A 115,343-nucleotide genomic window follows, 5' to 3' on the forward strand; every position below is an offset into this window, starting at 1 on the left:
CAACTCTGTCGAATTCGGTCATCTGCCACCGAGCCAGATCGTCCCTCGATTGGCCGACAAGGGCCGCTACATCGCCTCGGAATCGACGTTCTACCGGGTGCTGCGTGAAGAGAAACAGCTTGCTCATCGGCGCAGTGAACGACCGGCCCGCGCCCACAGCAAGCCTCGCGCAGTTTGCGCCGACGAGCCCAATCAATTGTTCAGCTGGGATATTACTTACCTGCCGACGACAGTTCGCGGGCAGTATTTCTATCTTTATCTGTTCATGGACGTGTTCAGTAGGATGGTCGTCGGCTGGCAGGTCTACGCCGAAGAGAGCAGCGCCCAGGCCAGCGAGCTTCTGAAGGATCTATGTGCGCGTGAAGCGATCAAACCGGGCCAGGTGATCCTGCATTCGGATAACGGTGGCCCAATGAAGGGTGCCACGATGCTCGCCACCCTGCAGGCTCTGGGTGTCATGCCGTCATTGAGTCGACCGGGCGTGAGCAACGACAACCCGTTCTCGGAATCGTTGTTCAAAACACTGAAATATCGGCCGGCCTATCCTCTGCAGGCGTTCGACACTCTATTTGCCGCGCGCGCCTGGGTCACCGGGTTGGTGCGCTGGTATAACCACGAACATCGTCATAGCGCGATCCGTTTCGTCACGCCTGCCCAACGGCACGCCAACCTCGACCAGCAGATCCTCGATCGCCGCGCGACGCTCTACGAGGCGGCAAAGCAGCGTAACCCGCTACGATGGAAAGGCCCCACGCGAAACTGGAAGCGCGTACACACGGTCCATCTGAATCCCGATCAGACAGACAACTTCGAATCCATCAAACGCGACCACCGACAGGAGCAAAAAGCCGCCTAAATTTAATCGTTGAGGCGACATCTAGCTTGAAATTTACCGCTCTTCGTAGCAACGCATTGCCGCTTGCAGGGGCGTGGCGTCCATCCAGTGTTGCCCGTCGTCGGATTTGATACCGCCGCGAGTTACCTTGCTCTGCATCGGCAATTTCGCCGACGACGATTCCCAGTTGTTTCAGGTCATCCAAGGTCATTGTCATTTCTTCTCTGTGGGCTGTGCGGAGATCCGCTCGCCATCTGGTCCCATCGGACGGGCTGCGTCCAAGGGCACCGGGCCGAGTGGATACTGTTATCTGTACGGTATACAGCAGCGTCAGGCCGCAGCGACCGGCAAGGTGCCGCCCTCCGGCGCGTCGGCAAGCCGGGGTGGGCGCCGGCGTCGCTCCTTCTTCCCTCGGGCGAAAAAAGCTGACCGCGAAGGTTCGCTCTAACCGTTCCCTACCTACGTTGAGGGACCGCGGTGAAGGACTTTAGGGCTGAGTGACAAGCAGCGGCCAACGTAATAACATTGTGTTGACGCGATCCGCTCGGCGGCATAACATTGTACTTACGGTGAGCTTATGAAAACGACGATTCGCAGGATGGGTAATTCGCAGGGCGTGCTGATTCCAAAGCCCGTCCTTGCGCAGTTGGGATTGGACAACGAAGTGGAAATGGAAGTCGAAAACGACGCGATCGTGCTGCGTCGCCCCCGCCATAAGGCTCGCGAAGGCTGGGCTGAGGCGAGCAAGGCGCTTGCTGAGAGCGGTGACGACGCGCTGCTGATGGGTGAGTTTGGCAACGCCGACGATGCGGAGCTTGCATGGTAGTGCGCGGCGAAGTCTGGCTCGTTGCGCTCGATCCGACGCTAGGTAGCGAGATTCAAAAAACGCGGCTTTGCGTAGTGGTATCGCCGCCTGAGATGCACGACCATCTGCGAACGGTCATCGTTGCACCGATGACTTCGAAAGGGCGCCCTGCGCCGTTTCGCATACCTGTGACGTTCGAACGGAAACAGGGGTTGATTTTGCTGGATCAGATTCGCGCGGTAGACAAGGTACGACTGGTAAAGAAGGAAGGCGCGATTGCCGATAACACGATGTTTGACACCCTGCGTACCTTGCAGGAAGTGTTCGCGGAATAGGAAAAGTTGCCACTACAAATCGGGGACAGAAAAAAACGGGGTGGGGAATATTTTGGCGCATGTTTCTCGGCGAACTTTTGGCGTCTCTGGCGTTGATGGCGTTGTGCTTGGTAACGCCGCTAAAGCCGCTGTTGTAGTGTGGCCAATGGATACTCTGGCATCCAACTATCGCGCTGTGCTTGGCCAGTACGTTAGTTGACATAATATAAATTATCAACAAATCGCATGTGCCAGCTAATTTGAAATGTCGCGTTTCCCACCCAATGCCACACCAGCCGCTTCACCGCCTCACCATCAAGGCCCAGTAACAAACCGCCAAAGCGCCGCACACTCGGCACGCGACAACTGAAAATGAGGCATCGACTTACGCAGCAGCACGCTTGCCGGATCGATGCCGTCCTCGACGGCTCGACAGAACGCCACCGGGTCGTACTGACTCGGCGGCCCGCCTCGGCGGCTCTTTGCGTCAAGCAAGTAGCCGCGTGTCAGCGGCGGCGCAAAGCTGGGCGCCGGCTCCGTCCGCGTGTGGCAATTGATGCATCGCGTCGTCCATTCCGGCAGCGCTTGATTGTCGTCGCGCAGATGCGCCGCTGCCGGACGTTGCCCGGTGAAAATCGCGCACCCAAGATCGTCCGGTTTGCAGCGCTCTTCAGCATGCGCAAAAAGCGCAGCGCCAAGTAGCGCCAGGCAAACCGTCCAGCGAGCAGCGAGGCGCGAGGTTGTCGACGTCGTCATCAGTGGAGGCGCAACGTGCGTGACACGCTCGGCACGCCGTTCGTGCTCATCGCGAACAGCATGTAGTAGCCGGGAATCACAACACCAGGATCGGCGGGAATCTTCAGGATGAATTCGCCGGCCGTACCGATCGTGAAACTCAACGGCACGCGTCGCTGCTCGTTGTTCACTGCATGTGTGTTGGACGACAAACGCATCAGCGCGAACGCCTTCACGCCAGTAGTGGCTTTCACCGCGATGGACGTGCCGAGTTGCGCGTCGGCCGGTACGTTGCTGAGCGTCGGCCGCGTGGCCGCCGAACCATCCGCATTGAGCAGATACGGCGGCGTGAGTATTTCGATGTCCGTATGGTTGGTCGCACAACCACCGCACAAACCGCCGCCGCCGCTGAGCACCCGGCCGTCCGGCAATAGGAGCGCAACGCTGTGATAAGTCCGCGGCACGGCCTGCGGCGCGAGTTGCGAAAAGACCTTCGTCGTCGGGTCCCACAACTCGGGAGTCAGCACCGCGGTGTCGTCCGAGAAAGGCTGTGCGAACGCCTGGCCGCCCACCACGACGACCTGTCCGTTCGGCAACACGACGCTGCTGCTGAATGCCCGCGTATAGCTCATCGGAGGCAGCGCGGTCGCAGTCGCCGTGCCGGTACTGATGTCGATGAGCGTCGCATTCGAAGTCGCATTCGACTGCTCATAACTCGGCGCCCCGCCGACAGCGAGAATCTTGCCGATGTCGTACATGACCGCGTTGCCGTTCATCGCATCCGTATCGTTCGCGCGCTTGCCCGCATCGGTCACATTGCCGTTACCCGCGGTGTCGAACCAGTGCATGGCCTGGCTCGGCCCCGCGTGGAAAACGCGTCCGTTGGCCACCGCGAACAACCACGCGTGGTTATCGGCGCGGAATATGCCCGCCGCGTCCTGGGTCAATATGTAGTCGGCGAGTATCGCGCCGTTGATTTGCCAACCCGAACCCGATGTCCACGTCTCGCCGTTCTTGCCGCCCTCCCCGCCATTCCACGAGCCGCCCAGCGTGAACACGCTGCCGTTGCTCAACGTGACGGTGCCCTGATAGCCGCGCGGGATTTTCATCAGGTTGCTTGACGTCCATTGACCCGTCGACGGCGTGTAGATACTCGTCTTCGAACTGCTCGATCCGCCGTTGACCAGCAAGCGGCCGTCAGGCAGATTCGCGATGCCTGGACAGAACATGTCGTGCCCGGTATTGCTGACCAGCACCTGTTTGTTGGTGCCTGTCGTTGGGTTGAACACCGCGGTATACGTCTTTCCCGGCGTGATTTCACCGGAAGTGAAATCGAGCAGCATATCCGACGACCACACCAGCACGTTGCCATCGGGAAGATTGGCTGCCGCTGCGGGAACCATCGGCACGCCGAAAGGCCCCGACCATTTCGACGGCAACGTCTTCACATTCAAACCGCTCAACTGCCAGGTCTGCAGCGCGCTGCCATTGCATGTCTGCTGGCGGATTTGCTGACCCCATCCAGTGAGACTCTGCGCGGCCAGACACAAGCCGCTATGCGCAGCCACTATCGCGTAGCCGTTGCCTTGCGGCTTCGCAGTGAAGGTCTGGTTCGTCTGACCGTTGCACGACCACTGGATGATCGCGGCGCCCGCAGCCTTGCTCTCCGCGTTCACATCCATGCACAGGCCGCTGTTCTGATTGACGAAATGGAACTGCGACCCGATCGGTACAGGCCGCCACTGCTGATTGGCGCCGCCCGAGCAGCCCCAGGAGATCACCGAAGCGCCGGGAGTGGTCGATGCAGAGTCGACGTCCGCGCACACATTGCCGCCGAGCGCTATCGGCCCTACCGTTTGCGCTTCTACGCGTCCGGCAAACGTGGCAAGCGTCAACGCCAGTGCAGCGACGAAAAATGCACTCATGCATTTGCCTGCATAGCGCGGGAAGAATCTGACAAACGGAATTGGCGCCACGGTTTCTGCTCCAGTGAAGGTTGTACTACGCGCGCCCCAATGCGCTCAGCGCATTGCAAATTTCATCTGCACGCGGAAGATCCGCGCTGCGCCAGCGCAATCGCGCGTTTGCATCGAAGCAGTAGATCTGGGTTGCGTGATCCGCAATGTTGCCGAGCGGCAGGCGGCTGCCTGCAAGGGCCATACGCATGCCGTCGATGTCGCGCAATGTCGGTGTTGCCGCAGTCCACGCAGGGCCTGCCTGAAAGCGCTTGAGCCACGCATGCAACGCGGATGGCGAGTCGGAGAGCGGATCGATTCCTATCGACAGCAATCGAACCGGATAACGCCCACGTATTTGTGGCAACCGCTCCTGGACCGCGCTGAACAGCGCTCCTTGCAAAGGACATACGGAACTGCATCCGGTATAGATGGTTTGAAGCGCAGTCACGCCGCCTAGCAACAAGCTGTTGAGCAACCGCTCGGTGCCGGCCTGATCGACCAGCCGCGTATCGTCGAGACGAACAGGCGGCGTGACGAGACCCGAAGTTCCATGCTGTGCATATGACGGCAAAGGCGCCGCCGCGATAGCAAGCGATGCGATATCGCGCAGGAAGACGCGACGCGACGATCTTTCAAGCGGGATGGACTCGCCGGCTTTAGCGCGCATGAGAGCTTCCGGATCAAACAAGGTGTCGTCCTCCGCAAAAGCTCTTTGGGGAAGTCGGCGATCGCTACGTTGCTTCCGTTTCGGGGGGCGGAAAACCGGTCACGTATTGGAGGTAGCGATTAACGCCGACGGCAAACGATCGTATGCGAAGATCGCGGCTTCGGTTTGTTTAGTACCCCACACTTCACAGTGTTTGATGACGCAAGCGAAAGCACTGCGGCGATCTCTATTAATTCGCGTGCCGCGATGCTGTTTTTTTAACCCGCGCTGGCATTGCTCGCGAGCAGCATTCCCGGGCCGCGAGCCTGCGAATAGCCCGTGCCGCAGCTCATCGCACTGTTTCCTGTGACCGACATGTCGGTGCAGCCAGACAGATTCATGCCGGTCTCGCAACGGCGCACGAGATTCGCCGACACAACGCCGCCGATGCGATTTGCCGCTGCAATTCCGCTTCCGCCCGGCCCGTTGAAACCTTCAACGACATTGCCGACTACCACGGCGCCCGTCGCGCTCGCCTCAAGATAGATGCCGTGCTTCGCGCTTTGCTGACCGAGTACGGTATTGCCGTTGATCACGGGATCGGACACGTCCATACAATGGATTCCATGCGCGCCCATGTAGCGCAGGTTATTGCCGAGAATCGACGGCGAATCCTGATACTGCGCGAAAATGCCCATTGCGCCATCCGCGGCATTACACAGCACACTGTTATTGGTGACAGCGGTGCCCTGCCCGCGCTCATGCCATTTGAAAGTCAGTAGCGGCGAGCCGGCGCCTATCGGATTGCTTGCGAGCAGCGCAGTCCCCGCAACACTCACAACGAACGTCGCTGACGGCACGCCTGGCCCGGTGATGAGTTGCCCGAGTTGCACGGCCGGATTTGCAGATGCAAGCGTGACGCGAGCCGTGCCGTTTGTCGCCGCCCGCTGCTCGACTGCGACCGCGTCATCCACGTCGGAGCCCAGCAAGCAGATTGCGGCTCTCGCGTGACCGCGCGTGAGATCGATGGTATTGCCCGATATCACGCATTGCACCGCTCCGCCATACACGGCAATGCCGGCGTGAATCGGGTCCCATGCGGAGCCGGTGCCGTCGGTTGCGGCGCGGTCGAATATCACCGTATTGCCCGTGACCGAGCACGCCAGCGATCGGACGATAGCGATGCCCCACCACTTTGCGCCTTCGCAGGTGTTGCCTGTGATGGTCGAGTTGTTGACGTTTTCCGTGACGATGCTTCGTCGAAACGGACCTCGCACGACGTTGCCGACCACCGTACACATGTTGTCCTGCAGTGGGAAAGAGTCGGCATGGTAGTCTGCCAGCCCTTCCATGTGGATGCCGATGCGGCAGTCCTGACCGGCCTTCGCCGTCACGAGATTGCCGGTGATCGTCGCCGCGCAACCCCACACCGTGATACCGTCGCCGCGATCCTCGCCATACGTGGATTTTTGCGTGGGCCCGCCACCGGCGCCGATACAGTCGATAACCCGGTTATTCGCGATGATGAAGTCGTGGTACTCACCGGTCGATTCAACCTGGATGCCATTCTGAAAATAGCGAATGGTCGAGCGCGTCACGGAACCCAGACTTGCGCGAAACATGATGCCGACGTTTCGCGCCCCGCTATTCGACTGAAGCATGTTCGGGTTCGTCAGATAGACTCCGTCGAATTCGCAGCCAGGAGCAGTCACCGTGATCGCCGCCGCATTCGCGATGCCTGCGGTAAAGCGCAACTCGCCGCCGCCCATCACCCGAATCGTCTTCTCTATCTTGAGCGGCTTCGTCAGCTTGAACACGTAACCGCCGGGCACGTCCACTACTGCGGCGCCGCTGCTGAAAGCCGCTTGTATCGCGGCGCTATGATCGAGCGACGGCGCGCCGGAGCGTGCGTCAGCGCGTGCCTCGGCTGACATGAAGTCCAGCACGCTTGCTTCGCCATTCGGCCCACGTGCATTGACTGCATTCGACGCAGTTGCCGGATTGGCCGAAAAGTACCCCGCCACTGCCGCGCCCGCGGTCGTAGTTATCTTCGTCAGGAAGTTGCGCCTTTGTTCACTCACAATTTTTCCAGCAAGTTGGAATACAACTGTTGGCCGCTGCGACTTACCGCTTAATTAACCGGCATTCGTCTGCGGCTTGCCAAGGCGAGCAAAGTTCAGCGTTCTGATCAGTATCGACTTGACCGTGCCCAAAGGTAGAAGCCGCCAGGCGAGCGGCACGCCCGTCATTTGCGCGGCAAACCACGGTAATGAGGAATCGTCTTCGATATCGAATGCGCTCAGGCGAAACGGATCGCTTCTTTCGTCGTTCCAGCCCACTGCCGTAGTGCGCCCGGTTTTGTATCCGGTCGCCTTGAGCATCGCCACCTCGCGCGATCCATATCGGCCATACGGGTAAGCGAAGTGTTCGCAAGGTGAGCCGGTCAACTGCTCAACCTCACGCTTCGATTGCGCGAGTTCGTCGATACATTCCTGATCGTCGAGGCGTGTGAGCGTCGGATGAAAGCGCGTGTGCGATTGAAAGTCCACGTACGGCAGCATGGCTTCTATCTGCTCTCTGCTTAGTCCGCTGACCGGTGCTTCGTCGCTGCGCACGTCCTGTTGAAATCCGCGCCGCGCTAACTCCTCGAGCCTTTGCGAATTGGGGAGCTTGATCAGACGCTTGACTCCCGCATGCTGCGCGCCGGGTGTCAGCCACCAGTGAGTGCGCTCGTGCGCCACGATACTGCTGCAAATATAAATAGTCGGACGAACGCCATGCTTGATGAAAATCGGCAACAGTGCCGCGTTTCCGACGTGGCCATCGTCGAATGTCAGTGCTGCGCGCCGGCGACCCATACCCGGTTTATTTACTTCGGACATCGGAACAAAATCGCAATACCGCTTCAAATACGCAAGATGTAAATCCAGTGTGGCAGGATCGGGATCGTGATAAAGAAGTACTGCAACCCGGTCTCGCCATAGCAGTAGGCGTGTGAGCGCGGGCAAGCCGCTTACAAGAATGGCGTGCGTAAAGATCGTGCGCATTAGTTGCTTCGGCTTCATGTCACCTCTTGAGATCACGAAGTACAGCACGTGTTGTGCGCTTCCTTATACCGTTGCCGATAAGGTGCGAACGTACGGTTAACCACAAACGCGCCGTGTGCGCCGACTTTCGCGTAACGGCTTTGCTTTTTGCGAATACGATCGCTAGAAAACGCAGCGCAAGTGATCCAATAGAACTTGTGCGCTCGCGAACATACGCGTCGAAAATGGCATCGCAGACTCTGGCAGTGCTGACCGGTGCGCGTCACGCAGTGCGCCGCCTTCACACCGTTCTACATGCGACCCGGCTTCATTCAGGCATGAAGCGAGTGCGACGAGTCGCAGCATTCCGACAACGTATGAGCCTTGTTTGCCGCCATGTTTTATCGAGGCAAGAAAGAGGCGTCTGATCGGCATTTCCACGGGTTCGAACGACGCTCCTTGACCCGAGCGGAAAGCAATGAGCCGCGGCGCTTACGCGCGGTAAGCAGACCAATAGCATCCGGCAACGGAACTTCGCTGGCATCGGCGGCTGCGCATCAATGTGTGTGCGGGCAGTCGGTTAAACCTCTTCGATGATGGGTTCCCTATGAACGAGTTTTCTCCAAAATCGCAGGCTGCCGGCTCCGGCCAGAATGACGTGAATCTGGTGCGTTACGTCGACGTCGTCCTCGCGAACCGGTGGCTTGTACTCGCCATTACGAGCATGGTGCTGGCAATCGGTGTCGCGTACAGCTTTCTCGCGCCGCCCGTTTATCAGTCGGATATTCTCCTGCAGGTTGAACAGGAGAGCCCCACCAACACCAAAAGTCTGCTAGGCGACGTGTCTAGTCTGTTCGACGTTAAAACAGAAACCACCGCCCAGATTGAAGTACTGCGCTCGCGCATGGTCGTGGGAAATGCAGTCGACAATCTCAGACTCTACATAAGCGCCGAGCCGAAACGCTTTCCGCTAGTCGGCAATTGGATCGCGCGCTGGAACAAAAGCCTGTCTCAGCCCGGCCTGCTCGGAGTCGGCGGCTTTGCGTGGGGCAATGAATCGATCGATGTCGGGACGTTCGATGTCCCCGAGGATCTCGAAGGCGATGACTTCAAGCTGACCTCGCTTGGCGGAGACCGCTATGTGGTCGACCAGAAGCAGCTCGATGCGCCGATCTACGGACGCGTCGGCGAGACGATCGTTTCTAATGAGAGCACCGGCAAGATAACGCTGCGCGTGCAAGCACTCAATGCGAATCCCGGCACCGAATTCGTGCTCGTGCGCAACGCGCGACTGAAGACGCTGGAAAACCTGCAAGACAAGCTGTTCATTGTTGAAAAAGGCAAGCAGAGCGGCATCATCGGCGCGTCATTGACAGGCACGGACCGGCAACTGACCGCGAAGATCCTGAACAATATCGGCGATGAGTACGTCGCGGCAAATATCGCGCGCAAGGCTGCAGAGGCTGAAAAGTCGCTCGCGTTTCTCAGCGATCTACTCCCGCAACTGAAGAGCGAGCTTGAAGAATCCGAGCGCAACTACAACGCATTGCGAATCAAGCGCGGCACATTCGACATCAGCGAGGAAGGCAAGACGTATCTGCGCGAAAGCGTCGAATTGCAGGCGAGCGCGCTTGCACTCAAGCAGAAGCGTTCGGAACTCACTGCGCTTTTCACGAGCGAGCATCCGTCGGTTCGTGCCGTCGACCAACAGCTTGCCTCGCTGAGCGCTAAAGAAGCCGCGGTCTCGCAGCGAATGACTTCACTGCCCGAACTCGAACAGGAATCGTTGCGCCTGATGCGCGATGTGCGCGTCAATAACGATCTCTACGTCGGCATGCTCAACAACATGCAGCAGTTGAAGCTCGTGCGCGCCGGCAAAGTCGGCACCGTGCGCCTGCTTGACCGTTCGCTCGTACCGAAGGAGCCCATCAAGCCGAATAAGCCGCTGCTGATCGCAGCGTCCGCGGTACTCGGCCTCTTTCTGGGGATAGCCGCAACTTTCATGCGCCACATACTGCGCGGCGGCGTGACGAACCCTCAGGACATCGAGCAGGAGACCGGTCTGACCGTGTATGCGACTGTGCCGGTGTCGCGCACACAAGCAACGCTCGAGCATGATTCGCCAGAACGCAGCGAGGGCTTGTTGTTGCTGGCGTCGCATTCTCCCGGAGACCCGTCGGTCGAGAGTCTGCGCAGTTTGCGTATCGTGCTGCAGCTTTCAATGCTGGAAGCGGGCAACAATCGCGTGCTGCTCACCGGTCCGAGCGAACAGATCGGCAAATCGTTTCTATGCGCGAATCTTGCGGCCGTGATGACCGGCTCCGGCAAGCGTGTGCTGCTGATCGACGCCGATTTGCGCAGAGGTCATTTGAACGACTATTTCGGCAAGGAATCTCAACCAGGGCTCGCGGACGTTTTGACGTCGAATGCCACGCTGGACGAGGCTCTGCAGCGTAACGTCGCGCCCGGACTCGACTTCCTTCCCAACGGTACTACGCCGTCCGACCCCGCAGAACTTCTAATGGGCGACGCAATGGCGCGTCTTCTCGAATCGGTCGGCGACAGTTACGACATGGTGTTGATCGATACGCCGCCCGTTCTCGCGGTATCCGATGCGGCGGTAGTCGCGCACCGTTGCGGCACCGTGTTCCTCGCCACGCGCTTCGGCACGACTTCGGTCGATGAAGTGCGCGAGTCCGTCAAGCAACTCAGGCATGCGAACGTGGAAGTCAAAGGCGTGATCTTCAACGCCTTTCATCCCGCGGCCTATCGCTACAGCCTCGGTTCGCATGCGGGGCGAAACCGGTATCTGTCGTATCAGTACGCGACTGCCTCGAGCGATTCCAAATCTAGCAATTGACCGGCGTCCAACGGTATGCCGCAAAAAGCCTTCACGGCCGATGCGGCATGACCAGGACGGCTTTGCCCAAACCGAACTCCAAATAGAAGATGATCGTCAATGTAAAGCATTCGGTGGTTAGTATCGCGGGCGTTGTCCTTAGCCAGGCCGCGAACTTCATTGCGGTCATATTGATTGGGAAGTTCTGCGGGCCGAGTGAGCTCGGTTACTTCAGTCAGTTGAATGCGATTGGCCTGTTCGCCGGTTCCGTGCTGGGCTTGCGGCTCGAAGTGGCCTGCATGGCGGCGGACAAGAAGCTCGCGGTTCAGGCGCTGGTGAGTTCGAGCTGCGTTGCGACGGCAATCGCTCTGCTGCTCGCCGCCGTCGCGGTGGTCACTGGCCAGCAGAAGTACTTGACCGTCGTGGTGCTCGCGACCGGCGTATTCCTGCAGCAGGCACTGTCTTCCGCACTGGCGAGCGAGCGCAAGTACCTGAGCATTGCCGTGCAGCGTGCATTTCCCAATGTTGCATTCGCGGTCGCATTTATTGCACTGATGATGGCAGCGAGACACCCGTGGAGCGGCCCGGATATCTTCGCGGTATATAGCTTCGTGTTTTTTGCTTCGGCCGTCGTCCCATTGGTCGGCTATCTTTTTGCTTCCCGACCGATGCTTTCGTCGGAGTGCCTGAAGTTCTCCCGGCTGCAATTGGATTACGCCAAGTTCTCTCTGCCGACAACGTCGCTTAATTCGGTCGTGATCTACTCAATCGCGATCCTGATGCCGCTCGCTTTCGCCCCGCACGACGCGGGCGTGTTTGCTCTCGCCTATCGCGTCGGCTATTTCCCCGCGTCGCTTCTGTCGCAGAGTCTCGGGGCTGTATTTCGCCGGGACCTGATCGATCTGGTGGAAAGAGGAGCGGACGTGCGCAGCGGCAGAAATCCGGCGACATCGTTCTCGCTGGTTTTGATGCCGTTGAGCGTGGTGCTCATTGCCGCCGGCTATCTCGGTCTCGCGCTCATCATCAACTTCAAGATGGGAGATTTGTGGCAGCAGTCGATGGAAGTCTACCTGCTGTTTTCGCCGTACTTCCTGACAATGGCCGTGTTCGGTTCGCTTGCACAGGTTTTTATCGTCTTCAGGCAGCAGAAGTTCGATCTGATGATTCAACTGATGAGCGCCGCCAGCATTTTCGTCATTTTCTCTTTCAAAAGCTTCTTCAGGCTCGACTTCATGTCCGTTGTGCTGCTTCTCAGTTTTATGGGAACGCTGGTCGCATGCATCGGAATCTACTGTTCGGTGAACGTGGCGAAAGGCGGCATGAGCATCAAGCCGCGGGATTCAGTCGCAATCTAAGGGGATGAACGTGCGCATTGTCAAAGTACCTGGGCTGATCGGGCCGAGCGCGAGTCCCGGTGTGTCGGCGACAATCTGGGTGCTGCTGCTCGCGCTTCTTTGCTTCGTTGCCGTCGCGCATGAAACGGTGCTGCCGGCCAAGTTCCTGCTCGACGAGCAGGTTATCCTCGAACGCATGGTGACGGTTAGCCGCTTCGAAGCGTTCGGCGACTCCTTCGACAACCTCGCATGGACTTTGCGGTGGCTCGGCGCGGGTACGGCGGGAATATCCCTGATCGGATTCTTCGCGTCCACCGTCGGACTGGTGCTCGCCATCTGGCGTTCGGGCGTGACGTCCCTGACCGGCACGGAATTTCTGCTCGCCTGCTTCTGGCTCGTTGCACAAACGGTTTACATCGGCATGCCTTCGAAGGAGATCGTCATCTCGCTGGCGGTTCTCGTGATTCTGCAGTGCAAGGACTCGCGGTTCATCGTTGTCATATTCACCGCTTGCGTCGCGCTGATCGCCGTTTTCTTTCGTACCTACTGGGCGATTACATTGGCGCCGGCGCTATTGCTCTACTTCGGGCCCGCCGTGCTGCGCAAGCCGCTGTCTCTTGCGTTCGTTGCTGTCGTCCTGTTCGCGTGCGTGGCCGTCAACTTCCGCATTCAATACGGCGAAACGCTGGACTTCGCACGCCAAATGGTCAACGAGTCGAGATATCCGAACGAGGTGGGATCGCTTATCGTACAGATCATTCCGGGTGGCAATATAGTCTCGGACGTGACGAACGCCATGCTCATTCTCGGGACATTCCTGCTGCCATTACCGCTGGTTCTCTCGGGTGTGGCGACGCAGACCATCGGCGGAATATGCACGTTTTTTACGCTGGCGTTGATGTTCTCGCGGTATCAGGGAAGACGCGCAGTTGCCGCGCCCGATCGTTTCGGGAAGCTGTGCTTCTGTTTTATCGTCAGCTTTCTTGCGACCCAGGCGATCTTCGAACCGGACTATGGATCGTTTCTCCGCCACCTATCGCCGATCTCACCGCTTATGCTCTATCTGCTGCTTTCATCGCGTTCGGAGCGGGAGTCGGAAGCGCCTCGCTCCTCTATGATCCGGAGCGCCCGCTCGCATTCCGGCCAGCCGGCGCGCGGATAACCGCGATCGCACGACACTCAATGAACGCGCAGCGCCGCGTTCAGGCAGCGGTCTATTCCCGATGAGGCGATCACGTTATTCCACCGCAAGTGGGTGAGACCGGACGGGTCGTTCGCTGGCACGGTCTCATCCGACAGGTGACCGATTCCTGCAAAGATGTCGCGCCCCGTGACCTTGCACAGTATTCCGAATTCGGCCGCGGCCGTGAGGTTCGACGGCGAATCGTTGCAAATGATCCTTTTGCCTAACGCGGCATACTCGAGGAGCTTCGTCGGCGTCTGGACGTTGTACGGGCGCGAGTAAGGAATCGTGGAAATGGCGTACTCGCAGTTCTTCACGACATCGAGCGCGTCGCGCTGCGGCAGTTTTCCCGTGAATATCAGGCCGGGCGCGCCATGATAAGCGTCGGCAATTTCCTTTTCGACGGCGCCGACAAGCACCAGGGTTTCAGAACCGCGCCGCGCCGAGGCGAAACCCGCCAGGAATTCATCGACGCCCCGCTCCCGCGTAATTTCACCCATATAGCAAAAGGTTCCTGCGGGCAGCGACCCGTTGCGGGTTCCCCTGCACGAGAAGATCCAGTCAGGCACGCCCATCGGCAACAGGATGGTTTCCACACTGTCGTCGAAGTTCATGACCTTCTGCATCGATTCGTTCTGAAAAATCCGGAGATCCGGACGCGGCTGCAGTAGCTTCTTCGCCGTGTCTTTCAGCTCAATGTAGCTACCCACCGACAGCGAGCGATAGTCGTGAATTACGTAGCGCGACGGCAGTCTGCGTGGATAGAACCCCATGATGCACCAGAGCACATAGTTCTGCGGGTCGGAGATCTTTCTGTATTCGGCCATCGTCCCCGAGTCGACAAGATAGCCGTTCTTCTGGAAGTACTCGGTGTATGCGGCGACTTCGGGATAGTTCGCCTTGCCCGTATGCAAAATAAACAGTTTCACTTTGTCCTACCTCCGTTTCTCACACCCGGCACCCAGGTGATCGACGAACTCTCTGTCTCTGACGGCGTTACTCTTATTGGCTCAAGTTTATTTTTTGCGAAATATAGCTATTGATGTTCGACTTCTCGATCACGCTGTCCCACGCAAGCTGCGTGAAGTTCGCCCTTTCATTGGGCTTCGCCGTTTTCATGGTGGCGATCGTCATGCCGGCGAAGATGGAGGAGCCGGTGATGATGCTGTTGATCCGCAAATCCTCGCAACACGCGACGTTCGACGGCGAGTCATTGCACAAAATCTTCTTTCCGAGCGCCGCATACTCGAGCAACTTGGTTGGCGTCTGATAACAATGCGGGCGGTGGTATGGAAAGTACGACACCGCAATCGACGACTTCGCGACAAGTGCAAGCGCCTCGCGCTGCGGCAACGGGCCCGCGAACACCAACCCGCGCTTGCCGGCGTATCGCTCGTAAAGACGCGGCTCGGGCTTGCCTACGAGCAATAGCGAAACATCGCTTTCGCGGAAGTTCTCAAGGAACGCGTCAATGACGAGATGGAATCCCCGCTCGAAGCTCATGTCGCCGATATAGCAGAAGTCGGCGATATCTTCGGCATCGGGTGATTGTTGCGGCACATCGAAGATCCATTTCGGAACGCCCATCGGAAGTATCACTGACGGCACGTCGTCATTGAACTTCATGATGTTCTGCTGCCGCGTGTTCTGGAAGATCCGCAAATTGGGCCGCGCGTTCAGATAGCGCTTGGCGATGTCTTTTAGTCCCGCCGAGCCGCCGACGGACAGCGACCGGTAGTCGTGAATGACGAAGTCCGACGCCAGTTGCTTCGGATAGAACCCCATGATCGCCCACACCAGAAAGTCGGCCTTGTTCTCCAACGCCTTGTAGTCGGTCAGCGTTCCGGCGACCACATCGACACCGCGTGCAGCGTAGTAGTCCTGGTATGCCAAAAGCTCGGGATAATTGGCCCGCCCCGGATGCAGCAAGAAAATTTTGTACACAGTGGGTCTCTCTGAATCGTTGGTGCGCTCAACTAGTCGATCGGATCGAATGCCGGAACTACACTGACTTGTCCGGGTTAGGCTGGATATCGCAAGGTCCGATCGAATGGGTGTCCATGACTTCCTTGCTGCGTTTTTCCGTGGTGGACTCGTAAGTGCTCAGCCATCTGTGAAAGATGATGTCCATCGAAAATTTGGCGACCGCGAGTTCTCTTGCGGCCGCGCCCATCTTTTCCCTCAGTTGCCGGTTGCCGCGCAGCTGCTCCACGTAACCCGGCATCTCTTCGTCGGACCCGACGAATCCCGTCACGCCGTGAACGACCACGTCGCGATTGCCGACCACGTCCGTCACGACCGCGGGGATGCCCGCGACCTGCGCTTCGATGAGCGCCACGGGCATGCCTTCCCAGCGCGAGGTCTGCACGTAGATGTCGAGTTCGGACATCAACGCCAGCGCGCGCGAACGAGTTAGCCAGCCACTGCATGTAAGCGCCGACGCCTGACTCGCATCGGGCACCTCTTCTCGATTGCCGCCGATCCACACAAACCGCGTGGTCGAGTCGTGCAACGTGTTCGCGAGAGAGATAAAGAGCTCGTGATGTTTCTGAAACGACGCGCGGCCATTCATTCCGATGACCACATCTCCGTCGTCGCGAATTCGGCGCAATGGGATGCTGCTAATGTCGACGCCGTTCTCTATCAGTTCCGCGTCCTTCACTCGCACCTTCTCTTCGATTTCGCGCAGCTCTCCCGGCGAACACGCGACCACTGTTCCGCCCATCAGGTCGGCCATGCGTTCGAACATCAGATACGCAAGCTGCTTCGTGCGAGAAACGTCGCGACGCAAGAATGCAAGACCGTGCGGCGAATAGAGAACCTTCGCGTTCTGCGTCGCAATCTTGGCGGCCGCCCGCCCTAATACGCCGGCCTTCGACGAGTGAAGATGAATCACCGTCGGGTCGACGCGCCGTATATGTCTGGCCAGTTCCCACACGCTCGACCAATCCTTGCGAACATGCACGTCCCTGCACATCGACACGTGCACGAGGTCGACCTTGGGGTGGAACAGTTCGATGAAATTCCTGGGCGTTTCAGGTCGTGTCGAGTAAAGCACCGTGACATGCGCGCCGACTGACGCCGCGCGGTTGCAGAGCTCCGTGAGCATCGACAGAACGCCTCCTCCGAATGCCTCGGTAACGTGAACGATTCTCATGGGGCTCCCACGCCAATTAACGATTTGCCAACTTATTCGCCCTGCTCGCCGTCCAGATATGCGCCAATTAACCGGGTGTCCTGGAGCCTGCGTCCGTTTTAAAACGCAAAATGCGAAAATTAATCTGCGCAACTGGAAGTCATGCGTGAAGCGTCGCCAGGTAATCGATTTCAGGGCGCTGCGTTCTTTTTTGCCCGTAGCGAACACCGTTCAGGCCGCAATACGCGAAGCAATACAATGGATTAATACCAGTTAACGCGAACACGCAATTCGAGTTGCTAATCAACGCGAGACTTAGCTTTTTTCGGATTGATGCCTGTCGATCAACAAGCAAACAAGGAAGGCTTACTGCTTCTGCAAACGCGGATTTCGCAAACCGCGATGGAACAAAAAGGAAAATCAGGCTCGCCGCATCTTTTAAATGCCGAAAAATGCAATGCGCAAAACCCTGCGTGACGATAAAAGTCTAAAAGTTATCGCTCCGTGCGGAAGGACACACCGCGCGGTAAGTTTTGCAAATGGCGTTTTGCAAAGAGCGGTAAGAGTGACTTTCAGATAATATTATTACGTGGCGGGGATTTTTCGATTTATTCTGGGTCCAACCCATTGATTCGCGGTGAAGCGGCTGGAATGGATATAAGCACGGTTCATTCACAGCGGATAGACCGCCGGAGCGCTTCTACAAACGGGCGGCCAGGGGCGAAGAGAGCAGCGTATGCTTGTGTCGGAAGGTCCGGGACGCACAGCGCAACGCCTGCTCCTGGCAGGCATGGCCGTAACATGCGGTGAACGTTCTACAACGAAGCTGTGACCGTCGTCCTGTCGTTTTGATCGTGTACGCTTTGCTTTTTCTATGGAGTACGGCGTTGACAGCGATTCCGATGGCCCTGAGGATCAAGCACGCGTTCTCCGTTGTACGCGTGCTGTGCATCTTTCTTGTGCTTACCGTTTGCATGCAAGTCGTCCAGACCTTCGAACGGTTCGCCGAGCGGCGCAAGGCGCGTCGCGACAATAAATAGCTTTGGCATCGCGATGCGCCGGGTGGCGCGGCTGCGCTTCTCGCCCGGCGTCGGTAGTAAACGAGTTCGAAAGACCGTCGTCAAGCAAGCCGATAAACGCGCGAGACTGTGCCGCGAAACAGTGCCGCGCGTTCGTCGGCGCTTGCATGCGCAGTGAGGCGCTTGAACGCATTCCAGCCGTTGCTATACGGATACGAGCCTTTGTCGACGGGGAAATTGCTTTCGAACATGCAGCGGTTCACACCGAACGCCTCGATGCAGGTATGCATCCACGGTTTCCAGGCGTCGGCCAGTTCTACCGACGACGGCGGACGCTCGCCCTTCTCGAAGTCGAAGCCGTTGATCCGCATTCCAAGGCCGCCGACCTTCACATAGACGTTCGGCAGTTGCGCCAGTTGACGCATCGAGCGCGACCAGTTGTCGAAAACCTCTTTGCGCTTGTCCGCGTAGCTCGCAATGCGCACGACCCCGCCGCAATGATTGATGATGATCGGCATGTCGGGGTACGTCTTCGCCAGATCGAACAGTTCGGGAAGTTGCGGAAAGAACAGCCACGCATCGTATGAAAGACCGCGTGCGGCCAGTTGCGCGACGCCTTCGCGATAGCTCGAATCGAGCAGCAGACCACGCGGAACCGCGGACAGCGGATTGACCAGCGTTTGATCGGCGTCCCACGTCACGAGGTGCCGAACGCCTCGAAAGCGCCCTTTGCCGGCCTCGATATGCGCGTCGAGCACGCTTTGCACGGCCGCGCCGCGACGAAGATCCGCGTAACCGACAATGCCCTTTGCGACCTGCGGCGAACCGGCGGGCAACGCGGCAACGGCGTTCGCGACATACTCCGTTTCTCCCACCGGGCGCAGCCCTTCGGGGCCGCTCTGACGATAGCGCGTCAGTCCCTGCATGAAGACGGACGCCGTGATGTTATGCCCCGAGCGTGCATCGGCGAGATAGTCGTCGAGCAGATAAATCCAGCCGGGACGCTCGTAGAAGTGATGATGCGCGTCGATGATCGGCATCTCCGGCTCAATCGCGGCTTCGGTGCCCGACGCGAGCCATTCCGGGCGAACCGGCAGATAGTTGCTCGTGGTCTTCATGCTGTGCATGTCCTCTGTGGCGAACGCATGCCTGGGTGCGATGGCGCAAGCCGCAACCGATGTCGCGGCAGCGCTGAGAAAGTTGCGTCTTCCTCGTGAACGGATTGTGTTCATGGTCATTTTATTGGTCGCGATTGAATGCGTAGAGCGACAGCGTCAGCAGCGTCGTGATGCCGAGCACGATGGCAAGTCCCATCATCCCCGCCGTGAACGTGCCGAAACTGTCCTTCAGATAGCCGACGAGATACGGTCCGGCGAAGCCGCCCAATGCGCCGATCGAATTGATCAGCGCAAGGCCGCCCGCGGCTGCCTGTCCCGACAGAAAGCGGGCCGGCAGCGTGTAGAAAATGGTTCGTCCGGCAATCGTGCCGATGAGCGCCAGCGTCACGCCGAGCAGCGCCGGGCCGAGTTGGTGAAAGTGCGTCGATACGCCGAGCGCCACCGCGCCGATCAAGAGGCCCGCCGCGAGATTTGCAATCGCTCCGCCCCGCCGATCGACGCGTTTCGCCCACCACAGCAGCGCGATCGTCGCGAAGAAGTAAGGCACCGCGGAGAGCCAGCCGGTCTGCGTCACGCTCATGCCGTGTCCCTTGAGCATCTGCGGCAGCCAGATGCCGATGCCGTACGAGCCCATCGTGAAGCCGAACGAGATCATCGCGAGGATGTAGACGCGCACGTCCTTCAGCGCCGCGCCGAAGTGCTTTTCCTTGCGTCCCGACGATGCTTCACGATCGAACGCACCCTGCAGCGCTTCGCGTTCTATCGGCGACAACCATTTGGCGTCGGCCGGCCGATCCGCGAGCATCTTGAGCACGAGGAAGCCGAGCACGCACGCGGGCAATCCTTCGATGATGAACATCCAGCGCCAACCGGCCAGACCCAGCACGCCATCCAGTTGCAGAAGCCAGGTCGACAGCGGCGCGCCGATCAGCGATGAAAGCGGCGTCGAGACGGTAAACCACGCCAGCACGCGAGTGCGGTATTGAGCGGGAAACCACACGGCCAGAAAAAAGATCACGCCGGGAAAGAAGCCCGCTTCGCCAATGCCGAGCAGCAGCCGGATCGCGTAGAAGCTGTTGGGCCCGACCGCGGCCGAGGTCGCCGCCGCCATCAAGCCCCACGTGATCATGATCCGCGCGAGCCAGCGTCGCGCGCCGAAGCGATACAGCGCGAGGTTGCTCGGGACTTCGAAGATGCAATATCCCGCGAACATGATGCCGGCGCCCCAGCCGAACTGCGTCGCCGTGAGCCCGAGTTCCTTGTTCATCGTCAGAGCGGCGAAGCCGACGCTCGTACGGTCGAGATAATTGAAGAAGTACGCGAGCGCGAGCAGCGGAATAAAGCGCCACGCCGCCTTGCGCACCGCCTGCTGTTCGAGCGAACTGTCGTTCACGCTGCCGGCAGCCATGCCGGGGGAAATTGAGGTCATCGTCGTCTCCATGACTTCGCCGGTCCGCTGCGAGAATGGGCGCGGCCGGGCGGTTTGATGCGTTGGCGGTTTTAACTTTTGCGGTTGCGGCTTTTGCGGTTTTCACCACTAACCGCTTCAGGCACTGGCAAGCTCGTTTGCAGATGGACTGAGGCGATCGCCGGCCTGCCACTCCTGACAGCGGACAACGCCGGCATCGGTCAATTGCCTGACGTGCTCAGCCGTATAGCCAAGCTCCGACAGCAGCGCCTGCGTGTTCTGTCCAAGCGCCGGCGGCGCGGCGCGCAGGCGCAGCCGCTCGCCGGCAAGCGTCAGCGGCAACAACGCCGTTCGCGTGGTAACCGGCTGTCCCGCACCGCTTGCGTCGGGCGGCAAGGTCACGTCGGCGAGTCCGCCGGTCGCGAGAAGATGCGGATCGTCGAACAGGTCCTGGGGCTTCGTGATCGGCGCATAAGGCAAGCCGATCCGGTCGAAAATCCGGCTGATTTCCGCCGCGCTGAACGCCTCCATGTGCGTGCGCAGCCGGGGCAACAACCAATCGCGCGCCTGAACCCGCTGGTTGTTGGTCGCAATCCGTTCGTCCGTTTTAAGCTCATGCAGACCGAACGCATCGCAGAAAAGCGCCCACTGCGTGTCCGATACCACGGCGAGGAAAATCTGTTCGCCATCCTTCACGGAGAACACGTCGTACACGGCCCACGCGGACAGGCGATTCGGCATCGGCGCGGCGGCCTTGCCGGTCACCGCGAACTGCATCATGTGCTGCGCGACGAGAAACACGTTGTTCTCGAAGAGCGCACTCTGCACTTCCTGACCCTGCCCCGTGCGTTCGCGCTGCGCGAGCGCAGCCATCGCGCCGATGGCGCCGAACATGCCGCCCATGATGTCGTTCACGCTCGTGCCGGCGCGCAGCGGCCGCCCTTCGGGTCCGGTCATATACGCGAGGCCGCCCATCATCTGCACGACTTCGTCCAGTGCCGTGCGATGGTCGTAAGGCCCCGGCAAAAAGCCCTTGTGCGAGACATAGATGAGGCGCGGGTTCAGCTTCGACAGCGCGGCGTAGCCGAGCCCGAGCTTGTCCATCGTTCCGCTCTTAAAGTTCTCGCTGAAGATGTCCGCGCCGCCCAGCAGCTTGTGCACGATTTCGAGCCCGCGCGGATCTTTAACGTCGACGGCAATGCTTTTCTTGTTGCGGTTGAAGGTGCTGAAGAAGCCCGCACCCGAACCGCGGAGCGCGCGCGTGCTGTCGCCGGCGATCGGCTCGACCTTGATGACTTCCGCACCCAGGTCCGCGAGCACCATGCCGCACGTCGGCCCCATCACCATGTGGGTCATCTCGACCACGCGCACGCCGCTATAGGGCAGCGACGGGTTGTTGTTGGCATCGCTCATTGCGCGGCTCCTTTGAGGCAAGCTTCAGGCTGGACGGCGCCTGGGCTGCGACCGTCGGCGTACGTGAATCCCTTGGGCAAGCCGGCGTCCTGCACGTGTCCGTACAAGGCTTCGCCGGGGAGTGCTTCGGCCAGGATCGAGCGCGCCGCAATGAGCGCATCGATGTCGATGCCGGTGTCGTATCCCATCGCTTCGAGGAGGAACGCGAGGTCTTCGGTGACGATGTTGCCGGTCGCGCCTGGCGCATAGGGGCATCCGCCCAGACCTGCCTGACTCGAGTCGATGGTCGTGACGCCCACTTCGAGTGCCGCGACCACATTGGCGAGACCCTGGCCGCGCGTGTTGTGAAAATGCGCGCCGCCCGCCTTGCTGCCGAACTCGGTTTGCAGGCGGCGAAACAGGCGTCGAACCTGGGCCGGATTCGCATAGCCGCTGGTGTCGGACAGGCCGATTTCATCGACGCCGCACGCCGCCATCGCGGCGCACATGCGCATCGTCTGGTCGTCGCTGACCGCGCCGGCAATCGTGCAGCCAAACGCAACCGACACACCGGCTTCGATTGCGATGCCGGGAAATTCAGCGTCTCGCAACGCAACGATCAGCCTGACTTCTTCGATCATCTGATCGGTCGTTTTGCGGATGTTGGCCAGCGAGTGCTCGTTCGTCACCGAGACCGGCAACGTCACTTTATGGACGCCCGATTCGAATGCCGCCTGACATCCGCGCAGGTTCGGCGCGAGGACCGCGACGTTCAGTCCTGGGATCGTCAGCGCGTGCGCGACGACCTCGCGGATGTCGGCCATTTGCGGCAGCAACTTCGCGGGCACGAACGAGCCGACTTCGATTTCCTTGAGCCCGGCTGCGGCGAGCGCGGAGATCCAGCGCAGCTTCGCGTCGGTGGGCATGACGGTTCGGATGCTCTGAAGGCCGTCGCGCGGACCGACTTCACTGATCATCACCGGTAAAGGGAGAGGCGTATTCAAGAGATGCTCCTTATCGTTCTGCTATACAGAATGGTGTTCTGTTAAACAAAACTATAGGAGCGTGGCAGTTGCGCATCAAGCGGGTAAACCCGTTCGCCGTGTCCGCTTTATAGAATATCGTTCTTCTATGCAGAACGACGTGGACAGTGTTTACCCTTGTATGGGTTACGCCCGACGAAAGTTGACGCATCTTCGGCGAACCCCTACGATGGTCTGCACAACAGAACGGTATTCCAGATGCAAGCGGACGATGCAGACAAAGGTGGCGTAGCAGCACTTGACCGGGCCTTCGCCATTCTCGGCGTATTCCAGCCGGGCGAACGCGCGCTTTCGCTCGCCGAAATTGCCCGGCGAACGGGCTTCTACAAAAGCACGATTCTTCGATTACTGAGCTCGCTCGAACGCGGCGGCTTTATCCGAAGACTTGACGGTAACTACTCGATCGGCCCCGAGCCGCTTCGGCTGGCGCAAATATTCCAGGAGTCGTTTCACATCCGCGAGGTGATCGAGCCGGTATTGCGGCAGCTTTCGGACGATTCGGGCGAGACGTCGTCGTTTTACGTCAGGCAGGGCGAATATCGCGTGGTCTTGCATCGCGTCGAGCCGCCACGTTCGGTGCGCGTGTCGATTCGTGAAGGCGAGCGTTTTCCGATCGATCGTGGCGCGTCGGGAAAAATACTCATCGCATTTTCGAAGCCGTCGCGAGCCACTCACGATGCGGTGCGCGAAAGATTGTGGGCGTTGTCCTACGGCGAGCGCGACCCCGACACGGCCGCCGTGTCGGTTCCGGTCTTCGGGCCGAACAGCGAACTCGCGGGCGCGTTGACGTTGTCGGGTCCGAAAGACCGCCTTGGCGCCAGCGACAAGATGCGAGCCGCGTGCAATCTGTTGCTGACCTCGGCAGCGCGGGCGACGGCTGCGCTCGGAGGCGATCATCGCCTCTTCGCGTACGGCATCGCGCTCGCCGCGCAGTTCGATTTCGCTCTGCCGGGTGAGACTCAAAAGGCGTGACTGTGTATCGCCGATATGGCCTATGGGCGATTCGTCGCATAGACCTGCGGCTCGCTCTCGCCCTGCACTTAGGCACCGGGTTTAATGCGCTCATCGTCGGAATGACTAATACGTTCTGGCGCATCGCCCCGCATTGCAAGCGCTGACAACTCTCCCTTCCCTGTTCGTTTCTCCGTCACGCGATTCGCTTCGCTGCGGGCGGACGGCGCGCGCGATAGTACCTTTCCTAGCGGCATCAACGCTCGCGCAGCGACGCTGCCGTCGCCGGCGTGTGTGCGGCTGCCAAGTGCTCGCAAGCGCGCGATGAGTAGCAGCAAGCGGGCACCAGGCGACTAGCAAGCGATCAGCAAGCCGACCGCTCATCGGCCGCCGAATCCCGCTGACCGGCTCTATCGCCTCGACGCACTGCATGCATTGCCGCTCGCCCTTCATCCATTGCACGCCGCCGGCGGCCCGTGCCCGCACTAGCACTCGCACTCGCTGCACAGCGATCCGATTCACGCGGTCACGACATCGAGACAACTCAACCAGGGAAATACGACATGCCTCAGATCGAACCAGGTTCCTCCGCATCCGGCCACAACCCGCACCTGCCGCCGCTCGGCGGAATTCCCGCCGAGGAGCCGGCCACGCCGTCGGCTACACCGCAACCGCTCTCGCCCAGCCTTCCGACTGCCAGAGCGCGAGGCCCCGAAGGTTCCGGCGAGCCCGCGCCATCTGCACGCCCGCGCCAGGCGCTGCCGGCATCGAAGACCGACACAGCCGCGCCGGCGCACAGCAAGGAATGGCCCGCCAGGATGTCCATGCGCGACTATCTGACGCCGGAGAACTGCGGCGCGCTCGCTCGCGATGGCTCGCTTTCGATGCTCGGACGCGCGCTGCCGCGGCTGACGCCGCAGACGGTCGGACGTTATTTCAAGGAGCCGGTGGGCGACTGGCCGCGCGATCGCAACAAGCTTGGCCCCGCGGTCAGTAAAAACCTGACGCTGCTCGCCAGCATGGAGGAAGGACCGAAGCGCGAGCAACTGCACTTAGAGACGACGCTGCAATGGCACGCGCTCTGCGAAGCCGAGCAAGGCGACGTGCTCGAAGCGCTCGGCACCCGGCAAGCGGACCTTCTCGGCGATACGGCGCGCCAGGCTTCGAACGATCTGCCGCGCACGCCGGTTCGCGACTGGCTCGAGCATACGGCCGTCTTCATGAAGCCCGAAACCGCCGCGCGGCTGCTCAATTCGTGCACGCCGGAGGCGCGCCAGAAGCTCGACATGCCGATGCAAGCCGCGGGCGACGACGCCGATCTCAAAGCGCTGCTGAAGGACCGCTTCACCGATCTGCGCATGACCATGCCGCTCGATCACATGTACGACTACACCGGTTTCTGGTGGGACAACAACCGCCAGGTCGGCGCGCTGCCCGAAGGCGTCGCGGAGAACCTCAAGGTCTGCGTGGTCGGCGCGGGCCCGGCCGGCATCATGGCGGCGGACGCGCTGAACCGCATCGGCGTGAAGCCGGTCGTGCTCGAACAGGCGGATCACATCGGCGGACGGATTGCGTCGGGACGCTGGGAAGACGACCCGACGCCCTATCATCCGGGCGGCATGCGCTTTCACACGACGCGCGGCAACTTCTACTGGAGCCTCGCCGAACATTACGGCCTGGAGCATGTGCCGTTTCCGAATTCGAGTTCGGTGCAGACGTCGTATCTTATCGGCGGCAAAGTGTATGAAGCGCAGCCCGGCGAGGCGCCGGAGAACGCGACGATGCGCAAGGTCGCGGAAGACGTCATGCGTTCGATGACCGAGCCGCTGCTCGCGCCTATCCGCGAAGCGCGCGACGCAGGCGATACCGCGCGTTTTCGCGAGTTGTGCGACGACGCCAAGCAGAAATTCGACAGCCACACGTTCCAGTCCGGCCTCAAAGAGCTGCTGAAGGAAAAAGGCATCACCTGGAACAAGGACGAATGGCGCACGTTCGGCGCGACGGGCATCGGCGTGGGCGGCTATTCGGGCTACTTCAGCACGGGCTTTCTGGAGGAATTCCGTTTTCTCGCGGACGAGCGTCTGGAGGACCACGTCGCGCTCGTCGACGGCGCGGATGCCCCGCTCTACAAGGTGATCGAAGATAGCGACGACTTGCCCGAAGGAGCCGTTTCGCTTGCCGAGCAAAACGCGATCCAGCTCAACGCCGAAGTTACGAGCATCAAGAAAGTGGACGGAAAGTATCAGGTGACGTGGCTCGACAAGACGAGCAAGGAAACGAAAACCGCCGAGTACGACGAACTATTTTTTGCCGGCGGTCCGCGCGAGGCCGTACGTCTTGGCCTGACCGGTCCGCAGGAAGGTTCGGAGCCGCTGCTGCCGGACGATTTCGCCGCCGCCGTCAAGGACGCTCGCGTGGTGCCCGCCACCAAGATGGCCGTGAAGATCGCCGCGGATCTGCTGGAAGACCGCCAACTGCCGGGCAACGTTCAGGCGGACGAACTATTTCAGCAGTCGTACGTGGTGCCTGCCCGCGACGGCGGCGCCGTGGTCTATCCGAGCTATACGCTCGGCGACAATTCGACGAAGGTCGCCGGCATGACGGGCCGCGAACAGATGGACCTGTTTATCCAGACACTCCGAAACGTGGCCTCGCGCGATCCGGAGAATCCGTCCCATAAGAAGCTCGCGGATCTCGCCGACGTCGTCGAGCAGAGCCGCGAGGGCATTGCGTACACGCACTGGGGCCTGGAGCGTCATCAGTGGGGCGCGTTCAAGATGGACGGACCGGACCAGCTCGACAACACGCGCACACTGTATGCCGCGCTGCTGCGCATGAGCGACGGTGCAATCGCGATCGGCGAGGAGCTGACGTTCGAGGGCGGCTTCGCGAGCGGCGCGCTGGCGTCGGCGACTCATGGCGTACAGCAGTTCGTGCGGCGCCAGGGCGGGACACTGCCGCCGAATTCGCCGTACTACCAGGAGTTGCTGTAAAGCCGGCATGGCAAACGGCGACCGGCAAGCAGCAAAACAAGTGCTTTCCCTATAACCGTCCTAAGTGCTTGACATGGGAAATTTGATTTCATAAATTCGGTCCCAGTCTGTCGCCATGAATCTTGTGGCGGCACACGGCAACGTTGCCGTGCTACACATGGAAGGCTATGCAGCCCCCTAACCTTGCGTTTTCAACGCTGGTCAGGGGGCTTTTTGTTTTGGGAGACGAAAACAGCAATGTCGCACTACGACCTCGCAAAGCCCGGCTCAGAGGAACTCGTCATCGCGTGCGTGCAGATGGAGCCGCACATCGGTGCGAAGCGCGCCAACGTGGCGCGGCTGATCCGGCATGTGGAAACCGCCGCGGGTAACGGCGCATCGCTCGTCGTATTGCCCGAGCTGGCGACGACCGGTTACGTGTTCGCGGACCGCGACGAGGCGTTCTCGCTTGCCGAAGGCTTGCCCGATGGCGAGACGTCCCAGCTCTTCGCCGAGACGGCGCAGCGCCTCGGCGTTCATATCGTCACCGGCATCGCCGAACGTGCGGGCAAGCGTCTTTATAACTCGGCGCTCTTCACCGGTCCTTCCGGCCACATCGGTGTTTATCGCAAGCTGCATCTGTGGAATAACGAAAACCGCTTCTTCGAGCCGGGCGATCGCGGCGTGCCCGTGTTCGGCACACCGCTCGGGCGCATTGCGATTGCAATCTGCTACGACGGCTGGTTTCCGGAGACTTACCGGCTCGCGGCGATGCAAGGCGCGGACATCGTATGCGTGCCGACCAACTGGGTGCCGATGCCCTCGCAGCCCGACGACCGCTCGGCGATGGCGGCGACACTCACGATGGCCGCCGCGCACAGCAACGGCATGGCGATCGCGTGCGCGAACCGCATCGGCACCGAGCGCGGGCAACTGTTCATCGGTCAGAGCCTGATCGTGGGCGGCGACGGCTGGCCGCTCGCGGGGCCCGCGAGCATCGATCGCGAAGAAGTTCTGTACGCGACGATCGACGTCAAACGCACTCGCGCCGCGCGCACGCTGAACGCTTTCAATCACGTCCTGCGCGATCGCCGCGCGGACGTGTACGACCCGATGCTGGGCGCGCGCTGGCCTTCTTTTCAGACGTGAAGCATGCCGTATTCGTGCAACTCCCCTACTCTACTCACCACCACTGCGAAGGACATCATGAGACCGTTCACTAAACTCTTCCTGGTTGCCGCGGTCGCGGCAATGGCCGGCGCGGGAACCTGCGCGAACGTGTTCGCCGCGGAGCCGATCCGCATCGGCGTCGCGGTTGGATTGTCCGGCGCGAACAGCGTGGTCGCGCCCGCAGTGGTGCAGGCGTCGCAACTCGCCGTCGATGAAATCAACGCAACCGGCGGCATTCTCGGCCGGCCGGTGCAGCTCGAGATCGCCGACGACGCATCCGGCGCGGTCGGCGCGCAGAAGGCGTACGACACGCTCGTCTTCCAGAAGAACGTCGACGCGATCATCTCGATGGAAACCAGCGCCGCGCGCAATGCCGCGCTGCCGATCGTCGCGCGCGGCAAGAAGCCGTTCATCTACACGTCGTTCTACGAAGGGCGCTCGTGCAATCCGTGGATGTATGTGAACGGCTGGGTGCCGGAGCAGCAGGTCGCGCCGGTGGTCGACTACTTCGCGAAGGCCAAGAGCGCGAAGACGTTCTATCTGGTCGGCAACGACTACGCGTTCGGCCGCGGCATGCTGCAGTTCACGCGCAAGTACATCGAGGCGCACGGCGGCAAGGTGGTCGGCGAGGAATATCTGCCGACCGACGGCACGGACTGGACGCCGATTCTTTCGAAGATCCGCGCGGCGCACCCCGACGCGCTGATCAGCGCGACCGCGGGCGGTGCGCCCAACGTCGCGCTCGCAAAGCAGTTGAAGGGCTCGGGCCTCACGCTGCCGTACGGCAATCTCGCCATCGACGAAGGCACCGCGAAAAGCATGGGCGACGTGGCGACCGGCATCTACATGTCGGGCTCGTATCTGACGAGTATCGATACCTCGGCGAACAAGAAGTTTCTCGCGTCGATGGACAAGCGCTTCGGCAAGGACATGAAGACGCCGAACGAACTCTCCGAGCCGCAGTACGAGGCGTTTTTCCTCTACAAGGCCGCGGTCGAAAAAGCCGGTTCCGCCGATCCGGGCAAGGTCATCAAGACGCTCGATCAGGTATCGTTCGATGGACCGCGCGGTCAGATCGAAATGGTCAAGAGCCGGCATACGCCGCTCGCGATGCGTCTCGGCCAGATCCAGTCGGACGGCTCGGTGAAGATCCTGCAGACTTTCCCGGACGTCGATCCGGGCGCGCAGTGCCCGAACATCAAGTAGGCGCTACCGGCAACAAGGCATCCGCCTGAGCGCGCGGCTCGCCGTGCGGATGCGACTGGAGACAACCATGGTTCTCGCATTAGACATTCTCACCACCACAGCCGTGCTGTTCATCGTGACGGCCGGCCTGATGGTGATCTTCGGCGTGATGAAGATCGTCAATTTCGCGCACGGCGCATTGCTGACGATGGGCGCTTACGCGAGCTTCGTCGTCACGCAATTGAAGCTCAACCCGTGGCTCGGCGTGCCGCTTGCGATCGTCGTCGGCATCGTGGTCGGCATGCTGGTCGAGCTGATCATCGTGCGGCCCCTGTACAAGCGTCCGCTCGATGCGATTCTCGCGACGTGGGGCCTCGGCATCGTGATCGGGCAAATCATCGTAATGGTGTTCGGCCGCGAAGTGCAGTTCGTCGAAACACCGCTCAAGGGCGTGGTGTCGATTGCGGGCACCGACTATTCCGCCTACCGCCTCGTGCTGATTCCGGTTGCGCTCGGCATCTGCGCGATCATGACCGCGCTGCTGACCGGCACGCGCTTCGGCGTGAAGACACGCGCGGTCATCATGAACGAAGACCTCGCGCGCGGGCTCGGCATTCACTCGGGACGTATCCGCTTTATCACGTTCAGCCTCGGCGCGGCCTTCGGTTCGCTCGCCGGCGTGCTCATCACGCCGTTATCGAGCGTCGACCCCGACATGGGTCTGCCGTGGCTCGTCAGCGCCTTCATGCTCGTGATGGTGTCCGGGCATTCGATGCTGAGCCTGCTCGTCACCTGCTTCGTATTCGGCGCCTGCCAGGTGCTCGTCAGCACCTTCGTGAGCCCGGTGCTCGGCGGGCTGACCATCGCCGTGCTGGCCGCGCTCACACTGCGCATCCGTCCGCGGGGGTTCTCTCATGGCTAAAGTCAACGCGTCGCTGGATCATGCCGGGCGCGACTCGTCGCCGGGCAGCAAGCGTGTCAGCACGCAGCAAAAATCGTTGCGCGGTCTTGCGATGATCGGCGTGCTCGGCATTCTGTTGATCGCAGCGGGACCGTTCCTGTTCGGCTCGTATCTGCTGAACGTGCTGATTCAGGCGTTCTTCTTCTCGATCGTCGCGGTGACGGTCGATATTTTGTGGGGCTACACCGGCTATCTGACGTTCGGCCAGTCGGCCTTCTTCGGACTCGGCGCGTATGCAGCCGGTCTGGTGTTCACGCATGGCGGCTTTTCGACGGCATACGTGCTGCTCGCGCTCGCGGCCACGCTTGCCGTGACGGCCGGCGTCGCCGCCCTGCTCGGCTGGCTGTCGTTCTATCGCGGCGCTTCGCCGTTCTTCGCAACGGTCATGTCGCTCGTGCTGCCCATCGTGCTCAGCCAGTTGCTGCTCTCCGGCGGCGAGTGGACCGGATCGAGCTCGGGGCTGACCGGCTATCAGACCTTCGATCTTTCGCTCGAAGCGTGGTACTGGATCGCAGGCGCGGCGCTCGCGGTCGTCGTGGGACTCGCGTGGGTCTTCGTGCGCAGCGACGGCGGGCGCGTGCTCGCGGCGATTCGCGACAACGAATCGCGCTGCCTGTATCTCGGCATCAACACGTCGCTCGTGAAGATCGGGCTGCTCGTCGCCACTGCTGCGGTCGCGGGACTCGCCGGTTTCGGCTATGGCTCGTTCAGCGGCGTGGTCGCGCCCGAACTGACCGGCTTCGTGCTCGGCACGCAACTGATCATCTGGGTCGCGCTCGGCGGACGCGGCACGTTGTGGGGTCCGGTGATCGGCGCGCTGCTGATCAACGTGGGCACGTCGTATCTGAGCGGCATCATGCCGTTCGCGTGGCAACTGATCTTGGGCGCCGCGTTCGTCGCGGTGATCGTGCTGTTGCCGCAAGGTCTCGTGCCGCTGCTCGTGAAGCCGCTGCGCCATCTCGCGGGCGAGACGCGCGAACCGGAGCTGATCGAGCGGCCGGTGCGCGACGGCGACGCGCTTCATGCCGCCGCGCCCGCGCTGCGCATGAGCGGCGTCGCGCGTCATTTCGGGAGTCTGAAGGTGCTGCAAGGCATCGACCTCGACGCGCAGGCGGGCGAACTCGTCGGGCTCATCGGTCCGAACGGCGCGGGCAAAACGACGCTGATGCGCTGCATGAGCGACGGCGCGGAACGCTCGGCCGGCACGGTCATGTTGTGCGGCAACGATATCCGGCAATTGCCGCCCGACCGTTGCGTGCGCTTTGGCCTCGGGCGCAAGTTCCAGAACGCCAACATCTTCGAAACGCTGACCGTCGCGCAATGTCTGCGCATTGCGGGCACGCTGATCGAGCGGCCGTCGCTCGTGCGGCGCTCGGCCACGCTCGCGTTGCCGCCGTATGCGCTCGAAGTGATTCGCGCGACGAACCTCGAGCGCAAGCTCGGCGCCGTCGCGAAAGATCTCTCGCACGGCGAACAGCAGGCGCTCGAACTCGCGATGGTGCTCGCGCTCGAACCGCGCATCGTGCTGCTGGACGAGCCGACCGCGGGCCTCACGAAAACCGAGCGCACGCAGATCGGCAACGTGCTTGCGACGCTCGCTCACCGGTACAAGCTGTGTTGCCTGCTGGTCGAGCACGACCTGGATTTCGTCGCAGGCATCGCCACGCGTATCGTGGTGCTGCATCAGGGGCGCATCGTGATGCAAGGCAATTTCGACGAAGTGGTCAACTCGGAACTCGTCAGGACCATCTATGCCGGCACCGCGCAAGGCGATGCAGCCGCCGGCGCAGCGACACAACGGGAGGCGTCGTGAGCCAGATCGCGTTGAACCTGAAGGACGTGACAAGCGGATACAAGGCGTCGGTCGTGCTGCGCAAGCTGTCGTTCAGCGTCGCGAATGGCGAAGCCGTCGCGCTGCTCGGCAAGAACGGCATGGGCAAGACCACGCTGCTCAAAACGATCATGGGTTATCTGCCGAAGCAAAGCGGCGCGGTGCATGTGCATGGACAGGACATCACGCGGCTGCCGCCGCATCGCATCGCGCGGGCCGGCATTGCCTACGCGCCACAGGAACATGCGCTGTTTCAGGATCTCAGCATCCGCGACAACCTGCGGCTCGGGCTCGTGAACGTCTCCGTATTCGACGAGCGCTTCGCCGAAATCGAGCCGATTTTTCCGGTGTTCGGCAGCCGCTTGCGCCAGTACGCGGGCACGCTGTCGGGCGGCGAGCAGAAGATGCTGCTGGTGGCGCGCGCGCTGATGATGCGCCCGTCGATCATCCTGCTCGATGAAATCACCGAGGGTCTGCAACCTTCGGTGATCGACCGGCTGGCCGATGCGCTGTTATGGGAGCGCAGCCGTCATGGCACGACGCTTTTGCTGATCGAACAGAACGTGCCGTTCGCGCTGAAGGTCGCCGACCGCTACGCGGTGCTCAAGCAAGGCGAGATCGTCGACGAAGGCAACGCGAAGGACGATGCGGCAGCCGAATCGATCTACGAACATTTGCGCGTTTGACTCTCCTCTGCACTTACGCCATGACTCTTGCCCAATCGTTTTATCGGCCGCAATCCGCTTATGCGCTGCTCGAGCGCGGCGCGCAGAATCCGCACGGAGGGAGCGGCCGCCCCGTGCTCGAATCGCTCGCGCGCATCGAGGAAGTCGACGCCGAAGTTCGCGCGATGACCGCCGTTGCCACGCACGAAGCCGCGCGCGCGAACGCGTCCGCCGCGCAAGGGCCGCTTGCCGGGCTGCCCGTCGTGGTCAAGGACATCTTCGACACGCACGACTTCGTGACTTCGTACGGTTCGCCGATCTACGCGGATCATCGGCCGAAGTCGGACGCGGCAATCGTCACCTTGTTAAAGCGCAACGGCGCGGTGCTCGTCGGCAAAACGGTGACGAGCGAATTTGCTTACATGGCGCCGACCGTCACGCGCAATCCGTGCGACCCTGGCCGCACGGCGGGCGGTTCGTCGTCCGGTTCGGCCGCAGCCGTTGCCGCCGGCATCGCGCCGTTTGCGATCGGCTCGCAGACGGGCGGCTCGACGATACGGCCCGCTTCGTTTTGCGGCGTCGCCGGTTTCAAGCCGACGTTCGGCATGCTGCCGACGGCCGGCATGAAATGCTTTTCGTGGTCGTTCGATACGGTCGGCCTCTTTGCCGCCGGCGTGCGCGACGTGGCCTATCTCGCGCAGGTTTTGAGCGGACGTCCGCTCGCGCTCGACCGGAACGCGGAGCCGCCCGTGTTCGGTGTGCCCGAGACTTATCCGTGGACCGAACCTTCGGCGAATGCGAGCCACGTGCTCGACACAGCGATACGTGCGATCGAGCGCGCGGGCGGCCGCGTTCGGCCGCTGCGCTTCGACTCGTGGATGGCCGAACTGATCGCCGCGCACGACACGATTCAAAGCTATGAAGCGTGGCAAACGCTCGGCTTCGAGTACGATTGTCATCGCGCGCAACTGTCGCCGGTGCTGTTTGCGTTTCTCGCGCGCGCATCGAATGTCGATGCCGCGGCGTATGCGAACGCGTGTGCGTCGATGGCTCGCGCGAAAGCCAGGCTCGCCGAACTGTTCGACGGCGTCACGGCGCTGCTCACACCGAGCGCGCCCGACGAAGCGCCCGACGGACTTGCGTCGACCGGAGACCCGGCGTTCAATCGCAACTGGACGCTGCTCGGCTGTCCGTGTGTGAATGTGCCGGGCCTCAGAGGCGCGCGCGGCGCGCCCATCGGCCTGCAGGTGATCGGCCGGCCGTTAGACGATGCACGCTGCCTCGCCGCCGCAGGGTTCGTCGAGCACGCAATCATCGCAAGTGCGGGAACAACAGTTAGCCAACGCGCCGCGGTCTAACCGAACGCAAAGCGAAGAGCAGCGAGGAGAACACTGAATGGAGACGATGGAGACGAACGCGCAACCGCCCGCGAAACCGCTGCCCGCCGAAACGGGCTGGCGCGTCGGCGTGCTGTTCTCGCGCACGGGCGTGACGGCGGCTACGGAGTCGGAGCATTTTTTCGGCACCGTCCTTGCAATTGAGGAAGTCAACGCGGCAGGCGGCGTGGACGGTCGTCTGCTCGACCCCGTCGTGTATGACCCGAAAAGCGATCCCGACGAATATCGCCGGCTCGCGTCGCGCATGTTGCAGGAAGACGAGGTCACGGTCATTTTCGGCTGTTCGACTTCGTCGAGCCGCAAGGCGGTGTTGCCGGTCATCGAACGCTATAACGCGCTGCTCTGGTATTGCTCGATCTACGAAGGATTCGAATACTCGCCGAACGTGATCTATACCGGCGCGGTGCCGAACCAGAACAGCATGCAACTGGCGGCCTACCTGTTGCGCAATCATGGCCGGCGTTTTTTTCTGGTTGGCGCCGACTACATTTATCCACGAGAATCGAACCGCATCATGCGCGACATGGTCGAGCAGCATGGCGGCGAGATTGTCGAAGAAGTCTATCTGCCGAGCGACGCCGAGCCCGCGGCGCTGCAAGACGTCATCGAGCAGATCCGGGCAGTCGAGCCCGACGTGGTATTTTCGACGCTGATTGGCCGGGGGGCGCGTGCGTTTTACAAGCTCTATCGCGAGCACGGAATCGATCCTGCACGCATCCCGATTGCAAGCTTGACGATGACCGAGGGCGAAACGCGGATGATCGGTCCTGAACTGTGCGGCAACCACATCATTTCCGCGAGCTACGTGAACACGCTGAAGCTGCCGGGCAACCAGCGCTTTCTCGAATCGTGGCGAGCGCGCTTTGGCGACCAACCCGCGAGCATGTGGTCGGAGATGGCCTACAACCAGGTGCATCTGTTTGCGCTCGCACTGGCACGCACGCGCAGCCTCGATACGGCGAAACTGGTCGACGCGGTCTACGAGGTCGAATTCGATTCGCCCGAAGGCTCGCTGCGAATCGACCGCGCGAACAATCACGCGATCCTCACGCCGCGCATTGCGGTGTGCCGGCCTGACGGCGCATTCGACATCGTGTGGGAAGGCCGTCAACCGGTCAAACCCGATCCTTATCTGACTTCCTACGGGTTCGCCGAATTCTGGCTCGACGGAGAGCCGGTATGAACGCAGGCGCGCGCCGCATCTTCGACGATCTGCGCACGCTGCGCGTGGTGGTGATTCATCCGCCCGGCGACGACCGCAGCGTGCTCGAAGAGCAGTTGCGGCGCATCGGCTGCCCGGTTCGCGCGATCTGGCCGCTGCCGGCTCATCTGCCCACCGATGCCGACGTGATCTTTTTTCTGGTGGGCCCCGAAATCAGGAACGCGGGCAACTGGAGCGCCGCCGACACGCAAGCCACGCTGATCGCGCTGTCCGACTACGAGAACCCCACTGCGTTAAAGATGCTGCTCGATACGCAGGCGCACGGCGTCATCACGAAGCCGTATCGCTCGACCGGCGTGCTGAGCACACTCGTGCTGGCGCGCGCGTCGTCGGGTTATCAGCAGCGGCTGCACGCGAAGATCGGCAAGCTCGAGGAGGCGATCAAGGCGCGCCGACATATCGAGCGGGCCATGCGCATTCTGATCGACGCGCATCGGCTGAGCGAGAACGAAGCCTACGAGCACATGCGTTCTCGCGCGACCGAATTGCGCGTGACCGTCGGCGAAATCGCGACGATCGTGATCGACGCTCACGAGGGCATGGAAAAGCTCGGGCTGGGGAAACGGTCGAAGCTTTAGCTTGTAGCTGCCGTGGCTCGCTGCCTCGCCGCTTCGCTTTAGCGGCGTCAACTTCCGAACCGCGCATCAAACGAAAATTCGCCGCTGCTACAGTTGGCTCGATCCTGCATGCTCAACCGATCTCGTCCCTTACCTTCCGAGCGAGACCACCATGATCGATGCCGCCGAACTCAAACGTCTAGACCAGCTCATTCATCAGCTCGGGCCCGGCGGTTCCGGCACGGGCAGCGCAAGCGACGAGAACATCGCGCGCGAGATCGAGCAGATTCTTGCCGATCTCTTCAGCGATAGCGGCGCGTCGAATTCCGGCATGCCCGCGATGCCTTCCCTGCCCTCCATGCCTTCGCGGCCTTCGACGGCAACTCGCGCCGCGCCCGCGAGCTACCGAAGCACATCGACGACAGGCGGCGTGCCGGCCGGCGACGGCTCGGGCCAATCCAGTTCGGCCAGCACGCCTGAAGCCAAAAAAACCGCGCAGTACTTCATGACCAATCTGCAACGCGACTTTGGGCTCACGCGAAACCAGGCCGCGGGCGTCGTCGCGAATCTGTGGCACGAAAGCGGCGGGATGAACCCAGGCATCAACCAGGGCGGCGCAATCGGCGCGCCGAACTCGAACATGCAATCGGGCTATGGCATCGCGCAATGGACCGGCTCGCGCAAACAGGACTATCTCGACTATTGCTCCGCGAATCATCTCGATCCGTCGAGCGAGCAGGCCAACTACGGCTTCCTCAAGCACGAATTGCAGACCACGCAAGCGGGCGCCATCGACGCGATAAAAAGCACACAGTCGGCGCAGGACGCCACGGTTGCGTTCTGCAACACGTTCGAGCGTCCAGGCGATCCGCAGATGTCGAGCCGCCTCGCCGACTTGCAGTATGTGCTGACCGCGTGATGAAGCATGTTCGGCGCGCGCGGTTCTCAAAGCCACTTGTGTTGAGAACGAAACGCGCCGAACCCGCCGAACCCGCCGTTTAGAACAGCACGCGCCGCGTCACCGCTCCAGCGTCTCCGAAGGCGCCTCGTGAAACTGCTTGCGATAGCCGCTCACCAGCGTCGAACGATTCTGCACGCCCCACTTGTTGGCGGTGAACAGCACCGTGCGCTCGCCGTTGAACGAATCGTCGAGAAGGTCCGCGCGAATCCGCTCCATCCGCAGACGGCGAATCAGTTCGGTCGGCGAAAGACCGAGCGAATGCTTGAACGCGCTTTGCAACGCGCGCTCGGTCACGCCGACTTCGGCGGCCACTTCGCGCACCGACAGATCGCGCCGGTCGAGGTTTTCCTGCAAGTAGCGATAAGCGCGCCGGTAACGCGCGGGCAAACGTGCGGCGACGTCGTCCAGTTGCGGCGCCTGGCGCGCGGCCTTGCCCGCATACGACACGAGCACCTGCGAATCGTCGCGCAGGCACTGCGTGGCGATCAGCGCGTAGCGGCCAAAAAACAGCATGCCCTCGCGGCTGCGCCCGAGCGCCTGATGCGTCTTCGCGACCGCATACAGATATTCGAGCTGCCGATGCCCCGTCGACGCCGCGTGGTCGATCCGATGCAGCGGCTCGAGCAGCATCTCGGCCAATTGCGGCGCGTCGGACGCGAGCGCGGCGAGCACGACTTCGAGCCGCGTGGTGCGCAGATAATCGCCGAAGCCGCGCTGTTGCGCCCAGTTCAGATGCGCGGTGATGCCGTCGAGCGCCGCGCGTTCGCCACGCGCCAGCGCGCGCAACTGACGCAAATAATCGACGCGTTGGCGTAAGAGCGGCGTGCAGACGTTCAACGCTTCGACTTCGTGAAGATCGGCTTCGTCGCTTGCGGAGGCCATCGACCGGAATGCGCCGGGTGTGCCTGGTGTGCCCACGCCGCGCAGCGTCTGGTCGCCAAGGCCCGACTGCCAGTACGCGTGATCGGAAAGCAGCGTCGCGCCGCGTAATTCGCGCTGCACCGCGACGTCGAAGCGCAACGTGGCGATCATCTCGCGCCAGTGCCCGAGCGACGGATCGGTGATCGCGGCCGCGAGTTCGTCGAGCGCATCGCCCGAATCGCGCGAACGGCCGAGTTCGTGCAACGCACCGACAATGCCGAGCCGCGCTTCGATCTGCTGCGCCGCGTCGACGTCGGGCTCGTCGACGAGCCGTGCGAAGCACGACAGCGCGGTCGCGAGCCGGTGACGAAACAGTGCCTGCCAGCCGGCGTTGCGGCACGACGCCGCGCGGATCGCCTGACGCGGCGAGCGGATCGCCTTCTGCGCGCGGCGATACTGTTCTTCGGCTTCGTCGCAGATGCCGAGCGCCATCTGCATGTCGGCATGCAGGCGCAGCAAGTCGGGCGAGCCCGCGGCGCCGCGTGCGAGGTCCGACCAGCGGCTCGCCTGCGCGCCCGCCGGTTGCAGATCGCCGTCGCGTATCTTGTTGAGAAACCCGTCCGGCAGATCCTGCACGGACAACGACGCCGCCAGGGGAAAGTAAAGCGTCAGGAACATTGCGCTACTCCTCGTTGATGCGCGCGGCTCGATTCACCCGCACGCATGCTGCTGCAAACCGATCGTTGCGAATGCCACCATCGTTCGCACCCCCTAATCTATGCAGATATGCGGCGCACATCTTCAACAAATCTGAGCGTTCGGGCCGATTTGAGAACTGTTGAGATTCGCGATGCTTGCCGAACGTGGACAGGCCCGCGCGCTGGACCCTATTGCCGAACCATGCAACTCGCAATAAGCTGACGAATCCATTGCCCGGCGAAATTGTCAAAAGGCGTCGACCGCGCGTGCGCCGCGAGAACGCCTCTGCGCACGCGGCCACGATCGACATGACCGGTGAGCATTTGATCCGCCGCACGCGGTGGCGCCCAGCCGACCGGGCTCGCCGAATCCGCTGGAGATCCACGATGCCGTCATTACGACCGAGCGAAACGATCCTGGCGTTCAGTCGCTTCACGCTGTCCCAGGAGCCGCCGCGGCTCGTCGCCGATGGTCTCGAGGTCGAGCTCGGCGCGCGGGCGCTCGAACTGCTGATCGCGCTCGTCGAGGCGCGCGGCCGGCCGGTCGCCCAGGCCGAGCTTGGGCGACGCGGCTGGCCTGAACTGAACGTCGACGTCAATACGATTCAATCGCAGATTTCCGCGCTGAGGCGCGCGCTCGGCGACGATCGCGATCTGATCGTCACCGTGCCGGGTTTTGGCTATCGCTTTGCCGCCGAGGTTCAGACCAACGGCCCTGGCGATTCCGCTCCGCCCACTCCGCCTGCTCCACCCGCGCCGAGCTGGCAGTTGCCGAGCGAGCCGCCGATCGTGAGCGCGCCTCGCGCGGCGCAGCCCGCGTTTGGCGCAGCGGCGAGCCCGGCCCGCACGCAGCAGCAACTCACGCCGTTCATCGGCCGACATGCCGAGCTTTCGGAAGTACTCGGCCTCATATCGATCACGCGGCTCATCACGCTCGTCGGCGCAACCGGTGCGGGCAAGGCGCGCCTCGCACACGAAGCGGCGCGCCGCCTCGCCGCGCGCTTTCGCGACGGCGTCGTGCCGGTGGCGCTCTCGGCGCTCACGCCCGACGACGGTTTCGCCGCTGCGTTCGCGCTTGCGTTGCATCTGCCGGCGGGTTCGGGACAGACGCCGCTCGCGCGTTTGCTCGACGGCGTGCGCACGCGCGACGTGCTGCTCGTCGTCGATTGCAATGAGTGCGACGGAGCGCTCGCGGCCCACACGCTCGACGCGTTGCTGGCGGCCGGACCGAACGTGCGTGCGATCGTGACCGCGAGTGCGCCGCTTGGCTTGTGCAACGAGGAAGTCGTCACGCTCGGCCCATTGCGCACGCCCGAACAGCCTCGCGTGAACGCGACGCTCGCGCCGGAATACGACGCGCTGCGTCTGCTGTTCGCGCGGCTCGCGACGCTGTCGGCGCGGCGGGAGCGGCAACGGGTTTCGCCGCAAACATCGCAGCAAACATCGCTGCAAACGTCCCAGCAAACGTCGCCGCGTCCGCTGAGCGGCAACGCGCTGCTGACCGCGCTCGACGGCGGTGCGATGTCGCAAGCTGCCATCGACGCCGCCGTGCTCATCACGCAACTGCTCGCCGGCGTGCCGCTCGCGCTCGAACTCGCCGCGGCCACCATCGACCAGAACATGCGCGCCGGCGAGCCGCTCGAAAGCGCACTGGCCCGCTACGCGCAATGTCTCGATGCGCTCATCGGGCCACGCATCGAAACGCCCGGCGTTCCGCATTCGCGCTCGGCGCCGATCACGCTCGCGTTCGACTTGCATTTCGCGCGGCTCGACCGACGCGCGCGTCTGCACTTGCTGCGCCTCGCCATGTTCGCCGGCGAATTCCCGCGCTGCGCGGCCATCGGGCTGCTTGGCGCCTGCGAGCTGTCGATGGCGGCGAATGCGGGCGTCGGAGCGCCGGAGCAAACGCACGAACGCACGCCCGCCACCCTGCACGACGCAATCCGCAGCGACGCGCTCGCCGACGCCGCGCTCGACGCGTTGACCGAAGCGGGCCTCGTCGAGGAAATCGACAGCAGCGGACAGTGGATGCTGCATATCCGGCGACCCGTTCGCCATCTCGCGCGCGACATGCTGCGCGACGCCGGCGAATACGACCGCACCGCGCTCGCGCTCGCGGTGGGTCTGCCCGTGCGGCTGAACGCGCATCGCAAGCGCGGCGAGCGCGCGCATATCGACGCGCTCGACATCAGCGATCTCGAAGACCTGCGCGCGTCGCTCGAATGGAGCACGCAATGCGAACGCTTCGAAACGGCGATCTCGCTGCTCGAAGGATCGGCCTGGCTCTGGACGCGGCTTTCGCTCGAACGCGAATATCTGCAGCGCAGCCGTGCGGTGCTCGCCGGCGTGCAGGCCGGCGCCACGCCGCGTAGACGGGACGAGATGCGCGTTCATGCGGTTCTCGCGAGCACGCTGCCACTCGCGCATGCGCCGGTCGCGCAGGCCATCGCCGCATGGGAAACCGTCTACGAACTGGCCAACGCGTGTGCGGACAGCGCGTTCCGCGAGCGCGCGCTGACCGGTCTCATCGTGTGCTGTAGCGAAGCCGGCGATACACGTCGTGCGGCGGAATTGCAGGCGCGTTACGACCGCATCGTGAAAGCGGGCAATGCGCGCAGCGGGGCCGCGTCGCGATGACGGCGCTGACTTGGCCGACATCGCTTGCGCATTGCGGCGAGTTGGCGTGGAATTCATCGCGGGCGTCGTCACGTGTATTCATTGCCTAACGCTTCGGCAATGCGCGCGGCAATCGAATCCCCGCCGATGCTCAGAAACTTCGCGACGATCGCGAGCGCCGTGGGATCGCCGCTGCGCAACACCGCAGCCGCGCAACGCCGCCAGTCGCGATCGGCGAGCATGTACAGACACCAGGCCTGCAATGCGGTGACGACGGGCGAACCGTAGCCCTGCTCGTCGATCTGCCGCAACAGACGCAACGCATCGATCCAGCGCCGCGAATTGACGAGCAGCCTCACCTCGCAGATGTCGACGACCGCCGGGTTCGGATGAAGCTGGCGCAACACGAGCAGCAGTTCCTCGAGGTCTGCGTGCGCGCCGAGCCGCAGTCCCACGGAGAAGATCGTCAGCAGCACACCCAGCACCGCGACACTGCATGGATCGTTTTTCATTGCACGTACCTGGGCGAACGAATGGCATGGAGCGACACCCTGCATTCTCGGACGCGCGGCGCGTGGCTATCGCGCGCATACGAAGCGTGGAGCGTGATCGCGAAGCATGCGGTTGTGGCGCGCGGATTTCGCGTGCTCACACCCCGCTTCGCATCCGTCCGCGCACGCCGATGCCCTTCCCATAGTCTGTCTGTGTTGAAGTCGGCGCGATCTGGCGACCTCATCAGTCTTCGTTATCCGCATGAATCAACCTTGTGAGAGGAACCATGACCACCAATAACGTGAACTCCGCGTACTACCAGAGCCCGACGTTCCAGTACCCAGGCGGGCAGCAGAACGGCGGCGCGAACCAGGCGCAGATCGACGCCGACATCCAGCAGTTGCTCAACGACCTCGGCATCACGGGCGGCCAGTATCCGGGCGGCAGTCAGTATCCCGGCGGCGGCCAGTTCCCCGGCTCGACCGGTCAGTATCCCGGCGCGCCGTCGAACGGCAATCCGCCGCTGCGCTCCATCAAACTCTCGACGCGCTCCGGCGGCGAAGTGAGCCTGCTCGAAGATCCGTCCGGCAATCTCTACGACAAGAACGGCAAATCGGTCGGCACGGTGGGCGCGGACGGCAGCGTGAGCTTCACGGCCGACGGCAAGAAAGAAGTCAACGAACTGATGACGAACGGCCGCTCGCCTTTCGATCTCATCATGAGCGGCGGCCTCGTCGAAGGCGAGAAACAGAGCGACGGCACGTACAAGTTCGCAGCGGATCAGGTGAACATCGGCGCGGGCGATCTGAATCTGAACAGCGCGCCGAACAACCGTGTTCAGCCGCTGACGGTTGAGCAGCCCGCACAGTTGCCGGGTAATTACACTCTTAACGTGTGACTTTTACGTTCGACGTGCCGCTCACCGATACACGCACGCATGCTGACGGCGAACCGCCGATGACCTGCGAGATCCCGGACCCAGGCTCGTACAGCGTGCTGCCGTCGATCATCGGCACGGGTTCGGGCGATCCGTACCCGCTCTATCGATGGTTGCGCGCGCATCGGCCGCTGTGCCGCGACGCGAGCGGCGTATGGCTCGCGTCGTCGCATGCGCTCGTCACCCGCATACTCGACGACGCGCGTTTTTCGGCGCGGCCGCCGCCCGGCACCGAGCCGCTCGACGATCCTCTCGGCTATGCCAGCATGGTCGTGTTTCAAACGGGCGAAGCGCACGAACGGCTGCGGCGCTTTCTCGGGCCGCTGTTTTCACGCAAGGCGTTGGTGTCGCTGCAAGCGTTTATCGACGATGAAGTCGCGCGCCTCGTCGATCAATGCGAGCACTTGCCGCGTTTCGATCTGGTCGCGAATATCGCAAGCGTGTTGCCGGTGCGCACGATCTGCCGTCTGCTCGGGTTTCCCGATGCGCACGGCGCGAGTTATCTGGAGGCGTCGGCGGGCGCGTGGCAACTGATCAGCGGCGCGCCGATGTCCGCCGCGGAACACGCGCTCGCGGCCATGCACACCGAAGCCTTCCTCGCGCAAGTCGAATCGTTCATGCGCGCCATCGACCCTCACGCCGCGCCCGATCATGCGGCCTCGCGCTTCCTGCGGCTCGAACAGGAAGGCGGCATCGGCCGGCGCGAAATGCTCGTCAATATCCTGTTTCTGTTTATCGCCGGATACGGCACGACGCTGCTGTCCATCGGCAATAGCGTCGCCGCCCTACTGCGCGAGCCGCGCGCGTGGCAGGCGCTGAAGGACGACGTTTCGCTCGTGCCGCAAGCCGTGCGCGAACTGTATCGCTACGATCCCGCGGTGCAGTCCGTGTTTCGCTATGCATGGGACGACGTCGAGATCGACGGCTGCCGGATTCGTCGCGGAGAACGCGTGATGCCGCTCATCGGCAGCGCGAATCGCGACCCGGCGGTGTTCGCCGCGCCCGATGAGATTTGCTTCGAGCGCGAGGCGGGACGTTCGCTGACGTTCGGCGCGGGTCCGCATAGCTGCATGGGACTGGCGCTCGCGCGGATGCAACTGGAGTCGCTATTGCGCGCGTTGACTCGGCGCATGCCGGACTTGCGGCTCGCGCCTGGTCAGCAGGCGCGGCAGCAGCACGGTTCGTTTCATGGGTATGACCGGTTGATGGTCGAGCGTTAGTTAGGTCGAGCGTTAGGCTGGTTGCGATTGGACGCGGTGCGCGTGAGGCTCGCGCATCTTGCATCGCATATCGGGTTGTCACTCGGACAGGAACTTCACGTCGCCCCGGTTGCCCGTATAGGTGTCGTACGACACCACCTGCGGGCCGCTGCCGCCTTGCGTATTGTTCGAACCGATCAACGTGATGCGGCCGTTGTCGTTGCTCGCGACGATCTCGACGTGCTCATCGTCGCCGACGATGCAGATGTCGCCCGGCTTCGCCTCGTTGCGGCTCACGGTGCGCCAGCCATCGCCCTTCAATTCGCTGTGAAGCGTCGACACGAGATTCGTGTGCTGCGACTCCGAGATCTTTCCGGACTTCACGAGACACGCCGACGCGAAGTTCGCGCAGCACACGGTCGTGTCGACGCCCTTGTCCATCGGCACGCCCTGGTCCGCCATGATGCTGGCCGCCGACTTGTGCAACTGCGTCTGGGCGACGCCCGCCGCATTGCCCGAGCCGGCCGGCCGCACGTTGGCGTCGCCTCGCTCGACGGCGCCGTTCGCGTTGACCACGCCCGTGCCGGATGAACTGCGATAGCTGGCTTGGGTGACGCCGCCGCTGCTCGTCGGGAGCGAAGGCATCGAGGGCATGGAAGGCATCGGCATGCCCGACGATTCCTGCGATGGACTCGTGATGCTCAACAGGAACTGCAGGAAGAGTTGCTCGAGCGCGTTGTCACCCATGCCGCCTGGCGAATTCCAGTTCGCGACGGCGTTGCTGCCGACGTTGCCGCCGACGTTTCCCCACGCGTTCGGTTGCGTCGTGATGGATCGCGTGAACAGCGACGAAGTATCGGCCGCGCCCGTATATCCGCCTGCCGGATAGGACAGCGTGGAAAATGCGCTATACGTCATGACGACTCCTTGTTAGCGAAGCGACGCGGTGGCCTGGCGCGCGTTGTTGCCGGGCACGCTTGAATGTAAACGCGGCGCGATGCAGTTGCCGTGTGCCGCGCGCAACGATGCGCAATAAAGCGAAGCGAACGATGAGGGGTTGCGGCAGGTGTGACGTGGACGTTAGCGGTTGTCGCGGGTACTTGCACGGCGTTGCGGCATTCTCGCGGGAGCCGACATAGAAAGCGATTCTGCGCAAGTTCGTTCGGCGGGTTGCGACGTGCGGCGGCGCGCACGCATCGTCGTTGCGCGGCATCGCGGCGATCTCGCGCAGGTCGCCGCAAGAAGTCGATTCTGCGTAGATCGGTCCGGCGGTTTTGAGCGCGCAGCGATGCACAGGCGTCGTGATTGCGCGGCACTCGCGGCGATCTCGCGCAGGTCGACACAAGAAGCCGCTTCTGCGCAAATCCGTCCGGCGCTTCGCAGCGTGCCGGCGCGTCGGTTGCGCTTCATGTCTACTACCGCCATTGCGTTGCGTCGAGATCGCCGTGCCGAAACATTCTCTTTCCGCGCTCTGTCCCGTGGCCGCGTTCCATGCGCCTGCTGTCGCCGTCCGCGCGCTCGTCGCACTTGCGCTCGCGAGTCTTCTCGCCGCGTGTGCCGACCCGACGCCCGGCTCCGCGCAACTGAAGATCGCCCAGCAGCAAAAGCTCGTCCCGCCTGCCAACGAAACCTTGCCGCTGTCGCTGCGAGCCGGATCGCAGGAGGTCCTTCAAGACGTGTTGAGCGCGGTCGGCGATGAAGTGTGGAGCTGCCGGCGAAGCGGCGGCGCGCTTCAGTGGACGTCGACAGGCACGGAAGCCACGCTCGTCGATCAGGCGCGCAAGAGCGTCGGCACGGTGATGCCCAACCGCATGTTCAGTGCGTACGACGGCAGCTACATGATCGGACGCCTCGCCGCCGACCAGACCGTCACGCCCGACGCGCTGCCGTGGCAACGCATGGACGCGCGCTTCAATGCCGGCGAGCGCACAGGCGAAGGCCGCTTTGCGAGGACGACGTCGGTGCAGCGCGTGCTGACCTCTGGCGGGCTTCCGCCGAATCCGGCTTGCGACCAGGAAGGCGTGTCGCTCTTCGTGCCGTATTCGGCGACGTATTTGTTCTATCGCGCGAGCGACCCCGCCGCAGTGGTGCCCGCGCCGGAGCCGCCGTTGAACGCGGCATCGGCTGCGCAATAGCGTGGTCGGGTCTTGCGTCACGCACGAGGCGAAACACGACACATCAAATTCGCACGAAACGCGTGACGTATAGCGCCTAACGCGGCGCCCGCCTCACACGCGACGCCCGACGCCACACTCCCGCTTCTCGCGCGCCGCGCCGCTGCATGCTTCGGAGGACTCGATGAACTTCCGCTTTCCGCCACTGACCTCTCTTCTACCCAGCCGCGATAACGCCGCGACTTCATCACAACAGCAACCGCAGCCACAAACCCACCCCACCACCCCCGACACCCAAACCCCGCTCAGCGGCCTCGCCCGTCTGTCCGACCGCGTGCGCCACAATCCGGTCACGCGGATTTTCCGCGCGTCGAACACCACGGTCACCGTGCTCGAATCGACGCTCACCGCAGCCGGCAGCGTCGCCAACCCAGCCGCCGATACGCGCTTTCCCCGTCCGCCGCAACGTGCGCCGGCGCAGGAACCGGCATCGCTGGACAGCGCCGCGATCGCGATCGGCGCACAGGGCGCGCAACTCGCGAACGCGTCGATCGGACGCACGGCCGCCTTCCTGGCCGACGACGCAACGCGCGGCGCGCTGCCCGTGCCGAAGTTCATGAATCCGCGCGCGATCGGCCAGACGCTGCGCCGTCTGCGTAACCGCGAAGCCAACGCGGCCGCCCGCGAATGGGCGCAAACGCTCGACGATCACTTCATGCAGCCCGTGATCGCCGTGAACCGGCTCTTCCCGATTCCAGCCGATGCCACGCCGGAGGTGGCGGACGCGCGGCAGACCGCCATCAATAGCCTGCTCGACGGACTCACGCTGCGCAGACCCCGGCCGGCGCGTGGCGATGCGTCGTTGCCGCCGGCCGTCGAACGCCTGCCGCAGGAGTGCGTGGTGGCGGTCGCGGAGGCGCTCGCCGAGGCAAGCGGCGGCGATCCCGCGCTGGCCGCGCGAATTCTCGAACGCTTGCAGCAGCCGCTAGACATCGCCAGTAATGCACCACCCGACGCACCCGACGATCTGGAACCCCGCACCTGGCGCTGCGCGCAAAACCTCGCGCAGGCGCGTTGCGCCGCACTCGAAGGTCTGCTGCGCCTCCAGTTCGGCGACAGCGCCCCGCATGCGGAGCGCGGCAACAGCGCGGCCGCGCGGCTCGTCGTCTATCTGCAGGCCGGTCACAAGCTGCGTTCGATGGATGCCGAGCTCGGCGCGACGCCCACCGATCTCAACGACGACGCGACGTATCGCATGTTCATCGACGATCCGTATGGCCGGCACGCGATGCTCGCGCTCGATGCGGCGCGGCGTCTGCCGCCCGACGCCGTCGACGCGACCGACATGGGCGCATGCGACATCGAAGCGATCACGGCTTACCGTTTGTGGCAGATGGGCTTCGACGAAAGCGGCCCCGGCTCCGATCTGGAGCGCGCGTCACAGTTGCTGTTCGACGGCGGCACGACGTGGGTTGAGCGCGGCGCAGAGCGGCAGCAGCGCAAGGACGCGGCGCTCGGTTCGATCGACGGCGCACCGCCTGCCCAGCGCTTCGCGCATGCGAAGGCGCGCGTAGGGCTTGCCGTACACGACGTGCCGCGCGTGTTCGGCAGGAACCGCTCGCCGATCGGCGTCTCGAGTCTGCTCGGCGCCGACACGCCGTTCTTCGACACGACGCGCGGACGGTACGACACCGCGCTGATCGCCGCCCGCGCCGCGCTGCTCGACTACAGCAACGAGCAGTTGCCTCGCGCGGCCACGCCCGGCCGGATGCTCACGCATGCGCTGAACGCGGAGCGCCTGCGGGCATGGACCGATGCGCGCCCCGACGTGCCGTCCGACGCGCGGCTTCGCGAGCTGCAAAAGCGCCGGCCCGAATCGTTCGAAATCGGCCGGCGCGACGCGCGGCGGATGTGGGACGCCGCGCGCGCACGCGTCGCCGCAATGCGCGGGCAAGGCGATCCGCGAGCGCAGCCCAACGTCGAGCGCTGCTTGCGCATGTTCGACGACCGCGAGCGGCGCCGACGCTTCGTCGATGAAATGACGGACGGCGGCTTCACGCTTGCCACGCTCGAACGCTGGTTCGATGCAAGCGCGATGGCCGCCGACGACGCCCCGCTCGCCGAGCCCACGCAGCGCAATCTGCAGGCCGCGCACGATCTGCTGGACAACCCCGGCATTGCGCCGCTCGAACGGATCACGACGCGCAACTTGCGCGAACAGCATCTCGCGCTGATGGCGCAGAACGTGCCGGGCACGGGCTTCACATCGTATGACGGCAATGCGCTCGGGCTCGACGCCAGCGCGTGGGGTAACTTGCCCGCGAAGCTGCTGGTCTCCGCGGGACCGATTGTGACGGTACTCGGCGGGCGCGATTCGATGTATTCGATCGGCACCGCGTACGAAGGCGGCCAGATGATCTTCGGCAACCGCAGTCGCGTGAACGGCGCGCTGGGCGCGCAAGGTTTCGTCGGCGCGGCGCTCGATGTGGCCGGCGTCGCGGGCATGGCGGGCGGCTGGGCATCGTCGGGCGTGGGCGGCTCGCTTGCGTGGGAGCAGTCGGTGGTGTTGCGCGCGCGGCGGCTCGCGCCCACGCCCGCGACCGCCGCGCACGAGGCCGAGGTCTGGCACAAGGACAGCCGGCAGATGGTCAACGCGTACTGGGATGCAGCCGAACAGGCACAGACACCCGACGAGTTCATGCAGATTCTCGCCGCCGGTATCGCGGACAACGAACGTATTTCGCTGTCGTCGCAAAGCAATAACGCGACCTCGGTCACGGCGACGCCGCTGACCGTCGGCGGTGTCGCGCGTGCGAACGTGCCGGGCGCGAGTTCGCCGGATCGCGTCGGCGTTTATGCGGGCGTGAGCTCGGGCGTGACGCTCTATTCCGCCGCCGATCTGAAGGAGAGCGGCGCGCTTGCCAGCACGATCGGCGCGACTGCCGTGCAGGGCTCGCTGACGGCGAGCGCGGGCGCGCAGTTCGCGCCGCGTGCGATTGCGCTCGGCGACGACGGTTTGAGCACGGGTTTGGACTTAGGCGACGTGGGATCGGTCAGCCCTGCCCCGAAGACGCTGGCCGGCGCGGCCGTCGACGTCACGCCGTTTGGGCGCTCGTCGTTCGTCTTCGCGATGCGCGATAACCGCGGCCTAGTCGCCGAATACACGATGCAGGACCGCATGTTCCGCAACGCCGACGACTGGGCCCGCTCGGTGCGCGCGAATCCGGCGTGGGTGCACGGCATCGGCGCGCAACGGCTGCAACAGGTGATCGAGCAGACGCAGTTGGAATCGTCCGGTGAGTTTTCGTTCGGCGAACGCTGGGTCATCAAGGACGAATGCGTACCGCGCCTGAACCAGTATCTGACGTTGTCGAATCAGTTGCGCTCGCGTCTGGAAGATGATGCGTCCACGCGGACGCTGAGCCGCGCGGAGCGTGCGCTGATCGAGGCGAAGCTGCGCACGCTCGAACGGAAAATGCAGAGCGCGTTCGAAGATCCGTCGGCGTGGCGGCCGCTCGGTTTGTTCGGTCTGCGTGAGGTCGCGCGCAGCAGTTCGCAGGGTTGGAAATACGGCTTGCGTGCATCGCATGAGCAAAGCCGGATCGGCAAGAGCCTGACGTTCTGGACGCCGGTGTCGGAACCGGAGGGTGAATCGGCTGCGTTGGAAGTTGGTGGCGCTCTGCCGACGCTTGCAAGCACGGGCACGGGCACAGCGGCCGCTGACGCGCCAGGCGGCGCGATGTAACGACGGGCGGAGGCTTTGTCGATGGCTTTGGCTGCTGGTCGCAGCCCCCAACTACAACACCTCCCCCGCCGTCGATACGCCTTGCCGCGCTTCGTCCGCGATCAGCCGTTCCATGATGCGGCGCGCGTGCACCGCGCCCGCGTCGATCGGCAGCATCGCCGGGCGCAGCGACCAGAAATCGCGTTCGCCGATCATGCGTTGCTGCGCTTCGAGCATCGGAATGTCCTCATCGCGAAACGGCGCGAGCAGGCTTTGCGCCGTGCGGCTCACCAGCTCCGCGCCATGCTCGCCGATCGCGCGCGGCAAACCGAACGCGAAAAAATAATGCGAACTCGCGGCGGTTTCGGGGGTGAGCCAGTGCGCTGAAACCGCTTCGCGCGTCGTCTCCGGCAAGCCGCTTTCGCAAATGCGCACGACGATCGTGAGCAGCCCTGGCGGTATCCATTGCACGTCGAGTTCGCGGTCGGCGCGCTCGCCATAGAGCAGATTGAAACTCTGCGTGAGCATCGGCCGCAGATATTCGCCCTTCATCTCGCGACGCACCGACACCGTGTTGCCCGCGACCGTCGCACGTACCGCGCCGCTCGCCATCTGCTCGCTGCCGAGCGTTTCCGGATGCAGGTACTGAAAGTGGCTCAGGTCGAGCAGATTGTCCGCGCTCAACTGATAGTTCGCGTGCGTGTGCAGATAGCGCTCGCTCGTGAAGTTCTCTTGCGGATCGAGATAATCGAATGCGGGAAGCGGCGTATTAGATGCGCGTTGCGGATCGCCCGGCCAGAACCAGATCGCGCCGTATCGTTCGCGCACCGGATAGTGACGCGCTTCAGCGCGCGCGGGCACGCGGCCATCGCCGTGCGGATTGAACACGCAGCGGCCTTCCGCGCCAAAACGCAGTCCGTGATACGGACATTCGAGCGCACCGTCGACCACGCGTCCGCGAGACAAAGGCGCGAAGCGATGCGGGCAGCGATCCGCGAGCGCAACCGCTTGTCCGCCCGCGACGCGATACAGCACGACGGGCTCGTCGAGCAGCGTGCGGGCCAGCGGGGCATCCGCCGTGACCTCGCTGGACAGCGCGGCGACATACCAGGCGTTGAGCAGATACGGCACGGCGAGTCTCCAGTCGGATCGAGGCACGATTCACCTGCGGCGAGCCCATATTAGGCAATCCGTAATTAAACACGCTCAACAATTCTCATAGCGGTAAATAACGGCAGACGCGCAATTAAGCAGGCGCTCGTGCGGAAATAAATGCGTATTACGGATTGCAAGCGATGGACGCGCGTGTCGCTTGCCCCCAATACCGCAGCGGTTAAATATTGGCCGGCGTCCAAACCGCGCCCTAACCTTACGCTAACATTACATCAATGTAAGGATCGCGCGTAAACGGCTGTCGCAAAAGCGATTTCCGCGCTTCGCGCAGCTTCGCGTCTGTAAGGTTTAACGCGCCCTGCTCCGTCATTATTTTTTCGGCAAGCGGCAAAAAACGTCTATTGCGCCGAGTGAACTACGAGAAACAGGTAGTCGAAAAATGGCAATTTCGTGATCCGCTTTTCAAGCAGGCGATTGAATCGCGGTGAGGAAACAAAACGTTACATCCTTGATGGACCGCTCCCTCTACTGTCGAGTCATTCGAATTGCGTAATCGGCCTAAACCGCAAACGCATCCGCCTACCCGTTCCACGAATGACGTTCGCCTTTCGCCCGTGAGTCTCGCGGGCGAGCGGTATCGCACGGAGGAAAAATGAAACTTGCAGTGATGACCAGAAGCGCAACACTGTTCGGGTTGATCTGCCGTTGTTTCGAAGCCGACGGCGCAGTCTGCCATCGGTTCGCCGATGACGTCGCCTTCGCGCGCGCAATCTATCGCGACGAATACAGCGCGATCCTGATCGACGCCGACACCGGTCTCAATCCGCTGCGCCCGGTGCTCGCGCGGCGTGCCTGCTATGCCGACCGCCGCGCGCCGCTGATCGTGATCGGCGCCGGCCACGACCGCGAAGCCATCGCGCGGCTGTTCGATGCGGGCGCGGACGACGTCGTGCTGTCGCCCGTCGATGCGCGCGAGGTGATGCTGCGTGTGCACCTCGCATTGTTGCGCGTGCAACTACAGAGCGCCGATTCGAGCGACACGCTGGAATGCGGCGCATACCGGCTCGATCGCCGCAACTGCACGGTTCACGTCGACGGCCACGCGGTGCGCCTCACGCCGCGCGAATTCGCGATTGCGTGGCTGCTGTTCTCGCGCCGCGGCGAATATGTGAGCCGCCGCCAGATCGCGGGCGCTGTATGGAGCCGTTCCGAAGACATCATTGGACGCACGCTCGAACAGCACATCTACAAGCTGCGCAAGAAGCTGGAACTGAACGGCCCGTGGGGCGTGCATCTGCGGACCTTGTATGCGCACGGCTACCGCATCGAGATGACCGATACAGCGGAGGCCGCGCTTGAAGAAAGCGTTGAAAGCGCGGAGAGCATGGATAGCGTGGATTGCGTGGATAGCCACGGCGTCGCATTGGAGACACTGCACGACGATGCCCGCACAGCCGCGGCCATGACCTGCCTCGCACCGATGCAGCCCGTCGCTGCGCCGGCCGCGCCGCCTCGCGCGGAAGTGCATCCCGCCGATAGCGCGGTGGCCCGCAATGCGCCCGCGTGGGGCGACTCGCAAGCAGCGTTCGCCGCGTCCGCGAGCAGCGCGCCGAAAGCGCCGTACGCGTTGCTGAGCGCAGCCGCCCTCGCCGCGCGCACGCGCGGCAACGGCTAAGCCCCAAGCGTCGCGCTCAAAACTCGATGATGCGCGGCGACAGCAGAAACAAGCGCTCCATGTGACTGCGCTGGTCGTCGCGATAACGGAACAGCCCGCCGATCAGCGGAATCTTCGAGAGACCCGGCACGCCGGTTTCGCCGTTCGTCGACGTATCGACGCGATAGCCGGCAATCAAAAGACTCTCGCCCTGCCCGACGAACGACTCCGTGTTGATCGTGCTGGTCGTAATCACAGGAATGTTGTCGACCTGCTGCGAGGTAATCGCGCCGTCCTCGATATGAACGTTCAGCTTGATGTCCGTCCTGCCGTTTTCTTCCACGACGAGCGGCAACACGCGCAGCGACACGCCGGTCGACACGCTGTACAAATCCGCCGACGTGTAGCCCGACACGCGCACGAAGAAGCGCGTCTTCTGGTCCATCACGGCCTCGACGTTGTTGAGCGTCGCGACCTTCGGGCTCGCATCGATCTTCGCGAGATTGCTTTGCTGCAGCGCGTTCACGCGCGCGAGCAGATAGCGGCCCGCGTTGCCGAGCACCGCCGTGAGCGATCCGCCGAGCGGCGTCGTGTTGATGACGGTCGTGCCGTCGGACAGCGTCTGCGTGCCGAAGATCGGATCGATGTTGCCGTTGTAGCCGTTTTGCTGCGTCGTGCCGTTGCCGGTCTGAATGTCGATGTGACTGTTATGCGCGCGCCAGTCGACGCCGATCTGCTTGAGCGCGTTGTCGTCGATCTCGATGATATGCGCCTCGATTTCGATCAGACGCGGCCGCACGTCGAGCTTGTCGATCAGGCTTTGATACTGCGACAGGCGTTGCGGCACATCGCGGATCAGCACCGAGTTCGTGCGCGGATCGGCTTCGATCACGGGCAGCGTCTGGCTGCCGCTCACCGACGTGTCGCCGCTGCCGCCGTCGCCGCCATCGGACGAACCCACCGACTGCATGCCAGGGCCACCGCCCGCGGCCATGCCGTTCAGCAATCCGCCGATGCCCGGCGCGACGCCGCCGTTCGCCGCAATGCCGGCAGGCAGCGGCGGATTCACGCCGCTTTCGTAGCCGCCGCCGTCGGTGCTGCCGGTCACGTCGCGCATCGGTTGCAGGCGGCGCATCGTCGGTTCGCGCGCCGCGCGATTGGCGGCCTGCTCGTAGCTGTCCGCGCCGTTGCGCCCGCGCTTGTCGCGCGGATGGTACATCGACGACAGCACGTTCGCGACGCCCGACACGGTCACCGTCTTGCCGTCGATCTCGACGTTGTGATCCGCGGCCCACGCATGATGCAACTGGAACACGCGAATCATCGAGCCCGAGCGCTGCGCCGCGTTGTCGTCGAGCCGGCGCGCGACTTCCGACACGAGTTGCACGTACGCTTGCGGGCCGCTCACGAGCGCGGTGCTCTGGCTCTCGTCGTAAGTGATCGGAAAGCGCGAATTCTCGATGCGCAGTTGCGTGAGCGCCGCGCGCAAGTCGGCGGCGCTCGCATGATCGAGCTTGATGACCCGCCGCGTGACGGTGTTCACATCGCTGATCGACAGCACGCTGCCGTCGTAGAACCACACGAAGCCGAAGCTCGACGCGAGCGTGTCGAGAAAGCGCTGCGGCGGCATGTCGAAGCGGCCGCTCACGCTGCCGTGGACGTCGCCGGAAATGGTTGCGGGCACACCTTGTCCGGCGGTGAAATCGCGCAGCACGTCTTTCACGTCCTGCCCTTCGGCGCTGACGTGGACCACGGAACTGCGCCAGCGGATCGCGGCGGCTTCGGCGGGCGCCGCGAGCAAGGCGGGCAACGCGAAGACAAGAGACGCTGCCAGCCGGGCAGCAAGCATGAGCCGTTTGTTGTTCATGGGTTCCACGATGTCCACGATGGTCGATGGGTTGGCCGTGCGTCATGCAACATGCAACGTGAGCCGGCGATGCCCAATGTATCGAAGCGTGTGAAGCACATCCTCAACAAATCTGACGGTTCATGCGCATTTGAGGAGTGTTGAGAATTGGCGGCGCGGCATGCGCGCATGCGCGCCGGCTTATTTGCCCGCTTATTTGCGGAGCGGCCCCGCGATGGCGCGCAACTGTTCGCCGAGACCCGAGAGCACGAGCTGATCGCGGACCTGGTCGACAAAAATCCCGACGAAGAGCGCAAGCATCATCACCGTGAGCGCGCCCTTCACCGGCTGACTGAGCGTCATCAGCTCGAGTTTTTGCGCCGACTTCGCCGCGAAGCCGAACGCGAAATCGACCAGAAGCAGCATCAGCATCATCGGCGCGGCGAGCTTGGCGGTGGTCTGCATCAGCGAGTCGGTTTGCTGCAGCACGAAGCTTTCGAGCACGTTCGCGGGCACCGGCGTCGCGGCGGTCAACGGCCACCAGTGATACGACTCGTACAGCGCGCCGAGCAGGAACGTCATGCCGCCGAAGGTCCAGAACGCGACGCTCGCCACTTGCGCGAGCAAGGTGCCCGTCGGCGTGGACTGCTCTTCGCGCAATGGATTGGTGATCTGCACATTGTTGTAGCCGGCCAGATCGTCGACGTAGATGCCCGCGCCTTCCGCGACCCAGAATACCGTCGATGCCGCAAAGCCCAGCAGCAGGCCAATGGCCGCCTCGCGCAAGCCGATCACGACAAGCGCCGTGCCGGTCAGCGACGTATAAAGCGAAACCGGCTGACCATACGCGATGAACGAGCTGAACAGCAGCACGACGCCATTGCGCACCACGCCTTGCAGGATGCCGTCCGCCGTCGGAGGAAACAGGTAGAGCATCACGAAGAGCCGCACCGAGCACACGCCAAGCACCGTCAGCGAGCGGATCAGTGTGGCGCCGAATTGCGGCAGTGTGGTGATGGTGTCGTACATTACGGATGGCTAATCAAATTTGGAACCGTGTGGCGTGCTCATTGCGCGGTGTCTTCAAAGGGCTCTGCCGTGGATGCCGGTCGGCGGACGCAAACGCGCTAGCGCGGTTTCCTCCGCTTCGTCGTCCTCGGCGTCGGTGGCTTGACGATCCAGCTCGACATGCAAGTGCGCGATGCGCTCGCCGCACAGTTCGATGCGGCTGCGATTCACCGCCAACGCGCGCGTAGCCGCGGCGAGTTCGTCGGCCTTGCCGCGCAACGTGGTGTCAATCGCTGCCAGTTCGCCTTCCATCTGCCGAACACGCACGGCGACGACATCCGCATAGCGCATCGTCGCGTTGAGTTCGGCGAGACGAACGGCGCTACCGCCCGTCATCATCTGCGCGATGCGGGCGTGAAAACCGCGCAATTGCTCGCGCTCGGCCTCCGTGCGCGCGAGTTGCGCGTCGCGTTGCGCGAGCGCTTCGGCATGCGCAGCGCGCGCGGCGATCAGGGCCACTTGCAGACGGCGCTCGAGCCGCTCGCGACAGCCTATCGTCAGTTGAAGCGCGGCCACCCGTCGTCGTGTCGTCTCGGGACTGTGCGTCGTGCTCATCGTGTCAACCGTTGGCCAGTTGGAAAAGCCGCGCCTCGGTGTCCTGCGGCGCGGCCAGTTCATGCGTCGCCTGATTGAAGAACGCGCGGATCGCGTCGATCTTGCGAATCGCCTCGTCGGCAAGCGGATTGCCGCCCGGTTGATATTCGCCGATCTGCAGCAGCATCTCGACCTCGCGATGCTTCGCCAGCAACTCGCGCAGCCGGCCTGCCGCGCGCACGTAGTCGGGCGTCATCACTTGCGGCATCACGCGAGACAGGCTCGCGAGCACGTCGATGGCCGGATACTGGTTTTTGGCGGCGATTTCGCGCGACAGGATCATGTGTCCGTCGACGATCCCGCGCACTTCCTCGGCAATCGGATCGTTGCCCGACTCGTCCTCGGCGAGCACCGTGTAGAGCGCCGTGATCGAGCCGTGCTCGCCCATGCCCGCGCGTTCGAGCAGGCGCGGCAACTCGGCGAAGATCGACGGCGGAAAGCCGCGCCGCGCGGGCGGCTCGCCGGCGGCGAGGCCGATCTCGCGCTGCGCGCGGGCAAAGCGGGTGAGCGAATCCATCATCAGCAGCACGCGTTGGCCGCGGTCGCGAAAGTGCTCGGCAATCGCGGTCGCGACATAAGCCGCCTTCGCGCGCTCGATCGACGAACGGTCCGAGGTCGCGCACACGACGATGGAGCGCGCCATGCCCTCGGGTCCGAGAATCAGCTCGACGAACTCGCGCACTTCGCGGCCGCGCTCGCCGATCAGCGCGATCACGGTCACGTCGCATTGCGCGCCGCGCGCGAACATGCCGAGCAGCGTGCTCTTGCCGACGCCCGCCGGCGCGAAGATGCCCATGCGCTGACCTTCGGCGAGCGTCATCATGCCGTCGACGACGCGCACGCCGGTCGCAAGCGGCGTGTCGATCATGCGCCGGCTCATCGGCGAAGGCGGATTCGCGAAGACCGGGCGCTCTTCGATGGTATCGAGCGGCCCGAGTCCGTCGATCGGCTCGCCCAGGCTGTCGATCACGCGGCCCAGCAACGCGTCGCCGACCGGCACCGTCAGCGAGCGGCCTAGTCCTACGACGCGTGTCGAGCGCGAGATGTCGGCGAGCCGCGAGAACGGCGAGAGCAACGCGACGTCGCGCGTGAAGCCGATTACTTCGGCATGCTGAAGTAATTCGCCGTTCGCCGAGCGCAGCTCGCACAGTTCGCCGAGCGTCACGTCGAGTCCGGCCACCTTGACGAGCGTGCCGATGACTTCGAGCACCTTGCCGGTTCGCGCGATGCTCGCTGTCGACAGGATCTCGTGTTCGATCGCATCGGCGAGGCGCTCGGCATCGAAAAGCGGAAGCAGCGCGTCGTCCGGGTCGTCGGCTTCGTGGATGGCGGGCGCATTGGCTGCGCGCGGCGGGGTCATCGCGAGCCCTCGTCGTGCCCGCCGTTCCAGTCACCGTCTGCATGGGCGAGTTCGGCGGCGGCGTGCTCGTGCTCCTGCACATACGGCGCGAGCGATTCGGCGACCGCGCCGAGTTCGCTCGCGGACTGCTTGAGCGCCCGCGAGACAGCGAGCCGCATCGCGCGCATTTGCGTCGCGAGGCTCGCGTCGATGGCGCCGAAATCGGACTCGCACAGGCAACTGCCGGGCGCGAGCCGCTTGTCCGCGACCACCGACAGCGGAAACGGCCGGCCGAGATCGCGCCAGCGCGCGGACAGCCGTTCGAACGCGACGCAGGCCTTGTCGTAGTCGACGGGGCTCACGGCGACGTGCAGCCACGTCGCGCCTTCGACGATGCGGTCGACCGCCGACAGCGCCCGCTCGAACAGTTGATCGGCGTGCTGGACCTGCACGATCTGCTCGACGGCAACGGTCACGATGCTCGCGATCCGCTCGCGCATTTTCAGTTGCGCGCGGCGTTGGCCGGCGCCCGCGTCTGCGAGCCGCTCGACCCAGTCCGCGAGCGCGCGCTGTTCGCCGTCGCGGTAACCGCGGGTGGCGGCGTGCTCGTACTCGTCGCGCGCGGCCGCGAGAATCGTTTGCGCTTCGGCGTGCGCGGCGGCGATGATCGCCGCGGCTTCGTCGCGCGCCGCGGCGAGGGTTGCTTCGCGGTCGGCGGCTAGCTGCGCGTACGCGGCGTCGATTTCGATTAGCGCGCCGAACGTGGCGCGCGGCACCACGTCCGCATGCGCGCCGACATGGCCACTGCCGCGTGCATCGCCGTCGATGCTGACCGCGGCGGGCAGTAGACGGTCCGATCTCAGCCAAATAGCCATGCCCACTCCGGAAGCAGTTCGGGAAGTTGCGTGAAGAGGAGCGCGGTGCCGCCTGTGTCGAGTTCGCGCGCGGTCGTGGCGGGCCACGGCGGGGGTAAGTCGCGGGGCAAGGCGAGGCGTAGGAGCGGACAGGGGCATGGCCACGCGAACAGCGCCGCCTCCTGCGCATCGCTGGCGGACAGCGCCACGTCACGTGCGATCAGCGCATAGCCTTCGTACGCCAGCCTTTCCGCGTCGAGTTCTTCGAGCGAAGGCAGATGGCCGCGCGCGACGAGGCGCGCTACATCCGGCACATTAGCCGACGCGCCGCCGGCGCCGCCGCCATGCCTCGGCGCACCACCCAACCGTTCGAGCGGCACACCGATCCATTCCGCGAGGCGGCGGCGGCTCGGCTTGTCGATCAACCTGCGCACCTCCGCCCGACGCAACAGCAGCGCGCGCATGCGCAGCACGCGCAACGCGTCGTCGACGGGCAACGCATCGAGCACGAGCGGACTGGGCGCGCGCAAGCTGTCGAAGTCCGGCAGCGGCACGCCGGCCGCATGCAACAGCGCCCGCGAACAGGCGGCAACGGCACCGGTGTCTGTGTTCGCCAGCGCGTCGCGCAGTGCGTCGAATGAGGCGGATACCGTGGCCGGCGACGCATCGAGCGCGGGCGCCCACCATGACGGATGCGCCCAGCGCGCGGCGTCATTTGCATTGCGCTGCCACGCGGCGAGCGCTGCAGCGGCGCGCGAAAATGGGAAGGCTGCGGGGGATGGCGCGGAGCGTGCTGCTGGAAACGCGGTGGATGCGGGCGTCGAAAGCGCAGAGGAAGAACTCGCTGATCCCGTCCCCGCCAACCCAACCGAAGAACCCGCTGATGCCTGAGCCGAAAGCGCAGGCGAAGACCCCGCCGCCCCCGACGCCGCCAACCCACCCGAAGACACCGCCGCCATCATCACGCCGCAGAAGAAGGTTTCGCACGCCGCCACTTGCCGACGAGCGCGCTGATTCGTGCATAAACACGCGGATACAGCGGACCCGCCGCGCCCTTCGCCGGCATCCCACGCCGCAACCACAGAAAGAGACTCGCGGCGCCGACGAGAAACGCCAGCGCCGCACCGATCAGCGTCGGCAGCGGCGAGACTTGCGCGGGCGCGGGCTTCGGCAGATCGATGGGATCGGCGGCCACGGCCGTCACGCTCACCGCGTCGTAAGTCAGACCTTCGACGCTATGCATCACCAGCGTCTTGATCTGCGGCACGAGCGCGTTCGCGTCGGAATCGGGCCGGTACTTGATGAACACTGACGCCGACGACGGCTTCATCTGCTGCGCAAGCGGATCGTTGTTCGGCAGCACGATCTGCACGCGCGCGACGATCACGCCGTCGATCTTCGAAAGCGTCGCCGACAATTCCTGCGACAAGCCGTAGATAAAGCGCACGCGTTCCTCGGTCGGCGTCGACACCAGGCCGTCCTTCTTGAAGAGGCTGCCGAGATCGTCGTAACGGCTATGCGGCAGGCCGCGCTCGCGCAGCACCTGCATTGCGTGGACCAGTTGCTTGTCGTCGACTTCGAGCGTCCAGCTCTTGCCGTTGTCGATGGTGCTCTTGGACGCATCGACGCCCTGCTCCAGCAGCGCCACCACCATCTCGTTCGCGTCCTGTTCGGTCAGATTGCGATACAACTCCTTCTGGCAGCCCGCGAGCACGATACAGCCGGCAAGCGCAAGCCCGAGCGCGGCCGCGCGCATCGCGCGGACCGGGCTATGTCTAGCGTGCGTGGCCTCTCGCATCGTCTGCAACATGGGCTATTGATTCTTCATCAGCGTTTCAACCGACGACTTCGACGAGTTGACCACGCCCATCTTGGCCTCCATGTCGAGTTGCGTGCTGGCGAGTTCGAGCGTCGCTTTCATCGCGGCGGCGGTCATCTCCTGGACCGACATGCTGTTCGCCTGGCTCGACAACGCGACCACGTCGTTCACCGACTTCTGGATCTCCGCGTCCTGCGACGCCGCCATCTTCGCGATCACATTGGTGCTCATGTCGTCGCCGCGATTGGGCGGCGCCATGCGCGGATTCTGCATCAGCGATTTGAAGCGGTCGCCGGCCTGTTGCAGCGATGCGTCGCCACCGGCCGCGTGCGATGCCGGCGCTGCCGCTTGCAACGCGGCCGCGATCTGCTGGTTCGTCACAGGAAGTGTCATGCTCAGCCTCGTGCCGTTGAATGTTTCGGATGACGTAGCATCATGCCGACCGCCGCGAACAGATAATCAGATGCGCAAATAGCCTTGCTGCGCGATCGCCTCGTTATGCGCAGCGGTGGGCGGCGGGGGGCTCATGGCGGGCGGCTCTTGCGGCAGGTCGTCGTTGAGCGCGGTGATCGACAGCGGCACTTCGAAGGTGCCGCCGTTGCGATAGACGCGAATCGCCTCGCGCAGATCGTCGCGAGCTTCGAGCGCGCGCACGAGCTGGCGCGTGTCGCGGTCCGGGTTCTGCGCGAGCGCCGCGCTCGCCCATTGACGCCAGCCGGCATCGCCCTTCACGGACAGGCAGAACGCGAGCAGCGCCTTCGCATACGAGAAGTGCGGCGCGCCTTCGATCACACGCGAGAACACGCGGATCGCATCGTCCCAATGGCCGCGCTGCATGTAGAGCACGGCTTCCATCGTGTCGAGCTCGGCCATTCGCGGGCGCAACAGACGCAGCGCGTCGAGCGTCAATTCGATGTCGTACGGATCGGCTTCGAGCGTCGGAAAATTGTTGAGCAGCGCGCAGGACAGCGTGTCGATCAGACCGCCCACGATGGCCTGACTGCAGTTGAGGTAATCCGGCGTGGCGGTACTCATGGCGAGAACTCCTGCTGATGGACTTGTCGACGAAGCGCTGCCGCGCAAGGCCGATTCAGCATCGGCATGCGGCGCGCAGCGATGCACCAGGATACCGCTCCGCTTTGCGCCGCAAATGCGCGATACGAAGCGAGCGTGATCCACGCGAAGTGGTGCGAGCGGCGTGTCGTGTCATGCAACGCCGCGAGCCCGAACCGCGTCGCTTCGTTTGCCGGACGCGGGCTTCGCATCCGCTGCGCCGCGTGGCGAGCGGCCCGCTACCGTCGGGCTACCAGGGCAAGGAGCCGCGTGCACCGCATATCGACCACAGCGGCACAAACAGCGGCAAACACAGCGGCACCCAGCGCATGCGATGACCCCAGCGGAATGTCATGAGCGAAGAAAAAACCGAGCAGCCTACCGACAAACGCCTGCGCGACACACGCAAGGACGGCGAGACGTCGAAGAGCGCCGACCTGGTCGACGCCGCGACGATGGCCGCCGTCGTCGGCGTACTCGCGTTCGCGGCGGCGAGCTTCGGCGGCGCGCTGCGTTCGATCGTGACGACCGCGCTCGAGTTCGCGTCGGGCAATCACGATCAGCCGCTCATGTACGGCAAGCTGTTCGACCTCGGTAAACAGGCGCTCATCGTGATCGTGCCGTGCGTGGGCGCCGCGGCGCTCGCGGCAGTGGCCGCGCTGATGCCTCAAGTGGGCTTTCAGATCGCGACCAAGCCTGTCGTGCCCGATCTGAAGCACGTGAGTCCCGTCGACGGCGTGAAGCGGATTTTTTCGTGGCGCACGGTGATCGACCTCGTGAAGATGATCGTCAAGGCCGCGATTATCGGCGTGGTGATGTGGTTCACGATCAAATGGATTTTGCCGTTGATCGTCGGTTCGCTGTATCAGCCGCTGCCGGAATTGTCGAAGCTCTTCTGGTCGCTGCTCATCAAGCTCTTTGCCGTTGCGGTGGCCGTGTTCATCGTGATCGGCGTGATCGACGTCAAGCTGCAACGCGTGCTGTTTCTGCGCAAGCTGAAGATGTCGAAGGACGAAGTCAAACGCGAACGCAAACAGATGGACGGCGACCCGAAGATCAAGGCCGAACGCAAGAAGCTCGCGCGCGAGTTCGCGACGTCGGCGGCGCCCGCGCAGCGCGTCGGCTTCGCGAATGCGCTGATCGTCAATCCGACGCACTATGCGGTCGCAATCCGCTATGCGCCGGCCGAGCATCCGTTGCCGCTCGTGATCGCGCGCGGCATGGACGAAAGCGCGGCGCAGTTGCGGCGCTTCGCGCGCGACGCGAATGTGCCGATCATCGGCAACCCGCCGGTCGCGCGCGCGCTCTACAAGGTCGGCATCGACGAGCCGATTCCCGAAGAACTGTTCCAGACCGTCGCCGCGATTCTCCGCTGGGTCGACGCGATCGGCGCGCGGCAAATCGAGAGCCCGCACGGCGGGCACAGCCACGACAACCACGACAGCCACGACAACCTCAAGAGCCGCGATGTTCAAGACACTTAAGCTACCCGCCGTCGGTGAGATCGGCATCGCGTTGCTGGTGGTCGCGATCATCTCGCTGATGATCCTGCCGCTGCCGCCGTTTCTGATCGACATCCTGCTCGCGATCAACATCACGATTAGCGTGACCTTGCTGATGGTGACCATGTATGTGCCCAACGTGGTGTCGCTTTCGGTGTTTCCGTCGCTGCTGCTTTTCACGACGCTATACCGGCTCTCGCTGAACATTGCGTCGACCAAGTCGATTCTGCTGCACGCGGACGCTGGCAACATCATCGAAAGTTTCGGCGAACTCGTGGTGGGCGGCAACCTTGTGGTCGGCATGGTCGTGTTCGTCATCATCACGACCGTGCAGTTCATCGTGATCGCGAAAGGCTCCGAACGCGTGGCCGAAGTCGGCGCGCGCTTCACGCTAGATGCATTGCCCGGCAAACAGATGAGCATCGACGCCGATCTGCGCGCGAACCTTCTCACGCCCGAAGAGGCGCGCCGCAAGCGCGCGACGCTGGCCGTCGAAAGCCAGTTGCACGGCGGCATGGACGGCGCGATGAAGTTCGTCAAGGGCGATGCGGTGGCCGGGCTCATCATCACGCTCATCAACATCATTGCGGGGATCGCGGTGGGCGTCGCGTATCACGAGATGACGGCGGGCGAAGCGGCGAACCGCTTTTCGATTCTGTCGGTCGGCGACGCGATGGTCTCGCAGATTCCGTCGCTGCTGCTTTCGGTGGCCGCGGGCGTCATGATCACACGTGTCTCCGACGAACGCGACGCGCGGCCTCTGTCGCTCGGCGACGAGATCGGCCGGCAGTTGTCGGCAAGCGCCCGCGCGCTCTACTTCGCGAGCCTGCTGCTGCTCGGCTTTGCCGCCGTGCCCGGCTTTCCGACATCGCTGTTCCTGCTGCTCGCGGCGATCCTCGCGTTCTGCGGCTATCGGCTCGGCAAGCGCAAGCCCGCCGCGACCACGCATGCGGGCGAGGCCGTCAACGCAATGCAGCGCGCCGGCTCCAAAGCCGAGACGCCCGCGATTCTCACGCGTGCGCCGCAGTTCACCTGCCCGCTCGGCGTGCGCATCTCGCCCGACCTCGTCGCGCGTCTGTCGACGGTCGCGCTCGACCGCTCGTTCGAAACCGAACGCGCGCGTTTGCAGGAGTATCTCGGCTTGCCGTTTCCCGGTATCACGATGTGGACCAGCGACGAGTTGCCCGCGTCGAGCTGCGAACTGCTGATGCACGATGTGCCGTATTGCGCAATCGAATTGCCGCCCGGCAAGGTGATGCTGCCGGACCCGAGGCTCACGGGCACACGCGAACCAATTTCCGCCGACGCGGAAGCACTCGCCGCTCGTAGTGAAAAACGCCGCGGACTCGACGGCGGGCCTGGGCCCACGTGGTGGGTCGACGAAAAGAGCCTGCCGCCGAAGCAACCCGCGTGGCGTGCCGAACAGGTGATCGCGCATGCATCGGTCGCGATGCTGCGCAAACATGCGTCGCTCTTTCTCGGCATTCAGGAAGTGCAATGGATACTCGATCAGCAGAACGCCGAGTATCCGGGACTCGTCGCCGAAGTGCATAAGGTGCTGCCGCCGCAGCGTATCGCCGATGTACTTCGCCGGCTGCTGGAAGAGCAGATTCCGATCCGCAACGTGCGCAATATTCTGGAGAGCCTCGTCGTGTGGGGCGCAAAAGAAAAGGACATGCTGATGCTCACCGAATACGTGCGCGGCGATCTAGCGCGCTTTCTCGCGCATCGCGCGGCGGGCGCGGGCCGGCAATTGCCCGCGGTACTGTTCGATCTGCCGGTCGAGCAGCATATCCGCCAGGCGATCAAGCAGACGCCGACGGGCAACTTCCTCGCTCTGCCGCCCGATGAAGTCGGTTTTCTGATCGACCGCATTCAATCGTTTGTAGGCGATACGCCGCGTGACGGCGTCGCACTCGTCACGTCGATGGATATACGCCGCTACGTGCGCCGCATGATCGAGGCGCGGCTCGGCTGGCTCGCCGTCTACTCGTATCAGGAACTCGGCGAGCATGTCGAACTGCAGCCGCTCGGCCGCGTGACGATCTAGCCGCGCCGATCGCCTTCACGTTCACGCTCATGACGATCATCGAACCGCGGCCGCTGCGCATCATTCCGTCCGACGCCGATTCGCGTCCCGCCGCCGACGCCGCGCGCGCGCGGCGTTTCGATTACGCGGCGCTGGTGCGTCGCACGCGCTCGCACCGCACGCCGGTTTCATTCGACGAAGCCGCAGGCGCGTCGCAAGCCGAGTGCGAGTGCGCAGCAAACGGCGCGGCAGAAGACGACGCGCACGCGAACCGCTTCGGCGACGATCACGCCCGCGATTCAAGCGCCAAAACAGAAGCCGAGACCGAAGCCCATGCCGCCGATGAAAGCGCGCGCGCATCGGAACGCGCTATCGCCGCGCACGAAGCGTTGCTACAGCGCTTGCCGCCAGCGACGATGCCCGCCGTCGACGCCCTCTTTCGCACGCAAGGCCATTTCCTCGAACTGGCGCGCTCGCTCGCGCGAGAGGTCGCGGCCTTCTGCGCGGACCCGGCCATCGGCGACGCAGGCAACTGGGAAGTGCGCATTCCGCTCGACGAACGCATTCTGCCGGACACGACGCTCTATCTGTCTCTTTCGCGTTTCTGGTTGTCGCTTCGGTTCGACACGCGGGGCATCGAAACGCGGCAGTTACTCTTCGACCACAGTGCGATGCTCGAACGCGAGCTCGCTTCGCTGCTGAACGCGTGGGGCACGCCGCGCGACATCGAACTGACGGTGTGGTGAGCGCGCCGCCCGTCGTTTATCCTGGCCGACGCTGGCCGCATTCCTGAACCGACGCCGCATGGGTTATTCGATCGCCGAAATGCCAGGGGTGGACGCTGCCGCGGAACGTGCGGCGGCGAGGGTTCCCCAAACGGCGCCCATCGCAAGACTGCCGCTTCGCGCCGTGCCGCCGCTTGCCGCGCGCGTCGCGCGGCTCGTCTGCGATGCCGGCACTGCGCAATGGCTCGCGCGCGATGCCGCTATCGTCGATTGGCAAGCGACGCTCGAACCCGCTGCCGAGCGCAGTCACGCGCCCTTCGAACAGCCCGGCGTGCTCGATCTCGCGCATGCGGCCGGCGCGGTTCGCGTGCTGTTCGATCTCGCCGCGTATCCTGCCCTCGACATCGCCGCGCTGCCCGACGGCACGCTCTCTCGCGCGCCCGTGCCCGGCGATACGGCTCGCGCGTTGCGCATCGCCGTCGCCGGTGTGCTGCTCGAACCGCTGCTGAAGCGGTTCGCTGCGCTCGGCCTCGGCGATATGCATGTCACTCAGCTCGCGCGCGGCACGCCGCCTGAACCTTCGGCGCACGATTGCGCAACATTCGACGCGACCTTCTCGCTCGACGGCACACGGCATCGCGCGCGCGTGCTGCTTGCTGCGTCCGTGGTGGACGCGCTCGAAGCATTGCACGGCACCCGCAAAGTCCACCTTACCGCCGACACTTTTCGTGCGCACGCTTCATCGCAGACACAAAACAGCGCGCCGTTCGACGGCTATAAAGTGCCCGGACGCCTGATACTCGGCTCACGCCGTCTGCCCGTCGACACGTTGCGCGCGCTCGAAGCCGGCGATGTGTTGCTGCGTTCGCTGCCGGGCAACTTGCGCGCGCTGCTGGCGGCCAGCGGCGCAGAACGCATCGACGAAACCTGCGCCGCTCACCCAGCCGACGCCAACGGCACGACCCACGCCACGACCCACGCCACCCCGCTCGCCGAGCCCGCGACGGCGATGGCGACCGCCACCGTGGCCTGGGGCTCGCCCGGCCTGATGCGCGTTCACGCGCAAGTCAACATTGAAGGCCGCAGGCTTTCACTCACGAAGGAGCCCATCATGACCGATGAGCTGGACCCCGTTCGCCCGGACGATTTGCTCGCACCGGATCAACATTCGAATCCGATCGACATCGGCGAACTCGATCTGCCCGTCCAGTTCGAAGTCGACACCGTCGCGCTGCCGCTCTCGCAACTGTATGCGCTGCGCCCCGGCTATGTGCTCGAACTGCCGACGCCCGTTGCCGACGCGCAGCTCAAGCTGGTCACGCACGGACAGACCATCGGCTATGGCGAGCTCGTCACCGTGGGCGATCATCTGGGCATCCGCATTTTGCGCATGGCGCACGGCGATGGTCCAGTTCAGTGACATCACCGGACTGCTGATCGTCATCGTTGCGATCAGCCTGGTCCCTTTCGTCGCGATGGTCGTCACGTCTTACGCGAAGATCGTCGTGGTGCTCGGCCTGTTGCGCAATGCGCTCGGCGTGCAGCAGGTGCCGCCCAACATGGTGCTCAACGGCGTGGCGATTCTCGTGTCGCTGTACGTGATGGCGCCGGTCGGCATGCAGGCGATGCAATCGATGCAGGGCCAAACGATCGCCGGCCAGCCCACTCAGGCGCTGATCCAGGTCTTCAGCGCCGCGCGCGAACCGTTCCGCACGTTCTTGCAGAAGCACACGAACGAGCGCGAAAAGCGCTTCTTCATCCGCTCGGCGAATGTCGTGTGGCCGAAAGACGCCGCGTCGAGCCTGCATGAAAACGACCTCATCGTACTCGCGCCCGCCTTCACGCTGACCGAACTCACGGACGCGTTCAAGATCGGCTTTCTGCTCTACATCGCGTTTATCGTCATCGATCTGATCATCGCCAATGTGCTGCTCGCGATGGGCTTGAATCAGGTCACGCCGACCAACGTGGCGATTCCGTTCAAGCTGCTGTTGTTCGTCGTGATGGACGGCTGGTCGACGCTGATTCACGGCCTTGTGATGACGTATCGTTAGCACGCAAAGATCGGGAACATCGACTCATGGACATTGACTCATGGACATCGACACGCTCGTTCGCTTCACCACTCAGGGCATGCTGCTCTGCATGTATATCTCGCTGCCTATCGTGATCGTCGCCGCGCTCGTGGGACTCGGCGTGTCGTTCCTGCAGGCGATCACGTCGATGCAGGATCAGACGCTTTCGCACGGCGTGAAGCTGATTGCGGTGACGGTCGCGATCGTGATCGCCGCGCCGTTTTCAGCGGCGGCGCTGCTGCACTTCGCGAACGAGATCATGCATACGGCGGTGCCGCAATGACGCGCGTCGGCACACCGTTCAGCGCGGCGTCGCTGACGGCACACGCGGATGCGGCTCGCGAACGCTCGCAGCAAACAACGGTCGCGCGCTTCGCGGTGTTGTATCGCGGCACGATTACGTTCAGCTATGCGCGCACGCAGCAAGCGGCGATGCGCGGTTCGCAGCTCGCGCGCAAGCTCGCGGCGCTCAACGCGCGCAGGCGCAATGCCGCGCGTCGCACGGGCATGCGACGGCCCATCGTCGTGACGGGTAACGATGCGAGCGAGCATGCGCCGGATGCCGCCGACTCCGGCCGTATAACGCGCGACGGCGGCGGTGGCCGCGGCAATGGCGGGCAATCGCATGACGGCCGCGACGGCGCTGACGGCGAGAATCGCGAGAATGGCGCGCCGCGCACGCAGGTTCGCATGCGCAGCAGCGGCCGGGCGGCGATCGCGGCACCGGAGCGCGGGCCGTTGCAGAAGTTCGTCGACGTGCAAGCGGGTCGCGCCGATCTTTCGGAGACGCTGCCGCGCCTCTGGTGCGACGCGCTGCTCGCATCGCGCGATGAAGCCGCCGCGCGTCCGCAGGCATCGCTCGATGCGCTGCTGCATGAGCGCTTCATCGATCTGCTTCGCGTGCAGTTGCAAACCGGTGCACCCGGCGACGCGGACATGGGCGCATGGCGGCAGCGGCTGATCGACGCGTCGGCATCGCGAGGCGCTGGTTCAGATCGCGCGGGCGCAGGCGCAGGAGGCGAAGCATCGGCGGAACAAATCGGCCGCACAGGACGGCTTAATCTGCTGTTGCCGCTGTTGCTGCTTAGGTACGGCAAGCCGTCGACATCGCCAATGCGCGAGCGCGCATTGAACGTGCGCATCGTGCAGCGCGGCGCGGCGCTTGCGGCCGCCGCGCGCCGTTAGTGCCGTTAGTGCCGTTAGTGCCGTTAGTGCCGTTAGTGCCGTTAGTGCCGTTAGTGCCGTTAGTGCCGTTAGTGCCTCGCATTCTCCCGCCCTCGCGCGCAGTTTCGCTTTCCATGTATCCGCTTCGCATTGTGTGCTGGAACGTCATCGGCGGCGGCTAGAGTGAGTGTCGAAGGCGTGCCGCTGCGCGCCGCATCATCCTTGAACGGGCTTTCCATGACGAAGCTGCTGCGTATCCTGACTGGCGTGCATGCCGGCGCGGAATTGCGTCTCGGCACCGGCGCTCATCGGATCGGCGCGGACGACGACGCCGACATCCGCATCTCCGACTGGCATGGCGACGATGTGCTGCTCATCGTCGATGCGAGCGGCGTGGTGAGCGCGCGTCGGATGATGGCGGTCATGGCGGGAAACTTCGCGGCTCAAAGCAATGAGTCAAGCAGTAACAACAACGAAAGCAACGACGGCACTCAGGGAGCCTTCCCCACATCGCAAGACGAAGACGAGCCGGGCACCGTCATCCTGCTCGAGTTCGTGCCGATGCAGTTCGGCGATACCGTCGTGTGCATCGGCTCGGACGACGCGGCCTGGCCGAGCGATCTCGACCTGCTGTCCACGCTGCTCGTCAAGCCGGACGAAACCCGGCGCGCGGCGGAGCGCTCGCGCCGCCGCAGAATGACCGGCATCGTCTCGGCGTGCGCGATGCTCGGCGCGGTGCTCGTGATCGGCTCGGTGATGCTGACGACAGCCGTCAGCCGTGCCGCGTTGCCGCGCGACGCGGGCGACCTCGCGCAGCGCGTGAATCTCGAACTCGCCGCCGCGCACATGAAGGAACTGCACGCGCAGGTGCGAGGCGCGACGGTGATGGTGAGCGGCATGGTCGCGACGCCCGACGAAGACACGCAGGTGCGCAAGATGCTGATGCGGATCTCGCCGAACGGCATCGTGAGGCACTACGACATCGCGCAGAACGACGTGCGCAACATCGCCGATTCGCTCGCGATGCAGGGACTCAAAGTCGTCTACACAGGACGCGGAAACTTCGAGATCAGCGGCAAGGCGGCCAATCCGCGCGACGTCGAATCGGCCGTCGCGCGCATGCGCCACGATCTCAGCGACAACGTGAAGGACGTTCGTGTGCGCGTCGCGCAAGCTGACGATGCGTTGCCGTCGGCGCCTTCGTTCTCTTTCCTGATGTCCTCCGACGATGTGCGCTACGGACAGACACCCGACGGCGTCAAACACATTTATACGCTGCCGGAAGAGCCGGCTTCGTCGGCGGCTTCTGGTGCGGGAAACGCCGCGGAAAATAGCGCGAGCGATGCGCAGAAGAATGCGAGTAGCGACGAAACATCCGCCAATAACGGTCCCGCGATAATCGCGAGCGGCGCTGCACGCGGCGTGATGCAGCCCGTCGAGGATATTCCCGCGACGCCGCCCTCGCCCGCCCCGCGCGCGGCGAACAAGACCGCGGCAAACAAAACCGCTTATCTGCCGCTACCGAAGTGAGGTTCCCATGACGCAAACATCGAACATCTACGCGCCGCTCGAAGCGTGCGCCGCCGACTTCAACGATCTGCAGAAGACGCTCGCCGATCCGGCCGGCGGACCGCGTCTTGCCGCAATACGCGAGGCGCTCGAGGCGACCGCGAAAAACGTCGGCGAGGCGCACGGCGCAACCGAACTCGACCGCAACGATCTCGCGAAGCTCTATCGCGGTCTGCTCGCCGCGAGTCGCATCGTCGGGCAGCTTGCGGACAAACGCGGCGCAACCTGAGCGCCGCGCACGAGGCTCGCCCCTGCGCGGCGGCTGTGGTTGCCTGCCGCACAGGGCAGCATTTCTTCTTAACTTGAGCACGAGGAGGTCTTATGTCTATCGGTCCGGCAATGGGTGCGATCACCGGCATGGCCGCGCAAGGCAGCACCGCTGCTATCGGCGCGGCGCAGGCCACGCTGCAGATGTCGCTGGCGGGCGCGGTTGCCAACACCATGAAAACCGCGGGTCAGACGATCCAGGGCGGCACCGGGCATTAAGCGCCAGGCGCGCCGCAAACCGCGCTGCGGAATGCGGTGCAAGCTTGTCGCCAGTTTGCCGGCCGGCTCGCGGTTCGCCGCGTGCCGGCTCTTTGCGTCATCGGCGGGATTTTATTGAGTTGCGCGGGCCTTTGATTTGGACACCAACGATAGTTCGGAGCGCTACGCATCATTGGTGCGCGATCTGTGCGCGACGGTCGGCCTCGCGGATGCCGAGCATGTGTTGCGCACGCGCTCGATCGAGGTGGAAGGCTTCGACGTGCGGCTCGAACACTTCGAAAACGATCTCGACGCGCTCTACGCCAATTTTCATTACGGCACGGTGACGGCCGGCCGTACGCTGGTCGTGTTCCGGCTGATGCTGGAAGCGAACCTGCTCATCTACGCGCAAGACCAGGCGCAACTCGGGCTCGATACGGATACGGGCGGCATCGTGCTCGTGCTTCGCGTGCCGATGACTTACGACGTCGACGGCGCCGCGCTCGCCGATCTGCTCGCGCACTATGCCGAGCATGGCCGCTATTGGCGCAAGAACATCATCGAATCGACGGATGAGATGTTCGAAGGGATCGTGGCGGGGGAATTTACGTGGCTGCGTGCTTGAAACGACGCGAGTTGCTGCGCGACGGTGTCGAACCTGTTCCCGTGACGCAGCCGCCAACTTGATGACGCACACGCAAGCGAAGACGCGACCGCGTACAGCGGCCGGTCAAGCGCTGCATGACAGCCGGCTCACGTCGCGCCGTGAATCACCTCGCCGACACGCTTCGTGAATTCAACGAGCAACGCGATGTTGGCGAACATGTCCCTCGCGGCGGCCGCGTCGAATGCGGCTTGCCCGATAGGAGGCGCGTCGGAGAATCGCGTTTGCACGGGCCGAACCGGCAGCGTGCGCGTCCACGACGACTGGCTATCGTCGTCGACGCGTGCCGCGCCTGGCGCGATCACCACGACACTTGGTCTGCGCAGCACCGGCAGATTGTCGCCGCCCTTGCGCGACAGGCTGAACTTGACCGGGCCTTGCGGCGGCGATGCGATGTCGCGCAGTTGCGCCAGTTCGCCTGCGAGCTTGACACTCGTCGGCACGAGCGCCGCGCGCCCGGCGGCTTTCTCTGACGACGCGTGATGACCTGCACCTTCTATGCCGCCGACGCTCGCCGCCGGCAATGCGGCAATGGCTTTGCTGCTCACGTTGGACTCTCCCAGGTTCGGCGCGGCAAACCGGCATGTGCCGCCATGACGGCACCTTAGCGTTGGCTCGCACGCGACGTATCGGGCCGCGCGAAATGCCGGCAGGCGATGCGAAAGTGTGTGCGTTCCCCTTCGCATTCGCGCCTCCGCCTTCGCGGCATCCGCGATGTGTCATGCATCTCTTCATCGACAATCGGATCAAACGCCGCGCCTGGAGATCTCCGATGTCGCCATCGCCATTCCGCTTTCCCGCGCTGATCGAATCCGCCGACCTGTTGATGCGGCCGCCCGAGCCGCGCGATGCCGAAGCGCTTTTCGAAGCCATGCTCGGCGATGCCGCGACGACGCGCGACCTCAGTTTCAAGCGTCACACGCAACTCGACGAGACACTCGCATTCATCGACGATTCCGTGCAAGGCTGGCGCGACGGCACACTGATCCGCTGGGTTCTCGAAGACCGCGCGAGCGGCCGGCTCACCGGCATGATCGAATTGCGGCCGCATCCGCCGCGCGTCGAAGTCGGCGTGATGATCAGCCGGCGCGGCGGTGCGCGTCGCCGGCGCGCGGGCCTGCATGCGCTGCGCAAGCTGCTCGCGTGGATGCTCGCGCAGCCGCCGATTCTGCGCATTTACGCGTATTGCGCCGTGGATGGCGACGCGCACAGCAGCATGGAGAAGCTCGGCTTCACACTCGAAGCGAAGCTGACGAATTACGAATGCCGGCCCAATCGCGGCCTGCTGGCCGGCGACAGTTATCTCTATGCGATGACGCGTCCGCTGCAAGCGCCCGACGACACGCCTGCGACACGCTGGCTCAACGAATACGCGTCGCTGGACGCACATCTCGACGCGGGCGATGTCCAGGATCCAGCGAATGCGCGCGCGGCTGCGGAAGAATCACACATCGTCGCTTCGTAATTCGATGCCGCGCTTCGCATCGCGCGGCGCCGCAGCAACCGGCTGTCACATTGGGAGGACATAGTGCAACGCGGTCTCCTTCTGCCGCGTCGACATGTTCCGCTATCGCCCGCTCGATGTTTCGTCCGCTGACAGCCTGATCGAAAACGCGCCTGCCGCGGCGCAAGCGGAGGCCGCGGCGGCGCTCCCGCCGACGCCGACGCGGCGGCGCATGCCTGAGTGGTTTCGCGGGGCGCTTGCGCGGCCCGCGCGGGTCGTCGGCGCGCGCCGCGTCGAATTGAGCACCGCGCTGTTTCAGCACAGCACGCAGGGCAGCGCGTCGGGGCCCGAGGATCACGCGCCTGGGGAGCGCCGCTTTCCGCCGATCACCACGGCGAGACATGCGCGGCGCGGGACCGATCCGTTGGCGGATATGGCACTGCTGGCTGCGGGTGCTGCTGGTGCTTTGGGTACGCGCGAGGGTGGCGCCGTCGCGCATGACATAGATGAAGCGGATCAGGCAGCGACGTCATCGCGGCAGATTCCGCTCGATGCCATCACGACGCGCGCCGGGCTCGTTGGGTATGTGCAGCGGCTATTTAACGACGGCTTCGAGCAGCCAGTCGATGCAGCGGCCCTTGCTGATCGTTTGCATCGACTTTGCTCGGCTGAGGAGCGGGTCGGTGCTGCCTCGCTCTCCGCTTACGGGACGGCCAATGAAACCGTCAGCGGTATCGCAAACCACACCGCCAATGCGACCACCAGCGAGACCGCCAACGACATTGCGAACCGCGCCGCTAACAACACCACCACCAACACCACCACCAACAACACCACCAACGAAATCGCCAACGAGCTTGCGAACGACATCGCGAACAATACCGCCGACCACGCCACCGATCTCAACGACATGCAAGCGGCGCTGCGGGGCGCACTGTTAGCCGACGCGCTCGCCCAAGCGGGCGCGGCCGATTGCCGATCCGCGCATCTGATGATCGAGCGCATCGGCATGCTCGACTTCGCGGCACCGCATCTGCGGCGTTCGGCGAGCGACGCCGAGCGCGACGCATGGCGCGCGGCGCGCGTGCTCGCGCGCTCCGGCGAGGGCCGCGCGATACTTACCGCGCTGCGCAGCGCGACGCTCAATCCCTACGACAACGACCTCCATCGCTTCGGCGTCGAAGCGTTGTTGACGAGCGCCAATGCACTCAAGCCGATCCACGCAGACGATTCGACCGCAACCGACGATCCCGCGCCCGGCGCACTCGCGGCCCGCATAAGCACGATCGGCGAAAATCCGCGAGCCGCGGCTGCGCCCACACCGAATAGTGCTGGCGCCACGACGCTGGCCGCACGCGCATTCGATGCCGCATCGACCCTGCTGACCCACGGGCGCGACGCATTGACCGCCGATCAGCGAGGCGCGCTGTTCGCGTGGCGTCAGTCGTTCCGTGGCGACGGGCGCCACAGCGAGTTGTCGCAAACGAAGCAGCGCCTCGCGCGCTTCACAGAAAACACGATTCCGCGCGTCGGCGAAAAACGTTGGAAGACGTTGCTGCCGCGCATATTCCGCGGTCGGCACGGTTCACCGCTTTCCGCGCTGCGTCTCGGCACTCAGGGCGTGCCGCGCCAAACCATCGCCGCCGAAGAGGCGAAGGTCCGCAAGCACTTGCAGGCGGCGCTGCCGCAGTTGCTAGAAAGCCCGGCGATGGATCCGCGCGCGGCGCTCGCTCATGCACGGCCCGAGGCGTCGCTCGCGGAACTCGCGGCGCTAAGCGTCTGGCTGGAGCGCGGCGGCTTTCCACCCGGCCGTCTCGATGACGACACGCTGCGCGCGATCGCGCAGCGCGCTCACGCGATGTGCGAGGAAGCGACGCAGCCGGTGCAGGTCGGTGCGAATTCATCCACATCGGCATCAGCAGCCCACGCCCCGATGCCGCGCCGCCTCCGCGCCAGCCTCCGCCGAACCACCGCCGCCTGGCTCACAATGCCGCCGCAGCAGTTCGCGAAAACGCGGCCGTTCCGCTTGATCGCGAAGCGCCCGTTCACCGTCGAACGCCTTGCGGTGTGGGGCAAGGTGGCGGGCCTGCCCGACGACGCGCCGTTCTGGCACACCGTGAACGAGTTGCGGGCGGCCACGCAGCATGCGCCGGACATGCGCGCCGCGAACAATGTCGACGATGTGCGCGAGACGCTGGTCGACGTGGCCGCGAATCTGCAATCCGGGCAGCGTCTGCGCCTCACCGACGGCGGGCGGCAAGGCATCAGCACGCGCGGCCTGAACATCACCGTGGAAACCGTTCTGCGCGGACACGGCATGCCGATTTCGCCGCGCCTCGATCTGCGCGCGTCGCGCACCCGCGAGGCGGTGATCGACATCAGCCGCTCGACGCATGGCGCGGCGCTCTTCATCGGCACAGCGAAGTCGAGCATGCGGCAGGTCGGCGCGGGGCTGCTGGTCGGCTATGACGTGAGCACCGCGTTGACGGCGCTGCGCGCGGGACTCGTCGCGAACGCCACGCTGCATGCGCGCGAACTCAGCGAGCCGCGCGGCGTGACGCTGCGCGTCGCGCGGCGGTTGCTGCCCGACGGCAGCGGCTACGACGACGCGTCGCTGCGCGCGAAGCTGGCCGGCATCGTCGAGCATCTGTTCGACGAATCGGCCAGCGCGCACGACGACGGGCCCGAAGGCGTCTGGAACCGCCTCGCGTCGCGCTACTGGGACGACGCGGACGTGTCCATCAGTTGGACCGATGCTCACACGCTCAACGGCCGGCGCGGCGTCACGCTCGACGCGAACGCGACGGCCAGGGTCGCGAGCTTCGGCCGCGACACCGTCGTCGATCCGGGAAGCGGCGAACGCACGCGTCCGTTGTCGGTGCGAACCGGGCCGTCGGCGGGCGGCGGCTGGCAGCGCTCGCGTCAGAGCGCGGAAGTGGTCGAGCGCAGCGGCCGCGTGCAGGTCGAAGAGCATCGTGTCGGCATCGGCAGCCATTGGCAGTTGCGTGGCGGCATCGCGCCGGGCTTTTCTCATCCGCTCGATGGCGAGGGCCGGCACACGGTGGGCCTCTTTTCTATCGACGCGCCCGCCGCGACGATGACCCTGCGCGAGCGCAACCGTTCCGCGAAGCTGCTGCTCGTGCGCGAGGATGGCCGGCTCAATCATCGCGGCTCGATTCTCGACATCGAGTATCTGGACGCGCGGACCTACACGCGCGCCGTCGATGACGCGCGCGGCGAGCTCGTCGCGCTCTTTGCCGCCGAGGCTCTCGCGCGCCGCGAGCGTAACGAGGCGCTCGGCAAGAGTGGTCATGCCAGTCATGTGCGTTACGAACCTTCGCCGGACGCGCAGGCGGCGGAGCGCATCGACGAGCATCTGGCGAGCGTGCGCAAGAACCAGCGGCCGAATTTGACATATGTGCAGCGCTATCGATTGCGGCGGCAGGCCGCATTGCGGCTCGACGCGAATCACGCGGCGCTCGCGCAGGCGGGCGGCGACGCTCGGCTTCAGACGCGCATCGCCGCGGCTAACGCGACGATCCTGGACGACCCCGCTTCGTGGATGGCCATCGAGCTGAAAGTGAAGGAGCGCAATGCGAGCGCGCGCAGCTTCGGCCCCAACGCCGTGCTGCAACTGACGACAAGGACCGGCGCTGTGGGCGATCGGGAGATTGTGACGGAGGGTGTGCCGTTTGAGGTGCTGGAGGCGTTGGATCGGTGAGGGTGAGCGAGAGCGCGGTGGTGAAGGTGCTGCAAGCGTTGATCGCTGAGGTCGGTCGCGGGCGCGACGTTCGAGACCTTGCAAGCGTGGGATCGATGAGTTCGCCGAGGACGCGACGTCCGGGACGCTGACCGCGTTGGATCGCTGAGCGCGATCCCGCTTCGCGTGTGCGATGGAGGGTTCGCATCGGCGGATATAAGTCCTCCGCAGGAAGACGACAATCCGCTGATTGAGCCGTTCCGCGGCACAGGAGGAATCATGTCGACTCCCGTTGGCGGCAACCCGCCATTCTCCGATCCGCGCATCGGCAACGGTCAGTATGGTCCGCAAGGGCCCGACGATGCACATTCGCCAACGGGTCCGCACGTGCCAGGCGGCGCTCGGGCCCGGCCGGGCTCGAACTCGCCTATCGATGGTCTTCCGCACGCGGCAAGCGGTACGTCCGGGGACGGTGCGCGAAGGGTGCGATGGAGCGCGAACGGGGGTCGAGGTGCTGCAAGCGTCAGTGGTGCGGGTGTTGGTAACGCCGGCGCCGCTGGCCCCTCTCCCGGCGCTTTCGGCGGGCCGAGTTCCGCCGCTGCCGGGCAGCCTCACCCTCCGTATCCACCGTATCCGCCGCATCCACCGCATCCACCGCATCCACCGCACCCGCCGCACGCCCCGAATTACCAGCCGCCCGCGCAAGGTCTTACCCAGCCGTGGCAAGGCAGGTCCAGCATGAAGGGTTGGGCCGTGGTGGCGGGGCTGATGACGATACCCTCGGTGCTGTCGCTCGGAATGATGGGCGGCGGCATGTCGTTCGGCGCGATGAGCGCGCTGTTCGGACTGAGTTCGATCGCGGAGATGGGCGTGCTCGGCATGCTGCTGTTCCGCGGTAGCAGAGGCGCGGGACAATTCGGCGCGCGTTGGCGTCAATATGGGCAGCAGTCGGCGCCGTATGCGCAGCCCTGGCAGGGAGGGCCGCAGGCGCACTATTCCGGCGCGCCTGGTCAGCCGCCGTTTTCGCCACCGCCTTATGCGCGGCCGACGGGTTGGGAGGCTAATGCGGCGGCGTACGGCTGGCCTTCGTCGGGTGCGCAGCCTGATGCGCGTGTTGCCGCCCGGTCGGGACGCGGGTGGCAATGACGTTACTCGTTGAGCGCTATTGCCGCCAGGCGCGCGGGTGCCTGGCGACTACCAAAGCGAGAGCGGCATCGAGATCGGCTTACACATTGGCACTGGCATCGGCGTTCGCACTGGCTCGGGCATCGGCTTCACCTTCCACTCCGGTATCGGCGTCCGGTTTCGGTTCGGCTTCGGCATCGGCACCCGCTTAGCTTCCGGTTTCACTTCGCATCGCTTCGGCATCGCCCCACTCCGCCACCCCACTTCGCATCCCCACTTCCCCCTTCGCGCCTGCAAGCCATCTGCATGGACCGGTTTCTACGCTCGATCAGGTCACCTCCGATCGGACGAAGCCATGTCGCTTGCCCCCAGCGTGCAGCAGTTCCTCGCGCGTCGCACGAGCGCCGGCGCGCAGACTCTCGACGCCCTCGAGTTGCGCACCGCGCGGCAGCGCTTCGATTACTACACGCCGCTCGGCGACGTGCCGCCGCGCGCGCTCGCGGCCGTCGAAGACCTGACGATCGAAACGCGCGACCACGCCCGGCTGGACGCGCGCGTCTACTATCCGGCGCCTCCGTGCTGGGCCGATCCGCAGCCCGCCTTGCTGTTCTTTCATTCGGGCGGCTATGTGGTCGGCAGCGTCGCGACCGCCGACGCGCTATGCCGCGCGCTCGCCGACGAAGCCGGCTGCGCAGTCGTCTCGGTCGGCTATCGGCTGGCGCCGGAATACCGCTTCCCGCATGCCGTCGACGATGCATTCGACGCCCTCCGCTGGCTGCATGCGAACGCGGCGTCGCTGGCCATCGACGGCACGCGGCTCGCCGTCGGCGGCGAAAGCTCCGGGGCCACGCTCGCGACCGTCTGCGCGGTCGGCGCGCGCGACAGCAGCATCCGTCTCGCGCTGCAACTGCTGGTTTATCCGGCGCTGTCGGCGGGAATGGAAACCGAAGCGCATCGTCAATTTGGCGACGGCTATTTTCTGTCGCTCGACATCATCCGCTGGATTCAGCGGCATTACCTCGCCACTGCGGATGACCGCCGCGACTGGCGCTTCGCGCCGCTCGACGGCGAGCGCGAAGCGCCGCGCGACTGGAGCGGACTCGCGCCCGCGTGGATCGTCTCGGCGGAATACGACCCGCTGCGCGACGAACACGCGCGCTACGTCGACAAGCTGAAGCGCCACGGCAACGAAGCGAGCGTCGTCTATTACCCGGGCATGATCCACGGCTTTTTCTCGATGGGCGGCATGATTCCCGAGGCGTCGCTCGCGCATCGCGATGCCGCCCGCATGCTGCGCTCAGCGTTGGGCATCCCGTGAATCTGACACGCGCTCGATTCCCGCGCCACTATCTCGCCGCGCGGGCAGCACGTTCCAGCCGCGAAGGATCGCCGCGATCTGCCGCGCGTAGCGGTCGCGCAATGCCGGCGTCGCCGAATGGTAGGCGCCCACCGCCGCCCAGGTATTGCCGTACCTGACGATCTGCCGCCGCAACTGCCACGCGGCGATGTAGATGTTCTTGCACGGCGTCATCAGTTCGTCGCGCGTGATGCCGTAGCGCGACAGCGTGCGCAAATGAATCGAGTTGATCTGCATGACGCCGTAATCGGTCGAGCCGTTCGCGTTCGCGTGCGTCGCGCCAGGCTGGTTGCGCGACTCCTGCCAGGCGATCGCGCGCAGAATCAGCGGATTGACGTGCTGATAGGCGGCGGCATCGTCGAAACAGTTGGCCTGCGCGGGCGTTGCGGCGCTCGCCGCGCACGCAATCGCCAAGCCGACGGCACACGCATGCACGCGCGATGCAGCATGCGCGCGCAGGGCTCGCGCATCGACGCGACGAGTCGGGCAGAAGGCGGAAAGCACTGACGTCACGATTAAAACGCGGGTGGTGAACCGGGGCTCTCATCATGCCGGCAGCACTGCGCGCCGGGCATCGTTCGCGCGAACCCGCGCGCGGCGATGCGAAGCGCGCCGTCGCGTCTATTCCATCCGCGCTGATTTGCTTACGGCGAAAGATCGGTTCGTCAGGCTCGCGCCCGCGGGTACGATGGATTGGCCCATGCATCCCTAACTTTCTCGCCTGCCATGTCCACGACAACAAATCGAAACCACCGCCGCTCGTTCATCAAACTCTCCGTGGGCGCCGCCGCGGCAGCCGCATCGGTCGCCGTCTCGCCACTGGTGTCGCCGCTCGCGTTTGCGCAGGCGCCGTCGCAAGCCGCGCCGCGCTCGCTGCGGATCGGCAATCAGAAGGGCTACCTCAATCTGCTGAAAGGCCGCGGCACGCTCGAAAAGCGGCTTGCGCCGCTAAACGTATCTGTGAGCTGGACGGAGTTTGCCGCCGGTCCCGTGCAACTGGAGGCGCTGAACGTCGGCTCGATTGATTTCGGCGATGTCGGCGAAGCGCCGCCCATCTTCGCGCAAGCCGCAGGCGCGCCGCTCGCCTATGTCGCGGCGACCGTGCCGCGGCCGCAATCCGAAGCCGTGCTGGTGCCGCCGGGCTCGTCGATCCGCTCGGTGGCGGATCTCAAGGGCAAGAAGATCGCGCTCAACCGGGGCAGCAACGTCCACTACTTTCTCGTCAAGCTGCTGCGTCAGCATGGCCTGCAATACTCCGACGTGAACGTGGCTTACCTCGCGCCCGCCGATGCGCGCGCCGCGTTCGAACGCGCCTCCATCGACGCATGGGTGATCTGGGACCCGTTCTTCGCCGCCGCGCAGAAGACGCTCGGCGCGCGCGTGGTGGCGGATGCGAGCGGCGTCGTCGGCAATCGCGGCTACTACTTCTCGTCGCAGAGCTATGTGGCGAAAAATCCCGACGTGATCCGGATCGTGATCGAGGAAATCGAGAAGGTCGACCAATGGGGCAGCCGCAACAAGGACCAGTTGTCGAGCGAACTTGCGCAGCTTTGGGGCTTGCCGAAACCGGTCGTGGATGCCGCCGTGGCGCGTCAGCAGTTCGGCACCGAGCGCATCACGCGCGCGATTCTCGGCGAACAGCAGCAGATCGCGGACGCGTTCCTCGACCTCGGCCTGATTCCGAAACACGTCGACGTGCTGAGGGCCGGACCGCCGAATCTGGCCTGAGGAGCCGCTTGCAGACACTGCGGTCAGCGCTTAAAAGCCGTGTCCCGCGATAGCTTCCTGTAAAGCCCGGCGAAACTCCGGGTTGCTCTCGCGGCTGCGGTGGACTAAATCTAAAGCCGGGGCGCGCTCAGCACATTCAGCGCGCACAACGCGGGCCGCGATCACACCACGTCGCGCCACGCCCCGAGCCAGACAGAGGAGATACCGTCATGGGCATGCGCCCCGATCCCACGTTCCACGCCTCGCCGCGTCTCGCGATGGATGCGCCCGCGGAAGAATACGCGTACACGCTGCTGCTCAGCCCCGACTTTTCGCAGCCGGACGCACTCGCCGTCATCGACGTGAAGCCCGGCTCGCCGACTTATGGCCAGGTGGTTCACACGGTGCCCGTGCCGAACAAGGGCGACGAATTCCATCATTTCGGCTGGAACGCGTGTTCGTCGGCGCTCTCGCCGCTCACCGGCCACGCGTTTCTCGAACGGCGCTATCTGATCATTCCGGGCATGCGCTCGTCGCGCATTTACATCGTCGATACGAAGCCGCATCCGACCGAGGCGAAGATTCACAAGATCATCGAGCCCGAGGAAATCTTCCGCAAGACCGGCTATTCGCGTCCGCACACGGTTCATTGCGGACCCGAAGGCATTTACGTGAGCACGCTCGGCGGCGCAGGCCCGGACGGCACCGACGGCCCTCCCGGCATCTTCATCATGGACTGCGAAACGTTCGAGGTGCTCGGCCGCTGGGAAATCGACCGCGGTCCGCAGCAAAAGCACTACGACTTCTGGTGGAATCTGCCGCGCGACTACATGGTGTCGAGCGAATGGGCGCTGCCGCCGCAGTTCGAAAACGGCATCGTGCCTGAGGACCTGCTCGCGAACAAATACGGCCACGCCGTGCACTTCTGGGACCTTCGCGCGCGGCGCAATGTGCAGACGATAGATCTCGGCGCGAATCACCAGATGGCGCTCGAAGTGCGGCCCGCGCACGACCCGAGCCGTGAGTACGGCTTTATCGGCGTGGTGGTCGACACGACCAATCTCGAAGGCTCGATCTGGACCTGGTGGCGCGAAGGCGGACAGTTTCACATCGAGAAGACGGCGACGATTCCACCGGAGCCCGCCGACCCGGCATCGCTGCCGCCGTTGCTGCAAGGATTCGGCGCGGTGCCGCCGCTCGTCACGGACATCGATCTTTCCATCGACGATAAATTCCTTTACGTCGCCTGCTGGGGCACCGGCGAAATGCGCCAATACGACGTGACGGAGCCACGCAAGCCGAAGCTCGCCGGCTCGGTGCATCTTGGCGGCATCGTGCGGCGCACGCCGCATCCGAACGGCGAGGCGTTCACGGGCGGCCCGCAGATGGTCGAGATCAGCCGGGACGGCAAGCGCGTCTACTGGACGAACTCGCTTTACTCGACGTGGGATAACCAGTTCTATCCGAACGGCGTGCCCGCCGCGCAAGTGATGGCGCATGCGGACCCGGCAGGCGGCCTCGCGCTCGCGGACGATTTCTGGGTCAGGTTCCCCGACGGCTACCGCGCGCATCAGATCCGTCTGGAAGGCGGCGACTGCTCGACGGATTCGTTCTGCTATCCGTCGGTGGGCGTTTGAGCGCAGGCTGGTCGCACGCGGGCCTGTGGCTCGCGGTCGTCGCAAGCGGTTGTTATCACGGCGCAAATCCGGCGATGGGATGGCCGCTCGCCGTATCGAGCGCATTGATGCAACGGAAAGCGTGCGCGCTTGTTAGCGCGCTGCTGTGGCTCGCGACCGGCCATGTGCTGGCGATCTTCCTGATGGTGACGCCGTTCGCGATGCTCGGCGCGCTGCTCGCGTGGCAGCGCGAAATCCAGGCCGGCGCGAGCGCGCTCGTGATCGGCTTCGGCGTTTTCCTGCTGCTGTGGCGGCGTCATCCGCGAGTGCTCGCGCGCATTGCGCCGTCGCGGCTCGCGCTGTGGTCGTTCGCAATCGCGCTCGCGCACGGCGCGGGACTGATGCTCGTGCCGATCTACCTGGGCCTGTGCAGCGCGAACGATCTCGACCGCGCGCACGAAGCCGCGCAGACGCTGATGCAGTCGCGGCTCGGCATGGCGCTCGTCGTGTCCGGCGTGCATGCTGCGGCGATGGTGCTCACGGGCGGCGCGATCGCGTGGCTCGTCTACCGTTATCTCGGGCTCAGGTTCGTGTCGCGAAGCTGGTTCAATCTCCACGCGATATGGGCGTTCAGTTTTATTCTCGTCGGCACGCTGGCGCTTGTGCTGAATGCGGGCGATTTCGCCTGGTCGTGAATGGATGGACCGCGCGCCGAAACGCGCGGCGCGGTCCATTCACGTTATCGCGCTACTACGCTGCTGCGAGCGCCGCATCACGACCGCAGGGACGCATCATGGACGCAACACCGCGCCCTATTCCACGTTCGAAGCCTCCCGAACCACAGACGACACACTGTCGAAAGAGCGATCACCCATTCGTTTGAGCACGGCCAGAACTTCGCCGTCCGCGCCATTGCGCTGCGCAAGCTCGACCAGCTTGTCGCGGGTGGTCGGAAACTCCGCCCCTTCGAGCGCACGTTCGATTTCCTCCATGCGCGGTTCGTCGGGATGGCGGTGGTTCTGCGAGCGAGCGGGATGCTGAGCCATATTCATCTCCTTGCCGGTGGAAAAGCCTGGTCTCAACGGTTTCGCATAATGTGTGCCGCGCGCTTATTTGCCCGCCGCGCCCTGGGTTCTGAAGCGCCACTCGGTGACTCCGTGGAACGTCTCGCCGGGCCGCAGCACAGTCGACGGAAACGCCGGCTGGTTCGGCGAATCCGGAAAATGCTCGGCCTCGAGCGCGAACGCGTCGCCCTGCCGGTAGGTCTTGCCCGACGTGCCGACCACGCTGCCGTTCAGCCGTTGGCGGTGTAGAACTGCAAGCCGGGCTGCGTCGTATAAAGCTCGAGCACGCGGCCGCTTGCCGGATCGACGGCGCGCGCCGCAAAGCGCGGGAGCGCGTTTTCGCCGGACTTGTCCGCCGCGTTGCTTTCCTGCCGCGCCGCGTCAAGCACCCAGTTCTGATCGAAGCCGTGCGCGTAGACCAGTTGCCTGAACGACGAACGCAGCCGCTCGCCGATCGCGGTCGGCTTGCGCAAGTCCATCGGCGTGCCGGCCACGCTCGCGAGTTCGCCGGTTGGGATCGACGTCGAATCGGTCGGCGTGTAGCGCGACGCCGCGATCTGGATCGTCTGCCGCTCGATGCTGCCGCTGCCCTCGCCCGCCAGATTGAAATACGAGTGATTGGTGAGATTGACGACGGTCGGCTTGTCGGTGCTCGCGCGATAGTCGATGCGGAACACGTCGTCGTCCGTCAGCGTGTAGGTGACCCGCGTGGTGAGCGTGCCCGGAAACCCATTCTCGCCGTCGGGGCTCACGTAGCTCAGTTCGGCACTCGCGCCGTGCGGCGATTCGACCGGCTTCACGGTCCATATCTTCGCATCGAAACTCGACGGACCGCCGTGCAGCGTGTTCGGCGGATCGTTGACGGGCAGCGTCCACGTCTGGCCGTCGAGGGTAAAGCGTCCGTTCGCGATGCGGTTCGCATAGCGGCCGATCAGCGCGCCGAAATGGATGTTGCCGTTGAACTTCTCATAGTCGGCAAGACTCGCGAAGCCGAGCACGATGTTCGCCATGCGGCCACGACGGTCCGGCGTGCGAAGCTCGCTGATGACGCCGCCATAGCTCAGAAAGCTGACGGTCAAGCCGTGCGCGTTCGTGAGCGTGTAGCGCGTGACGGGATGACCATCGGCGGTGACGCCATACGGCGCCTGCGTCAGCGAGCCCGCCACCGACACGCACGGCAGCCACGCGCACGACAGCGCCACGAGCGTCGCACCGACAAGTCTCGCCGTGCCCGCTTGCACGCGATTTTTCGCGCTGCGGGGCGCGCCTTCGCCGGATCGCGCGACGACATACGGTGCCTGCCAATTCATGCACGACTCCTGGAAGCAAATAGGCAGCGCCTTGCAAAGCGCATGCCTCGCGCGTGCGCCAGGCATCTCGCGGGGCTTTAAACGGTCGCAGCATTATGTCTGCCAAATTTTCAACGGACGTAGAGCAAATACACGCCGCCCGCCGCTTGCAATAGCGGCGAGCGCTGTCACACGCGGTCGAATGCACCCGGCTGACAGGCCGTGGAATGCGACTTGCATGCCGGTTGCCACTGACCGTCGCACGAACCCGCTGCCCAAACCTGTAACACGAACCCATTGCACAAACCCGCAGCACACAAACCCGCAGCACGCGCCGCCATGAGTGAACCTGACCCGATGCAATCCGAACTGCTCGATCCGCCGTCGCGCGATACCGCCGACGCGCCGCCCGCCGTCCCGAACGGCGCGGTGATGGACACCGGCTCCACCTGCGAATGGATTCTCCAGGCGCACCGTGCAAGCGTGCTGATCGACGCGGCTTCGTATTACGCGGTCCTGCGCAAGGTGATTCCGCGCGCGCGTCATTCGGTGTTTATCCTCGGCTGGGATATCGACAGCCGCATCGAGCTGGTTCCCGGCGGCGTCGACGACGGCTTTCCGCCGAAGCTTTCCGAATTTCTCTGCGCGGTGCTCGACGCGAATCCGCAGTTGCGCATCTATCTGCTCGGCTGGGATTTCGCGATGCTGTACGCGTTCGAGCGCGAATGGCTGCCCTCGTACAAACCGGCGTGGCATGCGCACCGCCGCTTGTGGTTCCGGCTCGACGGCCGGCATCCGCTCGGTGCATCGCATCACCAGAAAATCGTCGTGATCGACGACAGCCTCGCGTTCACCGGCGGCATCGACCTCACCGGCTCGCGCTGGGACACGCCCGAGCATCGGCCGGACGACCCACTGCGCAAGAATCTCGGCAAGACGAGCTACGAGCCGATGCACGACGCGCAACTGATGTTCGACGGCCCCGCAGCCGCCGCCATCGCGCATCTGGCCCGCGAGCGCTGGCGCCGTTCGCGCCGCAGCGGCAAGGCCGGCCGGCCGTTCAACGGCAAGTCGCCGCCGCGCACGGATTTGTGGCCGTCCGACATCGAGCCGGATTTCGCCGACGTCGATCTGGGCATCTCGCTCACGGAGCCGGCCTACGACGGCCGGCCCGCGATCCAGCAGGTGAAGGCGCTGCATCTGGCCGCCGTGGCCGCCGCGCGCCGCAACATCTATATCGAGAACCAGTACTTCACGGCGAATTCGGTCGGCTCGGCGCTGCAAAAACGCATCGCGGAACCGGACGGCCCTGATCTTGCCGTCGTGTGTCCGTACCGGCAGAGCGGCTGGCTTCAGGAAGCGACGATGGGCGTGCTGCGCGCCCGTCTGCACAAGCTGCTGAAAGCGGCGGACAGCAACGGCCGCTATGCGATGTACGCGCCCGCCGTCGATGCGCCGAACGGGCGCTTCATCAACGTGCACAGCAAGATCATGATCGTCGACGAGCGGCTGCTCGTGATCGGCAGCGCGAACCTCAACAATCGTTCGATGGTGCTCGACTCCGAGTGCTGCATCGTGATCGACGCTCGCGACAATCCCGAGCGGCAAGCGGCGATCGCGCGGATTCGCAACCGCCTGCTCGCCGAACATCTCGATTCGAGCGAAGCCGACGTGGACGAGGCGCTCGCGCAGCATGGCCGGCTCAACGCGGCGATCGCGAGCATCAAGAGCAACAGCGATTCGGTGCGCACGCTCGAACCGTTGACGCCGGAAGTGCCACCCGAACTGCGCGACATCGCGGATGGCGTTCACGTGCTCGACCCCGAAGCGCCGATCGCCGCCAATGAACTGCTCGCACAGTTTCTGCCGGAGCCGACACATCGTCCGGTGATCGCCAAGCTGCTGGTGCTCGGCGCGCTGGCGCTCGGCGTCGTCGCGCTCACTGTCGTGTGGCGCTTCACGCCGTTCGGTCACGAACTCAGCTTCGCGAAGCTCACCTCGGAGACGCAACGGCTCGCGGCCACGCACTTCGGCCCGATTGCGGTGGTGGCGATGTACGTGGTGGCCGCGCTGCTTTCGGTGCCGGTGACGTTGCTGATCGCCGTGACGGGCCTCGTGTTCGGCGCAATAGCGGGCGCCGCGTATGCGCTCACGGGGACGCTGATCGCCGCGGCGGCGGGCTGGGCGGTGGGCGCCTGGCTCGGCCGCGACGCCGTCCGCGAACTGGCCGGCGCGCGCCTGAATCAGCTCAGCGAACGCTTGCGCAGCAAGGGACTCGTCGCGGTGATCCTGTTGCGGCTCGTGCCGGTCGCGCCGTTTTCGATCGTCAATCTCGCGGCGGGCGCATCGCATATCCGCTTCTGGGATTTCATGGCGGGCACCGCGATCGGCATGGCGCCGGGCGTCTTGCTGGCGACGTCGTTTGCTCGCCAACTCGTCACGGCGGTCAGGCATCCGACGCCGCTTTCGTTGCTGCTGGTGGCCGCGATCGGCGTGGCGCTGGTGTCCATGTCGCTCGTCCTGCGGCGCATGCTGATGAGGCGGCAATGAGTGGCCGCGCGAACGAAACCGTGACCCTCGAAGAAGCGCAGCCCGTGCCGCGCGTGCGTACAGCGTCGGCTCATACACGCGACGCGGGGGAGCCGCTGCGCATCGTCACGTACAACATTCACGGCGCGGTGGGCACGGACGGCAAACGCTCGGCGGCGCGCATCGCCGAAGTGATCGCGGCCTTGAACGCCGACGTGGTCGCGTTGCAGGAAGTGCCGCTCGGCGGCGCGGCGAGCATCGACGTGCTGCGCGAATTGCAGGACCTGACCGGCATGCACGCGGTGCCCGGCCCGACGCTCGACGGCCCCGACCGGCGCTTCGGCAACGCGGTGCTGACCAATCTGCCGGTGCGCGCGGTGCGCACGCTGGACCTGTCGTTCGGCAGCCGCGAAGCGCGCGGCGCGCTCGATGTCGACATCGACACCGGTAATGGGTTGATGCGGATCGTCGCGACGCATCTCGGCCTGTCGGCGCGCGAACGACGCGCCCAGGTGCGGCTGCTGCTCGAAGCGTTCGATACGCCCGATCTTCCCGTGATCCTGCTCGGCGATCTGAACGAATGGTTCGTGTGGGGGTGGCCGCTGCGGGCGCTGCTCACGCGCTTTGGCCGGGTCGCCGCGCCGCGCACGTTTCCGTCGCGCTTTCCGGCGTTTGCGCTCGACCGCGTGTGGGTGCATCCGGCCGCGCGTCTCGTCGATATTCAGGTGGATAGAAGCAGGCCGGCGCGTATTGCGTCGGATCATCTGCCGCTGGTCGCGCGGGTGTTGCGCTGAATTGAATGCTTGTGGCGAACGGCGGGTTGTTGTTGCGAGGGCTTGATGGAACGGCGCGTGCTGCGTTTGCCGTAGACATTGCGATTGGTGTCGTTCGCTATGGACTGGCACCGCCCTCAGCTTGCAATCTCAGCCAGGAGATCCCTCATGACCGAGCAGCCCGACCGTTCTTCCACTTCGCGTTCTTCCAGTCCGAATAACGAGCCTGCCGCGCCGCCCTCGCCGTCCACGCCTTCGCGGGAAGGCATGTCGGGGCCGGGGCCGGCTCAGCCGCAGCCGATTCCGTCGCCCGCGCCCGGCACGCCGCGCACGCCGGGCGGCAATCAGCTCGACGCCATCGACGAAGCCGACGCCGACAAGGTCGTGCCGAAGGACCCCAAAGAGACGCAACTGCGCGACACGATCTCGCCGCCGGGCGCGGGCAGCCATAGCGTCGACGACGACGGCTCGCCGCCCAAGCCGTTATAAGTCGGCGCGAGCGGCGCGGTCAGTCCGTCAGTCGATCAGGCCTCGATCTTCGACATCACCGCGGTTGCCGGATCGTAGCGATAGCCCTTCTGCTCGAGACGTTCGGCGAGCGTCGCGCTGATGAATTTCTGCTGCGCGTCGCGTGAGATCAGATCGTGGTCCGGCTTCAGCCGCTCCAGTTCCGACGAGAGCCTGCGCAAGAGCGCGACTTCGGCGGCGCTGCGGGCGTCGAGGAACGTCACTTTCTGATTGGTCGCGCTCAGGCGCTGCTTGAGTTCCTTGGCATGCGCGATCCACTGCTCGGCGAGCGTGCGCAGTTCGGCGTAGGCCTTTTCGTGAGCCTTCGCCTGACTCGTCATCTGACGGCGCAGCGACGCGATCTCGTCGGCCATTACGGCTTCTTTCGACTCATCGTCGGCGGACAGTCCTTCCGGCGACACGCCCTGCTGCTGCGCGTGCGCCGTTTCGAGTTCGGCAAGCTGACGCGCCAGTTCCGCGACGCGCTGTTCGGCCGCCTGCGCGCGGCTCGTTGCCGCCGACGCATCCTGGGCGAGCCGGGTCGTTTCAGCCGTCGCCGCCGCGTTGGCCTCGCTCATCGCCGCAAGCTGCTCGCGCGCGGCGGCGAGTTCGTGCTGCACGCGCTCGACCTCGGCGCGCTGAGCCGCGGCTTCGTCGCCGTGAGCCGCGTGCGCGTCGCGCTCTGCCGCGAGTTCGGCGCGCGCCTGGTCAAGCTCGGTCTGCAGCGCGGCGAGTTGCGCGAGGCTTTCGCTGGCCTGCAACGCGGCGTCCTGTGCACGCGATGACGCCGCGTTCGATTCGTCCGTCCATCGTTGCACTTCTCTCGCGTGGGCCTCGCCGGCCTCGCCCAACGCGGCCGCTTTCTCGTGCGCGGCGTCGCGCTCGGCGATCAGCCGCGCGATTTCTTCGTCCCTGGCGACGGTCGCCGCGTTCAGCGCTTCGCGTGCGCCGCGCTCTTCGGTCAGCGACGTTTCAGCGGCTTCGAGGCGCGCTTGCACAGCCGACGCGTGTTGCTCGGCTTCGGCGAGGCGAGCTTCCGCCGTCGATGCGCGTTCCTCGGCGTGAGCCACGCGGCCTTCGGCGTCTCGTACGCGCTCGTCGGTCTCGGTCGCGCGTTCCTCGGCGGCCGATGCGCGTTCCTCGGTCTGTGCGACGCGCGCTTCAGCAGTGGAGGCGCGCTCTTCAGCTTCGGCGATCCGCGCTTCAGCGGCCAACGCCCGCTCCTCGGTTTGCGCGACGCGAGCTTCAGCAGTGGAGGCGCGCTCTTCAGCCTCCGCGATCCGCGCTTCAGCGGCCAACGCCCGCTCTTCGGTTTGCGCGACGCGCGCTTCGGCCGCCGATGCCCGCTCGTCAGCCTCCGCAACGCGCGCCTCCGCAGCCAACGCCCGCTCCTCCGCCTCCCCGACACGCGCCTCGCTGGCGGCCTCGCGTTCCTCCGTCTGCGCAACGCGCGCCTCCGCTGCCGCGGCCCGGTCCTCGAGTTCAGCGACGCGATCCTCCGCGGTCTTTGCACGGTCCCGCAGCGCCGACAGTTCGCTCGCGAGGCGATTCACGGCCTCTTCGGAAATGCTCAGCGCGTTCGTGAGCGTCGCGACGCGTTCGCGCGCCAGTTCGGCCTCGGCGAGCGTGTTCTGATACTCGGCGAGCGCCTCGTCACGCTCGGCGGCGAGCGCCTCCGCGTGGCCGCCCGCCAGCGCGAGCCGCTGATTGACGACCCGCTCGGCTTCCTCGCGCGCGCTCGCCCACAGATTGCCGGCAGCGCTCAGCATGGTTTGCGCGACGTCGTCCGGCAAGCCGGTCATGACCGACGCCGGCGCCTCCGCCGACGCTGGCTGGCGCGCTTGCCGCCAACGCTCGACGGCCGCCGACACGGCGACGATCGAACCGCAGCGCAGTTCGCCCCAGATCGCCAGCGCGGACACCTTCTTGCCTTCGCCGGCCATGCGGTCCGCGATTTGAGCCACCCGTTCGTCGGTGACGATGTCTGTTTCCATGGACATGAACGCCTCGAAAATCAAAGTAAGCAGGCGGGGATGGAGCGTTCCGCGCCGTCGTGAGTGGCAGGTATTTTACCGGGCAATGCGGCAATGCCGCGAGGCCGCGGCGGCCTGAGCCGCGCGCGCCGCGGCTCGAACAGGCCGCATCGTCACTTGCCGCTATACACCACCTTCCAGACCACGTTGCCGACATCGTCGGCGACATACAACGCGCCCGCCTTATCGACGGCGACGCCGACGGGCCGCCCGAGCGCGTGGCCATCGGCGCTGAGAAAGCCACTCAGGAAAGTCTCCGGCATGCCCGCCGGCCGCCCGTGCTCGAACGGCACGAAAACGACCTTGTAGCCGCTGTATTCCTTGCGATTCCACGAGCCGTGCTGGCCGACGAAAGCGCCGCCCCAGTAATGCTGCGGAAAGCTCCTGCCGGTATAGAACGCAAGTCCGAGCGATGCCGTGTGATTGCCGAGCGCATAGTCCGGCGTGAGCGCGCTCGCCACCTTGTCGGGCCGCTGCTCCTTCACGCGCGTATCGACGTGCTGGCCGTAATAGCTGTAGGGGAAGCCGTAGAAGCCGCCGTCCTTCACCGCGGTCATGTAGTCGGGCACGAGGTTGTCGCCCAATTCGTCGCGTTCGTTGACGGCGGCCCACAACGCGCCGCTCTCCGGCTGCCAGTCCATCCCGTTCGGATTGCGCAGGCCCGCTGCGAACACGCGCGAGCGCCCCGTCGCGGGCGTGAATTCGAGGATCATCGCGCGCCCCTCTTCCGCCTCGATGCCGTTTTCCCCGACGTTGCTGTTCGAGCCGACCGTCACATAGAGACGCTGCCCGTCGCGGCTCGCCACGACGTTTTTGGTCCAGTGATGATTGATCGGCCCGGCCGGCAGATCGGCCACCTTCTCGCCGGGTGTTGTGATCTGCGTATCGCCCGCGCGATACGGAAAGCGCAACAGCGCGTCGGTGTCCGCGACATACAGCGAGTCGCCGACGAGCGCCATGCCGAACGGCGAATGAAGCCCCGAGATCAGCACGCTGCGGCTTTGCGCGGTGCCGCCCTGGCCACGCAGCAGCACGATCCGGTCGGGGCTCGGCACGCCCGCGCCCGCGCGCTTCATCACGAACTTCATTACCTGCTTGCGAACCCAGCCGACAATGCCGCCGTGCTCGTCGTGCTGCGCGGGCGCATTGCTTTCCGCGACCAGCAGATCGCCGTCGGGCAGCGGATACACCCAGCGCGGATGCTCGAGCCCGCTCGCGAATGCCGTCACCGTGAAGCCCGGCGGCGCGGTGGGGATGCTCTGGCTCGGGCGCGTTTGCACGGGCGCGATGTTGATGGTCGGCAGCAGCGAGGTTTGCGGCGACGGCAGTTCGGGACGCGGACCCAAACCCGTGTCGCCGATGTCCTCCGTCGTCGACGCGCAGGCGGCCAGACTCAGCGCGAGCATCGCGGCGACTGCGCCGAGGCGCGCTTCGGCCCATCGCGTGTGAAGCTTGTTCATTGCATTCGCCTCGCAGGTTGCGGATTTTATGCGCGTGCCTAGACCTCGCCGCGCCGTAGCAGATAATCGAGCCCGCCGACCCGAAACCATCGATAGCCATACGGCTCGAGCACGACCGCATGACGGCCGTCGTCCTTCTCCTCGCTGTGATCGTCCGAGAGCAGGTTGATGAGCCGGTTCTGTTCCGGCTCCTTGCAGCCCGAGCGGAATTTCACCGTGCATGCCTGCGCGCCGAAGTTATGCAGGCATATCACCGAGTTGTTGCGCCAGTCGTAGCGAAGCGCGAGCACATCGTTGCGCGAGGTGCGCAGCACGGCGAAGTCGCCCCAACTGATTTCCGGCACTTCGCGGCGCATGCGGATCATGCGTTCCATCCAGTTCAGCAGCGAATTCGGATCGCGCCGCTGCGTCGCGACATTGATGCGCTCGAACCCGTAAGCGCCGCCCGTGATCACGCGGCACGGCGGCTTCGGGTGCTTGGTGAAGCCCCCTTCCGGTTCCGTCGACCATTGCATCGGCGTGCGCGCGCATTCGCGCTCGGGCAGGCGCAGGTCGTCGCCCATGCCGATTTCATCGCCGTAACGGAACACCGGCGTGCCGGGTAACGTCAGCATCAGACTGTAGGCGAGTTCGAGCCGGCGCCGGTCGCCCGCGAGCATCGGCGCAAGCCGGCGGCGAATGCCCCGCTCATAGAGCTGCATGTCGGGCTCGGGCGCGAACGCGGCAAACACGGCGTCGCGCTGCTCGGGCGTGAGGCGGCCAAGATCGAGCTCGTCGTGATTGCGCAGAAACACGCCCCATTGCGCGGTCGACGGACGCGGCCGCGTCGCCGTCAGCGCTTTTTTCAGCGGCGCGGTATCGCCGGTTGCCAGCGTGTAGAACGTGTGCTGATTGAGCTGGAAATTGAACATCATCTGCAGACGCTCGCCCTGATCGCCGAAATATTCGAGGTCGGTATTGGGCAGCACGTTGGCCTCGGCGAGAATGATCGCATCACCCTGACGCCATTGCAGGAACTCGCGAAACGCGCGCAGCATGTCGTATTGCTCGACGGGCTTCTTGACCTTCGGGCCTTTCGTCGCGATCACGAAAGGCACCGCGTCCATGCGAAAGCCCGACACGCCGAGCTGGATCCAGAAGCCCATGATCTTCAGCAATTCCGCGCGCACGTACGGGTTCGCCGTGTTCAGGTCCGGCTGAAAGTCGTAGAAGCGATGGAAATACCAGCGCTTGGCCTGCTTGTCGAACGACCATGTGGACTTCTGCACGCCGGGAAATACCACGCCGTCTTTCGCGTTCGGCGGCTGCCTGTCGGACCAGACATACCAGTCGCGATACTGCGACTCAGGATCGCTGCGTGCTTCCCTGAACCACGGGTGCTGATCGGACGTGTGATTAATGACCAGGTCGATCATCACGCGCAAGCCGCGCTCGCGGCACGCATGCGTGAACTCGGAGAAGTCGCCGAGCGTGCCGTATTTCGGATCGACGTTGTAGTAGTCGCAGATGTCGTAGCCGTTGTCGCGCCCCGGCGAAGGCTGGAAAGGCATCAGCCACACCGTCGTCACGCCGAGCCCCTGCAGGTAGTCGAGGCGGCGCAGAAGGCCCTTGAAGTCGCCGACACCGTCGCCGTTCGCGTCCATGAACGTGCCTACCGAGAGGCAATACACAATCGCGTTCTTGTACCAGAGGTCATTGAGCATGCAACCTGCGCCTTGCGCCATAACAATCGATCGTTGAGAGGACTTGCAATGTCGGAACTGGCATGGTGGCAACGCGGCGTGATCTATCAGATCTATCCGCGCTCGTTTCAGGACAGCAACGGCGACGGCATCGGCGATCTCGCGGGCATGAACTCGCGTCTGCCGTATCTCGCCGAACTGGGCGTCGATGCAGTGTGGGTGTCTCCGATCTACCCGTCGCCCATGGCCGACTTCGGTTACGACGTCGCGGACTACTGCAACATCGACCCGATGTTCGGCACTCTGGCCGACTTCAAGCAATTCGCGGACCGCGCCCACGGACTCGGCATGAAGGTGCTGCTCGACTTCGTGCCGAATCATTCGTCGGACCGGCATCCGTGGTTCGAGGAAAGCCGCTCGTCGCGCGACAATCCGAAGCGCGACTGGTATCTGTGGCGCGATCCGGCGCCCGGCGGCGGGCCGCCCAACAACTGGCAGAGCCGCATGGGCGGGTCCGCGTGGGAATGGGACGAGCGTACCGGCCAGTACTACTATCACGCGTTCCTGCGCGAACAGCCGGATCTGAACTGGCGGAACCCGCAGGTGCGCCGCGCGATGGACGACGTGCTGCGGTTCTGGCTGGATCACGGCGTCGACGGCTTTCGTGTCGACGTGCTGTGGCTTCTCATCAAGGACGCGCAGTTCCGCGACAATCCGCCGAACCCCGCCTATGAGCCGGGTCAGCCCGACCATCACCGGCAATTGCACACGTACACCGAAGACCAGCCCGAAGTGCACGACATCGTGCGCTCGATGCGCGCCACGCTCGCCGAATACGGCCAGCGCGTGCTGATCGGCGAGATCTATTTGCCGGTTCCGCAACTCATCCGCTATTACGGCGCGAACGGCGACGGCGCGGACATGCCGTTCAATTTCCAGTTGCTCAACGCAACATGGCATGCCGGCGAAATCGCACGCATGATCCGCGATTACGACACCGCGCTGCCCGAACACGCATGGCCGAACTGGGTGCTCGGCAATCACGACAATCCGCGCGTCGCTTCACGCGTGGGCCTCGCGCAGGCACGCGTGGCCGCGGTGCTGCTGCTGACGCTGCGCGGCACGCCGACGCTGTATTACGGCGATGAAATCGGTATGACGGATGGCGTGATTCCGCCGGATCAGGTGCAAGACCCCGCTGAAATACGCCAGCCTGGCATCGGCCAGGGACGCGATCCCGAGCGCACGCCGATGCAATGGGACACGTCGCTGCCGAATGCCGGTTTTACAACCGGCAGGTCATGGTTACCGGTCGCGAGCGACACGAGCGTGCTTATCCAGAACGGCGATCCGTCGAGCATGTTGTCGCTTTATCGCCGGCTGCTTAAATTGCGGCGCAACAATGCGGCGCTCGTGCAAGGCGCGATTGAACACGTCGCCGCTTATGGCGACGTGCTGACTTACGAGCGGCATCATCGCGGCCAGCGTTTGTTCATTGCGCTCAACATGGGTGCAGCGGATGCCGAAGTCGAATCGCGTGAGGGCGTGGTGCTGCTCTCCACATTCGCGGGCCGCGACGGCCAGCCGCTTGTACAAGGCGCGAATCGTCTTGCAGCAGGCGAGGCGCTGATCGCGTCGGTGTGATGGCAATTCTGCGCTTGCGGCCAGCGCTTCTTCGGGACTCTTCGGCAGCACCACTCTGAAGGTCGAGCCGTGCCCGACTTCGGAGCGCACCTCGATGCGCCCGCCCTGCTTCCTGACGATGCCATACGAAATCGACAAGCCGAGCCCCGTGCCTGTGCCGACCGGTTTGGTCGTGAAAAACGGATCGAAGATGCGGTCGCGATGTTCCGGCTTGATGCCCTGTCCGCTGTCTTCCACTTCGATCCATACGCTCGTTTCGTCGTGACCTGTGCGCACGACGATGTGCCCATGCCCTTCGATGGATTGCGCCGCGTTCATCAGCAGATTCATGAAGACCTGGTTGAGTTGCGACGGAATGCATTCGAGCTCGGGAATCGCGCCGAACTCGCGCTTTAACTCAGCCTTGTACTTCAGCTCATTCCAGACGATGTTGATCGTCGTGTCGAGATTGCTCTCGAGATTGGCCCACTGCTTCTCGGCCTTGTCGACATGCGAAAAGTCCTTCAAGCCCTGCACGATGCGCTTGACTCGCTGCAAGCCTTCCACGGATTCGGAGAGCAGCGTCGGAATATCGCTGCGCAGATAGTCGATGTCGATCTCGCGCTTCAGTTCGATGAGCGCGGCCCGCGACTCCGCAATCAGCTCGGCCTCGCTGCGCTCATAAGCGGCGAGCGCGGTCAACAAGTCCGCCATATAGCGTTGCAGCGTGCCGAGGTTGGCATTCACAAAGCCAACCGGATTGTTGATCTCATGCGCAACGCCCGCGGCAAGCTGACCAATCGACGCGAGCTTTTCCGACTGCAACAACTGGCTATGCGCTTGCGCTAACTCGTTGATGAGCGCTTCCTGACGCGCCTTTTCTTCACGCAGCGCGGCGTACGCATGCGCAAGCTGGCGCCGGTCGTCCTGGAACTGCTCGACCGCGCGCGCCATTTCGCCGATCTCGTCGCGGCCCTTGACGATGCGCGAGACGTGCTGCTCATCGGCAGGGTCGCCGCTGCGCAGATTGCTGCTGACCACTTCGAGGCGCGCGAGCACATGCTTGCCGAGAAACGCATGCGCGACGAGCCACGCAAACAGCAGGCTCACGGCGACGAGACCGGTAATCCAGCGCTCGTGTCGCGCGGATGTCGCCGCGAGCCGCTGCACGGCCTGCTGAAACTCCTGCGTGCATCGGTCGGATTGAAGCTGCGCCGAGGCGACCATTGCGCTCGCTTGCTGACGCAGGCCGTCGCTGAATCGATCGCGCGAGGCGACGGTTTGCGAATCGGCTCCCGCGGCCGTGCTGTTTTGATCCGCCACGTTAGGCGCATGCGCAATCGCCGCGCTCAACTCGCTCTCGCGCAACTGCGCGACGATGTTCACCGTGTTGCGAAACAACTGGCTCGCCTGATGAAGGTCGAGCACGCTGACGTCGTCGTCATTGGCGGCGGCGAGCCGGTCCGACAGGCGGTCGAATAGTTGCAGTTGCCTGATGATGTCCGCGTAACTCGCACGCATCGCATCGAGCGAACCGGTGCTCGCGAGCCGCGCCGATTCGCGCTCGATCAGCAACGTGTGCTGCACCAGCGTGTCGGCGGCCTGCATGCGCGTGAGTTCGCCGGTGGCGAGCAGGCGCGTCTCGTTGGTCGCCACGCGCAGCGTGTAGACGGCGGTCAGGCCGCTCGTCGCGATCAGCAGCGTGAGCACGACCGTCGCCAGCGTGAACTGCCGGCGCAATGAGCGCGGCAACAGCTTCAGGCGTCTCGCCGCTAGTCGCATGAACTGCGCTCCGGGTGCGTTGTTTTGTTCATCGGCGCGTTCATCGCCTTTATCGCTTCCAGATGCCGCGATACAGGTTGCGATAGCCGTTGCCAGGATCGAACTGCCCTTGCAATCCGCCATCGAACGCGATGTTTGCGGCCGTCACCAGATGCACCGGCGACACATAACCTGTCACCGGCTGATGCGCGAGCAGCCGATTCAATTCGTCGACGAGTTGCCAGCCTTGAAAGTTGAGCGGCTCGGCGACCGTGCCGGTCTGGAACGTGCCGGCCTGAATGCGCAGGAAAGCGGCCGCGCTGCCGTCGCCCGCGGACAGCATGCTCAGGCCGCGGCCCATGTTGCCCGCGCGCGTGAGCGCGGGCGCCGCGTAGTCGAAGTAGATGTCGTTGATCGCGAGCGCGTAGTTCCAGCTCTTGCCGTATTGCGCGAGCAGTTCGTCGGTGACCGCGGGCATCTGCTCGGCGCTTTTTGAAATCGCCACATCGCGCACCGCAAGCAGCCGGCAATCGCGGCATGCGCGAATCACGTCGAGCATGGCATCCGTCTTGGCTCTTGCGATCTGGAAATTGCCGTCGGTAAACACCACGACGCCCGCGCGCGCGCCTGACTGAATCACCGCGGCCATCGCCGTGAGGCGCGCGACGTCGAGCGGATTGGTCGACACGTTCATCGCGACCGGACTGTTCGTCATTGCGCCTGCAATTGGCCCGACATGCCAGCCGACGAGCGGAATGCGGCGCGCGGCGAACGGCTGCAAGTCCTGCTTCATCTCGCCCGCGTCGACGCCGACGAGGATCGCGCCGTCCGGCTGCAATGCGAGCGCCGCGGCAACGGCCTTGCTGCGGCCTTCAGCGGTTCCGTGCGCATCGTAGACACGCGTATTCCAACCGATCGCGTTGGCGGCTTCCTTGATGCCTTTCGCGACGCCCAGCACGCCGCCGTTACGCAGATCCTCGCAGATGATCGCGATGCTTGCGCCGGGCACCGCCGACGGTCCAGACTTCGGGCCGCTCCAATGCGACGCCGGTTCGCTCGCGCTATCCACGGCGCGCTGCATCGCGGCGAGGTCGAGCGCGGTGTCGGCTGTCGCGCGATGAGCGGGCTGCGGCGCGCTCTGTCCGCACACGGGACGCATGCACAGGCCGCAGAGCACGAGCAACGCGGCCGTGAGCCCAAGGCGTGAATGCATGACTTCTCCCGATATGCCGAACGATGCGTCATCGCCTCGCGCTCTCCTCAATGCGGAGCGCGCGAGGCGAGACATTCCTCTTGCTCGTGTTAACGGCGGATTCGCGGCCCGCTTGATACGCCGCGCATTACGGGAAACCCTTGCATTGCGGTTGGGGTTGCGGTTGCGCTTTTGCGCCACGTTGCATGCGCTTTGGCCCAGGGTAAATACCGCTCCGCGCGCGCCCCTTACGTTCCGTTAATTCATTCATGGCGGCGAAGAGAGCGCCGCATGCTTTGTCTTTTCACGGGCCATTTCTTCGGTGAAAACCAGTCTGTCGGAAGCTATTGTCGAGCGCGTGAACTGCGGTGTCTTCACCGTGGATCGCGAGTTGCGCATCCTGACGTGGAATCGCTTCATGCAATCGCATAGCGGGCGTTCGGCCGAATCGGTAGTCGGCCAGAATCTGCTCGACGTGTTTCCCGAATTGCCGCGGCAGTGGCTCAGCAGAAAGATCGAAGGCGTGTTCGTGCTGGGCACGCCGGCTTATTCGTCGTGGGAGCATCGGCCGTACCTGTTTCGCTTCGAGCATTCGCGTCCGATCACCGGCACGATCGACGCGATGCGCCAGAACTGCAACTTCATTCCGATCGAGAACAGCCGCGGCGAAGTGGTCGCGGTCGGCGTCGCGATCGTCGATACGACCGACGTGTGCATTGCGTACGGCGAGCTTCAGGATCGCGAGAAGGCGGTCACGAACGCGCTGGCCGAGCTGACCGTGCGCAACCAGCAGCTTACTTCGCTCAACGATGCGCTGGCGCATGCGCATCAGCAATTGCTGCAATCGGAGAAGCTGGCCGCGATCGGCCAACTCGCGGCGGGCGTCGCGCACGAGATCAACAATCCGGTCGGCTTCGTGCTGTCGAACCTGAACACGCTCGACGGCTACGTGAAGACGCTGATCCGCTATGCCGCCGACGTTCAACGCATGGTGAGCGAAGCCGCGCCCGCACTGAAGCATGACATCGAGGCGCTCGCGGAACAGGCGGACCTCGACTATCTGCTCGGCGACGCACCGACGCTCGTGCACGAATCGAAGGAAGGACTCGCGCGCGTGCGCACCATTGTGGTCGATCTGCGCGACTTCTCGCGCGTGGACAGCACGCAGGTATGGGAACTCGCGGACATTCATCGCTGCATCGAGTCGACGCTGAACATCGTCCATAACGAAGTGAAGTACTGCGCGCATCTCGTGCGCGAATACGCGGAGATTCCATTCGTGCGCTGCATTCCGTCGCAGATCAGCCAGGTCGTGCTCAACCTGGTCGTGAACGCGGCGCAAGCGTACGGCGGCAATCACGAGCAGCACGGCGCGCCGCGCGGCACCATCACCGTGCGCACTGGCATGGATGCGGCCGACCCGTCGCGCGTGTGGTTCGAAGTCGCCGACATGGGGTGCGGCATTCCGCCCGAACTGTTGAAGCGCATTTTCGATCCGTTCTTTACGACGAAACCCGTGGGCCAGGGGACCGGCCTCGGTTTGTCGGTGACCTATGGAATCGTCAACGCGCATCGCGGCACGATCTCCGTGGCGAGCACCATCGGCGAAGGCACCACCTTCCGCGTCACGCTGCCCGTCGACGGAGCGCAGCCTGAAGACAGCAACACCGAAGCGCTCGCGCAAAGCGGTTCGCTCGATGCAATCGCGTTGCCGGCGCAGTCGCCGGCAGCCACATGAGGTAGACCTATGCCATTGCCTGTACTCGTTGTCGACGATTCGACACTCGCCCGCAAACTATTGATCCGCTCGCTGCCCGAGGAGTGGGACATCGAGATCACCCAGGCGTCGGACGGCGCGGCCGCGCTCGAGCTGTATCGCGCCGGCAAGGGCGCCGTGATGTTTCTCGATCTGACGATGCCGATCATGAACGGCTTTCAGGTGCTCGAAGCGATCCAGCACGAGGGCCTCGATACGTTTGTGATCGTCGTGTCGGCGGACGTGCAGTGCGGCGCCGTCGAGCGCGCGAAGTCGCTCGGCGCGATCGGCTTCATTTCCAAGCCGGTATCGCCCGAAGCGATCCGGCCGATTCTCGCGGAGTACGGTCTCCATGAATGAACAGTTTCTGAACGAAGACCAGCGCGACGCGTTGCAGGAGATCTGCAACGTCGGCATGGGCAAGGCCGCCGCCGCACTGGCCAAACTGCTGGGCGCTTTCGTCACGCTGTCGGTGCCGAATATCCGCGTCGTCGGCGTCGAGCAATTGCGCGTCGCGCTCGGCGCACAGGACGACAGCGAATTGCGGCCGGTGCGCCAGGCGTTTCAATCCGACATATCCGGCGAGGCGATCGTGCTGGTCGGCAAGGACGGTCAGCGCGAACTGCAACAACTGATGGGTCATGACGTCGGCGAGCCCGACACCGAAGTCGAAGTGTTGTGCGACATCACGAACCTGCTGGTCGGCGCCTGCGTGCAAAGCGTGTTCGAACAGTTGGGGCGGCACATCTGCTTCTCGCAGCCGACGCTGTTGCCTTGTGCGACGAAGACGCGGGACGGACTGCTGCCCGGCGGCCGCTGGGACGTCGCGCTGCTGCTCGAGATTCACTTCACGCTCGAGCAAGGCGGCTTCGGCGCGCGCATGGTGCTGTTGCTGCCCGATGCGGCAATCCGCGGAATGAAGGAAGCGCTCGACCACTTTCTGGAAGCGCTGTAATGCGGGCCGATGCAAAGCGCGCTGTAAAACGCGCTGTTATTTGCGCTAACCACGAGGTTAATCATGGCTGAGCTTCAGGCAACCGGCAATTCCATCGAGCCCGCTCGCGAAGAACCCGTGCAGCAAACACCGCTCGCTTCTTTCGATGCCGCTGCGGATGCAGCGCCCGCGACAGTCCCCACGCTGCTGCTTGTCGACGACGAGCCCGGCGTGATCTCGTCGCTCAAACGCCTGCTGCGCCCGCTGAAGTACGAGGTGCTGAGCGCGAACAGCGGCGCGGAAGCACTCACGCTGCTCGAATCGGCGCGCGTCGACGTGATCATTTCCGACATGCGCATGCCGAACATGGACGGCGCGGAGTTTCTGTCGCGCTCGCGCAGCATGGCGCCCGACGCGATCCGCATTCTGCTCACCGGCTATTCCGAAGTCGATGCGGTCGTGCGCGCGGTCAACGAAGGCCACGTCTATCACTATCTGCACAAGCCGTGGGACGACCAGGATCTGCTGCTCACGATCCAGCGCGCGCTCGAACAGCTCGCGCTGCAACGCAAGACCGAACGGCTCGCCGCGCTGTTGCAGGAACAGAACGAGAAGCTCTCGTCGTTCAACATGGAACTCGAGCGCGAGGTCGATGCACGCACCGAGGAAATACGTCAGACCGTGATGTTTCTCGAAGGCGCGCAACAAGACCTCAAAAGCAACTTCCTGACGATGGTGAAGGTCTGCGCGAACATGGTCGAAATGCGCTGCGGGCTGCCCGGCCATTCGGCGCGAATCGGCGAGACGGCAAGACAGCTCGGCGCCGCGCTCGGCCTGAGCGACTACGCGTGCAACGAATTGCTGATGGCGGGCTTGCTGCATGGGATCGGCAAACTGTTTCTGCCCGATGCGCTGCTGAAGACGCCTATCGCGAAGCTTCAGCCGCAGGAAGCGAAGCTGTATCAGCTTCATCCGTTGCATGGGCAGATGGCGCTCACGCCGGTCTCGCAACTAAGCGGCGTGCAGGCGATGATTCGCCATCAGTATGAACGTTACGACGGACGCGGCACGCCGGATGGCCTGCTCGGCGGCCTGATTCCGCTCGGCGCTCGCGTGCTTGCGCTGGCGCGCGATGCGGAAGATCTGCGCATCGGCGTGATTGCGCCGCAAAAGATGAACGACGCGCAGATCATCTCGACCGTGCGCGCGCAAAGCGGCATTCGCTACGATCCGGCGATTGCGGAGAAGTACATCGAGTTGCTGATGAAGCACGCGGAATTGACGCCGGAAGGCGTGCCCGACCGCGTCGACGCATCGCATCTGAAGGAAGGCATGAAACTCGCCGACGATCTGCGCACGTCGCGCGGCACGCTGCTGATGACCAAGGGCAAGGTGCTGTCCGCCGAGCAGGTCACTCAGATTCGCCGCTATGAAATCCACGAGGGCGAGCCGTTCGTGATTCTGGTCGAGCGCGCGGCGGAGGTGCGGAAGGCGGAAGTGGCGTGAGCGGGTCCGATGAGGTCACGTCAGCTCATCCGTTGCCATTGCTGTTGCTGTTGCCATTGCCGTTGCCGCGGCACAGCGCGGCGGCCGCGAAACCTGCTGCGAGCGCCGCATACACGTAGAACATCGAGCGCTTCGTCAAATGCGCTTCAAAGCCTGGCGTGAGACGGCGCGGCACCATGTGATAGTCGACGGTATAAGCGACGGCCGCAGTCGTAACCGCACTCGCCGCGATGTCCGCGACACCGGCGCGGCGTTTTACATGGCACTGCCAGCGGTCCAGTAATCCTTCGAACAGCACGCCCCAAAAAATCGCCGACGCCTGATGGATCGCGAGACCCGTCAGCGTGAAGCGCGCGCTCGGACCCGTTTCGCTGAACGCGCGGCGCGGCCACAAGCAATGCGTGACGGCGTTGAGCGGCGCGTACGGCGTGCTGCCGTCGGCGCGCGCTCGCGCGGCGGCGGCGACGGCTGCGGCGCTGCCCGCTGCGGTGCCCGACACCGTCGCGCGGCACACGAGATTGGCGAGACGGTTCATCAGTCGCCTCCCGATCCGTGCGCTGAATCTTCGAGACCGTGACCGGCCTTGCTTCGCTCGACCAGATAGCAGCCGCGCTCGACGCCATCGCGTAACGCCTCCGCATGCGTCGTCCATTCCGGTGTGACCGGTTCGGCGTCGGGCAGCGCGAACGGCTTGCCGTCCACGGACGCGTCGATTCGCGCGACCCACGCGCCCCGATCGTTCTGCTTCGCACTGACGACGATATCCACGCCGCGATGCGTCACGCGCATCGTGCCGTCGCTTTGCGTCTGTAGGTCGGTGCTGCGGAAATCCGTGCCTGCCATGCGTGCCTCCAATGCATCGTCCGATACGCGGATGGAGCAACGTGCGTGCCCTGCGATGGCACGGCCATTGCTGCGCCCCAGGTTCAGAGACAGACGTCAGACATTTGGGCATCGACGTGAAAAGCACATCCGGCGAGATTCATATCGGCATTTCAGGCTGGCGCTACAAAGGGTGGCGCGGGACGTTCTATCCGAAAGGCCTGAAGCAGGACAGCGAGTTGCAGTACGCATCGGGCCTCATGCAGACGATCGAAATCAACGGTACGCACTACAGCCTGCAATCGCTCGACAGTTGGCAGCACTGGTACGCGGAAACGCCGCCCGGTTTTGTTTTCAGCGTGAAAGGCGCACGCTATCTGACGCACCTTCTGCGCTTTCGCGACGAGACGGCCACCGTCGCGTGCGCGAATTTTTTTGCGCAGGGACTGCTCGCGCTGAAGGACAAGCTCGGGCCGATACTGTGGCAATTTCCGCCGTCGTTGCGTTTCGATCCTGAGCACATGGAGCGCTTCCTGAGCCTGCTGCCGCGCGATACCGGAGCGGCGCTCGCGCTCGCGCAACAGCACGATCAGCGCGTGAAGACGCCGTATGTGGAGATCGACCGCAAACGCAAATTGCGTCACGCGATTGAAGTGCGTCATGACAGTTTCGTCGACCCCGCGTTCGTGAAGCTGCTGCGTCGTCACAAGGTCGCGCTCGTCGTGTCGGATTCGACTGAAGCATGGCCGCAGTTCGAGGATCTCAGCGCGGGCTTCGTCTACATCCGTCTGCACGGCACCGAGACCAAGTATTCGGGAGAGTACTCCGATGCGGCGCTCGAACGATGGGCGCGCAGAATCGAATCGTGGAGCCAGGGTTCGCAGCCCGCCGACGCGCGTCTCGCCGCGCCGGCCCTGCAGCCGCCTCGCGCGCAAACGCGTGACGTGTACTGCTATTTCGACAACGATGCAAAAACCAACGCACCGTTCGACGCGCAACGATTGATGGAGCGCCTCGGGCTGCACGCGCAGCAAGCGGCGGCGTGAGAGCACGCCACGCCCGCTTCTATTTGCGCCGCTGCGCGAGTTTTTTCGCGTCCTGCAGCGCGGCGACGATCGCCGCATACGCGCGATGACGTGTCTCGGGATCGGGCGCACGCAAGGCGAACGAAGGATGATACGTCGCGACCACGAGCCGGTCGCCGTGTTCGATGACCTTGCCGATCGCGTCCTGCAAGCGCGACTTCGGATCTTCGAGCACGGCTTTCAGCGCGGTCGCGCCCAATGCGACGATCACGTGAGCGCCGACGCTCTCGAGTTCCTGATCGAGCCAGTAGCGGCACGCGTCCACCTCGCGTTGCCCCGGCGTTTTATGCATGCGGCGCTTGCCGCGCGGCGTCCATTTGAAATGCTTGACCGCGTTGGTCACATAGACTTCCTTGCGACCGACGCCGGCTTCGACAAGCGCGTCGTCGAGCAACGCGCCGGCTGGGCCGACAAACGGCAAGCCTTGCAGATCTTCCTTGTCGCCCGGCTGCTCGCCGACCATCATGATCGGCGCACGGCGTGGACCGGCGCCCGGCACGCCTTGGGTCGCGTTGGCCCAGAGCGGACAGCGGCGGCAATCGTCGAGTGTCGCGGGATGCTGGTCGGGATCGACCTCGGGCGCGGCCGGCTCTTCGCCTTCCGTGGATGATGGGCGTTTCGGTGTGCGCTTGGGTGTGCGCTTCGTGGTAACCATATTTTGTCGCGTTGCGCTGCTCGCTTCGCGTTTTTGCATGGGGCGGATATGCACGCGAAGCAAGCAAGCCGCGTTCCGACGACAGGCCATGCGCTGCATCACGAAGCCAGGCGCGCAATGTGCTTGGGAATAAGCCTGCCGATGGCCCTTGCGTTAGCGGCGTCATAGGCAACCATCGGAGCGCACGGTAAATTTTTCACGGCAGGCAACCGGCGCCATGAGCCGACAACAGAAGGAGAAAAACGATGACCCTGCTTATCTACCTGGTCGGATGGATCATTTTTATCGGCGGTGTCGCGTGGGGATTGACGGCGCTGCACGTCGCGCAGCACATCATCGCGATCGTGGCCGTGATTCTGTTCGGCATCGCGGTCATCACCGGTGCGACGCGAGCGCGCAATCGGGATCGGTCGTAGCGTGATGTGCGCCTGCGCGCGCGGGCGAACCGTCGTGTGTTGGGCGCTTCAGAAAAATGCCGGCGAGTCGCTCGCCAGCCTATCCGTTCAATTGTCGCCGGCGTTATCTTCGAGCAACGGAAAACTAAGGTCGAGGGTAATCAGGTAGCGCTCCTCGTTTGGTCGGTCGTCCGTCCGAAAGCATCGGATATTGAGCGAAACCTGATACTTGTTGTCGGCCTGCCATCGTGTCGTCGGTGCGTGGCACGCCCGAATTGCATCGCGCGCCGTCTGCGTGTCTTCGATCGGGCGATTCGTCGACGAGTGAAACGGCTTCCATCCCCCTCGCCTGAACTGGTTCTGTAAGTCCGTGAGGATAGCCATCGATTCGTCAAGCGGTAGTGTTTCGACTTGCGGCGAAAGACTCACTGACCATACATTGCCATGTTTGTCATACCCCACGTTAAGGAATTTCGCCGGGGGCGTCGTAAAGCCAAATCGCGAGTCTGCAAACCTGAACTTTGCAGGACGGAGCACGTAGCCTCCCCAAGCTGCATTTGGCTGGACAGGCGGAAGCGTGGACCGCGATTGCGTGCGGACCTGTTCGTAAGGTTGGCCAAGCGTAAGAACGACTTCATCAACCGGCCGTGCCATTGCGAGCAATCCCCATACGGCAACGCAGCCCGCCACGATGCAAGCGAGATAGCCGGACCACCTGATTTTTCGACTCAGCATGCTTACCTTGGATGCGCAATGAGAAAAAGTGAGCTCTCAACGTCGTATTTCTGAAGTGGATCACGTAGTAGCTGGTCGAAACGCTCGGCTGCACGCAGGACAAACGCCATGCGTTGCGCGCCGTCCGCCAGATTTGCAAGCGGTTCCTTGCTGAAACGTTCGTTTCTGGCGTTGGCCCCCGTCACCGTACATTCGTTCGCGAAGGCAAGCTGTATTTCCCGCGCCGATCCGGTCGGGATATGCAGCGCCCACGCGAATTGATTGGCGCGCATCAGCAGCGCGAATGCCGGATCGTTGTACATGGCCGGTTGCAGGATATTGAGTTGTTCGTGTTGCGCAAGCTGTTCAACGCCGGTCGAAATATCGCCGCTATCAATCGCGGAAAAGGCGCGCAAAACTTCTGGTTTGGTTTCGGCGAAAAGGACACGATCCGCGATTGGCCACACGACCACCCCGCGTAATGCCTGTCGCTCTTGCAGGCATCTCTTGAACCGCTGTAGCCCAAACTTCTTGTAGAACATGTGCAGCGGCCACACGTCGAGGAACAGCGACGTATTGCCCTTTGCCAGCATCCGATAGACCTTGCCAGCGCCTTCTGCGGTCGCAGCGCCCGCAGCGGACTGTGCCCCGTAGCCCATCATCCATGCAGCAGGGCCAACACTCGTTACCTTGCGCAAATTGGCAGCACTGTCCGAAGCCGATTTGACGATCATGTCGGCCGCGTTCAGTAGCCCGCAGCCTACCTGCTTCGATGCGAAGGCCGCGAGTCCCGCCCACTGAAAGCGATGATCGTCCAGCCACAATTGCGCATAGGCCGCGTTGATGCGCCGGTTACGCGCAATCGGATCGTCAACGGCGACGATGGCCTCGGCCTGCTTCTGATAGAACCGCCAGCAGTCGATGCAGTCGTGCTTGTTGTCTTCGGCCCGTTTTGCTTCTTCAGCTTCTTCCTCTTTCCAGTTCGGGTAACAAACCGGACACCTTGGGTTGTCGCACTTCTGCATGAAATCTGCTCGTTGTTATTGGTCCAGTACCGTTCCTGGTGCGGCGTAAACCTAGCAGATCGCGCAACATCCATGTTTTTGGGATATTCGCCGCGTTTTCGGGCAAAAGCGATGCATGCCCGCGGCCACGCACAAAATCCATTCCTCTCTCCCTGCTAAGAATCGGCGAAATCCTTGGTTGCTCCGCGCTCGCCGTATGTCTTACCGTTGCCGGATTGCGCATTGCGCGTCCCATACGGAGAACCCATGTCCGCGCCCTCTTCACACGACAACCCGCCGCATGCGGCCGGCCTTGCCGATGCCGCGCAACTTTTCGACGACAACGCGCTGACGCGCCGCTTCGCGCCCGTGTTCGCGCGCATCGCAGAAGGCGCGGTGCATCGCGAACGGCATCGCGAGCTTGCCTACGAACCTGTCGAATGGCTGCGCGAAGCCGGCTATACGAAGCTGCGCGTACCGGCGCAATACGGCGGCGAAGGCGTGTCGCTGAGCGAGTTCCTTGGCCTCGTCACGCGCCTCGGCGAAGCGGATTCGAACCTGCCGCAAATCCTGCGCGTGCATGGCGGCTTCATTGAATCACTGCTGGAATATGGCGACGACGCGTTGCGCGACCGCTGGCTCACACGCGTCGCGCAAGGGCAGATCATCGGCGGCGCGGTGGCCGAACGCACCGCCGTCACCAACAACAGCCTGCGTCTCACGCAGACCGACGGCGTGTGGCATCTCGACGGAGAGAAGTACTACACCACCGGCACGCTCTACGCGGACTGGGTCGACGTCACCGCGTACGACGGCGAAAGCGACCTGCGCGTGCTCGTCAAGACCGACACGCCGGGTCTCGAACGTATCGACGATTGGGACGGTTTCGGCCAGCGCCTGACGGGCAGCGGCACCACGCGCTTTAACCATGTGCCCATCTCGCGCGAGAACGTGTACCGGCGCTATGACGCGTCGGCGCCGCGCCGCAACAGCGTGCTCACGTCGTACTATCAGGCGCTGCATATCGCGAATCTGGCCGGCATTAGCCGTGCCGCGCTGCGCGACGCCGTCGCCTTCGCGCAGGCAAAGACGCGAACCTTCGGAATCCCAGGCGAATCGAGTCCGCGCGACAATCCGCTCGTGCAACGCGTGGTCGGCCGGCTCGCGAGCCTCGCGTATTCGACGCAAAGCATCAGTGCATCGCTCGCAAGGGCCATCGACGAAGTACTGATCGCGCGGCACGAAGGCCGCACGACCGAAGAGACCTATTTCCGGCTCGACATCCAGACCTTCCAGGCGCAGCAGATCGCCATCGAGCAAACGTTGCAGGCCGCGACGCTGCTGTTCGAAGTGGGTGGCGCATCGGCGACGAGCGAAACGCGGCGCTTCGACCGCTACTGGCGCAATGCGCGCGTGCTCGCGTCGCACAATCCGGCGATCATCCGCGAGGCCGCCATCGGCGACTTCTATCTGAACGGCAGGCCGCACAACGAGCGCTTCGGCATAGCGCGGCCGGCCGCGCAGGCGGCGTGACACGCGCGGCTCCAGGCCGCGCCTTCATGTGGCACAGTAACGTCATCGGTGCACGCGCGCGGAGCGCGGCACGCCACTGCCCTGACGAGCCCCATGAAGAATCTGCCTGCCTACGAGCCGCCGGTCGACGAACAGCAGCTTCTGCTGAAATGGATCCGACGCGCGCGCGAATCCCAGATGAGTCACTACGACATGGCCGATCTGCTGTCCGCGCGCGACCGGCAGATGGGCTGGCTCGTCACTGTGCTGGCCGCGTTCGTGGGCACGGCCGTGTTTGCCTCGCTGAATTCGAGCGCCGTTTCGTTCGAGGTCAGGATGCTGGTCGGGCTCGTGAGCGTGGTCGCCGCGGTGTCGGCGGCGCTGCAAACGTATCTGCGGTATGCGGAGCGCGCCGAAAAACATCGCGCGGCGGGCGCGCGTTATGGCGCGGTGCGGCGGCGTCTCGAATCGGTTTTCGCGGGCGACCCCGACGCGCGCGACGGCCACTATCTGACCGCTATTCGCGACGAGCTTGACCGGCTCGCACAAGACTCGCCGAATGTGCCGCCGCGCAATTTCTATCGCACGCAGCGTGCGTTATCCACCGATCCGCGCCGCGGCACCGACACCTGAGCGTCAAAGCTCACGCATCGAGATCGTTCGCGTCGATGCCCAGTTCGGCGGCCATGCGCCGCACCACCACCTGAAGCCGGCTGACTTCGTCGGCGAGTCTTTTTTGCTCGGCTTTCAGCGCCTCGAACGCGGAGAGCGGCACGCTTTCGTCCGCGCTGCCGCCCGGCTGCGCGAACTCACTCAGGTTCACTTCGCCGCACAGCAAATGCATCCAGCGATGTTCGCGCTCGCCTGGCGTGCGGGGCAGTCTGACGACGCGTGGCGGATCGTTCGCAGCGAGTTCGTCGAGAAACGCTTCGACCGACGAAATATCGGCGAATCCATGAAAGCGCGCGCTGTTCAAACGCAATTCCGCGGCCGTCTGCGGGCCGCGCAGCAGCAAGGTGGTCAGCAACGCGGCCGATTGACTCGGCAAACCAAGCACGCGATTCATGTTGTGCTCGAAGCGCGGCACGCGGCTGCTGCTGCCTTCCATGACGAGGCTGAGCCGCTTGAGGCCGTCGAGCGCGGTCAGCACTTCGGCTTCGGTCGCGTTCATCACCGGCGAGCGGCCGGTCTTCTGGTTGCAGCCCAACGTCAGTGCGTTGAGCGAAAGCGGATAACTGTCGGGCACCGTGTGCTGTTTTTCGACGAGCACGCCAAGCACGCGCCCCTCGAGCAGCGTCAACGCGCGGATCGAAGGACGGGAGGGAACATCGGGAGTCGAATTCATGTAGTGTAGCGGCATGGCTGCCGTGGTGATCGGTGAAACGCCTTGCCGCGCTCAGCGAGGCGGCACTTTTCTGGTTGTGGGCACTATGATAAACGGCCTGGGCGCCGGCGGTGCATCTATCTCGCCGCAGCGGGTCGTATCGCGCGCCGCTGGGCATGTCGCCTGCCTGGCTTTCTGCTTTTTCACATGGAGTATTCAACGCCTATGCGTTTGCAGCCGGTCCTGCGCGTGAGCGCCGTGTCGCTCGCAGTGGGTGCATCACCCACGCAACAACGCACGGCAATGCCTCGCAATCTGTTTCTCCTCTTCCGTATGAACCGCCCTCACCTTGCCCGACGCATCGCCCTCCCGAAGGCCAAGAAACCCCAGTCCCTCGCAGATGCGCTTGCGAATCTCCGCGCTATGCTCGCCAATGCCGCCGGTGAACACCAATAGGTCGATGCCGCCCAGCAAGGCCGCATATCCGCCGATGGTCTTGCGCACCGCCGTGGCGAACGCGTCGAGCGCGAGGGACGCATTCGCGTCGCCCGCCGCCGCGCGTTGTTCGAGCACCTGCATGTCGCTCTCGCCATCGGCGTAACCGGCGAGACCGCTGTGCCGGTTCAGCAGCGTTTCGAGCGCGTCGGCGTCGAGCTTTTCCACACGCATCAGATACAGCAACACGCCCGGATCGAGATCGCCGCAGCGCGTGCCCATCGGCACGCCGCCGGTCGGCGTCATGCCCATCGACGTATCGATCGATTTCCCGTCGCGCAACGCGCACACGCTCGAACCGTTGCCGAGATGAGCGAACACCGCGCGCGGCGGAAGCGCCGCGCCCAGTTGCGCGACGAGCGATTCGTACGAAAGCCCGTGAAATCCATAGCGAATCACGCCGGCATCCGCATAACGGCGCGGCAACGCGAGCTGCGCCGCGCGCGGCGGCAGCGTCGCATGAAACGCGGTGTCGAAGCAGGCAAAGTGCCCGGCGTCGCCGAAGATGGTCTGCGCCTCGTCGATCAACGCGAGCGCCGGCGGAATATGCAGCGGCGCAAAATGCACCGCATCCTGCAAGCGGCGGCGCACCTCGGGCGTGAGCCGCTGATGCGTGCGCAGATGCGGCCCGCCATGCACCACGCGATGCCCGACCGCCGTTGGCTGCGCATAGTGCTGAGCGGCAAGCACAGCCGAGAGCTTTTGCAACGCATCGGTCTGCGATTCCAGCACATGCTGCTCGTGCGCCAGCACGCGTCCGTCCGGCGCGGCAATGCGCAGGCTGCCGTCGCCGCGGCCGATGCCTTGCGCGCTGCCTTCGAGCAGCAGCGATTCGTCGTCGCCCGAATGCGCGAACAGTCCGAACTTCAGCGACGACGATCCGCTGTTCAGCACGAGAATGGTCGGCGGCGAAGCGCCGTGCTGCGTGTTCATGACGCGCCTCGCTCAGTCTTTCCACGTCCAGTTGCGGATTTCTTCCTTGTCGATGCCCTCGGCATGCGCATAGGCGAGATGCTCGATGATCTGCCCACGCAGCCATTCCTTCGCGTGATCGCCGACGCCGCGCAGTTTCGGCACGCGATCGATCACGTCGATGGCGAGCGAAAAGCGGTCTACCTGATTGATGATCGCGAGTTCGAGCGGCGTGTTGATGTTGCCCTTCTCGTGATAACCGTGCACATGCAGGTTGTCGTGATTCGTGCGGTTATACGTCAGCTTGTGAACCAGCGACGCATACGAATGGAAGTTGAAAATCACCGGCTTGCTCGTCGTAAACAGCGAATCGAAATCGCGGCTCGACAGCCCATGCGGATGCGCATGCTCGGGCATCAGCCGGAACAGATCGACGACGTTGACGAAGCGGATCTTTAGATCAGCAAAACGCTCTTTCAGAAGCTGCACGGCGGCGAGCGCCTCCATTGTCGCGATGTCGCCCGCGCACGCGATCACCACGTCCGGCTCGGCGCCCTGGTCGGTCGACGCCCAATCCCAGATGCCGATGCCCTTCGTGCAATGCGTGACGGCCGCATCCATGTCGAGATACTCCAGATGCGGCTGCTTGTCCGACACGATCACGTTCACGTAATCGCGCGAACGCAGGCAGTGATCTGCCACGCTCAACAGACAGTTTGCGTCGGGCGGCAGATAAATGCGCACCACGTCCGGGCTTTTATTCGTCACGACGTCCAGAAAGCCGGGGTCCTGATGCGTGAAGCCGTTGTGATCCTGACGCCATACAAGCGAAGTGATGAGCAGGTTGATCGACGGCACCGGCCGGCGCCAGCCGAGTTCGCGCTTGGCTTTTTCGAGCCACTTTGCGTGCTGGTTGAACATCGAATCGATCACATGCACGAACGCTTCATACGTCGCGAAGAGACCATGCCGGCCCGTCAGCACATAACCTTCGAACCAGCCTTCGAGCGTATGTTCGCTCAGCATTTCCATCACGCGGCCGTTCGCCGATAGCGCGCCGCCGTCCGCATCGTTCGGCTGCGAGTCGGCGAGCCAGGTCTTGTCCGATGCTTCATAGATGGCCGTGAGCTTGTTGCTCGCGGTCTCGTCGGGGCCGAACACGCGGAAGTTGGTCATGTTCCTGCGCATCACGTCGCGCAGAAATTTGCCGAGTGTTTGTGTGGGCGACGAGTACGCGGATGCGGGCTTTTTCACTTCGACCGCGTAGTCGCGAAACGCGGGCATGTCGAGCATCTTGCACAGCACGCCGCCGTCCGCATGCGGATTCGCGCTGATGCGGCGCGTGCCCTTCGGCGCGAGTTCGCGCAATTCCTCGACGAGCCGCCCGCTTTCGTCGAACAGCGACTCGGGCTCGTAACTGCGCAGCCAGCCTTCGAGCAGTTTCAGGCTCTTGCTGTTGGTCGCCGGATCGGCAATGGGCACCTGGTGCGAGCGCCACGAACCTTCCACCTTGTGACCGTCCACTTCTTTCGGACCGGTCCAGCCTTTCGGCGAACGCAGCACGATCATCGGCCAGCGCGGACGCGTCGTGTCGTCGCTGGCGCGCGCATGTTGCTGGATCGCCCTGATTTCGCCGATGCATTGTTCTAGCGTCGCGGCCATCTGCTGATGCATGACGTTTGGATCGTCACCTTCGACGAAATACGGTTTGTGGCCGTAACCGGTCAGCAACGCTTCGAGTTCTTCACGCGGAATGCGTGCGAGCAGCGTCGGATTCGCGATCTTGTAGCCGTTCAGATGCAGCACCGGCAGCACCGCGCCGTCGCGCACCGGGTTCAAAAACTTGTTCGAATGCCATGACGTGGCGAGCGGCCCGGTCTCCGCTTCGCCGTCGCCGATCATCACCGCGACGATCAGGTCGGGGTTGTCGAACGCCGCACCATAGCCATGCGACAGGCTGTAGCCGAGTTCGCCGCCTTCGTGAATGGAGCCCGGCGTTTCCGGCGTGCAGTGCGAGCCGATGCCGCCAGGAAACGAAAACTGGCGGAAAAAGCGCCGCAGGCCGGCTTCGTCTTCGCTGCGGTCCGGATAGATTTCCGAGTAATGTCCTTCGAGATAACAGTTCGCGAGCGTCGCGGGTGCGCCGTGCCCTGGACCGGAAATGTAGATCATGTTTAGGTCGAGCTTGTTGATGAGCCGGTTCAGATGCACGAGCAGGAAGCTCTGTCCAGGGTCCGAGCCCCAATGTCCCAACAGACGATTCTTGATGTGCTCCGGCTTCAGCGGTTCGCGCAGCAGCGGGTTGTCGCGCAGATAGATCATGCCGGCGGACAGGTAATTGCATGCGCGCCAGTAGCGGTCCATCTTGCGCAGCGTGTCGGGGTCGAGAGTTTGCGGCGGGGCAGGACGGGAGATTGCTTCAGCCATGACGTCACTCCTCGTAAGAACTGTCAGGCGGGTTAGCGGACGTTGCGAAGTGTTTTGCCGATGCGTGTCATGCGCGTGACATGACGGGGGTGAGGCGTGTTGCGAAGCGCGGTCGTCTGCGGTGTGACCGCATGCGCGCATCATGGTTCGGGAGTGCGGACAAATGCTTGCGCGTGGTCAAGCGTGACCATCACCGCACGCCGCACGCCCCGCTGCAAGTCCTGCGCCACCCACGCTGCACGCATCCACCGAAACGCTTAAGCTGCGCAAAGCGACTGCGCACATCGTCGCGCACTCGTATTACTCGCTCTTAACCATACACATTCATCATGCCGACTTCCAACCGTATGAAAGCGCCGCTCGTTCTTCTTCTCACGCTCGTGGTGCTGTGCGCGGGCCTGGCTGTCCTCGTCGGCATATTCGGGCTGCTCGTGAAGCTGTTCGGCCACGCGTGATGGGACGTGCCGCTGCGCGCGTCGACGGCGCAAACTGTGTATGCTGCCGGTGTTCATGCGCCGAGCGGCGCAGCGTTCCTGCAAGGAGATTTCATTGACCAATCCGGCCGACTCTTCCCCGCCTTCCGGGCAACCTATCGACCCGCAAGTGCTCGAACTCGCGCGGCAGGTGTTCGACCTCGCGCGCCAGGGCGATGCCGCGATGCTCGCCGCCGTGATCGAAAAAGGCGTGCCGCCCAATCTGCGCAACGACAACGGCGACAGTCTGCTGATGCTCGCGAGCTATCACGGACATGTCGACGCGGTGCGCACGCTGCTCGAACGCGGCGCCGATCCCGACTTGCGCAACAATAACGGCCAGACGCCTATCGCGGGCGCGGCTTTCAAGGGTTTCGACGCCGTGGTCGAAACCTTGCTCGCGCATGGCGCCGATGTCGAAGGTGCATCGCCCGACGGACGCACCGCGCTGATGGTCGCCGCCATGTTCAACCGCACCACGATCATGGATCTGCTGATCGCGCACGGCGCGAATCGCGATGCGCGCGACTCGGCAGGCACAAGCGCACAGGATGCGGCAGGCAGAATGGGCGCCGCCGACGCGCAGGAAAAACTGCGCAACGTCTAGGGCTTTTCCGCCAGCAGCGCTTTCACGTCGAACTGCGCGAGGTCGCCGATCCGCTCGATCGTGACGTCCGCGGGCGGATTGCCGAGTATCTCCTTCGGGTCCAAAGCGTAGTGACCCTGGCGCGGAAATACCGTGGTGAGCCGCCCGCCCCAGGCATTCTTCATCGCGGTGAGAATGCGCAGCTTGTCGTCGACCATCACGTAGTGGCGCGCGGGGTAGCATTCCATCACCTGATCGAGCATCAGCTCCTTGTGGATGTAGATCAGCACGCGGCCTTCGACTTCGTCCCACAGGCCCGAACGCGCGACCTTGCGCGGCTGAAACACCACGTCCCCGTCCGACAGAATCACTGTGGGCCCGTACTCGCCCACGTGGCGCAACGCGTCGAGCGCGCCTGGATAGAGCCGGTTCGCAAACGGATAATCGATCAGAAACGACGACATCAGCAACAGGCGCGTGTCCCGCGGATGCTCCGTGCGATACCGCTGCAACGCGCCGAGGTAGTCGGCATAGCCGAGCTCGCCGCGCAACTGCTCGAAAATTTCCCAATAGCGCGTGCTGTTGTCGGTGCCGAACTCACGCATCATGTGGCTGCGCAAGTCGGAGAGCACATGGTCGTTGTCGAGCAGCGTGTTGTCGCAATCGAAGAGGAAAACGACGTCGTGCGGTGCAGTGCGGGTGGCGGGTGCGGCTGGCATGTGCGGCTCCGTGGATTCGGCTGTGCTCTGTGCTTGTGCTGCTTGCTGCTTGTGCTATTAGCGGACGATCAACCCTGCGAACTCGCGGGCGGCGCAGCCGGCTTTTCTGCATGGCCGCCGAAGTCATGACGCATCGCCGACAACACGCGGTTCGCGAAGTCCGCTTCGCCGCGCGAACTGAAGCGCGCGAACAGCACCGCGCTCAGCACGGGCGCGGGCACGCCTTCGTCGATGGCCGCCGACATCGTCCAGCGTCCCTCGCCCGAATCGGATACGCGGCCCGCGTACTGTTGCAGATCGGCATCGCCCGCGAGCGTGCCCGCGA

The 115,343-nt window shown here is 64.0% G+C and carries 97 protein-coding genes and 2 pseudogenes (1 of these 99 running past the window's edge); 56 read left to right on the plus strand and 43 right to left on the minus strand.

Annotated features, from left to right (window positions below):
• The 3 genes from AB6809_RS21105 to AB6809_RS21115 form a co-directional block, all read left to right on the plus strand.
• Nucleotides 1–856 (plus strand): IS3 family transposase (locus tag AB6809_RS21105; protein WP_371027066.1); only part of this gene is annotated, 856 nt, incomplete at its 5' end.
• A gap of 556 nt (nucleotides 857–1,412) precedes the next feature.
• Nucleotides 1,413–1,661 carry an AbrB/MazE/SpoVT family DNA-binding domain-containing protein gene (locus AB6809_RS21110; RefSeq protein WP_371027067.1) on the plus strand — a complete coding sequence of 83 codons (249 nt, stop codon included), beginning with the start codon at nucleotides 1,413–1,415 and terminating at the stop codon, nucleotides 1,659–1,661.
• Nucleotides 1,655–1,975: a type II toxin-antitoxin system PemK/MazF family toxin gene (locus tag AB6809_RS21115; protein WP_371027068.1), complete on the plus strand. Its 321-nt coding sequence runs from the start codon at nucleotides 1,655–1,657 to the stop codon at nucleotides 1,973–1,975. The genes AB6809_RS21110 and AB6809_RS21115 overlap by 7 nt, the downstream gene beginning before the upstream one ends.
• Before the next feature lie 734 nt (nucleotides 1,976–2,709).
• On the opposite strand, the gene AB6809_RS21120 is transcribed toward AB6809_RS21115, so the two are convergent.
• The 4 genes from AB6809_RS21120 to AB6809_RS21135 all read right to left on the minus strand — a co-directional run bounded on the left by AB6809_RS21120 (nucleotide 2,710) and on the right by AB6809_RS21135 (nucleotide 8,340).
• Entirely contained in the window at nucleotides 2,710–4,614 is a 1,905-nt protein-coding gene (locus AB6809_RS21120; protein ID WP_371027069.1) for an RICIN domain-containing protein, read from the minus strand.
• A 76-nt stretch (nucleotides 4,615–4,690) separates the two neighbouring features.
• Nucleotides 4,691–5,314 carry an SCO family protein gene (locus AB6809_RS21125; RefSeq protein WP_044020130.1) on the minus strand — a complete coding sequence of 208 codons (624 nt, stop codon included), beginning with the start codon at nucleotides 5,312–5,314 and terminating at the stop codon, nucleotides 4,691–4,693.
• A 257-nt stretch (nucleotides 5,315–5,571) separates the two neighbouring features.
• Nucleotides 5,572–7,374, minus strand: a complete 1,803-nt coding sequence (locus AB6809_RS21130) for a NosD domain-containing protein (protein ID WP_371027070.1) — start codon at nucleotides 7,372–7,374, stop codon at nucleotides 5,572–5,574.
• A 54-nt stretch (nucleotides 7,375–7,428) separates the two neighbouring features.
• The gene (locus AB6809_RS21135) at nucleotides 7,429–8,340 is read right to left on the minus strand and encodes a polysaccharide deacetylase family protein (protein WP_371027167.1); all 912 of its coding nucleotides are present in this window, start codon (nucleotides 8,338–8,340) and stop codon (nucleotides 7,429–7,431) included.
• A 586-nt stretch (nucleotides 8,341–8,926) separates the two neighbouring features.
• On the opposite strand from AB6809_RS21135, the gene AB6809_RS21140 reads away from it, so the two are divergent.
• From AB6809_RS21140 to AB6809_RS21150, 3 genes are all read left to right on the plus strand, one after another.
• Nucleotides 8,927–11,179, plus strand: coding sequence for a polysaccharide biosynthesis tyrosine autokinase (locus tag AB6809_RS21140; protein ID WP_371027071.1), 2,253 nt, complete (start codon nucleotides 8,927–8,929; stop codon nucleotides 11,177–11,179).
• Between the two features lie 89 nt (nucleotides 11,180–11,268).
• Nucleotides 11,269–12,513 (plus strand): hypothetical protein, encoded by a 1,245-nt coding sequence (locus tag AB6809_RS21145; protein WP_371027072.1) that lies wholly within the window; start codon nucleotides 11,269–11,271, stop codon nucleotides 12,511–12,513.
• Between the two features lie 10 nt (nucleotides 12,514–12,523).
• Nucleotides 12,524–13,654 carry a hypothetical protein gene (locus AB6809_RS21150; RefSeq protein WP_371027073.1) on the plus strand — a complete coding sequence of 377 codons (1,131 nt, stop codon included), beginning with the start codon at nucleotides 12,524–12,526 and terminating at the stop codon, nucleotides 13,652–13,654.
• 17 nt (nucleotides 13,655–13,671) lie between these two features.
• Here the strand turns inward: AB6809_RS21150 and AB6809_RS21155 are convergent, their stop codons facing one another.
• The 3 genes from AB6809_RS21155 to AB6809_RS21165 all read right to left on the minus strand — a co-directional run bounded on the left by AB6809_RS21155 (nucleotide 13,672) and on the right by AB6809_RS21165 (nucleotide 16,832).
• Nucleotides 13,672–14,604, minus strand: coding sequence for a glycosyltransferase (locus tag AB6809_RS21155; RefSeq protein WP_107709722.1), 933 nt, complete (start codon nucleotides 14,602–14,604; stop codon nucleotides 13,672–13,674).
• 73 nt (nucleotides 14,605–14,677) lie between these two features.
• Complete coding sequence (locus AB6809_RS21160) at nucleotides 14,678–15,619, minus strand: glycosyltransferase (RefSeq protein ID WP_371027074.1); 942 nt, start codon at nucleotides 15,617–15,619, stop codon at nucleotides 14,678–14,680.
• Nucleotides 15,620–15,677: 58 nt separating this feature from the next.
• Nucleotides 15,678–16,832, minus strand: a complete 1,155-nt coding sequence (locus tag AB6809_RS21165; RefSeq protein WP_371027075.1) for a glycosyltransferase — start codon at nucleotides 16,830–16,832, stop codon at nucleotides 15,678–15,680.
• Nucleotides 16,833–17,144: 312 nt separating this feature from the next.
• Between AB6809_RS21165 and AB6809_RS21170 the strand changes: the two genes are divergently transcribed.
• Nucleotides 17,145–17,288: a hypothetical protein gene (locus AB6809_RS21170; protein ID WP_310031490.1), complete on the plus strand. Its 144-nt coding sequence runs from the start codon at nucleotides 17,145–17,147 to the stop codon at nucleotides 17,286–17,288.
• A gap of 643 nt (nucleotides 17,289–17,931) precedes the next feature.
• On the opposite strand, the gene AB6809_RS21175 is transcribed toward AB6809_RS21170, so the two are convergent.
• The 4 genes from AB6809_RS21175 to AB6809_RS21190 form a co-directional block, all read right to left on the minus strand.
• Nucleotides 17,932–19,062, minus strand: coding sequence for an amidohydrolase (locus tag AB6809_RS21175; RefSeq protein ID WP_371027076.1), 1,131 nt, complete (start codon nucleotides 19,060–19,062; stop codon nucleotides 17,932–17,934).
• Between the two features lie 7 nt (nucleotides 19,063–19,069).
• On the minus strand, nucleotides 19,070–20,377 hold the full coding sequence (locus tag AB6809_RS21180) for an MFS transporter (RefSeq protein WP_029970685.1): 1,308 nt from the start codon (nucleotides 20,375–20,377) through the stop codon (nucleotides 19,070–19,072).
• A gap of 117 nt (nucleotides 20,378–20,494) precedes the next feature.
• Nucleotides 20,495–21,769: a CaiB/BaiF CoA transferase family protein gene (locus AB6809_RS21185; RefSeq protein WP_371027077.1), complete on the minus strand. Its 1,275-nt coding sequence runs from the start codon at nucleotides 21,767–21,769 to the stop codon at nucleotides 20,495–20,497.
• Entirely contained in the window at nucleotides 21,766–22,725 is a 960-nt protein-coding gene (locus tag AB6809_RS21190; protein WP_371027168.1) for a hydroxymethylglutaryl-CoA lyase, read from the minus strand. The genes AB6809_RS21185 and AB6809_RS21190 overlap by 4 nt, the downstream gene beginning before the upstream one ends.
• Before the next feature lie 264 nt (nucleotides 22,726–22,989).
• On the opposite strand from AB6809_RS21190, the gene AB6809_RS21195 reads away from it, so the two are divergent.
• From AB6809_RS21195 to AB6809_RS21245, 11 genes are all read left to right on the plus strand, one after another.
• Complete coding sequence (locus AB6809_RS21195; RefSeq protein ID WP_006047150.1) at nucleotides 22,990–23,763, plus strand: IclR family transcriptional regulator; 774 nt, start codon at nucleotides 22,990–22,992, stop codon at nucleotides 23,761–23,763.
• A gap of 542 nt (nucleotides 23,764–24,305) precedes the next feature.
• Nucleotides 24,306–26,735: an FAD-dependent oxidoreductase gene (locus AB6809_RS21200; protein WP_371027078.1), complete on the plus strand. Its 2,430-nt coding sequence runs from the start codon at nucleotides 24,306–24,308 to the stop codon at nucleotides 26,733–26,735.
• A gap of 237 nt (nucleotides 26,736–26,972) precedes the next feature.
• Nucleotides 26,973–27,863: a nitrilase family protein gene (locus tag AB6809_RS21205; protein WP_371027079.1), complete on the plus strand. Its 891-nt coding sequence runs from the start codon at nucleotides 26,973–26,975 to the stop codon at nucleotides 27,861–27,863.
• A 57-nt stretch (nucleotides 27,864–27,920) separates the two neighbouring features.
• Nucleotides 27,921–29,090 carry a substrate-binding protein gene (locus AB6809_RS21210; protein ID WP_044020121.1) on the plus strand — a complete coding sequence of 390 codons (1,170 nt, stop codon included), beginning with the start codon at nucleotides 27,921–27,923 and terminating at the stop codon, nucleotides 29,088–29,090.
• A gap of 67 nt (nucleotides 29,091–29,157) precedes the next feature.
• The gene (locus AB6809_RS21215) at nucleotides 29,158–29,991 is read left to right on the plus strand and encodes a branched-chain amino acid ABC transporter permease (RefSeq protein WP_006047146.1); all 834 of its coding nucleotides are present in this window, start codon (nucleotides 29,158–29,160) and stop codon (nucleotides 29,989–29,991) included.
• The gene (locus tag AB6809_RS21220) at nucleotides 29,984–31,843 is read left to right on the plus strand and encodes a branched-chain amino acid ABC transporter ATP-binding protein/permease (protein WP_310033974.1); all 1,860 of its coding nucleotides are present in this window, start codon (nucleotides 29,984–29,986) and stop codon (nucleotides 31,841–31,843) included. Before AB6809_RS21215 ends, AB6809_RS21220 begins: the two co-directional genes overlap by 8 nt.
• Entirely contained in the window at nucleotides 31,840–32,547 is a 708-nt protein-coding gene (locus AB6809_RS21225) for an ABC transporter ATP-binding protein (RefSeq protein WP_053860668.1), read from the plus strand. Before AB6809_RS21220 ends, AB6809_RS21225 begins: the two co-directional genes overlap by 4 nt.
• 20 nt (nucleotides 32,548–32,567) lie before the next feature.
• Nucleotides 32,568–33,884, plus strand: coding sequence for an amidase (locus AB6809_RS21230; RefSeq protein WP_371027080.1), 1,317 nt, complete (start codon nucleotides 32,568–32,570; stop codon nucleotides 33,882–33,884).
• A gap of 46 nt (nucleotides 33,885–33,930) precedes the next feature.
• The gene (locus tag AB6809_RS21235; protein ID WP_371027169.1) at nucleotides 33,931–35,106 is read left to right on the plus strand and encodes a transporter substrate-binding domain-containing protein; all 1,176 of its coding nucleotides are present in this window, start codon (nucleotides 33,931–33,933) and stop codon (nucleotides 35,104–35,106) included.
• Complete coding sequence (locus tag AB6809_RS21240; protein WP_006047141.1) at nucleotides 35,103–35,723, plus strand: ANTAR domain-containing response regulator; 621 nt, start codon at nucleotides 35,103–35,105, stop codon at nucleotides 35,721–35,723. The genes AB6809_RS21235 and AB6809_RS21240 overlap by 4 nt, the downstream gene beginning before the upstream one ends.
• Before the next feature lie 151 nt (nucleotides 35,724–35,874).
• Complete coding sequence (locus tag AB6809_RS21245) at nucleotides 35,875–36,621, plus strand: phage tail tip lysozyme (RefSeq protein WP_371027081.1); 747 nt, start codon at nucleotides 35,875–35,877, stop codon at nucleotides 36,619–36,621.
• A gap of 99 nt (nucleotides 36,622–36,720) precedes the next feature.
• Here AB6809_RS21245 and AB6809_RS21250 read toward each other — a convergent pair whose 3' ends face one another.
• A complete protein-coding gene (locus AB6809_RS21250) occupies nucleotides 36,721–38,202 on the minus strand; it encodes a helix-turn-helix transcriptional regulator (protein ID WP_114157291.1) in 1,482 nt (493 codons plus the stop codon).
• 407 nt (nucleotides 38,203–38,609) lie between these two features.
• On the opposite strand from AB6809_RS21250, the gene AB6809_RS21255 reads away from it, so the two are divergent.
• On the plus strand, nucleotides 38,610–40,859 hold the full coding sequence (locus AB6809_RS21255) for a transcriptional regulator (protein WP_371027082.1): 2,250 nt from the start codon (nucleotides 38,610–38,612) through the stop codon (nucleotides 40,857–40,859).
• A 68-nt stretch (nucleotides 40,860–40,927) separates the two neighbouring features.
• Here AB6809_RS21255 and AB6809_RS21260 read toward each other — a convergent pair whose 3' ends face one another.
• The gene (locus AB6809_RS21260) at nucleotides 40,928–41,350 is read right to left on the minus strand and encodes an HrpB1 family type III secretion system apparatus protein (RefSeq protein WP_006047137.1); all 423 of its coding nucleotides are present in this window, start codon (nucleotides 41,348–41,350) and stop codon (nucleotides 40,928–40,930) included.
• A gap of 266 nt (nucleotides 41,351–41,616) precedes the next feature.
• Between AB6809_RS21260 and AB6809_RS21265 the strand changes: the two genes are divergently transcribed.
• Nucleotides 41,617–42,228 (plus strand): hypothetical protein, encoded by a 612-nt coding sequence (locus AB6809_RS21265; protein ID WP_006047136.1) that lies wholly within the window; start codon nucleotides 41,617–41,619, stop codon nucleotides 42,226–42,228.
• 59 nt (nucleotides 42,229–42,287) lie between these two features.
• Nucleotides 42,288–43,487, plus strand: coding sequence for a cytochrome P450 (locus AB6809_RS21270; protein ID WP_371027083.1), 1,200 nt, complete (start codon nucleotides 42,288–42,290; stop codon nucleotides 43,485–43,487).
• A gap of 78 nt (nucleotides 43,488–43,565) precedes the next feature.
• On the opposite strand, the gene AB6809_RS21275 is transcribed toward AB6809_RS21270, so the two are convergent.
• Entirely contained in the window at nucleotides 43,566–44,384 is an 819-nt protein-coding gene (locus AB6809_RS21275; RefSeq protein ID WP_029970669.1) for a hypothetical protein, read from the minus strand.
• A gap of 527 nt (nucleotides 44,385–44,911) precedes the next feature.
• Between AB6809_RS21275 and AB6809_RS21280 the strand changes: the two genes are divergently transcribed.
• The gene (locus AB6809_RS21280) at nucleotides 44,912–45,601 is read left to right on the plus strand and encodes a DUF3455 domain-containing protein (protein ID WP_029970667.1); all 690 of its coding nucleotides are present in this window, start codon (nucleotides 44,912–44,914) and stop codon (nucleotides 45,599–45,601) included.
• 163 nt (nucleotides 45,602–45,764) lie between these two features.
• Nucleotides 45,765–49,325, plus strand: coding sequence for a hypothetical protein (locus tag AB6809_RS21285; RefSeq protein ID WP_371027085.1), 3,561 nt, complete (start codon nucleotides 45,765–45,767; stop codon nucleotides 49,323–49,325).
• A 51-nt stretch (nucleotides 49,326–49,376) separates the two neighbouring features.
• On the opposite strand, the gene AB6809_RS21290 is transcribed toward AB6809_RS21285, so the two are convergent.
• Complete coding sequence (locus tag AB6809_RS21290) at nucleotides 49,377–50,462, minus strand: Rieske 2Fe-2S domain-containing protein (protein WP_371027086.1); 1,086 nt, start codon at nucleotides 50,460–50,462, stop codon at nucleotides 49,377–49,379.
• Between the two features lie 607 nt (nucleotides 50,463–51,069).
• Between AB6809_RS21290 and AB6809_RS21295 the strand changes: the two genes are divergently transcribed.
• A complete protein-coding gene (locus AB6809_RS21295; RefSeq protein ID WP_006047130.1) occupies nucleotides 51,070–52,092 on the plus strand; it encodes a response regulator transcription factor in 1,023 nt (340 codons plus the stop codon).
• A 16-nt stretch (nucleotides 52,093–52,108) separates the two neighbouring features.
• On the opposite strand, the gene sctC is transcribed toward AB6809_RS21295, so the two are convergent.
• The 9 genes from sctC to AB6809_RS21340 all read right to left on the minus strand — a co-directional run bounded on the left by sctC (nucleotide 52,109) and on the right by AB6809_RS21340 (nucleotide 60,626).
• A complete protein-coding gene (gene sctC, locus AB6809_RS21300; protein WP_029970663.1) occupies nucleotides 52,109–53,938 on the minus strand; it encodes a type III secretion system outer membrane ring subunit SctC in 1,830 nt (609 codons plus the stop codon).
• A 192-nt stretch (nucleotides 53,939–54,130) separates the two neighbouring features.
• Nucleotides 54,131–54,946: a type III secretion system export apparatus subunit SctT gene (gene sctT / locus AB6809_RS21305; protein WP_053860679.1), complete on the minus strand. Its 816-nt coding sequence runs from the start codon at nucleotides 54,944–54,946 to the stop codon at nucleotides 54,131–54,133.
• A gap of 54 nt (nucleotides 54,947–55,000) precedes the next feature.
• Nucleotides 55,001–55,540 (minus strand): type III secretion protein, encoded by a 540-nt coding sequence (locus tag AB6809_RS21310; RefSeq protein ID WP_371027087.1) that lies wholly within the window; start codon nucleotides 55,538–55,540, stop codon nucleotides 55,001–55,003.
• Nucleotides 55,541–55,544: 4 nt separating this feature from the next.
• Entirely contained in the window at nucleotides 55,545–56,939 is a 1,395-nt protein-coding gene (gene sctN, locus AB6809_RS21315) for a type III secretion system ATPase SctN (RefSeq protein ID WP_371027088.1), read from the minus strand.
• A complete protein-coding gene (sctL, locus tag AB6809_RS21320; RefSeq protein ID WP_371027089.1) occupies nucleotides 56,936–57,793 on the minus strand; it encodes a type III secretion system stator protein SctL in 858 nt (285 codons plus the stop codon). The genes sctN and sctL overlap by 4 nt, the downstream gene beginning before the upstream one ends.
• The gene (locus AB6809_RS21325; protein ID WP_371027090.1) at nucleotides 57,778–58,635 is read right to left on the minus strand and encodes a type III secretion protein HrpB4; all 858 of its coding nucleotides are present in this window, start codon (nucleotides 58,633–58,635) and stop codon (nucleotides 57,778–57,780) included. Before AB6809_RS21325 ends, sctL begins: the two co-directional genes overlap by 16 nt.
• A 98-nt stretch (nucleotides 58,636–58,733) precedes the next feature.
• On the minus strand, nucleotides 58,734–59,570 hold the full coding sequence (sctJ, locus tag AB6809_RS21330) for a type III secretion system inner membrane ring lipoprotein SctJ (protein WP_371027170.1): 837 nt from the start codon (nucleotides 59,568–59,570) through the stop codon (nucleotides 58,734–58,736).
• A 15-nt stretch (nucleotides 59,571–59,585) separates the two neighbouring features.
• On the minus strand, nucleotides 59,586–59,984 hold the full coding sequence (locus AB6809_RS21335; RefSeq protein ID WP_006047122.1) for a type III secretion protein HrpB2: 399 nt from the start codon (nucleotides 59,982–59,984) through the stop codon (nucleotides 59,586–59,588).
• A gap of 66 nt (nucleotides 59,985–60,050) precedes the next feature.
• Nucleotides 60,051–60,626 carry an HrpB1 family type III secretion system apparatus protein gene (locus AB6809_RS21340; RefSeq protein ID WP_006047121.1) on the minus strand — a complete coding sequence of 192 codons (576 nt, stop codon included), beginning with the start codon at nucleotides 60,624–60,626 and terminating at the stop codon, nucleotides 60,051–60,053.
• Nucleotides 60,627–60,997: 371 nt separating this feature from the next.
• Here AB6809_RS21340 and sctU point away from each other — a divergent pair, with 371 nt between their 5' ends.
• From sctU to AB6809_RS21395, 11 genes are all read left to right on the plus strand, one after another.
• Complete coding sequence (gene sctU / locus AB6809_RS21345) at nucleotides 60,998–62,128, plus strand: type III secretion system export apparatus subunit SctU (protein ID WP_371027091.1); 1,131 nt, start codon at nucleotides 60,998–61,000, stop codon at nucleotides 62,126–62,128.
• Nucleotides 62,112–64,196: a type III secretion system export apparatus subunit SctV gene (sctV, locus tag AB6809_RS21350; RefSeq protein ID WP_371027092.1), complete on the plus strand. Its 2,085-nt coding sequence runs from the start codon at nucleotides 62,112–62,114 to the stop codon at nucleotides 64,194–64,196. The genes sctU and sctV overlap by 17 nt, the downstream gene beginning before the upstream one ends.
• Before the next feature lie 29 nt (nucleotides 64,197–64,225).
• Nucleotides 64,226–64,921, plus strand: coding sequence for a type III secretion system protein SctP (gene sctP / locus AB6809_RS21355; RefSeq protein WP_371027093.1), 696 nt, complete (start codon nucleotides 64,226–64,228; stop codon nucleotides 64,919–64,921).
• Between the two features lie 58 nt (nucleotides 64,922–64,979).
• Entirely contained in the window at nucleotides 64,980–66,320 is a 1,341-nt protein-coding gene (sctQ, locus tag AB6809_RS21360) for a type III secretion system cytoplasmic ring protein SctQ (RefSeq protein ID WP_371027094.1), read from the plus strand.
• Nucleotides 66,304–66,954, plus strand: a complete 651-nt coding sequence (sctR, locus tag AB6809_RS21365) for a type III secretion system export apparatus subunit SctR (protein ID WP_053860688.1) — start codon at nucleotides 66,304–66,306, stop codon at nucleotides 66,952–66,954. Before sctQ ends, sctR begins: the two co-directional genes overlap by 17 nt.
• Nucleotides 66,955–66,994: 40 nt before the next feature.
• Complete coding sequence (sctS, locus tag AB6809_RS21370; protein WP_006047114.1) at nucleotides 66,995–67,258, plus strand: type III secretion system export apparatus subunit SctS; 264 nt, start codon at nucleotides 66,995–66,997, stop codon at nucleotides 67,256–67,258.
• The gene (locus AB6809_RS21375) at nucleotides 67,255–68,160 is read left to right on the plus strand and encodes a hypothetical protein (protein WP_371027095.1); all 906 of its coding nucleotides are present in this window, start codon (nucleotides 67,255–67,257) and stop codon (nucleotides 68,158–68,160) included. The genes sctS and AB6809_RS21375 overlap by 4 nt, the downstream gene beginning before the upstream one ends.
• Nucleotides 68,161–68,376: 216 nt before the next feature.
• The gene (locus AB6809_RS21380; protein WP_371027096.1) at nucleotides 68,377–69,669 is read left to right on the plus strand and encodes a secretion protein; all 1,293 of its coding nucleotides are present in this window, start codon (nucleotides 68,377–68,379) and stop codon (nucleotides 69,667–69,669) included.
• A 7-nt stretch (nucleotides 69,670–69,676) separates the two neighbouring features.
• Entirely contained in the window at nucleotides 69,677–69,937 is a 261-nt protein-coding gene (locus AB6809_RS21385; protein ID WP_006047111.1) for a hypothetical protein, read from the plus strand.
• A 92-nt stretch (nucleotides 69,938–70,029) separates the two neighbouring features.
• Nucleotides 70,030–70,194 carry a hypothetical protein gene (locus AB6809_RS21390; RefSeq protein ID WP_006047110.1) on the plus strand — a complete coding sequence of 55 codons (165 nt, stop codon included), beginning with the start codon at nucleotides 70,030–70,032 and terminating at the stop codon, nucleotides 70,192–70,194.
• Nucleotides 70,195–70,330: 136 nt separating this feature from the next.
• On the plus strand, nucleotides 70,331–70,798 hold the full coding sequence (locus AB6809_RS21395) for a CesT family type III secretion system chaperone (RefSeq protein ID WP_029970641.1): 468 nt from the start codon (nucleotides 70,331–70,333) through the stop codon (nucleotides 70,796–70,798).
• A 128-nt stretch (nucleotides 70,799–70,926) separates the two neighbouring features.
• Here AB6809_RS21395 and AB6809_RS21400 read toward each other — a convergent pair whose 3' ends face one another.
• Nucleotides 70,927–71,385: a hypothetical protein gene (locus AB6809_RS21400; RefSeq protein ID WP_371027097.1), complete on the minus strand. Its 459-nt coding sequence runs from the start codon at nucleotides 71,383–71,385 to the stop codon at nucleotides 70,927–70,929.
• 224 nt (nucleotides 71,386–71,609) lie between these two features.
• Between AB6809_RS21400 and AB6809_RS21405 the strand changes: the two genes are divergently transcribed.
• The 4 genes from AB6809_RS21405 (at nucleotide 71,610) to AB6809_RS21420 (ending at nucleotide 78,424) form a co-directional block, all read left to right on the plus strand.
• On the plus strand, nucleotides 71,610–72,302 hold the full coding sequence (locus AB6809_RS21405) for a GNAT family N-acetyltransferase (protein ID WP_371027099.1): 693 nt from the start codon (nucleotides 71,610–71,612) through the stop codon (nucleotides 72,300–72,302).
• 94 nt (nucleotides 72,303–72,396) lie between these two features.
• Entirely contained in the window at nucleotides 72,397–76,002 is a 3,606-nt protein-coding gene (locus AB6809_RS21410; RefSeq protein WP_371027100.1) for an autotransporter, read from the plus strand.
• Between the two features lie 717 nt (nucleotides 76,003–76,719).
• Nucleotides 76,720–77,127 carry a hypothetical protein gene (locus AB6809_RS21415; RefSeq protein WP_371027101.1) on the plus strand — a complete coding sequence of 136 codons (408 nt, stop codon included), beginning with the start codon at nucleotides 76,720–76,722 and terminating at the stop codon, nucleotides 77,125–77,127.
• 334 nt (nucleotides 77,128–77,461) lie between these two features.
• Entirely contained in the window at nucleotides 77,462–78,424 is a 963-nt protein-coding gene (locus tag AB6809_RS21420) for an alpha/beta hydrolase (RefSeq protein ID WP_371027102.1), read from the plus strand.
• Here AB6809_RS21420 and AB6809_RS21425 read toward each other — a convergent pair.
• Nucleotides 78,404–78,898 (minus strand): lytic transglycosylase domain-containing protein, encoded by a 495-nt coding sequence (locus AB6809_RS21425; protein WP_371027171.1) that lies wholly within the window; start codon nucleotides 78,896–78,898, stop codon nucleotides 78,404–78,406. The genes AB6809_RS21420 and AB6809_RS21425 overlap by 21 nt on opposite strands.
• 291 nt (nucleotides 78,899–79,189) lie before the next feature.
• Here AB6809_RS21425 and AB6809_RS21430 point away from each other — a divergent pair, with 291 nt between their 5' ends.
• From AB6809_RS21430 to AB6809_RS21440, 3 genes are all read left to right on the plus strand, one after another.
• Nucleotides 79,190–80,191 carry a sulfonate ABC transporter substrate-binding protein gene (locus AB6809_RS21430; RefSeq protein WP_307259035.1) on the plus strand — a complete coding sequence of 334 codons (1,002 nt, stop codon included), beginning with the start codon at nucleotides 79,190–79,192 and terminating at the stop codon, nucleotides 80,189–80,191.
• Between the two features lie 209 nt (nucleotides 80,192–80,400).
• The gene (locus tag AB6809_RS21435; RefSeq protein WP_371027103.1) at nucleotides 80,401–81,807 is read left to right on the plus strand and encodes a selenium-binding protein SBP56-related protein; all 1,407 of its coding nucleotides are present in this window, start codon (nucleotides 80,401–80,403) and stop codon (nucleotides 81,805–81,807) included.
• A complete protein-coding gene (locus tag AB6809_RS21440; protein WP_371027104.1) occupies nucleotides 81,804–82,481 on the plus strand; it encodes a hypothetical protein in 678 nt (225 codons plus the stop codon). Before AB6809_RS21435 ends, AB6809_RS21440 begins: the two co-directional genes overlap by 4 nt.
• 117 nt (nucleotides 82,482–82,598) lie before the next feature.
• Here the strand turns inward: AB6809_RS21440 and AB6809_RS21445 are convergent, their stop codons facing one another.
• Both AB6809_RS21445 and AB6809_RS21450 read right to left on the minus strand, forming a co-directional pair.
• A complete protein-coding gene (locus AB6809_RS21445; protein WP_006047099.1) occupies nucleotides 82,599–82,832 on the minus strand; it encodes a DUF2795 domain-containing protein in 234 nt (77 codons plus the stop codon).
• Nucleotides 82,833–82,895: 63 nt separating this feature from the next.
• A pseudogene (locus tag AB6809_RS21450) lies at nucleotides 82,896–84,160 on the minus strand (aldose epimerase family protein).
• Nucleotides 84,161–84,478: 318 nt separating this feature from the next.
• On the opposite strand from AB6809_RS21450, the gene AB6809_RS21455 reads away from it, so the two are divergent.
• The 3 genes from AB6809_RS21455 (at nucleotide 84,479) to AB6809_RS21465 (ending at nucleotide 87,930) form a co-directional block, all read left to right on the plus strand.
• Complete coding sequence (locus AB6809_RS21455; RefSeq protein WP_310400481.1) at nucleotides 84,479–86,689, plus strand: VTT domain-containing protein; 2,211 nt, start codon at nucleotides 84,479–84,481, stop codon at nucleotides 86,687–86,689.
• Nucleotides 86,686–87,462 carry an endonuclease/exonuclease/phosphatase family protein gene (locus AB6809_RS21460; RefSeq protein WP_310033887.1) on the plus strand — a complete coding sequence of 259 codons (777 nt, stop codon included), beginning with the start codon at nucleotides 86,686–86,688 and terminating at the stop codon, nucleotides 87,460–87,462. The genes AB6809_RS21455 and AB6809_RS21460 overlap by 4 nt, the downstream gene beginning before the upstream one ends.
• 147 nt (nucleotides 87,463–87,609) lie before the next feature.
• Nucleotides 87,610–87,930: a hypothetical protein gene (locus AB6809_RS21465; protein ID WP_029970628.1), complete on the plus strand. Its 321-nt coding sequence runs from the start codon at nucleotides 87,610–87,612 to the stop codon at nucleotides 87,928–87,930.
• Nucleotides 87,931–87,965: 35 nt separating this feature from the next.
• On the opposite strand, the gene AB6809_RS21470 is transcribed toward AB6809_RS21465, so the two are convergent.
• The 3 genes from AB6809_RS21470 to AB6809_RS21480 form a co-directional block, all read right to left on the minus strand.
• Entirely contained in the window at nucleotides 87,966–89,948 is a 1,983-nt protein-coding gene (locus AB6809_RS21470; RefSeq protein WP_371027106.1) for a DNA-binding protein, read from the minus strand.
• Between the two features lie 146 nt (nucleotides 89,949–90,094).
• A complete protein-coding gene (locus tag AB6809_RS21475; RefSeq protein ID WP_029970626.1) occupies nucleotides 90,095–91,441 on the minus strand; it encodes a sorbosone dehydrogenase family protein in 1,347 nt (448 codons plus the stop codon).
• A 38-nt stretch (nucleotides 91,442–91,479) separates the two neighbouring features.
• Nucleotides 91,480–93,144 (minus strand): alpha-amylase family protein, encoded by a 1,665-nt coding sequence (locus tag AB6809_RS21480; protein WP_029970625.1) that lies wholly within the window; start codon nucleotides 93,142–93,144, stop codon nucleotides 91,480–91,482.
• A 48-nt stretch (nucleotides 93,145–93,192) separates the two neighbouring features.
• Here AB6809_RS21480 and AB6809_RS21485 point away from each other — a divergent pair, with 48 nt between their 5' ends.
• A complete protein-coding gene (locus tag AB6809_RS21485) occupies nucleotides 93,193–94,767 on the plus strand; it encodes an alpha-amylase family glycosyl hydrolase (protein ID WP_371027107.1) in 1,575 nt (524 codons plus the stop codon).
• A gap of 12 nt (nucleotides 94,768–94,779) precedes the next feature.
• Here the strand turns inward: AB6809_RS21485 and AB6809_RS21490 are convergent.
• Nucleotides 94,780–96,528 (minus strand): annotated as a pseudogene (locus AB6809_RS21490) (ATP-binding protein); the annotation flags it as partial.
• A gap of 49 nt (nucleotides 96,529–96,577) precedes the next feature.
• The gene (locus AB6809_RS21495) at nucleotides 96,578–97,720 is read right to left on the minus strand and encodes a substrate-binding domain-containing protein (protein WP_371027108.1); all 1,143 of its coding nucleotides are present in this window, start codon (nucleotides 97,718–97,720) and stop codon (nucleotides 96,578–96,580) included.
• A gap of 301 nt (nucleotides 97,721–98,021) precedes the next feature.
• Here AB6809_RS21495 and AB6809_RS21500 point away from each other — a divergent pair, with 301 nt between their 5' ends.
• The 4 genes from AB6809_RS21500 to AB6809_RS21515 all read left to right on the plus strand — a co-directional run bounded on the left by AB6809_RS21500 (nucleotide 98,022) and on the right by AB6809_RS21515 (nucleotide 101,895).
• The gene (locus AB6809_RS21500; RefSeq protein ID WP_006047088.1) at nucleotides 98,022–99,437 is read left to right on the plus strand and encodes an ATP-binding protein; all 1,416 of its coding nucleotides are present in this window, start codon (nucleotides 98,022–98,024) and stop codon (nucleotides 99,435–99,437) included.
• 9 nt (nucleotides 99,438–99,446) lie between these two features.
• Entirely contained in the window at nucleotides 99,447–99,815 is a 369-nt protein-coding gene (locus AB6809_RS21505; RefSeq protein WP_053859110.1) for a response regulator, read from the plus strand.
• Nucleotides 99,808–100,410 (plus strand): chemotaxis protein CheC, encoded by a 603-nt coding sequence (locus tag AB6809_RS21510; RefSeq protein WP_371027110.1) that lies wholly within the window; start codon nucleotides 99,808–99,810, stop codon nucleotides 100,408–100,410. Before AB6809_RS21505 ends, AB6809_RS21510 begins: the two co-directional genes overlap by 8 nt.
• Nucleotides 100,411–100,473: 63 nt before the next feature.
• A complete protein-coding gene (locus AB6809_RS21515) occupies nucleotides 100,474–101,895 on the plus strand; it encodes an HD domain-containing phosphohydrolase (RefSeq protein WP_371027111.1) in 1,422 nt (473 codons plus the stop codon).
• A gap of 25 nt (nucleotides 101,896–101,920) precedes the next feature.
• Here the strand turns inward: AB6809_RS21515 and AB6809_RS21520 are convergent, their stop codons facing one another.
• Entirely contained in the window at nucleotides 101,921–102,430 is a 510-nt protein-coding gene (locus AB6809_RS21520) for a hypothetical protein (RefSeq protein WP_053859112.1), read from the minus strand.
• The gene (locus tag AB6809_RS21525) at nucleotides 102,430–102,738 is read right to left on the minus strand and encodes a DUF6566 family protein (protein WP_371027112.1); all 309 of its coding nucleotides are present in this window, start codon (nucleotides 102,736–102,738) and stop codon (nucleotides 102,430–102,432) included. Before AB6809_RS21525 ends, AB6809_RS21520 begins: the two co-directional genes overlap by 1 nt.
• Nucleotides 102,739–102,854: 116 nt before the next feature.
• Here AB6809_RS21525 and AB6809_RS21530 point away from each other — a divergent pair, with 116 nt between their 5' ends.
• Nucleotides 102,855–103,763, plus strand: a complete 909-nt coding sequence (locus tag AB6809_RS21530; RefSeq protein WP_371027113.1) for a DUF72 domain-containing protein — start codon at nucleotides 102,855–102,857, stop codon at nucleotides 103,761–103,763.
• Nucleotides 103,764–103,782: 19 nt separating this feature from the next.
• Here AB6809_RS21530 and AB6809_RS21535 read toward each other — a convergent pair whose 3' ends face one another.
• Nucleotides 103,783–104,457 carry a UdgX family uracil-DNA binding protein gene (locus tag AB6809_RS21535; protein WP_371027114.1) on the minus strand — a complete coding sequence of 225 codons (675 nt, stop codon included), beginning with the start codon at nucleotides 104,455–104,457 and terminating at the stop codon, nucleotides 103,783–103,785.
• A gap of 245 nt (nucleotides 104,458–104,702) precedes the next feature.
• Here AB6809_RS21535 and AB6809_RS21540 point away from each other — a divergent pair, with 245 nt between their 5' ends.
• Nucleotides 104,703–104,873, plus strand: a complete 171-nt coding sequence (locus AB6809_RS21540) for a hypothetical protein (RefSeq protein ID WP_006047080.1) — start codon at nucleotides 104,703–104,705, stop codon at nucleotides 104,871–104,873.
• Nucleotides 104,874–104,960: 87 nt separating this feature from the next.
• Here AB6809_RS21540 and AB6809_RS21545 read toward each other — a convergent pair whose 3' ends face one another.
• Both AB6809_RS21545 and AB6809_RS21550 read right to left on the minus strand, forming a co-directional pair.
• A complete protein-coding gene (locus AB6809_RS21545) occupies nucleotides 104,961–105,236 on the minus strand; it encodes a hypothetical protein (RefSeq protein WP_371027115.1) in 276 nt (91 codons plus the stop codon).
• A gap of 353 nt (nucleotides 105,237–105,589) precedes the next feature.
• Nucleotides 105,590–106,591, minus strand: coding sequence for a DUF2515 family protein (locus tag AB6809_RS21550; protein ID WP_371027116.1), 1,002 nt, complete (start codon nucleotides 106,589–106,591; stop codon nucleotides 105,590–105,592).
• Nucleotides 106,592–106,837: 246 nt separating this feature from the next.
• On the opposite strand from AB6809_RS21550, the gene AB6809_RS21555 reads away from it, so the two are divergent.
• Nucleotides 106,838–108,103 carry an acyl-CoA dehydrogenase family protein gene (locus AB6809_RS21555; protein ID WP_371027117.1) on the plus strand — a complete coding sequence of 422 codons (1,266 nt, stop codon included), beginning with the start codon at nucleotides 106,838–106,840 and terminating at the stop codon, nucleotides 108,101–108,103.
• Nucleotides 108,104–108,196: 93 nt separating this feature from the next.
• Nucleotides 108,197–108,715 (plus strand): SLATT domain-containing protein, encoded by a 519-nt coding sequence (locus AB6809_RS21560; protein WP_006047078.1) that lies wholly within the window; start codon nucleotides 108,197–108,199, stop codon nucleotides 108,713–108,715.
• Between the two features lie 10 nt (nucleotides 108,716–108,725).
• On the opposite strand, the gene AB6809_RS21565 is transcribed toward AB6809_RS21560, so the two are convergent.
• From AB6809_RS21565 to AB6809_RS21575, 3 genes are all read right to left on the minus strand, one after another.
• On the minus strand, nucleotides 108,726–109,427 hold the full coding sequence (locus AB6809_RS21565; RefSeq protein ID WP_006047077.1) for a YceH family protein: 702 nt from the start codon (nucleotides 109,425–109,427) through the stop codon (nucleotides 108,726–108,728).
• A 258-nt stretch (nucleotides 109,428–109,685) separates the two neighbouring features.
• Nucleotides 109,686–110,834 (minus strand): acetate/propionate family kinase, encoded by a 1,149-nt coding sequence (locus AB6809_RS21570; protein ID WP_371027118.1) that lies wholly within the window; start codon nucleotides 110,832–110,834, stop codon nucleotides 109,686–109,688.
• Nucleotides 110,835–110,846: 12 nt separating this feature from the next.
• Complete coding sequence (locus AB6809_RS21575; RefSeq protein ID WP_371027119.1) at nucleotides 110,847–113,240, minus strand: phosphoketolase; 2,394 nt, start codon at nucleotides 113,238–113,240, stop codon at nucleotides 110,847–110,849.
• A gap of 329 nt (nucleotides 113,241–113,569) precedes the next feature.
• Between AB6809_RS21575 and AB6809_RS21580 the strand changes: the two genes are divergently transcribed.
• Together AB6809_RS21580 and AB6809_RS21585 are read left to right on the plus strand one after the other, a co-directional pair.
• The gene (locus AB6809_RS21580; RefSeq protein WP_258196184.1) at nucleotides 113,570–113,695 is read left to right on the plus strand and encodes a hypothetical protein; all 126 of its coding nucleotides are present in this window, start codon (nucleotides 113,570–113,572) and stop codon (nucleotides 113,693–113,695) included.
• Nucleotides 113,696–113,789: 94 nt separating this feature from the next.
• Nucleotides 113,790–114,320 carry an ankyrin repeat domain-containing protein gene (locus AB6809_RS21585; protein ID WP_371027120.1) on the plus strand — a complete coding sequence of 177 codons (531 nt, stop codon included), beginning with the start codon at nucleotides 113,790–113,792 and terminating at the stop codon, nucleotides 114,318–114,320.
• Here the strand turns inward: AB6809_RS21585 and AB6809_RS21590 are convergent.
• On the minus strand, nucleotides 114,317–115,018 hold the full coding sequence (locus tag AB6809_RS21590; RefSeq protein ID WP_044020110.1) for an HAD family hydrolase: 702 nt from the start codon (nucleotides 115,016–115,018) through the stop codon (nucleotides 114,317–114,319). The genes AB6809_RS21585 and AB6809_RS21590 overlap by 4 nt on opposite strands.
• 68 nt (nucleotides 115,019–115,086) lie before the next feature.
• Nucleotides 115,087–115,343, minus strand: the 3' end of a protein-coding gene (gnd, locus tag AB6809_RS21595; protein ID WP_371027121.1) for a phosphogluconate dehydrogenase (NAD(+)-dependent, decarboxylating). Its footprint extends 781 nt past the window's final position; the window shows 257 of its 1,038 coding nt (coding positions 782–1,038); the start codon falls outside the window, past its right edge — the gene reads right to left on this strand; the stop codon is at nucleotides 115,087–115,089.

Origin of the sequence: Paraburkholderia sp. RCC_158 (assembly GCF_041355255.1) — a bacterium.
GTDB lineage: Bacteria > Pseudomonadota > Gammaproteobacteria > Burkholderiales > Burkholderiaceae > Paraburkholderia > Paraburkholderia graminis.

Coding starts and splice junctions, on each gene's coding strand:
- AB6809_RS21110 (WP_371027067.1), top strand. CDS start 1,413: ATGAAAACGACGATTCGCAGGATGGGTAATTCGCAGGGCGTGCTGATT.
- AB6809_RS21115 (WP_371027068.1), top strand. CDS start 1,655: ATGGTAGTGCGCGGCGAAGTCTGGCTCGTTGCGCTCGATCCGACGCTA.
- AB6809_RS21120 (WP_371027069.1), bottom strand. CDS start 4,614: ATGAGTGCATTTTTCGTCGCTGCACTGGCGTTGACGCTTGCCACGTTT.
- AB6809_RS21125 (WP_044020130.1), bottom strand. CDS start 5,314: ATGCGCGCTAAAGCCGGCGAGTCCATCCCGCTTGAAAGATCGTCGCGT.
- AB6809_RS21135 (WP_371027167.1), bottom strand. CDS start 8,340: ATGCGCACGATCTTTACGCACGCCATTCTTGTAAGCGGCTTGCCCGCG.
- AB6809_RS21140 (WP_371027071.1), top strand. CDS start 8,927: ATGAACGAGTTTTCTCCAAAATCGCAGGCTGCCGGCTCCGGCCAGAAT.
- AB6809_RS21145 (WP_371027072.1), top strand. CDS start 11,269: ATGATCGTCAATGTAAAGCATTCGGTGGTTAGTATCGCGGGCGTTGTC.
- AB6809_RS21165 (WP_371027075.1), bottom strand. CDS start 16,832: ATGAGAATCGTTCACGTTACCGAGGCATTCGGAGGAGGCGTTCTGTCG.
- AB6809_RS21170 (WP_310031490.1), top strand. CDS start 17,145: ATGCCTGTCGATCAACAAGCAAACAAGGAAGGCTTACTGCTTCTGCAA.
- AB6809_RS21175 (WP_371027076.1), bottom strand. CDS start 19,062: ATGAACACAATCCGTTCACGAGGAAGACGCAACTTTCTCAGCGCTGCC.
- AB6809_RS21180 (WP_029970685.1), bottom strand. CDS start 20,377: ATGACCTCAATTTCCCCCGGCATGGCTGCCGGCAGCGTGAACGACAGT.
- AB6809_RS21185 (WP_371027077.1), bottom strand. CDS start 21,769: ATGAGCGATGCCAACAACAACCCGTCGCTGCCCTATAGCGGCGTGCGC.
- AB6809_RS21190 (WP_371027168.1), bottom strand. CDS start 22,725: ATGATCAGTGAAGTCGGTCCGCGCGACGGCCTTCAGAGCATCCGAACC.
- AB6809_RS21195 (WP_006047150.1), top strand. CDS start 22,990: ATGCAAGCGGACGATGCAGACAAAGGTGGCGTAGCAGCACTTGACCGG.
- AB6809_RS21200 (WP_371027078.1), top strand. CDS start 24,306: ATGCCTCAGATCGAACCAGGTTCCTCCGCATCCGGCCACAACCCGCAC.
- AB6809_RS21205 (WP_371027079.1), top strand. CDS start 26,973: ATGTCGCACTACGACCTCGCAAAGCCCGGCTCAGAGGAACTCGTCATC.
- AB6809_RS21210 (WP_044020121.1), top strand. CDS start 27,921: ATGAGACCGTTCACTAAACTCTTCCTGGTTGCCGCGGTCGCGGCAATG.
- AB6809_RS21215 (WP_006047146.1), top strand. CDS start 29,158: ATGGTTCTCGCATTAGACATTCTCACCACCACAGCCGTGCTGTTCATC.
- AB6809_RS21220 (WP_310033974.1), top strand. CDS start 29,984: ATGGCTAAAGTCAACGCGTCGCTGGATCATGCCGGGCGCGACTCGTCG.
- AB6809_RS21230 (WP_371027080.1), top strand. CDS start 32,568: ATGACTCTTGCCCAATCGTTTTATCGGCCGCAATCCGCTTATGCGCTG.
- AB6809_RS21235 (WP_371027169.1), top strand. CDS start 33,931: ATGGAGACGAACGCGCAACCGCCCGCGAAACCGCTGCCCGCCGAAACG.
- AB6809_RS21240 (WP_006047141.1), top strand. CDS start 35,103: ATGAACGCAGGCGCGCGCCGCATCTTCGACGATCTGCGCACGCTGCGC.
- AB6809_RS21245 (WP_371027081.1), top strand. CDS start 35,875: ATGATCGATGCCGCCGAACTCAAACGTCTAGACCAGCTCATTCATCAG.
- AB6809_RS21250 (WP_114157291.1), bottom strand. CDS start 38,202: ATGTTCCTGACGCTTTACTTTCCCCTGGCGGCGTCGTTGTCCGTGCAG.
- AB6809_RS21255 (WP_371027082.1), top strand. CDS start 38,610: ATGCCGTCATTACGACCGAGCGAAACGATCCTGGCGTTCAGTCGCTTC.
- AB6809_RS21260 (WP_006047137.1), bottom strand. CDS start 41,350: ATGAAAAACGATCCATGCAGTGTCGCGGTGCTGGGTGTGCTGCTGACG.
- AB6809_RS21265 (WP_006047136.1), top strand. CDS start 41,617: ATGACCACCAATAACGTGAACTCCGCGTACTACCAGAGCCCGACGTTC.
- AB6809_RS21270 (WP_371027083.1), top strand. CDS start 42,288: ATGACCTGCGAGATCCCGGACCCAGGCTCGTACAGCGTGCTGCCGTCG.
- AB6809_RS21275 (WP_029970669.1), bottom strand. CDS start 44,384: ATGACGTATAGCGCATTTTCCACGCTGTCCTATCCGGCAGGCGGATAT.
- AB6809_RS21285 (WP_371027085.1), top strand. CDS start 45,765: ATGAACTTCCGCTTTCCGCCACTGACCTCTCTTCTACCCAGCCGCGAT.
- AB6809_RS21295 (WP_006047130.1), top strand. CDS start 51,070: ATGAAACTTGCAGTGATGACCAGAAGCGCAACACTGTTCGGGTTGATC.
- sctC (WP_029970663.1), bottom strand. CDS start 53,938: ATGAACAACAAACGGCTCATGCTTGCTGCCCGGCTGGCAGCGTCTCTT.
- sctT (WP_053860679.1), bottom strand. CDS start 54,946: ATGTACGACACCATCACCACACTGCCGCAATTCGGCGCCACACTGATC.
- AB6809_RS21310 (WP_371027087.1), bottom strand. CDS start 55,540: ATGAGCACGACGCACAGTCCCGAGACGACACGACGACGGGTGGCCGCG.
- sctN (WP_371027088.1), bottom strand. CDS start 56,939: ATGACCCCGCCGCGCGCAGCCAATGCGCCCGCCATCCACGAAGCCGAC.
- sctL (WP_371027089.1), bottom strand. CDS start 57,793: ATGGCTATTTGGCTGAGATCGGACCGTCTACTGCCCGCCGCGGTCAGC.
- sctJ (WP_371027170.1), bottom strand. CDS start 59,570: ATGCGAGAGGCCACGCACGCTAGACATAGCCCGGTCCGCGCGATGCGC.
- AB6809_RS21335 (WP_006047122.1), bottom strand. CDS start 59,984: ATGACACTTCCTGTGACGAACCAGCAGATCGCGGCCGCGTTGCAAGCG.
- AB6809_RS21340 (WP_006047121.1), bottom strand. CDS start 60,626: ATGAGTACCGCCACGCCGGATTACCTCAACTGCAGTCAGGCCATCGTG.
- sctU (WP_371027091.1), top strand. CDS start 60,998: ATGAGCGAAGAAAAAACCGAGCAGCCTACCGACAAACGCCTGCGCGAC.
- sctV (WP_371027092.1), top strand. CDS start 62,112: ATGTTCAAGACACTTAAGCTACCCGCCGTCGGTGAGATCGGCATCGCG.
- sctP (WP_371027093.1), top strand. CDS start 64,226: ATGACGATCATCGAACCGCGGCCGCTGCGCATCATTCCGTCCGACGCC.
- sctQ (WP_371027094.1), top strand. CDS start 64,980: ATGGGTTATTCGATCGCCGAAATGCCAGGGGTGGACGCTGCCGCGGAA.
- sctR (WP_053860688.1), top strand. CDS start 66,304: ATGGTCCAGTTCAGTGACATCACCGGACTGCTGATCGTCATCGTTGCG.
- sctS (WP_006047114.1), top strand. CDS start 66,995: ATGGACATCGACACGCTCGTTCGCTTCACCACTCAGGGCATGCTGCTC.
- AB6809_RS21375 (WP_371027095.1), top strand. CDS start 67,255: ATGACGCGCGTCGGCACACCGTTCAGCGCGGCGTCGCTGACGGCACAC.
- AB6809_RS21380 (WP_371027096.1), top strand. CDS start 68,377: ATGACGAAGCTGCTGCGTATCCTGACTGGCGTGCATGCCGGCGCGGAA.
- AB6809_RS21385 (WP_006047111.1), top strand. CDS start 69,677: ATGACGCAAACATCGAACATCTACGCGCCGCTCGAAGCGTGCGCCGCC.
- AB6809_RS21390 (WP_006047110.1), top strand. CDS start 70,030: ATGTCTATCGGTCCGGCAATGGGTGCGATCACCGGCATGGCCGCGCAA.
- AB6809_RS21405 (WP_371027099.1), top strand. CDS start 71,610: ATGTCGCCATCGCCATTCCGCTTTCCCGCGCTGATCGAATCCGCCGAC.
- AB6809_RS21410 (WP_371027100.1), top strand. CDS start 72,397: ATGTTCCGCTATCGCCCGCTCGATGTTTCGTCCGCTGACAGCCTGATC.
- AB6809_RS21415 (WP_371027101.1), top strand. CDS start 76,720: ATGAAGGGTTGGGCCGTGGTGGCGGGGCTGATGACGATACCCTCGGTG.
- AB6809_RS21420 (WP_371027102.1), top strand. CDS start 77,462: ATGTCGCTTGCCCCCAGCGTGCAGCAGTTCCTCGCGCGTCGCACGAGC.
- AB6809_RS21430 (WP_307259035.1), top strand. CDS start 79,190: ATGTCCACGACAACAAATCGAAACCACCGCCGCTCGTTCATCAAACTC.
- AB6809_RS21435 (WP_371027103.1), top strand. CDS start 80,401: ATGGGCATGCGCCCCGATCCCACGTTCCACGCCTCGCCGCGTCTCGCG.
- AB6809_RS21445 (WP_006047099.1), bottom strand. CDS start 82,832: ATGGCTCAGCATCCCGCTCGCTCGCAGAACCACCGCCATCCCGACGAA.
- AB6809_RS21455 (WP_310400481.1), top strand. CDS start 84,479: ATGAGTGAACCTGACCCGATGCAATCCGAACTGCTCGATCCGCCGTCG.
- AB6809_RS21460 (WP_310033887.1), top strand. CDS start 86,686: ATGAGTGGCCGCGCGAACGAAACCGTGACCCTCGAAGAAGCGCAGCCC.
- AB6809_RS21465 (WP_029970628.1), top strand. CDS start 87,610: ATGACCGAGCAGCCCGACCGTTCTTCCACTTCGCGTTCTTCCAGTCCG.
- AB6809_RS21470 (WP_371027106.1), bottom strand. CDS start 89,948: ATGTCCATGGAAACAGACATCGTCACCGACGAACGGGTGGCTCAAATC.
- AB6809_RS21475 (WP_029970626.1), bottom strand. CDS start 91,441: ATGAACAAGCTTCACACGCGATGGGCCGAAGCGCGCCTCGGCGCAGTC.
- AB6809_RS21480 (WP_029970625.1), bottom strand. CDS start 93,144: ATGCTCAATGACCTCTGGTACAAGAACGCGATTGTGTATTGCCTCTCG.
- AB6809_RS21485 (WP_371027107.1), top strand. CDS start 93,193: ATGTCGGAACTGGCATGGTGGCAACGCGGCGTGATCTATCAGATCTAT.
- AB6809_RS21495 (WP_371027108.1), bottom strand. CDS start 97,720: ATGCATTCACGCCTTGGGCTCACGGCCGCGTTGCTCGTGCTCTGCGGC.
- AB6809_RS21505 (WP_053859110.1), top strand. CDS start 99,447: ATGCCATTGCCTGTACTCGTTGTCGACGATTCGACACTCGCCCGCAAA.
- AB6809_RS21510 (WP_371027110.1), top strand. CDS start 99,808: ATGAATGAACAGTTTCTGAACGAAGACCAGCGCGACGCGTTGCAGGAG.
- AB6809_RS21515 (WP_371027111.1), top strand. CDS start 100,474: ATGGCTGAGCTTCAGGCAACCGGCAATTCCATCGAGCCCGCTCGCGAA.
- AB6809_RS21520 (WP_053859112.1), bottom strand. CDS start 102,430: ATGAACCGTCTCGCCAATCTCGTGTGCCGCGCGACGGTGTCGGGCACC.
- AB6809_RS21525 (WP_371027112.1), bottom strand. CDS start 102,738: ATGGCAGGCACGGATTTCCGCAGCACCGACCTACAGACGCAAAGCGAC.
- AB6809_RS21535 (WP_371027114.1), bottom strand. CDS start 104,457: ATGGTTACCACGAAGCGCACACCCAAGCGCACACCGAAACGCCCATCA.
- AB6809_RS21540 (WP_006047080.1), top strand. CDS start 104,703: ATGACCCTGCTTATCTACCTGGTCGGATGGATCATTTTTATCGGCGGT.
- AB6809_RS21545 (WP_371027115.1), bottom strand. CDS start 105,236: ATGGCTATCCTCACGGACTTACAGAACCAGTTCAGGCGAGGGGGATGG.
- AB6809_RS21550 (WP_371027116.1), bottom strand. CDS start 106,591: ATGCAGAAGTGCGACAACCCAAGGTGTCCGGTTTGTTACCCGAACTGG.
- AB6809_RS21555 (WP_371027117.1), top strand. CDS start 106,838: ATGTCCGCGCCCTCTTCACACGACAACCCGCCGCATGCGGCCGGCCTT.
- AB6809_RS21560 (WP_006047078.1), top strand. CDS start 108,197: ATGAAGAATCTGCCTGCCTACGAGCCGCCGGTCGACGAACAGCAGCTT.
- AB6809_RS21565 (WP_006047077.1), bottom strand. CDS start 109,427: ATGAATTCGACTCCCGATGTTCCCTCCCGTCCTTCGATCCGCGCGTTG.
- AB6809_RS21570 (WP_371027118.1), bottom strand. CDS start 110,834: ATGAACACGCAGCACGGCGCTTCGCCGCCGACCATTCTCGTGCTGAAC.
- AB6809_RS21575 (WP_371027119.1), bottom strand. CDS start 113,240: ATGGCTGAAGCAATCTCCCGTCCTGCCCCGCCGCAAACTCTCGACCCC.
- AB6809_RS21580 (WP_258196184.1), top strand. CDS start 113,570: ATGCCGACTTCCAACCGTATGAAAGCGCCGCTCGTTCTTCTTCTCACG.
- AB6809_RS21590 (WP_044020110.1), bottom strand. CDS start 115,018: ATGCCAGCCGCACCCGCCACCCGCACTGCACCGCACGACGTCGTTTTC.